General features: G+C 70.6%; 107 protein-coding genes and 1 pseudogene (2 of these 108 running past the window's edge). 52 read left to right on the forward strand and 56 right to left on the reverse strand.

Annotated elements, in window-relative coordinates; all coding sequences use genetic code 11:
* A protein-coding gene (locus LV75_RS19325) for a hypothetical protein (RefSeq protein ID WP_253888346.1) crosses the window boundary here: on the reverse strand, nt 1-304 show its 5' portion. The gene continues 41 nt to the left of window position 1, outside the view; only the first 304 of its 345 coding nucleotides appear in the window; its start codon is at nt 302-304; its stop codon lies beyond the left edge, outside the window.
* On the reverse strand, nt 301-651 hold the full coding sequence (locus tag LV75_RS35555) for a WhiB family transcriptional regulator (RefSeq protein WP_253888347.1): 351 nt from the start codon (nt 649-651) through the stop codon (nt 301-303). Before LV75_RS35555 ends, LV75_RS19325 begins: the two co-directional genes overlap by 4 nt.
* 627 nt (nt 652-1,278) lie before the next feature.
* On the opposite strand from LV75_RS35555, the gene LV75_RS19335 reads away from it, so the two are divergent.
* From LV75_RS19335 to LV75_RS19345, 3 genes are all read left to right on the forward strand, one after another.
* Nucleotides 1,279-1,746 carry an Imm1 family immunity protein gene (locus LV75_RS19335; protein ID WP_253888348.1) on the forward strand — a complete coding sequence of 156 codons (468 nt, stop codon included), beginning with the start codon at nt 1,279-1,281 and terminating at the stop codon, nt 1,744-1,746.
* A gap of 20 nt (nt 1,747-1,766) precedes the next feature.
* A complete protein-coding gene (locus LV75_RS19340) occupies nt 1,767-2,279 on the forward strand; it encodes an AMED_5909 family protein (protein ID WP_253888349.1) in 513 nt (170 codons plus the stop codon).
* A gap of 87 nt (nt 2,280-2,366) precedes the next feature.
* Nucleotides 2,367-3,086, forward strand: coding sequence for a Scr1 family TA system antitoxin-like transcriptional regulator (locus tag LV75_RS19345; RefSeq protein WP_253888350.1), 720 nt, complete (start codon nt 2,367-2,369; stop codon nt 3,084-3,086).
* A gap of 120 nt (nt 3,087-3,206) precedes the next feature.
* On the opposite strand, the gene LV75_RS19350 is transcribed toward LV75_RS19345, so the two are convergent.
* The 4 genes from LV75_RS19350 to LV75_RS19365 form a co-directional block, all read right to left on the reverse strand.
* Nucleotides 3,207-3,674 (reverse strand): GNAT family N-acetyltransferase, encoded by a 468-nt coding sequence (locus LV75_RS19350; RefSeq protein WP_253888351.1) that lies wholly within the window; start codon nt 3,672-3,674, stop codon nt 3,207-3,209.
* On the reverse strand, nt 3,661-4,905 hold the full coding sequence (locus LV75_RS36015; RefSeq protein ID WP_486303606.1) for an NsdA family TPR-like regulatory protein: 1,245 nt from the start codon (nt 4,903-4,905) through the stop codon (nt 3,661-3,663). Before LV75_RS36015 ends, LV75_RS19350 begins: the two co-directional genes overlap by 14 nt.
* 605 nt (nt 4,906-5,510) lie before the next feature.
* Nucleotides 5,511-6,236, reverse strand: coding sequence for an alkaline phosphatase D family protein (locus LV75_RS19360; protein ID WP_253888353.1), 726 nt, complete (start codon nt 6,234-6,236; stop codon nt 5,511-5,513).
* A gap of 1,067 nt (nt 6,237-7,303) precedes the next feature.
* Nucleotides 7,304-8,482: an exonuclease domain-containing protein gene (locus LV75_RS19365; RefSeq protein ID WP_253888354.1), complete on the reverse strand. Its 1,179-nt coding sequence runs from the start codon at nt 8,480-8,482 to the stop codon at nt 7,304-7,306.
* A gap of 120 nt (nt 8,483-8,602) precedes the next feature.
* On the opposite strand from LV75_RS19365, the gene LV75_RS19370 reads away from it, so the two are divergent.
* The 10 genes from LV75_RS19370 to LV75_RS19415 all read left to right on the forward strand — a co-directional run bounded on the left by LV75_RS19370 (nt 8,603) and on the right by LV75_RS19415 (nt 22,138).
* A complete protein-coding gene (locus tag LV75_RS19370; protein WP_253888355.1) occupies nt 8,603-9,814 on the forward strand; it encodes an MFS transporter in 1,212 nt (403 codons plus the stop codon).
* A gap of 105 nt (nt 9,815-9,919) precedes the next feature.
* Complete coding sequence (locus tag LV75_RS19375) at nt 9,920-10,789, forward strand: FG-GAP repeat domain-containing protein (protein WP_253888356.1); 870 nt, start codon at nt 9,920-9,922, stop codon at nt 10,787-10,789.
* A gap of 1 nt (nt 10,790) precedes the next feature.
* A complete protein-coding gene (locus LV75_RS19380) occupies nt 10,791-11,633 on the forward strand; it encodes an FG-GAP repeat domain-containing protein (protein WP_253888357.1) in 843 nt (280 codons plus the stop codon).
* Between the two features lie 208 nt (nt 11,634-11,841).
* Complete coding sequence (locus LV75_RS19385) at nt 11,842-15,042, forward strand: galactose oxidase family protein (RefSeq protein ID WP_253888358.1); 3,201 nt, start codon at nt 11,842-11,844, stop codon at nt 15,040-15,042.
* A 177-nt stretch (nt 15,043-15,219) separates the two neighbouring features.
* The gene (locus tag LV75_RS19390; protein ID WP_253888359.1) at nt 15,220-15,765 is read left to right on the forward strand and encodes an RNA polymerase sigma factor; all 546 of its coding nucleotides are present in this window, start codon (nt 15,220-15,222) and stop codon (nt 15,763-15,765) included.
* The gene (locus LV75_RS19395) at nt 15,758-16,486 is read left to right on the forward strand and encodes a hypothetical protein (protein WP_253888360.1); all 729 of its coding nucleotides are present in this window, start codon (nt 15,758-15,760) and stop codon (nt 16,484-16,486) included. Before LV75_RS19390 ends, LV75_RS19395 begins: the two co-directional genes overlap by 8 nt.
* Nucleotides 16,487-16,900: 414 nt before the next feature.
* Nucleotides 16,901-18,808, forward strand: coding sequence for a molecular chaperone HtpG (htpG, locus tag LV75_RS19400; RefSeq protein ID WP_301319421.1), 1,908 nt, complete (start codon nt 16,901-16,903; stop codon nt 18,806-18,808).
* A gap of 106 nt (nt 18,809-18,914) precedes the next feature.
* On the forward strand, nt 18,915-19,508 hold the full coding sequence (locus tag LV75_RS19405) for an ABC transporter ATP-binding protein (RefSeq protein WP_253888362.1): 594 nt from the start codon (nt 18,915-18,917) through the stop codon (nt 19,506-19,508).
* Nucleotides 19,505-20,737: a hypothetical protein gene (locus LV75_RS19410; protein ID WP_253888363.1), complete on the forward strand. Its 1,233-nt coding sequence runs from the start codon at nt 19,505-19,507 to the stop codon at nt 20,735-20,737. Before LV75_RS19405 ends, LV75_RS19410 begins: the two co-directional genes overlap by 4 nt.
* A gap of 102 nt (nt 20,738-20,839) precedes the next feature.
* A complete protein-coding gene (locus LV75_RS19415; protein ID WP_253888364.1) occupies nt 20,840-22,138 on the forward strand; it encodes a cytochrome P450 in 1,299 nt (432 codons plus the stop codon).
* 142 nt (nt 22,139-22,280) lie between these two features.
* Here the strand turns inward: LV75_RS19415 and LV75_RS19420 are convergent, their stop codons facing one another.
* From LV75_RS19420 to LV75_RS19440, 5 genes are all read right to left on the reverse strand, one after another.
* Complete coding sequence (locus tag LV75_RS19420) at nt 22,281-22,472, reverse strand: ferredoxin (RefSeq protein WP_253888365.1); 192 nt, start codon at nt 22,470-22,472, stop codon at nt 22,281-22,283.
* Nucleotides 22,473-22,546: 74 nt separating this feature from the next.
* A complete protein-coding gene (locus LV75_RS19425; protein ID WP_253888366.1) occupies nt 22,547-22,999 on the reverse strand; it encodes a carboxymuconolactone decarboxylase family protein in 453 nt (150 codons plus the stop codon).
* Nucleotides 23,000-23,064: 65 nt separating this feature from the next.
* Nucleotides 23,065-23,640 (reverse strand): GtrA family protein, encoded by a 576-nt coding sequence (locus LV75_RS19430; RefSeq protein ID WP_253888367.1) that lies wholly within the window; start codon nt 23,638-23,640, stop codon nt 23,065-23,067.
* 116 nt (nt 23,641-23,756) lie between these two features.
* Nucleotides 23,757-24,578, reverse strand: a complete 822-nt coding sequence (locus LV75_RS19435; protein ID WP_253888368.1) for a dioxygenase family protein — start codon at nt 24,576-24,578, stop codon at nt 23,757-23,759.
* A gap of 2 nt (nt 24,579-24,580) precedes the next feature.
* Nucleotides 24,581-25,912 carry an amidohydrolase gene (locus tag LV75_RS19440; protein ID WP_253888369.1) on the reverse strand — a complete coding sequence of 444 codons (1,332 nt, stop codon included), beginning with the start codon at nt 25,910-25,912 and terminating at the stop codon, nt 24,581-24,583.
* 131 nt (nt 25,913-26,043) lie between these two features.
* Between LV75_RS19440 and LV75_RS19445 the strand changes: the two genes are divergently transcribed.
* A complete protein-coding gene (locus LV75_RS19445) occupies nt 26,044-27,009 on the forward strand; it encodes an aldo/keto reductase (RefSeq protein ID WP_253888370.1) in 966 nt (321 codons plus the stop codon).
* Nucleotides 27,010-27,316: 307 nt separating this feature from the next.
* Here LV75_RS19445 and LV75_RS19450 read toward each other — a convergent pair whose 3' ends face one another.
* On the reverse strand, nt 27,317-27,910 hold the full coding sequence (locus tag LV75_RS19450) for a TetR/AcrR family transcriptional regulator (protein WP_253888371.1): 594 nt from the start codon (nt 27,908-27,910) through the stop codon (nt 27,317-27,319).
* 360 nt (nt 27,911-28,270) lie between these two features.
* Between LV75_RS19450 and LV75_RS35005 the strand changes: the two genes are divergently transcribed.
* Nucleotides 28,271-31,549: an RNA polymerase sigma factor gene (locus tag LV75_RS35005; RefSeq protein WP_301319423.1), complete on the forward strand. Its 3,279-nt coding sequence runs from the start codon at nt 28,271-28,273 to the stop codon at nt 31,547-31,549.
* A gap of 45 nt (nt 31,550-31,594) precedes the next feature.
* Here LV75_RS35005 and LV75_RS19465 read toward each other — a convergent pair whose 3' ends face one another.
* From LV75_RS19465 to LV75_RS19495, 7 genes are all read right to left on the reverse strand, one after another.
* Nucleotides 31,595-32,182, reverse strand: coding sequence for a nucleotidyl cyclase domain-containing protein (locus tag LV75_RS19465; RefSeq protein ID WP_253888372.1), 588 nt, complete (start codon nt 32,180-32,182; stop codon nt 31,595-31,597).
* A 68-nt stretch (nt 32,183-32,250) separates the two neighbouring features.
* On the reverse strand, nt 32,251-32,913 hold the full coding sequence (locus LV75_RS19470) for a peptidylprolyl isomerase (protein WP_253888373.1): 663 nt from the start codon (nt 32,911-32,913) through the stop codon (nt 32,251-32,253).
* 53 nt (nt 32,914-32,966) lie between these two features.
* Complete coding sequence (locus tag LV75_RS19475) at nt 32,967-34,010, reverse strand: LLM class flavin-dependent oxidoreductase (protein ID WP_253888374.1); 1,044 nt, start codon at nt 34,008-34,010, stop codon at nt 32,967-32,969.
* Nucleotides 34,007-35,356 (reverse strand): NtaA/DmoA family FMN-dependent monooxygenase, encoded by a 1,350-nt coding sequence (locus LV75_RS19480; RefSeq protein WP_253888375.1) that lies wholly within the window; start codon nt 35,354-35,356, stop codon nt 34,007-34,009. Before LV75_RS19480 ends, LV75_RS19475 begins: the two co-directional genes overlap by 4 nt.
* 11 nt (nt 35,357-35,367) lie before the next feature.
* Nucleotides 35,368-36,564, reverse strand: coding sequence for an LLM class flavin-dependent oxidoreductase (locus tag LV75_RS19485; RefSeq protein WP_253888376.1), 1,197 nt, complete (start codon nt 36,562-36,564; stop codon nt 35,368-35,370).
* 140 nt (nt 36,565-36,704) lie between these two features.
* Nucleotides 36,705-37,121 (reverse strand): hypothetical protein, encoded by a 417-nt coding sequence (locus tag LV75_RS19490; RefSeq protein ID WP_253888377.1) that lies wholly within the window; start codon nt 37,119-37,121, stop codon nt 36,705-36,707.
* Between the two features lie 99 nt (nt 37,122-37,220).
* Nucleotides 37,221-37,763 carry a CGNR zinc finger domain-containing protein gene (locus LV75_RS19495; protein ID WP_253888378.1) on the reverse strand — a complete coding sequence of 181 codons (543 nt, stop codon included), beginning with the start codon at nt 37,761-37,763 and terminating at the stop codon, nt 37,221-37,223.
* A 177-nt stretch (nt 37,764-37,940) separates the two neighbouring features.
* On the opposite strand from LV75_RS19495, the gene LV75_RS19500 reads away from it, so the two are divergent.
* A complete protein-coding gene (locus tag LV75_RS19500; protein ID WP_253888379.1) occupies nt 37,941-38,810 on the forward strand; it encodes an EamA family transporter in 870 nt (289 codons plus the stop codon).
* Here the strand turns inward: LV75_RS19500 and LV75_RS35560 are convergent.
* From LV75_RS35560 to LV75_RS19525, 5 genes are all read right to left on the reverse strand, one after another.
* A complete protein-coding gene (locus LV75_RS35560; protein ID WP_253888380.1) occupies nt 38,807-39,757 on the reverse strand; it encodes a LysR family transcriptional regulator in 951 nt (316 codons plus the stop codon). The two genes, LV75_RS19500 and LV75_RS35560, sit on opposite strands and share 4 nt — an antisense overlap.
* A 299-nt stretch (nt 39,758-40,056) precedes the next feature.
* Nucleotides 40,057-40,830, reverse strand: coding sequence for an iron-containing redox enzyme family protein (locus LV75_RS19510; protein ID WP_253888381.1), 774 nt, complete (start codon nt 40,828-40,830; stop codon nt 40,057-40,059).
* 178 nt (nt 40,831-41,008) lie between these two features.
* Nucleotides 41,009-41,857 (reverse strand): carbohydrate ABC transporter permease, encoded by an 849-nt coding sequence (locus LV75_RS19515; RefSeq protein WP_253888532.1) that lies wholly within the window; start codon nt 41,855-41,857, stop codon nt 41,009-41,011.
* An 89-nt stretch (nt 41,858-41,946) separates the two neighbouring features.
* On the reverse strand, nt 41,947-42,843 hold the full coding sequence (locus tag LV75_RS19520) for a carbohydrate ABC transporter permease (RefSeq protein ID WP_253888382.1): 897 nt from the start codon (nt 42,841-42,843) through the stop codon (nt 41,947-41,949).
* Nucleotides 42,840-44,120, reverse strand: coding sequence for an extracellular solute-binding protein (locus LV75_RS19525; RefSeq protein ID WP_253888383.1), 1,281 nt, complete (start codon nt 44,118-44,120; stop codon nt 42,840-42,842). Before LV75_RS19525 ends, LV75_RS19520 begins: the two co-directional genes overlap by 4 nt.
* Nucleotides 44,121-44,405: 285 nt before the next feature.
* Between LV75_RS19525 and LV75_RS19530 the strand changes: the two genes are divergently transcribed.
* Both LV75_RS19530 and LV75_RS19535 read left to right on the forward strand, forming a co-directional pair.
* Nucleotides 44,406-44,978 (forward strand): helix-turn-helix domain-containing protein, encoded by a 573-nt coding sequence (locus LV75_RS19530; RefSeq protein WP_253888384.1) that lies wholly within the window; start codon nt 44,406-44,408, stop codon nt 44,976-44,978.
* A gap of 12 nt (nt 44,979-44,990) precedes the next feature.
* Complete coding sequence (locus tag LV75_RS19535; protein WP_253888385.1) at nt 44,991-45,407, forward strand: hypothetical protein; 417 nt, start codon at nt 44,991-44,993, stop codon at nt 45,405-45,407.
* Nucleotides 45,408-45,426: 19 nt separating this feature from the next.
* On the opposite strand, the gene LV75_RS19540 is transcribed toward LV75_RS19535, so the two are convergent.
* From LV75_RS19540 to LV75_RS19560, 5 genes are all read right to left on the reverse strand, one after another.
* On the reverse strand, nt 45,427-46,230 hold the full coding sequence (locus LV75_RS19540) for an MHYT domain-containing protein (RefSeq protein WP_253888386.1): 804 nt from the start codon (nt 46,228-46,230) through the stop codon (nt 45,427-45,429).
* A gap of 170 nt (nt 46,231-46,400) precedes the next feature.
* A complete protein-coding gene (locus tag LV75_RS19545; protein WP_372504197.1) occupies nt 46,401-47,591 on the reverse strand; it encodes an ABC transporter permease in 1,191 nt (396 codons plus the stop codon).
* Nucleotide 47,592: 1 nt separating this feature from the next.
* On the reverse strand, nt 47,593-48,252 hold the full coding sequence (locus LV75_RS19550) for an ABC transporter ATP-binding protein (protein ID WP_253888388.1): 660 nt from the start codon (nt 48,250-48,252) through the stop codon (nt 47,593-47,595).
* Entirely contained in the window at nt 48,249-49,298 is a 1,050-nt protein-coding gene (locus LV75_RS19555) for a peptidoglycan-binding protein (RefSeq protein WP_253888389.1), read from the reverse strand. Before LV75_RS19555 ends, LV75_RS19550 begins: the two co-directional genes overlap by 4 nt.
* Entirely contained in the window at nt 49,295-49,519 is a 225-nt protein-coding gene (locus LV75_RS19560; protein ID WP_253888390.1) for a hypothetical protein, read from the reverse strand. The genes LV75_RS19555 and LV75_RS19560 overlap by 4 nt, the downstream gene beginning before the upstream one ends.
* A 164-nt stretch (nt 49,520-49,683) precedes the next feature.
* Here LV75_RS19560 and LV75_RS19565 point away from each other — a divergent pair, with 164 nt between their 5' ends.
* From LV75_RS19565 to LV75_RS19575, 3 genes are all read left to right on the forward strand, one after another.
* Complete coding sequence (locus LV75_RS19565) at nt 49,684-49,911, forward strand: hypothetical protein (protein WP_253888391.1); 228 nt, start codon at nt 49,684-49,686, stop codon at nt 49,909-49,911.
* Nucleotides 49,912-49,987: 76 nt separating this feature from the next.
* Nucleotides 49,988-50,644, forward strand: a complete 657-nt coding sequence (locus tag LV75_RS19570) for a response regulator transcription factor (RefSeq protein WP_253888392.1) — start codon at nt 49,988-49,990, stop codon at nt 50,642-50,644.
* Nucleotides 50,641-51,915 (forward strand): sensor histidine kinase, encoded by a 1,275-nt coding sequence (locus LV75_RS19575; protein ID WP_253888393.1) that lies wholly within the window; start codon nt 50,641-50,643, stop codon nt 51,913-51,915. Before LV75_RS19570 ends, LV75_RS19575 begins: the two co-directional genes overlap by 4 nt.
* Here the strand turns inward: LV75_RS19575 and LV75_RS19580 are convergent.
* From LV75_RS19580 to LV75_RS19600, 5 genes are all read right to left on the reverse strand, one after another.
* The gene (locus tag LV75_RS19580; RefSeq protein WP_253888394.1) at nt 51,831-52,235 is read right to left on the reverse strand and encodes a DUF7144 family membrane protein; all 405 of its coding nucleotides are present in this window, start codon (nt 52,233-52,235) and stop codon (nt 51,831-51,833) included. The two genes, LV75_RS19575 and LV75_RS19580, sit on opposite strands and share 85 nt — an antisense overlap.
* Nucleotides 52,236-52,325: 90 nt before the next feature.
* Nucleotides 52,326-52,496 carry a hypothetical protein gene (locus LV75_RS19585; RefSeq protein ID WP_253888395.1) on the reverse strand — a complete coding sequence of 57 codons (171 nt, stop codon included), beginning with the start codon at nt 52,494-52,496 and terminating at the stop codon, nt 52,326-52,328.
* A 180-nt stretch (nt 52,497-52,676) separates the two neighbouring features.
* Nucleotides 52,677-55,289, reverse strand: a complete 2,613-nt coding sequence (locus LV75_RS19590) for a winged helix-turn-helix domain-containing protein (RefSeq protein WP_253888396.1) — start codon at nt 55,287-55,289, stop codon at nt 52,677-52,679.
* Nucleotides 55,290-55,769: 480 nt separating this feature from the next.
* Nucleotides 55,770-55,940: a hypothetical protein gene (locus tag LV75_RS19595; protein WP_253888397.1), complete on the reverse strand. Its 171-nt coding sequence runs from the start codon at nt 55,938-55,940 to the stop codon at nt 55,770-55,772.
* A gap of 196 nt (nt 55,941-56,136) precedes the next feature.
* Nucleotides 56,137-56,850, reverse strand: a complete 714-nt coding sequence (locus LV75_RS19600) for an inositol monophosphatase family protein (RefSeq protein WP_253888398.1) — start codon at nt 56,848-56,850, stop codon at nt 56,137-56,139.
* Nucleotides 56,851-56,921: 71 nt separating this feature from the next.
* Between LV75_RS19600 and LV75_RS35020 the strand changes: the two genes are divergently transcribed.
* Both LV75_RS35020 and LV75_RS19615 read left to right on the forward strand, forming a co-directional pair.
* A complete protein-coding gene (locus LV75_RS35020) occupies nt 56,922-57,917 on the forward strand; it encodes an Lrp/AsnC family transcriptional regulator (protein ID WP_308211008.1) in 996 nt (331 codons plus the stop codon).
* 35 nt (nt 57,918-57,952) lie between these two features.
* A complete protein-coding gene (locus LV75_RS19615; protein ID WP_253888399.1) occupies nt 57,953-59,161 on the forward strand; it encodes an alpha/beta fold hydrolase in 1,209 nt (402 codons plus the stop codon).
* Between the two features lie 3 nt (nt 59,162-59,164).
* Here the strand turns inward: LV75_RS19615 and LV75_RS19620 are convergent, their stop codons facing one another.
* From LV75_RS19620 to LV75_RS19675, 12 genes are all read right to left on the reverse strand, one after another.
* Nucleotides 59,165-60,340, reverse strand: coding sequence for a cytochrome P450 family protein (locus tag LV75_RS19620; RefSeq protein ID WP_253888400.1), 1,176 nt, complete (start codon nt 60,338-60,340; stop codon nt 59,165-59,167).
* 19 nt (nt 60,341-60,359) lie between these two features.
* A complete protein-coding gene (locus LV75_RS19625) occupies nt 60,360-61,775 on the reverse strand; it encodes an MAB_1171c family putative transporter (RefSeq protein WP_253888401.1) in 1,416 nt (471 codons plus the stop codon).
* Nucleotides 61,772-62,299: a hypothetical protein gene (locus LV75_RS19630; RefSeq protein WP_253888402.1), complete on the reverse strand. Its 528-nt coding sequence runs from the start codon at nt 62,297-62,299 to the stop codon at nt 61,772-61,774. The genes LV75_RS19625 and LV75_RS19630 overlap by 4 nt, the downstream gene beginning before the upstream one ends.
* Nucleotides 62,296-62,754, reverse strand: coding sequence for a helix-turn-helix domain-containing protein (locus LV75_RS19635; protein ID WP_253888403.1), 459 nt, complete (start codon nt 62,752-62,754; stop codon nt 62,296-62,298). Before LV75_RS19635 ends, LV75_RS19630 begins: the two co-directional genes overlap by 4 nt.
* Before the next feature lie 785 nt (nt 62,755-63,539).
* Nucleotides 63,540-65,072, reverse strand: coding sequence for a GGDEF domain-containing protein (locus LV75_RS19640; RefSeq protein WP_253888404.1), 1,533 nt, complete (start codon nt 65,070-65,072; stop codon nt 63,540-63,542).
* Nucleotides 65,073-65,715: 643 nt separating this feature from the next.
* The gene (locus LV75_RS19645; protein ID WP_253888405.1) at nt 65,716-66,696 is read right to left on the reverse strand and encodes an ABC transporter substrate-binding protein; all 981 of its coding nucleotides are present in this window, start codon (nt 66,694-66,696) and stop codon (nt 65,716-65,718) included.
* Nucleotides 66,697-66,776: 80 nt separating this feature from the next.
* Complete coding sequence (locus LV75_RS19650) at nt 66,777-67,688, reverse strand: DsbA family oxidoreductase (RefSeq protein ID WP_253888406.1); 912 nt, start codon at nt 67,686-67,688, stop codon at nt 66,777-66,779.
* Nucleotides 67,688-68,137: a cupin domain-containing protein gene (locus LV75_RS19655; protein ID WP_253888407.1), complete on the reverse strand. Its 450-nt coding sequence runs from the start codon at nt 68,135-68,137 to the stop codon at nt 67,688-67,690. Before LV75_RS19655 ends, LV75_RS19650 begins: the two co-directional genes overlap by 1 nt.
* The gene (locus LV75_RS19660; RefSeq protein ID WP_253888408.1) at nt 68,121-68,576 is read right to left on the reverse strand and encodes an RrF2 family transcriptional regulator; all 456 of its coding nucleotides are present in this window, start codon (nt 68,574-68,576) and stop codon (nt 68,121-68,123) included. Before LV75_RS19660 ends, LV75_RS19655 begins: the two co-directional genes overlap by 17 nt.
* 8 nt (nt 68,577-68,584) lie before the next feature.
* Nucleotides 68,585-69,226: an alpha/beta hydrolase gene (locus tag LV75_RS19665; RefSeq protein ID WP_253888409.1), complete on the reverse strand. Its 642-nt coding sequence runs from the start codon at nt 69,224-69,226 to the stop codon at nt 68,585-68,587.
* Nucleotides 69,223-70,311: an LLM class flavin-dependent oxidoreductase gene (locus tag LV75_RS19670; protein ID WP_253888410.1), complete on the reverse strand. Its 1,089-nt coding sequence runs from the start codon at nt 70,309-70,311 to the stop codon at nt 69,223-69,225. Before LV75_RS19670 ends, LV75_RS19665 begins: the two co-directional genes overlap by 4 nt.
* 123 nt (nt 70,312-70,434) lie before the next feature.
* Nucleotides 70,435-71,124, reverse strand: a complete 690-nt coding sequence (locus LV75_RS19675; RefSeq protein ID WP_253888411.1) for a hypothetical protein — start codon at nt 71,122-71,124, stop codon at nt 70,435-70,437.
* 102 nt (nt 71,125-71,226) lie between these two features.
* Between LV75_RS19675 and LV75_RS19680 the strand changes: the two genes are divergently transcribed.
* Together LV75_RS19680 and LV75_RS19685 are read left to right on the forward strand one after the other, a co-directional pair.
* On the forward strand, nt 71,227-71,811 hold the full coding sequence (locus LV75_RS19680) for a helix-turn-helix domain-containing protein (protein ID WP_253888412.1): 585 nt from the start codon (nt 71,227-71,229) through the stop codon (nt 71,809-71,811).
* On the forward strand, nt 71,811-73,016 hold the full coding sequence (locus tag LV75_RS19685) for an MFS transporter (RefSeq protein ID WP_253888413.1): 1,206 nt from the start codon (nt 71,811-71,813) through the stop codon (nt 73,014-73,016). Before LV75_RS19680 ends, LV75_RS19685 begins: the two co-directional genes overlap by 1 nt.
* On the opposite strand, the gene LV75_RS19690 is transcribed toward LV75_RS19685, so the two are convergent.
* Nucleotides 73,013-74,467, reverse strand: coding sequence for an FAD-dependent monooxygenase (locus tag LV75_RS19690; RefSeq protein WP_253888414.1), 1,455 nt, complete (start codon nt 74,465-74,467; stop codon nt 73,013-73,015). The genes LV75_RS19685 and LV75_RS19690 overlap by 4 nt on opposite strands.
* Before the next feature lie 159 nt (nt 74,468-74,626).
* Entirely contained in the window at nt 74,627-76,162 is a 1,536-nt protein-coding gene (locus LV75_RS19695; RefSeq protein WP_253888534.1) for an amidase, read from the reverse strand.
* Nucleotides 76,163-76,719: 557 nt separating this feature from the next.
* Here LV75_RS19695 and LV75_RS19700 point away from each other — a divergent pair.
* From LV75_RS19700 to LV75_RS19780, 17 genes are all read left to right on the forward strand, one after another.
* Entirely contained in the window at nt 76,720-77,388 is a 669-nt protein-coding gene (locus LV75_RS19700) for a Pvc16 family protein (RefSeq protein ID WP_253888415.1), read from the forward strand.
* Entirely contained in the window at nt 77,381-79,384 is a 2,004-nt protein-coding gene (locus LV75_RS19705) for an ATP-binding protein (protein ID WP_253888416.1), read from the forward strand. The genes LV75_RS19700 and LV75_RS19705 overlap by 8 nt, the downstream gene beginning before the upstream one ends.
* A gap of 202 nt (nt 79,385-79,586) precedes the next feature.
* A complete protein-coding gene (locus LV75_RS19710; protein WP_253888417.1) occupies nt 79,587-81,110 on the forward strand; it encodes a phage tail sheath family protein in 1,524 nt (507 codons plus the stop codon).
* Nucleotides 81,111-81,129: 19 nt separating this feature from the next.
* Nucleotides 81,130-81,573 (forward strand): phage tail protein, encoded by a 444-nt coding sequence (locus LV75_RS19715; protein WP_204452034.1) that lies wholly within the window; start codon nt 81,130-81,132, stop codon nt 81,571-81,573.
* 14 nt (nt 81,574-81,587) lie between these two features.
* Complete coding sequence (locus LV75_RS19720) at nt 81,588-82,022, forward strand: hypothetical protein (RefSeq protein ID WP_253888418.1); 435 nt, start codon at nt 81,588-81,590, stop codon at nt 82,020-82,022.
* On the forward strand, nt 82,019-82,177 hold the full coding sequence (locus tag LV75_RS19725; protein WP_253888419.1) for a DUF6760 family protein: 159 nt from the start codon (nt 82,019-82,021) through the stop codon (nt 82,175-82,177). The genes LV75_RS19720 and LV75_RS19725 overlap by 4 nt, the downstream gene beginning before the upstream one ends.
* Before the next feature lie 9 nt (nt 82,178-82,186).
* Nucleotides 82,187-84,970 (forward strand): hypothetical protein, encoded by a 2,784-nt coding sequence (locus LV75_RS19730; protein WP_253888420.1) that lies wholly within the window; start codon nt 82,187-82,189, stop codon nt 84,968-84,970.
* A gap of 17 nt (nt 84,971-84,987) precedes the next feature.
* Nucleotides 84,988-85,419, forward strand: coding sequence for a phage tail protein (locus LV75_RS19735; RefSeq protein WP_092774524.1), 432 nt, complete (start codon nt 84,988-84,990; stop codon nt 85,417-85,419).
* The gene (locus LV75_RS19740) at nt 85,419-86,183 is read left to right on the forward strand and encodes a CIS tube protein (RefSeq protein WP_253888422.1); all 765 of its coding nucleotides are present in this window, start codon (nt 85,419-85,421) and stop codon (nt 86,181-86,183) included. Before LV75_RS19735 ends, LV75_RS19740 begins: the two co-directional genes overlap by 1 nt.
* Entirely contained in the window at nt 86,173-87,945 is a 1,773-nt protein-coding gene (locus LV75_RS19745) for a VgrG-related protein (RefSeq protein WP_253888424.1), read from the forward strand. The genes LV75_RS19740 and LV75_RS19745 overlap by 11 nt, the downstream gene beginning before the upstream one ends.
* Nucleotides 87,946-87,971: 26 nt before the next feature.
* Nucleotides 87,972-88,253, forward strand: a complete 282-nt coding sequence (locus LV75_RS19750) for a PAAR domain-containing protein (RefSeq protein ID WP_253888426.1) — start codon at nt 87,972-87,974, stop codon at nt 88,251-88,253.
* A 1-nt stretch (nt 88,254) separates the two neighbouring features.
* Nucleotides 88,255-88,707, forward strand: a complete 453-nt coding sequence (locus LV75_RS19755; RefSeq protein ID WP_253888428.1) for a GPW/gp25 family protein — start codon at nt 88,255-88,257, stop codon at nt 88,705-88,707.
* Nucleotides 88,707-90,641 carry a putative baseplate assembly protein gene (locus LV75_RS19760; RefSeq protein WP_253888430.1) on the forward strand — a complete coding sequence of 645 codons (1,935 nt, stop codon included), beginning with the start codon at nt 88,707-88,709 and terminating at the stop codon, nt 90,639-90,641. The genes LV75_RS19755 and LV75_RS19760 overlap by 1 nt, the downstream gene beginning before the upstream one ends.
* A gap of 3 nt (nt 90,642-90,644) precedes the next feature.
* Entirely contained in the window at nt 90,645-91,217 is a 573-nt protein-coding gene (locus tag LV75_RS19765; RefSeq protein WP_253888431.1) for a phage tail protein, read from the forward strand.
* A complete protein-coding gene (locus LV75_RS19770) occupies nt 91,214-92,254 on the forward strand; it encodes an NADase-type glycan-binding domain-containing protein (protein WP_253888433.1) in 1,041 nt (346 codons plus the stop codon). The genes LV75_RS19765 and LV75_RS19770 overlap by 4 nt, the downstream gene beginning before the upstream one ends.
* Complete coding sequence (locus LV75_RS19775; protein ID WP_253888434.1) at nt 92,251-94,734, forward strand: hypothetical protein; 2,484 nt, start codon at nt 92,251-92,253, stop codon at nt 94,732-94,734. Before LV75_RS19770 ends, LV75_RS19775 begins: the two co-directional genes overlap by 4 nt.
* 42 nt (nt 94,735-94,776) lie before the next feature.
* Complete coding sequence (locus LV75_RS19780; protein ID WP_253888435.1) at nt 94,777-96,093, forward strand: COG1470 family protein; 1,317 nt, start codon at nt 94,777-94,779, stop codon at nt 96,091-96,093.
* Here the strand turns inward: LV75_RS19780 and LV75_RS19785 are convergent.
* The gene (locus tag LV75_RS19785) at nt 96,082-96,732 is read right to left on the reverse strand and encodes a TetR/AcrR family transcriptional regulator (RefSeq protein WP_253888436.1); all 651 of its coding nucleotides are present in this window, start codon (nt 96,730-96,732) and stop codon (nt 96,082-96,084) included. The two genes, LV75_RS19780 and LV75_RS19785, sit on opposite strands and share 12 nt — an antisense overlap.
* A 122-nt stretch (nt 96,733-96,854) precedes the next feature.
* Between LV75_RS19785 and LV75_RS19790 the strand changes: the two genes are divergently transcribed.
* A complete protein-coding gene (locus LV75_RS19790; RefSeq protein WP_253888437.1) occupies nt 96,855-97,460 on the forward strand; it encodes an SRPBCC family protein in 606 nt (201 codons plus the stop codon).
* A complete protein-coding gene (locus LV75_RS19795; RefSeq protein WP_253888438.1) occupies nt 97,457-97,765 on the forward strand; it encodes a hypothetical protein in 309 nt (102 codons plus the stop codon). Before LV75_RS19790 ends, LV75_RS19795 begins: the two co-directional genes overlap by 4 nt.
* A gap of 730 nt (nt 97,766-98,495) precedes the next feature.
* Here LV75_RS19795 and LV75_RS19800 read toward each other — a convergent pair.
* From LV75_RS19800 to LV75_RS19815, 4 genes and pseudogenes are all read right to left on the reverse strand, one after another.
* Nucleotides 98,496-98,672: pseudogene (locus tag LV75_RS19800) on the reverse strand (sigma factor-like helix-turn-helix DNA-binding protein); the annotation flags it as partial.
* Nucleotides 98,673-98,858: 186 nt separating this feature from the next.
* Nucleotides 98,859-99,503 carry a helix-turn-helix transcriptional regulator gene (locus tag LV75_RS19805; RefSeq protein WP_253888439.1) on the reverse strand — a complete coding sequence of 215 codons (645 nt, stop codon included), beginning with the start codon at nt 99,501-99,503 and terminating at the stop codon, nt 98,859-98,861.
* 171 nt (nt 99,504-99,674) lie between these two features.
* Nucleotides 99,675-100,316 (reverse strand): response regulator, encoded by a 642-nt coding sequence (locus LV75_RS19810; RefSeq protein WP_253888440.1) that lies wholly within the window; start codon nt 100,314-100,316, stop codon nt 99,675-99,677.
* Nucleotides 100,317-100,324: 8 nt separating this feature from the next.
* Nucleotides 100,325-101,002: a sensor histidine kinase gene (locus LV75_RS19815; protein ID WP_253888441.1), complete on the reverse strand. Its 678-nt coding sequence runs from the start codon at nt 101,000-101,002 to the stop codon at nt 100,325-100,327.
* Nucleotides 101,003-101,365: 363 nt separating this feature from the next.
* Here LV75_RS19815 and LV75_RS19820 point away from each other — a divergent pair, with 363 nt between their 5' ends.
* The 5 genes from LV75_RS19820 (at nt 101,366) to LV75_RS19840 (ending at nt 107,761) form a co-directional block, all read left to right on the forward strand.
* The gene (locus LV75_RS19820) at nt 101,366-102,178 is read left to right on the forward strand and encodes an eCIS core domain-containing protein (RefSeq protein WP_253888442.1); all 813 of its coding nucleotides are present in this window, start codon (nt 101,366-101,368) and stop codon (nt 102,176-102,178) included.
* A 6-nt stretch (nt 102,179-102,184) separates the two neighbouring features.
* A complete protein-coding gene (locus tag LV75_RS19825) occupies nt 102,185-105,796 on the forward strand; it encodes a phage tail protein (RefSeq protein WP_253888443.1) in 3,612 nt (1,203 codons plus the stop codon).
* A gap of 17 nt (nt 105,797-105,813) precedes the next feature.
* Nucleotides 105,814-106,182 (forward strand): hypothetical protein, encoded by a 369-nt coding sequence (locus LV75_RS19830; RefSeq protein ID WP_253888444.1) that lies wholly within the window; start codon nt 105,814-105,816, stop codon nt 106,180-106,182.
* Between the two features lie 98 nt (nt 106,183-106,280).
* Nucleotides 106,281-107,357, forward strand: coding sequence for a hypothetical protein (locus LV75_RS19835; protein WP_253888445.1), 1,077 nt, complete (start codon nt 106,281-106,283; stop codon nt 107,355-107,357).
* The gene (locus tag LV75_RS19840) at nt 107,357-107,761 is read left to right on the forward strand and encodes a hypothetical protein (RefSeq protein ID WP_253888446.1); all 405 of its coding nucleotides are present in this window, start codon (nt 107,357-107,359) and stop codon (nt 107,759-107,761) included. Before LV75_RS19835 ends, LV75_RS19840 begins: the two co-directional genes overlap by 1 nt.
* A gap of 96 nt (nt 107,762-107,857) precedes the next feature.
* Here the strand turns inward: LV75_RS19840 and LV75_RS19845 are convergent, their stop codons facing one another.
* Entirely contained in the window at nt 107,858-109,705 is a 1,848-nt protein-coding gene (locus LV75_RS19845; protein WP_253888447.1) for a S8 family peptidase, read from the reverse strand.
* A 346-nt stretch (nt 109,706-110,051) separates the two neighbouring features.
* On the opposite strand from LV75_RS19845, the gene LV75_RS19850 reads away from it, so the two are divergent.
* Nucleotides 110,052-111,167 (forward strand): DUF418 domain-containing protein, encoded by a 1,116-nt coding sequence (locus tag LV75_RS19850; protein ID WP_253888448.1) that lies wholly within the window; start codon nt 110,052-110,054, stop codon nt 111,165-111,167.
* On the opposite strand, the gene LV75_RS19855 is transcribed toward LV75_RS19850, so the two are convergent.
* Together LV75_RS19855 and LV75_RS19860 are read right to left on the reverse strand one after the other, a co-directional pair.
* Nucleotides 111,124-111,564, reverse strand: a complete 441-nt coding sequence (locus LV75_RS19855) for a VOC family protein (protein ID WP_253888449.1) — start codon at nt 111,562-111,564, stop codon at nt 111,124-111,126. The genes LV75_RS19850 and LV75_RS19855 overlap by 44 nt on opposite strands.
* 47 nt (nt 111,565-111,611) lie before the next feature.
* Nucleotides 111,612-112,589, reverse strand: coding sequence for a helix-turn-helix transcriptional regulator (locus LV75_RS19860; RefSeq protein WP_253888450.1), 978 nt, complete (start codon nt 112,587-112,589; stop codon nt 111,612-111,614).
* Nucleotides 112,590-112,813: 224 nt separating this feature from the next.
* Here LV75_RS19860 and LV75_RS19865 point away from each other — a divergent pair, with 224 nt between their 5' ends.
* Together LV75_RS19865 and LV75_RS19870 are read left to right on the forward strand one after the other, a co-directional pair.
* Entirely contained in the window at nt 112,814-113,536 is a 723-nt protein-coding gene (locus LV75_RS19865) for a hypothetical protein (RefSeq protein WP_253888451.1), read from the forward strand.
* Between the two features lie 97 nt (nt 113,537-113,633).
* Nucleotides 113,634-113,860: the 5' portion of a DUF2218 domain-containing protein gene (locus LV75_RS19870; protein WP_253888452.1), read on the forward strand. It continues 100 nt past the right edge of the window; 227 of the gene's 327 nt are visible here — the first part of the coding sequence; its start codon is at nt 113,634-113,636; its stop codon lies off the right edge, out of view.

Genomic DNA, 113,860 nt, shown 5'->3' on the forward strand with positions numbered 1-113,860 from the left:
CCCCGCTCACGGCCCGCACCAACGACCACGACGCGAACAACGCGGGCACCCCCAACGCCGCCACCCTCGCCCACCCCGTCGCGGCGGGGTGGGTCAACACCAGCCACTGAACACCGGCGATCACCAGCGCCCCGACCACCGTCCGCCCCACCAGCGACACCGGACCGCCGACCACCTCCGCCCGCAGAGCAGCCTCACGCGCCCGCCGCGCCGACGCACGCCAGCCCCACACCAGCAACGCCACCGCGACCACCGCGACCACGCCCACCACCACGGCAGGCGCCGCACTCGATCCCGCCGTCACAGCGCACCACCGACCCCACCGGCCGCGTCATCACGCCGCTGCGACCACACCGGGAACACCGCCCGCCGCTCATCCTCGGCAAGTGGCCCCCACACCCCACCCGACGCGTAGCCGTGGACCCGCAAGTCCCACTCCAGGCACTCACGCTGCACAGGACACGCCCCGCAGATCGGCACGACCAACTCCCGATCCGCCCGGTCATCCCCCGTCCACTCCGGCGTCTGCCCCGTCGTGGCCAACCAGCCGCACGTGCCATCGCGCCGCACCACGTCCACCAGCTGGCCCCCCGACAAGGCCGCAACCCCGTCCAGGTCGGCCGCAACCCTCTTCGCGATCTCCCGCCTCACAGGGCCTCACCCCCAACCGGGGCACCCGACAAGTGCGCCACCACGCACACCGGAACCCGCAGCCCACCCCGAGTCCGCACCACCGGCAGCACACCCACCCGCACCGCACGACACACACCAGCCCGGCTAACGCCCAGAAGCCAAGCCACTTGACCAACAGAAACACGATCAGAACGTGTGAATCTCATTGATATCGAATCCCTTGCTCGGCTGACCCGACCCCGATCGGAGTCGCTGCAACCCAGTAAGCCGCCCAGGGGAAACCTCTACTATGCCCACGCGGGAATGGGAGGATTCTCGTGTGGAATACTCCCAGGTCAAGCCTGTATGCGGCTAGGGATTATTCCGGGAAAGAATATCTGGGAGCCGATATTCTCTGGCGGAATAGTCGATCTCATTGTCACCGCGGAGTGTTAGCGCGAACGGGTGAACATCGGTCTCCCTAGCGCGGGTTTCGCGATCTCGAAACAGCCTCTGACCAGGCATTATGTCGTTGCTGGAATATCGTATTCTCGCGCTGATATAGACGGTCTTGAGAGGCCGTGCTTACTTAGCTTGCCCGTCCACCGGGGACGGGCGTATGTCCGCAATGAGGGAGCGCACGGCGATGGACGACAGTGGCCACCCATGATCGTCACCGCCACACTCAGCACGGGCATATCCCGCGTGACCAACGGGCTGTCGGAGTCGGTCAGCCTCATCGAGGACGTGTTGAATATCGAGCACGTGGACTGGGAAACGATCCTTCTGGTCGGCGACCACGAGTTCTATACGACCCCTGAGGGCCCTGTACCCAACAGCCAGTTTCGGGTCAGCGTCCGCCCATCCCTCGGCATTGCTGCACTCAACCACACCGACCACGACCGTGCCGATCTGCCGAACGTCAACTCCTACAACCCGATCCATCTCGGAAGACCAGCGGAACTAATCTTCAGTGGCACTACCGGGATGGTCTTTCCTCCCGGTAGTGCCATCACCATCGAGTCTGCGTATGTCGCGCTGATTGAATGGCTACAAACTTTTCAGCGCCCGGCCTGTGTCCAGTGGCGCCCTTCCAGCCCGAACTACCCAAGATGGCCAACCCGGGACTCGTAACAGACTAAGGAGGGCTGAACATGAGTGGCATCATCATCGGAAATGTAACAGTCCACACGCTATCCGGGGCGCACGCTGAACTGGTTGCCATTCGACCGACTCCAACGGCTTCCGAGGCTGAATGGAGATCGTACTATCGACGTAGCGCGACCGTGTATCGCAACCTGGTCGACGTAGACACGGGCCACAAGTTCGAACTGATGTACTGGTTCGAGAGGGAGGCAGAGAAGGCCAATCGACCGGACACCGAAGTTCCAAAGGATCAAGTAGACGTATTCCCATACAACAAGAGAATCCTGCGGCTCCGGACGCTGTCATCGTTGTTGCGTGATGTCCAGTCGTGTAGTCCGGGAGTAGGCGCGACGATATCCGAACGGTCCCGATATTTCGTGGTATGCGCGCGACTTTCTGAAGTAGTTGCGGAGCTAGATCGAAGGAATCACCACTTGGCTAGGGCGTACGCGTCAGGGTTCCGGGAAGCTGTCAAGAAACTCGAAAGCGGTGCAACGATGGCGTCCGCCCAGTCTGAGTAGGTCGAAATGGAACGAAGGTAGAGTTCAAAGACTCCGACACACAGAAATGGATCAATGGTTTACTCGACCCCGGGAGCGCGGGCGCTAGTGCTGGGCACTCTGATGCGAGATGCCCTGGATAACCTTCCTGATCCACATAAAGCTGTCGCCGAGCGTTGCGAGATGCACAGGTCTGATTTGTCACGCTTCCTGGCCGGAAAGCGGACAATCTCCGACGCCGATCTTGCTGTGCTCGCCGATATATGTGGATTCAGGTCACGGAAAGAACGAAACATTCTCTTAGAGCTCAATCGAAATCGTAGGCAGCCTGAATGGTGGCTGGGGCCATCCGGGCAAGAAGTTCACGACAAGGCGGAGACGATCCTCGAAAGCTTGAGCCGCGATGTCACCGTTTTTGCGCCTTTCGAGATTCCACGGGAACTCCACACGGAATCTCGTCCGCAACCCCGGTTTGAACGCGAACTCGGTAACGGAGTTTGCCGAACCTACTACATTGGCCTACCTGCATTGCAGCGGCTTAAACTGTCTACAAAGGCTGCGCAGGAACAGGCGCGACTTCTCTTCTGGCTTACTTCGGTCCTGACCATTCGACTGGTGATCGCCCCGGAGATCGGTTCGCCATTCCGAGTATTAGACCTCGTTGAATCCAGGACGATTGTCAAATTGGGCAATCGTGGCATAGGGGAACTGTACTTGGAGTCGCCGAGTGATGTTAGGTATTACAAGCGACTTATGGGTGGAATTAGTACCATGGCGGACAATGAAGACGAATCGCGTGTCCGTCTCGCTCAGATTGCTGACCCATGATGTCCGGAACTCTCGGAGGGTAGATAGTTGGAGCCTGTGAGGCCAGTCCGGCGGGCTGGCCTCACAGCTATCGTTCAAATTGATTGCTGTTCACGGGCTCGGTCTGAGTAAACAGTGATGTCACACTTCAACTCGATAGAAGAGCTTCCCCGTGTTTACGGTCGCCCCTAGCTTGTCATAAAACTTCTGGGCCCCACCGTTGCTTCTATCGGTTGTCCATTCGACCCGAGAGTAACCTTGTTCTGTGGCGATCTTAAGCAAGTGTTGCACGAGTGCTTTGCCAGCGCCTAACGTTCGGTGATTCTCCCGCACGTACAGTTCTTTGAGATACAGCGAACTGCTTGAGCCCGCAGCGGGCCACAGGGCTGAGAATGAAGCAAACCCGATCGCATCATTCGACATGTTGAAGGCGATGAGTATGCGAGCGCTTTTAAACTCGCTTCCTGACAGAATCTCCCGCGTTTGGCGCTCACGTTCTTCCGGAGACTCTGTCATCTCGTCACCGTAGTACTTGTCGATCTCGCCTAGCAGGTCGAGGATGTCCTTCAGGTCGCCCTCGGTGGCGAGGCGAATATCAACGTTGGACATCATTCTCCTGTCGATTAAGGTCGGCAACTGCGTCTCTTAGATCAAGTGCGGGTGAGCTCGAAAGGACGTCGCGCCGCAACGTATGCAACACCTCATTTGCACGTCCAGCGATCAGCCCTAGCGCCTGCGATCTACTAAGCGTTGTGATTACGTTTACGGCAAGCTCGGCCGCCGATCCGTCTTCGCCATCGTGGATCATGCACAGGGCTCGATCCAGATTCACCAACGCACGGTCCATGTAGTCGTCTTCTGGGTAAAGCTCAAGCGCCTGATCTAGAGCAACATGTGCGCTTGCAGTGGCCTTTAGGTGTGTCAGAGCGTTTCCTTGGTGAAACCGCAACTGGGCCAGATCATAGCCAAAGGCGGACGGGACTAGCAGTCCGGAATCAAGCCTTTCCAGTATCGTTTCAGCCCGGTTAACTGCTTCCACTGTCTCGTCTGCCCGGCCAAGAAGTCCATGAGCGCGCGCTTCTACCGCTGCGGCAAGGATTCCGCCGACGCTGACCTGCGCGGTGTGCTGTGCACGCTGCGCGGCCTCAATAGTGGCCTTTAGGTCTCCGGCATAGAAGTGGTAATACGCTTCCTGGGCATAGGTCCACGATTGAAGACTGCTATCGTTGGCCTCCGCCGCAACTAACTCGGCGGTCCTAACCCAATCCCGGGCGCCGGCCATGTTATTCAACTTGAGCAAGGTCAAGCTCATAAGCCCGGAAAGTTGAGCCAGAATTCGAGCATATCGTGTTCGCCGCTCGCTGCTTCCCGCGCTCAACATCAGGCCCCGCATCTCGCTAACCCTGGCTATGAGGTCGTCAAGTAGCACACCTGGGGAGCGGTAACGAGTTGCTTCTCCCAGTCGCGCTATATGGAGGTCCCACTCATCAATGCTTGCTTCTCGCATGAATCCCGCTGCGAGCGCGCCCGCAAGGTCGCCATGCAGGCGTGCTGCGCGCGATAGAAGTCCGCTGCTGCTCTCTACGCTTGACCGCTCACCGGATATGGGGTACGAGTCGTCCCATATTGAACGGGTGACTGCACCTTCGGCAAGGTAGTTCGCTGACAGAGGTACGGGCGTGGTGATTGCTCTCGTTTGCCCGGGAAAGTCGAACCAGAGCAAGTTGGGCGGCAGCTTTAGGATCTTTGCGTAGGTTCGCAGCGTGTCGAGGTTCTGTTCGGGCTTACCGTTCTCAAGCTTGCTAACCTGTGACTGAGTTAGGTCGAACCATCGGCCCACTAGATCTTGATTTAGCGCCTTTCCGAACAGGCGTACGTGGCTCGGGTGATAACGGTACGCCCTGACTACCTTTCCGATGTGCTGGGCGGCAAATGCAGCCCGAAAGTCGTCTGTTTCGAAGAAGTCGGGCTTGTGCGTGGCCGGAGTTCGAAGTTGATCGCGTTGATCCCGATGGCACCTAACGCACAAGCGTGCAGTGTTGTCGCTGGCAAGCGGCGAACGGCAGCCTGCACACCGGCGGCCCTCGGGGGCGCCTGGTGCGCTGTGCGAAGTATTAGACGGGCGCAAACCTATTCCTCTACCTCGTTCCTGGCGGTAGCCAGGTTGGAGGTGGTGGCTTGGCCGTGGCAGGTCATCGGGTAGACCTCGCCGAGTTCGCAAGGCGCGTGGCCACCAGTGCCGTCCTACTGCGGCTAGAGGTCACCTGACTCCCCAGAGGTTGGTGTGGACTACCTCTGACCAGCGTACATGCACGTCGTGTGCCCACGTCGTGTCTCGCAGTGAATGGGCGCGTTGCGCTCACGCTGGGGTGACAGGGGGCGTACCGACTGGACGGCAGTTTGCAGGTAGCCCGCCTAGAGCAATAGTCGCAGGTAGGTGCGGTGCTACGCTGTTGCTAGCTGACTCGTGTGGTGGTCATCCCATACGACCAGCCATGGCGCGACCGCGTGCGCGGCCTGCAAGTCCACATCCCGCTTATAGAGCGCGTGCCGCACCCGGTAGTTCGCGAGCCCGGTGATCTCCCCGGACGGCTGGTGGGTGCGCACCCCGGACGAGCCTGCGCCGCCCTCGTAGATGTAGTCGCCCAAGTGCAGGATCAGGTCCGGGCTCTCCTCAGCCATCCGCCGGTAAGCCGTGAAGTACCCCGCCTCGTAGTGCGAACACGACGCGAACAGCATCGTCAGCGCGGGGCTTGACCCGGTCGCGGGCGCAGTACGGGTCCTGCCTACCTGCGAGATGTGGCCGAGTGCGCGGAAGCGGTACCAGTACTCGCGCCCCGGGGCGAGGCCGGTCACCTCGATGTGCACGCTGTGCGCCCACGTCTGGGTCGCGGTGAACGTGCCGGACGCAGCCAACTGCGTGAAGTACTGATCAGTGGCCACCTGCCACTCGACCGCCGCGTTCGCGCTGCCCATCCCACCAAGCCCGTCGGCGTTGAGGGGGCTGGGCGCGAGACGGGTCCAGAGCACGAACCCGTCAGCACTGGGCTCACCTGACGCCACGCCAAGGGTGAAGGGATAGGCGACGGCGTTGGCGATGGAGGAACCCGCCAGTGCGACCCCAGCGCTGGCTAGACCGCCGATGAGGAAGGTCCTTCGATGCAGAGTCATGCATCTGTTCCTACGACGGTGGGTGGGAGGGGGCTAGGGCATGCGCCTGATGTTCATGTGATGGCTGGTTGGGGGTGGGGTTGGGGTACGGGGGGTTAGGGGGTGTTGATCGGGGTTGTTCGCGCTGTGGTTGCTGGTGCTGGATTGTTGGTGGGCTGTGCTGGGGGGCTTGTGGGTGCGTTGTGCGATGGCTGGTTGTCCACAACGGTTCTGGTTGTCCACAGGGTGTTGGTCGGTGCTGCCGTTGGGTCGGTGCTTCTCGGTAGGCTGTGTATTTGGGGGCTTTCGATCAGGTTGATCTTGACGCATGCCCGAGCTGGGGGTGCGGGGCAAGAACTTCGGGGCCTCCGCCTTCGGCTCCGGTGGACGGCCTCGTCGCCTGGCGGCGACCTCGGCCACCGGGATCGGACGCCTCGTTGCCTGGCGGCAACATCGGGCCCGATCCGCGACAATGCGAAAAGCTCGATGCGGTGGACCTGTTTTGCGCGGGGCCCCTACGACACCCGTGGCAGGACCGCAAAGCAGGGGCCGAAAAGCATGGCCCTGCTGCGAACGACGCTACGGGTGCCGTCCCCCCACGCAAAACAGGTCCACCCCATCGAGCAGTTGGCACCAGCGAGTCCGACTGTCCAGGCGCTGGGTTGGCAGGGCAGCCGAGAGCGGGCTGGGATGGCACCGGCCGTTCCGAGTGTCCAGGCGCTGGGTAGGTGGGTTGGGGCTGACCTGACGGGGGGCGGGTTGGCACCGCTGGGTCCGAGTGTCCAGGGGCTGAGCGGGTGGGTTGGGGCGGATCTGTTGGGGGTTGGGGTGGCGCCGCTGGGTCTGGGGGTTCAGGGCTGGGTTGGTGGGCTGGCTCGGAGGCTAGGTGGCAGCAGCGAGTTAGTTGGTCGTTGATGCCAGGACGCCCCACCTAGTTGGCCAGCCAGCTGTAGGAGCTGTTCAGTGGCTGCCTAAGTGGGATCGGACCGTGTGGCCATCTAGGTGGGGGATCGCCTATAGGTGGCGGGAGATCAGGCAACTGACTGGGGCGCGCCCCGCGCCGGGTGCGCCCCAGTCGGGTGCCTGCGTTAGCAGGACTTGATGGTCGCGAACAGTGCTACGAAGGTGTCTTCGGAGATGATGGGGATTCCGAGCTTCCTTGCCTTCGCGGCCTTGCCGGACATGCTGTCGGGGTCGGCGGCGATGAGGAGGCGGGTTTTCTTCGAGACGGAGGCGCCTACCTGGAGGCCCGCTGTTGTGGCGCGGGCTTCCCAGGTCTGGCGGGGTTCTCGGGTTTGGCCGGTGAAGACCACGGCGTCGCCGGGGGTTAGGTGGAAGAGGGCTTTGGCGAGGTCGTCTGGGGTTAGGGCTAAGAGGGAGGCGACCAGTTCGAGGTCTGCGGCTTCCTCCTGGGTGATCACTCGGTCGGACCAGGCGGCGTTGGCCAGGTCGGTCAGGTAGGTGCGGTGCAGGGCCAGGACGTCCGGTGGTTCTAGGCCGAGGGTCTGAGCGGTCTCCAGCAACTCCTGCTGCTCGTCCACCGACACGACCCGGTCTTGGAGTGCGCGGTCGAGGACCGCCAGGTACTCGTCGGCGTGTGGGGGGTGGCTGACGCGGGGGAGGTGGTCGACCAGTCTTGACAGGAAGGAGTGCTGGTCCTGGTGTGCGTGTCCGCGGGTTACCGGCTGGGCGGTGGTGCGGGGCAGGTCGGGCCACGGTCGGGTCTTGGCTTCGCGGAGGGCGTCTGACCACGGGGCGGGGGTGCCCGCGTGGGTCAGGTAGCTCGCCAGGAGTGCCGCGGTGGCTCGGGCGTCGTGTAGTGCCGAGTGGGCCTGGGACATCTCGACCCCGGCCGCGGTGCAGCAGGCGGAGAGGGTGCGGGCGGTGGTGGTGAGGAACTGGTCGGCCAGGCGCATGGTGCAGAGGGTGGGCATCGTGGGGAAGCCCGGGTCCACGCCGAGGCGGGTGTACTCGGCTTGCAGGAACCGGGCGTCGAAGGACACGTTGTGCCCGACGAGCACGCGGCCCGCGAGCAGGTCGGCCAGGGTGCCCGCGATGTCGTCGAAGAGGGGTGCCAGCCGGGCGTCCGCGGCGCGGATGCCGTGGATGTGCCCCGGTCCGAGGTCGCGGCGCGGGTTGACCAGCGTGCACCACTCGTCGGTCACCCGGCCGCGGTCGTCGAGCTGGACGATCGCCACCTCCACGACCCGGTGGTGCCTGCCGGGGGCGAGCCCGGTCGTCTCCACGTCGACCACGGCGTATCCCATTCGACCTCCATACGACCTGCGTTGCACTTGGGAGGCGTTTCGCGGCTGGGGGCCAGGCGTGTCACCGGTAGCGCGATGATCACCCAAATGGGCTAGCGCGCTGGCTGGCAAGATCGAATCATGGGTATCGGGGGCGTGTTCCGCGACCGCAACGCGTCGGTCTACCTGGGGGCGGTGGTCGTATCCAGCTTCGGTAGCGGAGCCATGTCGCTAGCGGCGGGCGTGTGGGTGATGACGCTGACCGACAACAGTTCGTTGGCGGCGTTGGTCATGGTGCTGTTGTGGGCGCCTACGCTGGCAGGGCCGTTCATCGGTGCGGCCATCGACCGGATCGGGCGTCACCGGGCTGTGCTGGTGGGGACCATGGCCGGCACCGGGGCGCTCATGTTGACGCTGGTGGCCGTTCGCTCTGCGGCGTGGTTGTGGTTGCTGTTCACGGTCATGTTCATCTACGGCATCGCCTATGTGGCCATCTTCGCCGCTGAGTCCGCCTTGCTTCCTCTGGTGGTACCGCCAACTCTGCTCGGCGACGTCAACGGGCTGCGGATGTCAGCGGCAGAGAGCACCAAGTTGATAGCGCCGCTGGTGGGCGCGGGCTTGTTCACCGCTTGGGGCGGGGGAGCGGTGGCACTGCTTGACGCTGTCAGTTTCGGTATCGCGGCCCTCTTGTGTCTCCTCATGAAGCCGGTAAGAGCGGCGCCGGTGAAGCGGGAGCGGATCCGGGTGCGAGACGGTCTGCGCTACCTGGCTGAGATGGTCCACCTACGCCGGGTCGTCGTCTCGGCTGGAGTTGCGCTTGTCTTGGCGGGCTTCGCGAGCACGATGACCTTCGCGCTTATCGACGAAGGGTTGGGGTTAGCGCCTGCGTTCGTTGGTGTCTTGGCGGCGGTGCAGGGCACGGGGTCTGTGGTGTCCGGGCTCGTGGCTGGCGCTGTGTTGCGCCGACTCAGCCCGCTCGGGTTCGCTGCCATTGGGCTTGCCTTGTTCGCCATTGGGGTCTTGCTGCGAATGACCAGCCTGTTGCCGCTCGTGCTTATAGGTTCTGTCGTGGGCGGGTTGGGGCTGCCCGCGCCGTTGGTAGCCGCGACCACCACGATGCAGCTGGATAGCCCGCCCGAGCTCTTGGCGCGGATCACCGGCTCCGTGCAGTTGGTCATGTACGCCCCCAACGCGCTTGCTCAAGCGCTTGGCGCTGTCGTGGTCGGGTTCGTCGACTTCCGGGTTTCCCTTGCCGTTGTCGGTGTCGTGGGGCTGGTGGCGGCGGGTTGGGCGGCGTGGACCGTCCTGGGGAGCCGGGAAGACCGTTCGCGCGCGCCAGTGGTGAGTTCGTAGCCCGGGTGGCCGAACTCCGCCAATGACGCTCAACGTGTGGGGCGGCGTAAGCGATCTTGGCGGTGGGACGACCGCGCCCGCGGTCGCCGACACGATGGGGAGACCATGCGCAAGCTCAGATTTGCTGCCTTAGCCGCCCTCACCGCGCTTACCCTGCCGGTCGCCCTTGCCGGTGTCGCGGCAGCGGGGACCACGGCCGCGGGAACCATCCGCGGTGACGTCAACGGGGATCGGATCGCTGACCTGGTGACGCTTGGCCCTAACGGCAGTACCTCCGCCTGCACCATCAAGGTCGCCTACGGGCGCGCCAACGGGACCTTTGGCACGCCTGTCGAGTCCCGCTACACCTCGCCGCAGGTGTCGGCGCCGTACTGTCCCGACCTGGCCGTGATCGTCGACCTGGGTGGCGACGGCACCAAGGAGATCGTCACCACCGGCTTCAGCTGGGGTGACGCGAGCAAGGCATTCTTGGTGCTGCGTAAGAACGCCAACAACAACACGATCCGCATAGTCACCACCTACCCCGGTTTGGCCTACCCGAGCACCATCCGCACGGCCGACTTCACCGGCGACGGTCGCCAGGACATCTGGGTGTCTTCCGACCAGAGCGTGCGGCTTCGCTCGTTCACCAACACCGCCTCGGGTGGCATCGAGCCCGGTTCCATCGACGTGTGCTCCCGGCGCCCCATTCCGCAGCACGTGATCGCGGACTTCGACGGTGACGGTGGCCAGGACATCCTGCTGTCGCGCCAGTGCGGCTTCGCCTACACCACTGCCGAGTTGAACTTCGGCAACGGTAGGCCTGCCGTCACCTTCGCCCGTGACGACGAAGGCATCGCCCAGTACGAGGTCTACGCGAACGAGCAGAACGGCGACGAAGCGCTCGACGTCGGCGTCATCACCTCTGTGGATGGCACCACCACCATCCGCCGGTTCCACAACGACGGCGCGGGCACTTTCTCCGAGGTGGCTTGAGATGGCAGGCATCCGCAAGCTCGCAGTAGTCGTCGCCGCTGTCCTAGTGGCCGCGTTCTTCCCCGCTAGCGCGGTGGCCGGGGGCAGTGAGCAACCGGTGATCGGTGACCTCACCGGCGATGGGCTGCCTGACCGCGTTACCTTCCGAACGGCGTGGGAGAACTACTGCGACATCACGGTGGAACTAGGCGCACCCGGCGGAGGCTACGACGGCGCCAACTACCACCGGTACGAGTCGCCCGTGGCATCAGAGCCGTACTGCCCCGACATGGGTGAGATCGTCGACCTCGGGGGTGACGGCACCAAGGAGATCGTCGCCACCAACTTCTGGGGCGGTGAGTACTCCCTGGTGGCGTTGCGCCCCAACGGATGGGGCGCGGACGTCCTCGGGGTCTACCGGGGTGTCAACTACCCCAACGCGATCCGGCAGGTCGACTTCACCGGCGACGGCCGCAAGGACGTCTGGCTCTACAGCGACCAGAGCTTCCGCATCCGCTCGTTCAACAACACCGCCGCAGGCGGGCTCGTGCAGGGTTCCGTGGACGAGTGCAGCGAAGGCTTGCCGCAGCACGTGTTCGCCGACTTCGACGGCGACGGCGGCCAAGACCTGCTCGCCGCGCTCAACTGCGGCACCCGCTCGGCGAAGTTGATCTTCGGTGGTACCCGCGCGCCGCTCGCCCTCGGGTCGATTTCCGGACCGGGGCCCCAGTTCCAGGTGTCGCTCGCCGACCACAACGGCGACCAGTACCCGGACCTGACAATCCTTGCGCCGCAACCGGACTACACTCGCGTTTCCGAGCGGTACGTCAACGACGGTAGTGGTGGTTTCACTCGACTGCCGTGACATTGCGCTGATCGCCGCTGCCCCTGCCGACAGGTGGGGGCAGCGGCCCGGTGAGGTGGATCTCATCGGGTAACGAACCCCGCCCGCGAGCGAAGCGACGATCATGCGAGTCGGACGGCTTGTCGTGGCGTTGGCAGTCGGGGTTGTTTCCACCCCTTACCTTATGCAGGCATTGGACCATCAACCTGAAGAACACTCGGCAGACCACATGCACGTTGTGGCCAACGCCGAGGCGCTCATCCCCACCGCGACAGAGCTACCGCGCGACGGTTGGGAAGCGACAGCGAGCACAGAGGAGACCTCGGGCGAGAACGGTCGCGCTTCGAACGTCCTCGACGGAGACCCTGGCACCTTCTGGCACAGCCAGTGGACAACGGCGGTCCCGCTACCTCAGTCGATCACCATCGACACCCGGGCTACCCAACGTGTGTCGGGTGTCGTCTATACACCGCGCCCCGGTGGGGGTAACGGCACTATCGGACGTTACGAGATTCGCCTCAGCCTTGATGGCACCACGTGGGGCACCCCTGTCGCCGCCGGTACCGCTGCCGACGACCCGACCGTGAAGACGTTCAGCTTCGCTGTTAGCGGCGCCCGGTTCGTGCAGCTGACTGCACTAACCGAGGCAGGCAACCGAGGCTCGTGGGCTAGCGCCGCCGAGATCGGCATCTTGGGTGACCCGGGCGCTCCCGCTCAGACGGTTCCGCTACCGCGCACCGGATGGACTGCCACCGCGAGCGACCAAGAGACGACCAACGAGAACGGCGTCGCTGCCAACGCGCTTGACGGTAACCCGGCCACCTACTGGCACAGTCGCTATGACGTGCTGGCCCCGTTGCCGCACAGCATCACCATCGACCTCAAGCAGCCGACTGTCCTCAACGGACTTGTATACCGGTCTCGCCCCGAGCCGACCCGCAACGGCAACATCGGCGAGTACCGGATCGCGGTCTCGACTGACGGCATCACCTTCGGCGCCCCGGTGTCGTCAGGGCGATGGGCAGACGACGCCTCGCTTAAGCACGCCCTCTTCGCGGGGCCAGTCACCGCTCGCTACGTGCGGTTGACAGCTCTAACCGAGTCCGGCAACCGCGGCGTGTGGTCCAACGCCGCCGAGATCGATCTCCTGGGCACGCCTACGAAGGTCGACCCGCCGCTGTCGCGCACCGGATGGGTGGCCACCGCTTCCACCACGGCGGCAGGACACCCTGCCGGTGACGCGGTGGACAACCGCCACACCACCTACTGGCAGAGCGCGAGCGCGGGCTCTCAGACGTTCACCGTCGACCTGCAGCGCGAGCAGAAGGTCTCCGCGATCGTGGTGACACCCGGTCCCGCTACCCGGATCACCAGCTATGCCGTGGCCCTGAGCACGAACGGCTCCACTTTCGGATCCCCGGTCGCGCAAGGGACCTGGGCGACCGACGGCAGCCCCAAGTCGGCCCAGTTCACCGGCAACGCCCGCTACATCCGACTTACCGTGCAAGGCGCCTCCATCACCGAGTTCTACGCCTATGGGCCTTCCACCGCCCCAGGTTCGGTGGCACCACTACCGCGCACCGGTTGGACTGCCGTGGCCAGTGACGAGGAGACGGCAAGCGAGAACGGCAGCGCCACCAACGTTCTCGATGGCAGCGACCGCACCATCTGGCACTCCCGCTACTCGACGACCACGCCTCTCCCGCACTGGATCACCCTTGACATGAGGGCAGCACAAACGGTCGCGGGTATCTCCGTGCGCCCCCGAGGCGATGGGGGCAATGGCAACATCGGCCAGTACCGCGTTCAGGTCAGCAGCGACGGCACTACCTTCGGCCCCGCGCTGGCTGAAGGCTCTTGGCCTGACAGCTCCAACGTGCAGACTGCCCTGTTGGACGTACCGGTCACCGCGCGCTACGTCCGGCTGACAGCGCTAACTGAGGCGGGCAACCGAGGCCCGTGGACCACCGCCTCGGAGATCAACGTGCTCACCCCCGCGGCCGCGCCCGACGCGAGCGTGCTCGGCTCGTGGGGACCGATGATCGGGTTCCCGCTGGTCCCGGTCGCCTCCGCGCTGCTGCCGAACAACAAGCTGCTCACGTGGTCCGCTTACGCTGCCGACACGTTCGGCGGCAGCAACGGCTACACCCAGACCGCGATCTACGACCTCACCACCGGCCAGGTCACCCAGCGCCGCATCGACAACACCGGCCATGACATGTTCTGCCCAGGTACGTCTACCTTGCCCGACGGACGCATCCTGGTGACCGGTGGCAGCAACGCCGACAAGGCGAGCATCTACAACCCCTACACCGATACCTGGACCGCGGCCGCCCCCATGCGCGTCGCGCGGGGCTACCAGGGGCAGACCACCCTGGCCAGCGGTGAGGCGTTCACCGTCGGTGGTTCATGGAGCGGGGGCGAGGGCGGCAAGCTCGCCGAGGTCTACTCGCCCGCCACGAACACCTGGCGCACACTGCCCGGGGTCCCCGCGGACCCATTCCTCACCGCTGACCCGCGAGGGCCCTATCGCGCCGACAACCACACATGGCTCTTCGCGGCCTCGGGTGGGCGTCTCTTCCACGCGGGACCCAGTAAGCAGATGCACTGGATCACCACCGCGGGCAACGGCACCGTGACAAATGCCGGGCTACGCGGCGACAGTGCCGACGCGATGAACGGCAACGCGATCCTCTACGACATCGGCAAGATCCTGACCGTCGGTGGCGCTACCGCCTACCAGGACGTCGAAGCCACCACCCGCGCCTACACCGTCGACATCAACGGTTCGAGCCCGGTAGTCACAAGAGTCGGTGACATGGCTCTAGGCCGTGCCTTCGCCAACAGTGTCGTGCTCCCCGACGGCAAGGTAGTTGTCATCGGTGGCCAGCAGCGGCCCGTGCCGTTCAGCGACCAGACAGCCGTGCTGACACCAGAGCTGTGGAACCCGGCCACGGGCACGTTCACCGCGCTAGCCCAGGTGGCGGTACCTCGCACCTACCACAGCGTGGCCAACCTGCTCCCCGACGGCCGCGTCTTCTCCGGCGGTGGCGGACTCTGCGGCAACTGCGCCACCAACCACTTCGACGGTCAGATCCTCACCCCGCCCTACCTGCTCAACGCGGACGGATCCCCCCGCCCGCGACCGGCCATCACCACGGCCCCGACCACAGCGGCCAACGGCGCCTCCATCCGCGTCGACACCGACCGCACTGTGACCCGCTTCGCGCTGGTCCGCACAAGTTCGGCCACCCACTCGGTCGACAACGACCAACGCCGGGTACCGATCACCCCGGTCAGCGTTGGCACTAACGCTTACCAACTCACCATCCCGGCCGACCGCGGCATTGCGCTGCCTGGGCACTACCTCCTGTTCGCGCTAGACGCGGCAGGCGTGCCTAGCATCGCTACCACCATTCGCATCGGCTAGGCCGTTAGACGCTTATAGGCAGGCCAGCGAGGCACGGTCGCGCGGACAGATGACACTGTCTTGTCCGCGAGGCCGTGCCTCGCTGTTGTGGAACCAACCCACGACGGCCGGTGTAGGTGCGGTACGGGCTCAACAACGTCGAGGGTTGGGGGCGTCACGGACGAGGACGGGCAATTAGTGTCGCGAACGTGCGCCGGGGACCTGGGCGCGTTCGCCGACCTCGTGCGCCGCCACCACTCGGCGGCGCACCGGCTGGCCCTGGTCTCCGGGGCCGGGAACGACGCGGACGACGTCGTGCAGGAGGCGTTCGTCCGCGCGTTCAACGCGCTGTCGGGCTTCCGCCCGGGTGCCGCGTTCCGGCCGTGGCTGCTGCGCATCGTCGTCAACCTGACCCGCAACTCCTACCGGTCCCGGATCCGCCGGGCGGGCCTGGTGCTGCGGGCGGCGGAACTGCGCGAGCACCTCGACGGCGTGGACGGGGCCGACCCGCAGGGCATGGCGCTGGTCGCCGAACGCGACCGGCGGCTGTGGGCGATGCTGCGCTCGCTGCCGGACAAGGACCGGCAGGTGCTCGGCTGCCGCTACCTGCTCGACCTGTCCGAGACCGAGACCGCCGAGGTCCTCGGCTGGCCCAGGGGCTCGGTCAAGTCGCGCACGTCGCGGGCGTTGACCCGGTTGCGCGCACTGGCGGAACCGGAACTGGCGGGGGAGCGGCATGGGTGAGCACGAGGAGCCTGCACTGGCTCGCGAACTGGTGGACCTCGGCCGCGCCATGGACCGGCAGCCGTCCGCCCGCACCGTGGCGACCATAGTGGCCCGAGCCGTCGAGCAAGCGCCACCGCGCAGGCCGCGGGCCAAGATCCTGCTGGCCGCCGCGTCCGTGGCCGCCGTGCTCGCGTTGAGCGTGCACGCCGAGTCCCTGCTGCGCGACACCGCGGCGGACGTGACCACCTCGGCCGAGACCGGCATCGGCGACTGCTCCGCGTGGGCGTCGATGGACGTGGTCCCGCTCGCCAAGTTGAACCTGGACACCGGCTGGGACCCGCCGTCGTCGGTGGGCATGTGGAGCGCGCAGCAGTACTTCACCCGCAACACCGCGTCCACCAACATCGCCGCGATGGTGCACTACACCCGGGGCGCGGACATGGTCAGCCTCGAGCGCTACCCGCCGCACATGCGCATCGACCTCAAACCCGCCAACGTGGGCGAGGTGGCGGAGACCCACGTCGGCGCGTACGCGGGTCAGTGGGCCCGCGCCCGGCTGGGCGGCTACTACCGGGTCACCACCGTGCTGCAGGGCTCCGACGGCCAGGAGGGCGACCGGATCGCGGTCATCTGCGACGGCAGCAGGCTCACCTGGACCGACCGCGACGGCAGCAGCTACTCGCTGTCCGGGTCGGTCAGCGAGGAAGCCCTGCTCGCGATGGCCGAGTCCCTGCCCTGACCTGGGGGTTGGCGGGCGGTCTGCCCACTGCCCCGCCAAAGCCGGGGCCGCGTCCGAGGGGGAGTCGGGCGCGGCCCCGGGCATTTCCCCCCACCGGCTCCGACCTGGTCAGCGCGATCTGGCCAGCACAGTCCGGTCAGCGCGGTCCATTCATCACAGTCTGTTATCACGGTTTCGAGTTTTGGACTTCTGCTTGTGTAATCGGCTATCTAGATAATGGGCATTGGTGAGTCGGCTGGCGACTCCGGGGAAGTGGGCCGCTCGCGGTCGAAGGGCAGCGCGGGAGAGGGGTGTCCGAGCGGGGACGTGGTGGAGCGGGTGGTGGCGTGCGCGGGTGAGCAGGGGTGGGAGAGCTGTGCCACACGGGGGTGCCGAGGGGCGGAACGGCCACGGGGCGCGGCGGGTTTCGCTACGATGCCCGCGCTGTTTTCCGAGACCGGACGAGAGGTTCCCCCCGTGAGCGCGACCGTCGAGACGCTCGAGTTTCAGTCCGAGGCACGCCAGCTGCTGCAGTTGATGATCCATTCGATCTACTCGAACAAGGACACCTTCCTGCGCGAGCTGGTCTCCAACGCCTCCGACGCGCTGGACAAGCTGCGGTTGGAGGCGTTCCGGGACAAAGACCTCGAGGTCGACACCGAGGACCCGCACATCGACCTGGTGCTCGACAAGGCCGCCAGGACGCTGACCGTGCGCGACAACGGCATCGGGATGTCGCGCGAGGAGGTCGTGTCGCTGATCGGCACCATCGCCAAGTCGGGGACCGCGGAGTTCCTGCGCAAGCTCAAGGAGAACCAGGGCTCGCAGGACCTGATCGGCCAGTTCGGCGTCGGCTTCTACGCCAGCTTCATGGTGGCCGACAAGGTCACCCTGGTGACCCGCAAGGCGGGCGAGCCGGGCGGGACCCGCTGGGAGTCCACCGGCGAGGGCACCTACACGATCGAGCCGGTCGAGGAGGCGCCGCAGGGGACCTCGGTCACGCTGCACCTCAAGCCCGAGGACACCGAGGAGCACCTCTACGACTACGCCTCCCGGGCGAAGGTCGTGGAGATCGTGCGCCGCTACTCCGACTTCATCACCTGGCCGATCCGGGTGGAGCCGGAGGACGGCGGTGAGCCGGAGACGGTGAACTCGCGCAAGGCGCTGTGGGCGCGGTCGCAGAGCGAGGTCACCGAGGACGAGTACACCGAGTTCTACAAGCACGTCAGCCACGACTGGACCGCCCCGCTGGAGACCATCCGGCTCTCCGCCGAGGGTGCCTTCGAGTACCAGGCGCTGTTGTTCCTGCCGCAGCGCGCGCCGTTCGACCTGTTCATGCGCGACCGCAAGCGCGGGGTCCAGCTCTACGTGAAGCGCGTCTTCATCATGGACGACTGCGAAGAGCTGATGCCGGAGTACCTGCGCTTCGTCAAGGGTGTGGTCGACGCGCAAGACCTCTCGCTCAACGTGTCCCGCGAGATCCTGCAGCGCGACCGGCAGATCCAACTGATGCGCAGGCGCCTGGTGCGCAAGGTGCTGTCAACGGTCAAGTCGCTGATGGCGGACAAGCCCGAGTCTTACGACACCTTCTGGTCGGAGTTCGGCCGCGCGGTCAAGGAGGGCCTGCTCGACGACGTCGACAACCGCGACGCCATCCTCGACATCTCGTCCTTCGCCTCCACCAACGACCCCGAGAAGCTCACCACGCTCGCCGGGTACGTGGAGCGGATGAAGGAGGGGCAAGAGCACATCTACTACATGACCGGCGAGTCCCGCTCCGCCCTGGAGAACTCCCCGCACCTGGAGGCGTTCCTGGCCAAGGGCTACGAGGTGCTGCTGCTCACCGACGCGATCGACGAGATGTGGGTCGGGTCGGTGCCCGAGGTCAAGGGCAAGAAGCTGCAGTCGGTCGCCAAGGGGCAGGTCGACCTGGACGCCGACGCGGACACCGATGAGACCAAGCAGCGCGCCGAGGAGTTCGCGGGCCTGCTGTCCTGGATGACCGAGCAGCTGGGCGACGCGGTCAAGGAGGTCCGGCTGTCCTCCCGGCTGACCACCTCCCCGGCGTGCGTCGTCGGCGACGAGTACGACCTGACGCCCACCCTGGAGAAGATGTACCGGGCCATGGGGCAGGACATGCCGGACGTCAAGCGCATCCTGGAGCTCAACCCGACCCACCCGTTGGTCACCGCGCTGCGCACCGCGCACGCCGAGGAGCGCCCCGACCTGGCCGACACCGCTGAACTGGTCTACGGCATGGCTGTGCTCGCCGAGGGCGGCGACCTGGCTGACCCGACCAGGTTCGTCCGCCTGCTGTCCACGAGGCTCGAGAAGACCCTATAGGCGCCTAGCCCTAAGAGGACCGCAGCCCACCGGGACACCGCGAGGAAGCGGTCGTACGGTGGGCTGCGTGGGAGGGTCTTCAGAGCGTCGTGTCGAGGTCGTGGCGGTGTCCGCTGCTATCGGCAGTGAGCTGCTGTTCGCCGACGTGACGTTCGCTGTGGGGCCGGGGGAGTGCGTTGTGCTCTCGGGCCGCAACGGCTCAGGCAAGTCGACGCTGCTCGGGTGCCTCTATGGGACCCGGCAGGTGTCGTCGGGGGTGGTCCGGGTCGGCGGGATGACCCCCGACGAGCGGAAGGTGGGGTTCCGGCGGCGGGTGTCGGTGGTGCTGGACGACTCGGCGCTGTTCGACGAGTTGACCGCCCGCCAGCACCTCGACCTCCTGTTGCGCTCGTTCCCCGCCGTTGACCACCGCGGTGTCGAGGGCTGGTTGGGACTGGCCGGGTTGGACGAGCGGGCGGACGTGCCCGCCCTGGGGTTGTCAGCGGGGCAGCGGCGGCGGTTGTTGCTCACCGGGGCCGTCGCGCGCGACCACGACGTGCTGCTGCTGGACGAACCGGAGCGGGCGCTGGACACCGCCGGGCGCGAGTGGCTGATCGGGCTCATCGCGGCCGAGCGGCGGCGGGGGACGGCGGTCGTGGTCGCCAGCCATCACGGGCCGTTGGCGGACCGGGTGGGCGCGGCCCGGGTCGAACTCGGGTGAGTGACACCGGCAGCCGCGTTCTGGCGCTCATCCTCGCTGTCGGTGTTGGCGGGGCACCGTTCTACCAGCCGGACGCCACGCGGGCCGCGCTGCTGGGTGACGCCGTCGTGCCGCCGGACGCGCTGGTGGCGGTCGTGTGCCTCGGTGTCGCGGTGGCGTGGTGGTCGACCCAGGGCCGTGGCTACCTGTGGGCGGACCCGGCATGGCTGACGTGGGAGGACTTCACCAACGGACGGGCAGCCGCGCTCAACAAGAGGATGGTGCGCGGGTGGATGGCGCGGTGGGCCGCCCTGGGCTATGGCGCTGCCGTCACAGGGATGGTCCTGGGATGGAGTGGGATCTCTTACGCTGCCGTGCTTTTCGTCGGATATGGCTGTCTTGCCCTAGCCGCCAGCAGGGTGAAGTCACCGGGGATCGCGGAAAGCGGGCTGCCGTTGCTCTTGGCGGCGTCTTCGGCTTGGCCGATCCCGTTGGCAGCCAGCGCGGCAGCGGCAACCGCAATTGGCATCCTGCTGCTGCGTAAGGAGCCCTTGGCCGAGACAGCCGGGCGTGAGGAGCTCGTCCGAGGCTTTTCTGCCCGCATGACCCAACGCGTCTCGGTCGCGTTCCTCGACGTCTGGGGACTCCTTCCGCCAGCACAACCTCTATCCCTGGAACGGGTCTTCGCCCGCAAGCCCGTCTTGCCGCGCTACTTGGTGGCAGGAGTCTTGACCCGCGCGAGAGCGGTAGTAGGTGCCGGGTTGATCGCCGTAGTGGTAGCCACGCTGCACCGGCTGTTTCCTGCTGTACCGACAGTGTGGTGGGTCGGCATCGGTGGTTACCTGGCCGCGGTCCCTTTCGCGGCCCCAGTCGCGCAACTGCACCGAACACCGGGGCTTCGGCGCTGGCTCAACAACTCCATGCTTGCGGTCAAGGCCACCGCGGCTCTCATCCTGGCCGCTCTCGCCGCGCTCTGGCTCGCGGTGGTGACCGCGCTCGGCGTCGACTTCCACCCTGCCGCCCTGGTGGCTGTCCCCTTGGCCGCCACGGCCGCGGTCCGGTCGGTCACCCGGGCCCCGATCGACTTCGCCAACGTCGGCATGGTCGACGTGGGCGGGGTCCTGGTGCCGATGGGGCTGGTGGTGCAGGTGGCCCGCGGCGTCGACGCCCTGCTGCTCGGGATCTTGTTGCTCGGCGCGGGTTTGCTGCCGGTCGCGGCCGCGGTCTGTGCGGCAGCCTTGCTGTTCTGACCCGAAAATCCCGCAGCTGAGAGTGCTCGCGCTGGTACCGTGGGTTAACAGCCCCTAGAAGCTACGGGTCGGCTGGGGATCGGCCCGGGAACAGGAGCTCCCATGGCCACGCCCACCACTTCACCGGTCGAATTGCCCGTTCCGCGGGACGAACCCGTGGCACCGCCGCGGTCGTTCCGGCTGCTCGGCCTGCCGCTCGAGCTGACCGACCGGCAGGCGGGGTGCCCGTTCGCGCCCGCGGCCAAGCTCACCGAGTTGAGCGCCACCGGCCCGGTCCACCGCGTCACCGTGCCCGACGGCGAGGACATCTGGCTGGTCACCGGGCACGCCGAGGCCAGGGCACTGCTGGCCGACCCGAGGTACAGCTCCGACCTGACCCGCTCACCGGCGGCGATGAGCAGGCTGCCCGAGGACGTCCGCGACCGGCTGCTCTCGCCGAAGAACCGCGCGGGCAACTTCCTGTCCATGGACGCCCCCGAGCACACCCGCTACCGCAAGCTGCTCACCGGGCAGTTCACCGTGCGCCGGATGCGGCAGCTGGAGCCCAGGATCACCCAGATCGTCACCGAGCACCTCGACACGCTCATCGCCGCGGGCCCGACGGCCGACCTGGTGCCCGCCTTCGCGCTGCCGGTGCCGTCGCTGGTGATCTCCGAGCTGCTCGGCGTCGACTACGCCGACCGGGCCACCTTCCAGCAGCGCACCGCCAAGCTGCTCAACCTCGACACACCGCTGGAGGAGGTGCTCGAGCAGGTCGACGCGCTGCGGGCGTTCATGCTGGAGCTGGTCACCGCGAAGCGGGCCGCCCCGGCCGACGACCTGCTCTCCGGGCTCGTGCACGCCGACCCGGAGCACCCGCTCACCGACGACGAGCTCGTCGGGATGGCGAACCTGCTGCTCATCGCGGGCCACGAGACCACGGCCAACATGCTGGCGCTGGGCACCTTCGCGCTGCTGGAGCACCCGGGCCAGCTGGCGCTGCTGCGCGGGAACCCGGCGCTGGCCGCGACCGCGGTCGAGGAGCTGCTGCGGTTCTTGACGATCATCCACCTGGGCATCCGGCGCACCCCGCTGGTGGCCGTCGAGCTCGGCGGCCACCACGTCGAGGCGGGTGCGAACGTGATGGTCTCCGCGCAGATGGCCAACCTCGACCCCGAGCAGTACGGCCAGCCCGATGCCCTGGACGTGACCCGGCCCCGCGGTCCGCACCTGGCTTTCGGCCACGGCATCCACCAGTGCCTGGGCCAGCAGTTGGCCAGGGTCGAGATGACCATCGGGTTCACCGAGCTGCTGCGCAGGCTGCCCGGTCTGCGGCTGGCCGTCCCCGCGGCCGACGTGCCGGTCCGCGACGACATGGCGATCTACGGGGTGCACTCGCTGCCGGTCACCTGGGACGCCTGACCCCGCCTGGGGCCGGTGCTCGACGCATCGGCCCCTAGGCGCTGTCCTGCAAGTCAGGCACGCGCTACCCGCGCCCGTGCGCCCAGGAGCCACGCGGATCACCGATCCCACGCACCAGACCCACAGGACAGCGCCTAGGCGGTCAGTCCGCGCTGATCGCTTGCGCCGGGCAGGTGTGCACGGCGGTGAGCACGTCGCGCTCCTGCTCCGGCGCGGGGTCCGGGCGCAGCAGCACGACCGTGCCGTCGTCCTCGCTCTGGTCGAACACCTCGGGCTGGGTCAGCACGCACATCCCCGACCCGACACAGCGGTCACTGTCCACGACGACCCTCATCGACCTGCCTCCCCCGGAGATGGTGCTACCCCACCATCATGCACTCGGCGCACCCGCTCGGGCACGCCCCGTGCTCACCAGGAACCGGCGACCTGGTGCACCGCGGCGTTGAGCCGGTTCCACACGTTGATGTTGGCGATGGCCACCAGCAGCGCCGAGGTCGCCCGCTCGTCGTAGTGCTCGCGCACCCGCGCCCACAGCGCGTCGCTCACCGGGTTCGCGGTGTCGGCCAGCCGGGTCAGCACCTCGGTCAGCTCCAGCGCCACCCGCTCGGCGTCGGTGAAGAACGGCGCCTCCCGCCACGCCGCGACGGTGAACAGCCGCTCGTCGCTCTCCCCGGCCTTGCGCATGTCCCTGGCGTGCATGTGGACGCACGCGCTGCACCCGTTGATCTGGCTGGCGCGCAACTTCACCAGCTCGATGGTCGACTCCTCGACCCCCTGGCCCGAGGCGGCCTTGCCGAAGGCGAGCAGTGCCTTCATGGCCTCGGGGATGACGGCGGTCGGGTTGTCCATCCGTGCCTGCATGTCGGTCCCTCCAGATTTCGTCGCTGTCACGGGGAGGACGGGGCGACGGGGGAGGGTGTGACAGCTCAGTTCTTGCTGGGCGTGTGATCCACGACACCGGCCGGGCCGGTGTAGGGCACGAGCTTGCCCAGCTTGCGGTCCCGCCGCGGCGCGCGGGCGTCGGCGTTGGGGAAGACCCACTTCTTGAACGCCCACCACCGGAACACCATCGCGATCACCGTGCCCACGATGGACCCGAACAGGAAGTCGGCCACCTCCTGCGAGAGCGCGCTGACGTGCGGCTGCTCCAGGTCGAACACGTAGCGCGAGAGGTAGAGCGGGGCGGTGTAGAAGAACAGCGAGGCGCCGCTGATGGCGAAGAACAGCGCGGCCTCGTGGTGGCGCTCGCGGCCGCCGCGGGTGTCGAAGGACCACTCGCGGTTGAGGATGTAGGACACGATCGTGGCCAGGATGACCCCGATGGCCTTCGCGACGACCGGCTTGGGCTCGAGCACGGTCAGCTTCAGCAGGTACCAGGTGCCGTTGTCCACCAGGTAGGCGACGCTGCCGACGACGCCGAACTTCAGCAGCTCGCGGTGCTTGAGCGCGAGCGGCCGCAGCCGGGCAGGCAGGACGCGCAGGGCCACGTCGCGGAGGGGCATGCGCCCCAGGCTAGCCGAAACGGCGCCGGATTCACCGGCGCGAACGCAAATTGGTCCAGACCTTTTGGGCGGGTGGGCGGGCGGTCAGGCGGTCAGGCGGTCGGGCGGTCGGGTGGTCAGCCGGTCGGCAGCGGCATCGGGCCCATCGCGTCGTCGCCGCCCACCGCGGTGTCTGTCAGGTCGAGCGCCAGGGTGAACCCCGCCCGGTATCCGCTGGTGCCGTCGACCTCGGCCTCGACCGGGGCGAGCAGCAGTTGGTCGCCGCCCTGTTTGTAGAGCTGGTCGGTCTTGTTGGTCGTGTCGGCCGGTCCGTGCGCCTGGTAGGGGCCGGTGGCCAGGTAGCGCGCGGTGAGCTCGTCGGGGAAGTACAGCTGCGAGGTGAACTCGTAGGCCTTGCCGTCGGCGCCGGTGGTGCGGACCTTCACGTGGATGTGGACCGCCCGGCCCTCGTACCACCCGGGCAGGACGGTGGTGAACGCGACGCGGCCTGCGGAGTCGCCGACCTGCAGGCCGCGCAGGTGCTTGGTGCCGGTGGTGCCCTCACTGGCTATGTCGGAGTAGTCGCCCGCCGCGTCGCAGTGCCAGATGTCGACGACCGCGCCCGCCAGGGGTTGGCACCCGCCGCCGTCGAGCCGCAGCACGGTGAGCGCGAGCGCCAGCGGCGTGCCCGCCACCCGGACCCCGGTGTCCGGGTCGGACCGGATGTCGGAGCGGTCGAGGTTCTCGTCGACGAAGTACGGACCCTCCATCTGCTCCGGTCGGGCCACGCAGTCCACCGGCTGGTCGCTCGCCTCGCTGGTGCACGCCGCCAGGGTCATGGCCGCCGCGCCAAGGCCGAGCAGGGCCAGCGCTTGCCGTCTACCCAGGACACGACCCACCGGGTCGTCGTCGTGGTCGTCGTTGTGTGCCACGTCCTGGCGCGGGTGATCGCTTGCCACGGTCAGCTCTCGTAGACGATGCGGCCGCCGACGACGGTCAGGTTCACCCCGACGTGGGGGAGGTCGGCGGGGGCGACCTCCAGCGGGTTGGCCTCCAGCACGCACAGGTCGGCGACCTTGCCCACCTCCAGCGAGCCCTTCCACGACTCCGCGCCGTCCTGCTCGGCAGGCGTGACGGTGTAGCCGCGCAGCAGTTGCCGCATCAGTTCCGGGCTCGCCTTGGCGCCCATCCACTCGGCCGCCGCGGCCACCCAGCGCCGCCAGTCCGGCTCGATGACCGGGGCGTCGGAGCTCAAGCACACCCGGACCCCCTGCTCGAAGGCCTGCCGCAGCGGCCACGCCCCGGCCAGCGCCTCCTCGCCGAGGGCGGCGGAGAGCCAGTCGCCGGTCATCACCGCGATGCCCGGCTGGGTGTTGAGGCCGATGCCCAACTCCGGCAGCCGCGCCAGGACCTCGGTGCCGACCAGATCGCCGTGGATCAGGTAGTGCCTGCCAGCCGGGCCGTGCGCGGCGATGGCGTCGGCCATGGCCGAGACGGTGACCTCGATGGAGCGGTCTCCGGTGGCGTGCACGCCGATCTGCGCGCCTGCCCGGTGCGCTAAGTCGATCATGCGGCGCAGGTTGGCCTCGCGCTCGGCCAGGTCGGTGCCCTCGACCAGCAGGTGGCCCTGGGAGCCGTCGGCGTAGCAGCGGTGCGTCCACGCCGAGCGCATCGGCGGGATGCCGTCGGCGAAGATCTTGACGCCCGCGACGGTGAGCCAGCGCGGGTCGGTCGCCGGGGTCGCGGAGCTCATGCCCGCCTCGAAGTCGGCGAGCGTGCTGGGGCCGTCGAGCTCGCCGAACAGCCGCAGGACGGTGACCCTGGCGCGCAGCAGGCCCTCGTTGGCCATCGCGGCGTACTCCTCGAGCACGCCGGTGGAGAAGCAGCCGGTCTGCCCGTTGTCCTCACCGGGACCCAGGCCGGGTTCGGTGTAGCTGGTGATGCCCAGGGCGGCGATGACGTCGCCCGCGCGCTGGATGGCGGCGCGGCGCTCGGCGGGGGTGCTCAGCCGCTGCGCGCCCGCGTCGGCCATCCCGCCCGCGCCGAGCAGGGTGCCCGGCCACAGGGTGCCCAGCCAGGCCCCGTGCAGGTGCGAGTCGTTGATGCCGGGCAGCACGGTGCGGCCGTAGAGGTCCACCACGTGGGTGTTCGGCCCGATCAGGTGCGCCACCTCGCCGAGGGCCACGACCCGTCCGTCCGCCACGGCCAGCGCGGTGCTCTCGGTGTCGGCGGCGTCGAGGGTGAGCACCGTGCCACCGGTGAGCACGAGGTCGGCGGTCTTCGGGTCGGCCACGGTGTCCTCCGTCAACAACTGTAGATCAAGCGGGGTGGAGCAGGGCACAGTATAGGTGGGCGAACGGGATTCTCCCCGTTTTTAGTCTATGTGTGTAGACTAACCCAACCATTCCACGGGTAGGAGGACGCATGGCGCAGGTCAACCGCATCCCGGTCCGGCCGCTGGGGCCAGGTGGACCGGACGTCTCGCTGTTCGGGCTGGGGTCGTGGAACACCTGGGACCGGATGGCGTTCGACGACGCGGTGGCCCTGCTGCGCCGCGCGCTGGCCGCCGGGGTGACCCTGTTCGACGTCGCGCACTACAACATGGGCCCGCACGCCGAGCAGGCCCGCACCGACATCATCTTCGGCGAGGTCGTGCGCGCCGCGGGCGTGGCCCGCGAGGAGTACCACCTGTGCGGCAAGTTGTGGCTGTGGGAGTACCCCACGACCAGCTTCGAGCAGCAGATGACCACCTCCCTGGAGCGCATCGGCACCGACCGCGCGGACAGCGTGGTGGTCGGCGACTACATGTCGCCCCCCGACATCGCCCAGATCGTCACCGATGTCAACGAGCAGATCCGCGCGGGCCGCTTCGCGGTCTGGGGGGTCAACAACTGGGTGGCCGCCGACCTGCGGCGCGCGCTCGACTTCGCCGCCGAAGAGGGCATGGTGGCGCCGATCTTCGCCCAGCTCAAGTACAGCGTCGCCCGCCGCAGCATGGCCGAGGGGCAGTACTACCTCCCGCACTTCACCGAGGGCAGGCTCGCCCTGCAGGCCTCCGACGTCTTCGAGGGCGGCATCCTCGCCGGTCGCAAGTTCCCCGAGCGCAAGATCGGCGCCGACCCCGGCGGCATCCGCGACACCATCCGCGCGGCCGCGGACGTGGTCGCCGAGGTCGCCGCCCGCCACGGCGCGACCGCCGCCCAGGTGGCCATCGCCTTCTGCCTGCTCAACCCGGCCGTGTCGAACGTGCTCTTCGGCGTCAGCAGGATTTCCCAGCTGGAGGACAACCTCGCCGCGCTCGCCCTGGCCCAGGAGCACGGCCCGGCGCTGCGCGCCGCCCTCGATCCCCTGTGGGCGGACAAGGCGGTCAACGCGGACGGCTCCTGGTAGTCCCGTGGCTGGTCGGACCGGGTGCGCGGGCCCCGGTCCGTCCACTGTGGAGGAACAACTGGAGGCTGGACCGGGAGTTCGGCTGTTGTGCGTCTACGGGTGGGGACCGGGAGAATCGACCTGGTGGATCACGCACGCCCGCGTGGTGGCTTCCTCGACGGTGTGATCGCCTGAGAGGAGGCGGGTGGGGGACCTGCCTGTCGAACAGGTCCCCCGCTCGTTGCCGGTGGGTCCACGGGTCTACGCGTGTGGGTTGTCCACGCGGCGCCGCCCGGCCCGGTAAATCTGTGTATTGGGTGCGCCCGGGTCAGGGCTGGGTGATCCGCTCGAAGAAGGCGTCCAGGTGGGCCTTCTGCAGCTTGCGGGTGGAGTAGCGGGCACCGACCAGGCTCATCACGTTGGCGCCCGCGTGCAGGAGCACGAGTTCGTCCACCAGTTGGGCGTCCGGGACGGCGGTGCGGATGTCGCCCTCGGCGCGGGCCCGGCGGATGTGGTCGGCCAGCAGGCCGCGCCAGGCCTTGAGGTGGGTCAGGTAGCGGTCGTGCAGGCGCTTGTTCGACAGCGACATCTCCCAGAACGCGAGCAGGACTCGCCCCGCGGTCACCCGCTTGGCGTCCAGCGGCATCGTCGCGGTGCACAGGGTGCGCAGCGCGGCCAGCGCCGACTGCTCCTGCGCCGGGTCGCCGACCTGGGTGTTGACCATGCTGAGCGCGCGTTCGAAGGTGGCCTCCACCAGCACGTCCTTGCTGGGGAAGTACCGCTTGAGCGCCCCGTTGGCGAACCCGGCGGCCTCGGCGATCTCGCGCATCGTCGCGGCTTCCAGGCCGCCGCGCATGATCAGGCCCCAGGTCACCTCCACGATGTGCGCGCGACGCTCGTCGTGGTCGATGACCTTGGGCATCGTGCTCCTTCGAGGACAAGGGGGTCGTACAGTGGCCGATAGTGTAACGGTCAACCGGTGTCCGGTGTCCCCTGCCGCGCGGACCGGATGGCGCAATCCTGCCACGAGCCGCCCCCGCGCGGCGCTTTCCCGCCGAACTGCTGGTGGCCGCCGAGGCGGACCGTCCACTCCCGACCCGGGTGCCTGACCGCCGGGTGCGCTGGTGTCAAGGGACAGAACCTGGTCATTGTGGTCACCGGCCTTCCGCCCGCTCGACCCGGCTCGCCACCATGGCGGGGGAAACCCGCGTGGTCGCGGGGAGAACCGCGCCCCAGCCGCCACGTACCTCCCGGCATGCCGTGTCGACCTCGGGAGAACGCCATGGACACCCCGCACATCGGACAGGGACAGGACCGGTCGCTGGTGGACCGGTTGCGCGCCGGCGAGACCGCCGCCGGGCGGGAGCTCTTCGAGCGCTGGCAGCCGTGGCTGCGGCGCTTCTTCCGCGCCAGGACCGACTCCGCCGACGTGGACGACCTCGTCAGCGAGGTGATCACCAGGGCGCTGGAGGGCATCCGCGGCGGCGCTCGGCCCGAGGTGCTGGGGGCGTGGCTGACCGGGATCGCCAAGAACCTGCTGAAACGGCGCTACCAGGGCGAACCGGTGGGGGAGTTGCCCGACGAGGTGGCGAGCGGCGGGACCGACCCGGTGTGGGAGCTCGACCGGGTCGACCCGCCCGAGCTGCCGTCCGACCTGGAGTTCCTGATGGACCGGCGGCGGCTGTGGGAGACCGTCGACGCGGCGACCAGGGGGCTGCGCGAGGACGACGCCACCCTGCTGCGCACCCACATCGAGCTGACCGTCCAACGTCGCCGCTGGGTGGTGGGCACCGAGTTGGCCGAGGCCCTCGGGCGCTCGGTCACCATCGTCAACCGCCAGTTGAACCGCTCCCGCGGCCGGGTGCTGTCGCTGATCGGCGTGCTGGTCACCGCGCGCACCGGCAGGCAGGACTGCCCGGCGCTGGCGGGCACGATGGACTCGGTGCTGCGGGCCGAGCAGGTCCGCGCGGGCCACGACCTGGTGCTCGACCCGACCCAGGCCGCGACGTTGCTCAACCACGTCAACGGTTGTCCCGCCTGCACGCCGCGCGCGCAAGAGGCCAAGGACTACAGCCGGTGGGCGTGGGGACCCGGCCTGCTCGGGTTGCCGCGCGACGAGGAGGAGCGCCGCCGCGCGGTGCTGGCGGTGGTGGACCGGACGGCCGAAAGGGCCGCCGCGGCGGTGGCCGAGCGGCCTGGGGTGCTGGAGCGCGTGCGGGCGGTCGTGGCCACCAAGGTCGCGCTGCACCAACCGGCGGCGGTGTCGCGGCTCGCGCAGGACAACCCGGACGCCCTCCACCGCATTGTTGTCGCGGCGGCCAGTGGCGTGGTGGTGCTCGCGGCGGTGGTGATCACGTTGCTGACCACCGACCACGAGCCGCAGGCGAGCCCGCCGGTCGCGGGTCCACCCGGTACGTCTTCGCCTGTCGAGCCCCAGGCGCCCAGTGCCGTGGCCCAATCGGTCCCGTCGCTCCCCGAGCCGCCACGCCCGGTCGCCGAGGTGGCGGGCCCGTCCGCCGAACCCGCGGTCACCACCACGCCCGCCCGGACCACTGCTCCCTCGACCAGTGCTCCCACCACGGTTTCCTCGACCAGCGCTCCCTTGACCACCACCACTACTTCGTCGACCACTTCTTCCCCGACGGTGGTCCGTCCGGAGCCGGCCGCTGTCGAGGTCGACGCCACCGCCCTCTCCTACACGACCTTCGCCGTGGACGGCACCTGGTACGACACCCGCGCCCCGCAGCGGGTCCAACTCCCTCCCGGCGACCACGCCGTCAGCACCCAACTGGGCCACCGCATCCCGTTCCACATCACCGACGACCACCGCGTGACCTACGGCCCCGCCCACGAAGGCACCCTCACCGGCAGAGGAAGCACGACCCTGGCCGTCCACGGCCACCCCGTAACCCTCAACACCACCGGCGTCGACTACACCAACGCGACCGTTACCGGCACCGGATGGCCCACCTACCAGCCCATCCGCACCCTGCGCCTGTTACCGGGCGGCCACAGCGCGATCCCCGTGGCGGGCAACCCCCTCCCCTTCACCCTCACCCCCTCCGGCACCGTCGAGTACGCCACCGACCTGGAAGGCCTGCTCACCGGGTCCGGCACCACCACCCTCACCCTCCACGGCTTACCGGTCGCCCTCGACACGTCCGGCCTGGACGCCAGCAACGTCTCCGTGGCAGGCCTCGGCTGGCCCGCCAACCAACCACGGCGCACGGTTCGCTTGCTGCCGGGTGGGCAACGGCTGGTGAGTGGTGAGGGAAGCTCGGTTCCTTTCGGGATAACCCGGTCCGGCCAAGTGACTTACGCGCCCGAGTTGGAGGGGCTGCTGACCGGCGCGGGTAGCCCGACCCTGGCGGTGCACGGCTTGCGGATCACTGTCGACAGTTCTGCCTTGAGCGCCACGAACGTCACTCTCGGCGGGCTTGGTTGGCCTGCTTATCGGCCCCGGCGGGAGGTGCGGGTGCTGCCGGGGAGCTACCGGGTCGTGAGTGTTGAGGGGAACTCGATTCCGTTCTCCGTGACCGGGTCGGGCCAGGTGGCCTACTCGGCTGACCTGGAGGGCCTGGTGTCCGGGGCAGGTAGCACGACCCTTGTGGTCCACGGTCGGCTGATCACGCTTGACACTTCGGCTCTGAGCGCCACGAACGTCTCGGTTGGTGGTCTTGGGTGGCCTGCTTATCAACCACGGCGCGCGGTGCGGGTGTTGCCGGGGAGTCATCGGGTGGTGAGTGTTGAGGGGAACTCGGTTCCGTTCTCGGTGACCGCATCGGGTCGAGTGGCCTACTCGTCGGATGTGGAAGGGCTGTTGACGGGTGCGGGCGGCACGACTCTCACGGTTCATGGCCGAGCGATCACCCTCGACACTTCCGCTTTGAGCGCCACGAACGTCTCGGTTGGTGGACTTGGTTGGCCTGCCTATCGGCCTCGGCGGGAGGTGCGGGTGTTGCCGGGGAGTCACCGGGTGGTGAGTGTTGAGGGGAACTCAGTGCCGTTCTCGGTGACCGCGTCGGGTCAGGTGGCTTACTCGTCGGCCCTGGAGGGGCTGGTGTCCGGGGCTGGTAGCGCGACTCTCACGGTTCATGGTCGAGCGATCACCCTCGACACTTCCGGTTTGGACGCTTCCAATGTCACCCTGGGCGGGCTTGGGTGGCCCGCTTATCAGCCTCGGCGGGAGGTGCGAGTCCTGCCTGGCAACCACCGGGTCGTCAGTGCCGAGAACAACGCGGTGGCGTTCTCCGTGACCGCGCTAGGGCGAGTGGCCTACACATCGGACTTGGAAGGGTTGCTGACCGGCGCCGGTAGCACCACCTTGGCCGTGCACGGTCGGCCGATCACGCTTGACGCCAGCGCTACAACCACTGTGGATGCCTATCCTCAGCGACGCGTCTTTCGCTTGCTGCCGGGGAAGCACCGGGTGATCCGCGCTAGTGGGGCCGCCATCCCGTTCACCGTAACGGCGGCCGGTCTGGTGGCGTACGCGCCGGAGTTGGAAGGGCTGTTGACCGGTGCCGGTAGTACCACTCTCGTTGTGCGCGACTGGTCCTGATCCGACCGAGCAGGCCGTGGGAGGCCCCGGCGAAGGGGCCTCCCACTACGCGACCAACAGGGAAGCGCGCACGTCCGATTCCTTCACCACGATGCGCACCGGCACGTAAGCCGACGGGTCTATTCCCCGGTACCCGTGCCGCACCACCGCGTCGTGGATGCGTTCGGAGACCACCAGGACCAGGTCCGACGACGACCGGGCGAGTTCGGCGTAGAGCGGTTCGCCGTCCACCAACCGGCAGGCCAGGTTGACGTCGGTGCCGATCCAGCCGGTGTCGGCGCGCAGGACCTCTCCGGCGTGGATGGCCACCCGCAGCCTGATCCGGGTCCTGGCGCCCGCGTTGTACTCGCCGAGCCGGGACGACAGCGCGGGGACCAGCGGGTCCAGGAGGTCCACTTTGGACACCGACGGCGGCACCAGGATCAGCATCCCGTCGCCCCGGTCCGCCACGACCAGGCGCCACCAGGGGATGCCCGCGCGGCGGAACGCGCCGCGGACCACCGACTGCAGGGCGGCTCGGGCCCGCAGCTGCCCCGGGTCGTCCCAGCGCGACGACCCCACCATGTCGAGCACCACGATCGACCGGTGCCGCGGGCTGCTCCGCCGTGCGCGCACCCACTCCTCGATCACCATGACCCCTCCCGTCCTGACCGGCTCTTGGTCAGGACGTGCCGGATCCGGCCGACTTCTCCCCGCCCACCTCAGCAGTCGTGCCCGATGCGCACGTCGTACACCCGGACCGGGCGCTTCGGGGCGCCGTCGGTCGCGCCGTCGGGGGTGATGCCCGCGGCGACGATGCGGTCGAGGACCTCGATGCCGCGGGTGACCCGGCCCAGCACCGTGTACACCGGGCTGATCTGGGCGACCGAGTGCACGATGAACCACTCGCTGCCGTTGGTGCCCGGCCCCTGGTTGCCCATCGCGATGGTGCCGCGCGGGTAGGTCTCCTTGCCGGTCACCTCGTCCGGGAACTTGTAGCCGGGGCCGCCCTCCTCGGCGCGGTAGATGTCGCCGCACTGCAGGACACCCAGCCGCGGGCTGTTGGTGAGGCGGAAGCACTGCGAGTCGTCGTAGAAGTCCGCGCGGGCCAGGTGCAGCAGGTTGTGCACGGCGCACGGGGCGTTGTCCCGGTTGAGGAGCAGGTCCAACCGGCCGTAGTTGGTGCGGATGGTCACCGACACGTTCCCGTGCGCCTTCGCGCGGGACTTGGGCACGGTCACCGGGCGAGCGGCCGGGTTCTCCGGCGTCGGGGTGAACTGGCACTGGACGGTACCGCCGCCACCGTGACCGGTGGCGGACGCGGGCACGGCGGGCAGGGTCGCGGCCGCCAGCGCGAGGGTAGCGACGAGCAGAGTTCGCTTCATTCCTGGCACGCTAGCGGTCCGCGCAATCCCCCTGGGTTCTACGGATAACGGCCCTACCCGAGCCAGTGCGGGTCCGGGATCGTCTTCGACAGCACCGGCGCGATCTCGGCCTGGAACAACTCCAGCGTCGCCCGGTGCTGCGCCGGGGTCAGCCCGTCGCCGTCCGCGCTGATGTGCAGCACCTGGTGGCCGAACCGCTCGTGGTAGCGGCCGACCTTGTCCACGATCTGCTCCGGGCTGCCCACCAGCGCCGAACTGCGCGCCACGAAGTCCTCCAGGGAGTCGAACACCGGCTCCACCCCCAACCGCAGGAACAGGTTCAGCCGCGCCTCGAAGATCGGCCGGTACGTCGCGAGCGCCTCTTGCGAGGTCTTGGCCGCGTAGTAGCCCGCGGTACCCGCCCCGACGATCGCGTCCGCGGGCTTGTGCCCGTAGTGGGCCCACCGTTCGCGGTAGTACTCGATCAGATCGGCGTAAGGCTCGATCGGGTTGGTCACGTTCGCCGAGAACAGCGGGTCACCCCACTTGGCGGCCAACTCGACCGACTCACGGCTGGTAGCGCTGCCGTGCCACACGCGGATGGGCTGCTGCAGCGACTTCGGCCACACCTCGGCGTCGACCAGCGACGGGCGGAACTGCCCGGACCAGGTGACCTTGTCCTCCCGCCACAACCGGCGGAACAGCTCGTACCCCTCGGCGTTGCGCGCCCACTGGTCTTCCGGCGTGACGTGGAACAGTTCCCGCTGCGCGCTCCCGTTGCCCTTGCCGATGATCAGCTCAAGCCGACCGTCGGCGAGGTTGTCCAGCGTCGCGTAGTCCTCGTAGGCGCGTACCGGGTCCAGCAGGCTCAACGTGGTCACCGCGGTGAACAGCCGGATCCGCGACGTGCGCGCCGCGATGTGGCTCAACACCACCGGCGGGGACGAGGAGATGAACGGCCGCTCGTGCCGCTCACCCACCCCGTACCCGTCGAACCCCAATTCCTCCGCCAGCACCGCCGTGTCCACGACCTGGCGCAACCGGTCGCGGCTGCTCGCCTGGATCCCGGTGATCGGGTCCGCGGTGTGCGTGATCAGCGTGATGAGCAGGAACTTCACGCCGACCCACCGTCCAGGCCCAGGTGGTCGCGCAGCGTCGGGCCGCTGTACTCGGTGCGGAACACCCCGCGCTCCTGCAGCAGCGGCACCACCGTGTCGGCGAACTCGTCCAGCCCGCCCGGCGTCACGTGCGGCACCAGGATGAACCCGTCCGCCGCGTCCGCCTGCACCAGCTCGTCGATGCGCGCGGCCACCGTGGCCGCCGAGCCGACGAACGTCTGCCGCCCGCTGACCTGGATGATCAGCTCCCGGATGGACAGGTTCTTCGCCTCGGCCAGCGCCCGGTACTCGCGCGCGGTCGCCAGCGGGTCCCGGTGCATCCGCACGCTGGCCCGCCCGCGCGCGATCGTGTGCTCGCCGACGACCGGGTCGAAGGTGGGCAGCGGGCCGTCCGGGTCGTGGTCGGACAGGTCGGCGTTCCACAGCTGCTCCAACAGCTTGATCGCGGTCTGCCCGCTGACCTGCTGGTGGCGCACCACGTCCGCGCGCTCCTGGGCGTCGGCGTCGGTGTCGCCCAGCACGAACGTCGCCGCGGGCAGCACGACCAGCTGGTCGTGGCGCCGCCCGTACTTGGCCAGCCGCCCCTTGACGTCGGCGTAGAACGCCTGCCCCGCCTCCAGCGTCCCGTGCCTGCTGAAGATCGCGTCGGCCGAGGCGGCGGCGAACTCGCGGCCGCCGTCGGAGTCGCCCGCCTGCAGGATCACCGGCTTGCCCTGCGGCGAGCGCGGCACCGAGAACCGCCCGGAGATGTCGAAGTGCGCGTCCTTGTGCGCGAACGACCCCGCCGCGGCGTCGCTCAGGAACACCCCGGACGCCGCGTCCGCCACGACCTCGTCACCGCGCCACGAGCCGAACAGCTCCAGCGCCGTGTCCAGGAACGTCTGCGCCCGCTCGTAGCGCTGCTCTTGCGGCAAGAACCCGCCGCGGCGGAAGTTCTCCCCGGTGAAGGCGTCCCACGAGGTCACCACGTTCCACGCCGCCCGCCCGGCGGACAGGTGGTCCAGCGAGGCGAACTGGCGCGCGACCTCGTAGGGCTCGTTGAACGTGGAGTTGATCGTCCCGGCGAGACCGAGCCGCTCGGTGACCGCGGCGAGCGCGGCCAGCACGGTGAAGGTGTCCGGTCGCCCCACCACGTCCAGGTCGTAGATCTGCCCGCCCTGCTCGCGCAGCCGCAGGCCCTCGGCGAGGAAGAAGAAGTCGAACTTCGCCCGCTCCGCGGTCTGCGCCAGGCGCACGAAGGAGCTGAACTCGATGTGGCTGCCCGCCTGCGGGTCGCTCCACACCGTCGTGTTGTTCACGCCGGGGAAGTGCGCGGCGAGGTGAACCTGCTTGATCGGCTTGCCCATGTCCGTCCTCCTCACACTGCCGCGTAGCGGTTCGCGGGCCTGCCCAGCCCCAGCAGGCCGCGCAGCGTGCTCGCCTCGTAGTCGGTGCGGAACGCGCCCCTGGAGCGCAGCTCCGGGACCAGCCCGCGGGTGATCGCGGTCAGGTCGTGCGGGATCGCCGCGGGCCGCAGCCGGAAGCCCGACAGCCCGGCGGCGTGCAGGTCCAGCAGCACGTCGGCCAGCTCCGCGGGCGTGCCGACGAACACCCGGGTGTCCGAGGCGTACTCGGCGCCTGCCCAGTCATCCAGCCGCGCCTTGTGCTCGCGCGCCGCCTGCGTGGTCTCGCCCAGGAACACCACCAGGTCACCGAAGACGTGCAGCGTGTCGCGCTCGCGCCCGGCCACGGCCTGCTCCTGGCGCACCACGGCCAGGGTGTCGACGGCCTCGGCGCGGTCCAGCGGCGTGATGTAGACGACGTCGCCGGAGCGGGCGGCCAGCCGGTACGGGATCACCGCGTGCGCCAGCGAGGTCACCACGGGCTGCCCCTGCGGCGGTCGCGGGGTGATCGAGGGTCCCTTGACGGAGAACCACTTGCCCTCGAAGTCGATGTAGTGCAGCTTGTCGCGGTCGACGAACCGGCCGGTGGCCGCGTCGCGGATCTCCGCGTCGTCCTCCCAGCTGTCCCACAGCCGCCGCAGCACCTCGACGTAGTCGGCGGTCTCGTCGAACAGTTGCGACACCGGGCTGACTTGATCACCCAGCTTCGCGTCGGCCAGGTCGACCTCGCCGATGTCGCGCCTGCCGAAGAGCCGGTTGTCCTCCTGCGTCCACGCCACCCGCACCCGCACCCCGGCGCGGCCGGAGCTCACGTAGTCGAGCGTGGCGATCGCCTTGGACAGGTGGAACGGCTCGGTGTGGGTCACCACCGCGGTCGGCACCAGCCCGATCCGCGAGGTCAGCGGCGCGACCCTGGCCGCGACCAGCACCGCGTCCAGGTGCCCGTCGACCTGGTCGGTGCCCGTGCCCGACGGGTTGAACGGGTCGACCCGCGGCCCGAGCGTGTCCTCGATGGTCACGAAGTCCAGCGCGGCCGACTCGGCCTCGCGCACCAGTTCCACCCAGTGGCCCGCGCTCAGCAGCTCGCGCGGGCGGGCGTCCTCGGCCCGCCACGCGGCGGGATGCCAGCCAGCCGCGTCCAACGCCACCGCCAGATGTGGTCCGGTTGTCACCGGCGGCCCCCTTCCCCGATCGGTCGTCCCCGCGGTGATCCGGTGATCTCCGCGCAGCCGGATTGTGCGCCGCGGTGGCGCGCGTCGGCAGGGACGGCCAAGTCGTGGGAATCAGACCCGGGCCGGGAATAAACGCCGGGTCAGAGCGACAGGCCCGCGTACAGGTAGGCGCCGGTGGTGGGGTCGGTGACCAGCACCACCGTCTCGCCCTGGCGCGGCACGGTGATCCTGGGCACGACGGTGCGCAGCGGCACCGGTCGCCGCCCGCGGCCGGGTTCCACGCTCACCAGCAGGTCGACGACCGGGTCCTGGCCGACCACGTACCCGGTGACGGTGACCGACTCGACCCTGGCCTTGGTGGCGCTCGCGCCCATGGCCAGCAGGTGCTGCGCGGTCGCGGGCAGCGACACCGCGCCCGCCGCCGTGGTCGGCGGCACCGTGGTCGGGGGCACCGGAGTCGGAGCCGGGGTCTGGGGCGCGACCGTTGCCCCACCGGTGTTCCCCGGGGGTTCACCCGCGTGTCGCCCGTGCTTGCGCTCCCGGCCGAACAACCCCATCCGACGACCCTCTCCCGACCTTGCTTGGTACAGACAACTCGTGCTGACTGTCCGAAGTGTACGGCCGGGCGCGGATGGGGCTGCCGCCGGGCGCGCGGCTCAGCCCGCCATCGCCATCGCCCGCTGCCTGGCCCGGTGGCGCACCGCGTTGACCCGGTTGGCGCACCGGGTCGTGCAGAACTGGCGGTTGCCGCCCTTGGAGATGTCGATGAACACCACCGCGCACCGGTCGTCGGCGCAGCGGCCGAGGCGGTGGCCGCCCTCGTCGCAGAGCACGTAGGCCAACCCGGTCGCGGTGACCGCGCGGACCCGGTTGACCACGCCCTCGCCCTCGCCGTGGTAGTGCAGGTGCGGTGGCTGGTTGTCGTGGGTGGAGATCATCGGTCGGCTCGCGGCCTGCTGCAGCAGCGCGTTGATCACGTCGACCCGGCGCTGCTGGGACATCTCGCCGAAGGCGGCGTCCAGCTGCTGGGTCCACTGCATGATCCGCGCGGCTTCCGGCCCGGACGGTTCGGGGAGCGTGGGGGCGTGGCGGGTGATGACGGCGGCGACCTGGTCGCGGTCGAAGGTGCCGCCCCGGCCCAGGTTCACCAGGTCCGCGGCCATCGCCGCGGCCGCTCCGCCATAAGTGTTGAAGCGCATAATGCCATTACTCCACACTCCCGGCATGTTTGGCAATGACCAACCTGAGAACGACCGTCCGGCCTTATCGGTTACGCCGCCTGCCCCGCGAGGTGGGACCGGGCGGCCCACGGTCGCCGCGTCCGATCCGCCGATACCCCCCTACCGGTCCGCCCGGGCGGTGCCCGGCGGTCGCCGATGAGCTCCACCAGGGCGACCAACCCGCTCGTGCTCGTCGCCGTGCAGATGCTCAGCCTGCAGGTCGGCGCCGCGGTCGCGGTCGGGCTGATGGCGCACGTGGGCATCGTGGGCGCGGCGTTCGCCAGGGTCGCGCTGGCGTGCGCGGTGGTGGGGGTGCTGCTGCGGCCGCGGCCGCGGTTGCCCGACCGGCGCTCGCTGCTGCTGGCCTGCGCGCTGGGGGTGGTGATCGCGGTGATGAACACCGCCTACTTCGCCGCGGTTGTCCACTTGGGACTGGGGCTGGCCACGACGATCGAGTTCCTCGGGCCGTTCCTGGTCGCGGTGGTCGCCGCCGGGCACGCCTCGGACGTGTTCTGGGCGCTGGTGGCGGCCGCGGGCGTGGTGCTGATCGCCGGGGTCGGCGAGGTGAGCGGGCTCGGGTTGGCGCTCGGGCTGCTCGCCGCGGCGTGCCGCGCCGGGTACATCCTGCTCACCCGCGCCGTGGGCGGCGCGGTCGACGGCGCGTCCGGGCTGTTCGTGGCCCTGGCGGTGGGGACCGTGGTGGCGGCGCCGTTCGCGCTGGAGGCATTGCCCGGCTTCGGGGACGTGGGTGTGCTCGGCTTGGCCGCGGCGGTGGCGGTGCTGTCCTCGGCGGTGCCGTACCTGTGCGACATGGCGTCGCTGCGCAGGTTGCGGACCGCGTCGTTCAGCGTGCTGTTGGCGCTATCGCCCGCGGTCAGCGCACTGGCCGGGCTGTTGCTGCTCGGTCAGACGTTGTCCGCGCCGCAGTGGTGCGGGGTGGGGGCGGTCGTGTTGGCGGGCACCGCGAGCGTGCTCACCACGGTTCGCGAGGACGGCACCCAGGAGAGCGCCCAGGACGGCGGTTAGTCGGCGGGCGCCGAGGGCGCGGGCAGCGTGATCGCGCCGGACGGGTGCGCGCCCGCCGGGGAACCCGACATCAGCGCCGCGGTCTCGCGGCCCGCCTGGCACAGGCCGCGCACCGCGACGCAGACCGCCGAGCTGTCCGCGCCCGGGCGCCAGACCACCACCAGCTCCGAGTCCATCCCCTCGATCGGCACGAACCGCAGGTCCCGGTTCACCGCGTCCCACTCGGCCAGCCGCGGGCACAGCGCGAGGCCGACGCCCGCGGAGACCGCGGCGAGGGTGTCCACCGCGTACTCGGCGGTGTGCTCGACGAACCGCATGCCCGCCACCGGGAAGCCCTCGGCGCTGCCGACCCGGATCAGCCGCTCCGCGCCGACCTCGGCCACCGCGACCGAGGACCGCGACGCCAGCGGGTGGTCCCACGGCATCACCAGGCAAGTCGGCACGACCGCGGCGGTGGCCTCTTCGACGTCGTCGGGGAACTTGGGCAGGTACGGCCGCCACAGCAGCGCCGTGTCCACCTGGCCGTGGCGCAACTGGTTGAGCTGGTTGCCGAAGTTGGTGTAGGTCGGCACCAGCTGCATCGGCTCGTGCGCCACCAGCCGCGCGGCGCGGGCGATCACCTGCCCGGTGCCCCAGCCGACGTGCCCGATGCGCACCGCCCGCCTGCCCGCCCCGGCCCGCCTGCGCACGTCGGCGAGCCCGGTGTCGAGCACCGAGATCGCCGACGTGGCCACGGCGAGCAGGTCGCGACCGGCCTCGGTGAGCCGGACCGAGCGGGTGCTGCGGTGGAACAACCGCAGCCCGATCTCCCGCTCGAACGCCGCGATCTGCTGGCTCAGCGCGGGCTGGCTCAGGTGCAGGTACCGCGCGGCGCGGCCGAAGTGCAGCTCGTCGGCCAGCACCAGGAAGGACCGCACCTTCTCGGTACCGGGGAATCTATCGCTCACCACTGCCGCACCGCCTCGGCGGTGTTCACCTCAATGGGCATGGAAATCCCCAGTCGGCGTGTCCGCGCAAATCCGTCGTTCGCTCGTTGTCGCCACAGAAAAGGGCGAGTCGAGGTCAAAATATCGACGCGGAAGTGCGCACGGCTACCGCCGATCGGGTGATCGCCTCCGTTGATGGTCGGATTGTTTGGCCACAGCACCGCACTCTCGCGACGGGGTGACCAGGAGTTTTCCGCCGAACAGCGGTAAATACTGACTTATTTTCTGCCCTGTTCCCAGTTATCCGTGGAAATAGTGCTTTACATCACCTGGGAATCGTCGTCGGCCGCCGTGACGGCCCGGTGCACACCGCGCCAGTACTCGGCGGTCAGCGTCAGGAACGTGTCGTAGCCCGACACCAGCACCGCGAAGTCGCCCTCGGTGCGGCACACCGCGGCGGCGGAGGTGATCGCCTCCCGCTTGTGTTCCTTCTCCGCCTCGCCGATGTGGACGTAGAAGTACTCGCACGCCTCGTGGAAGTCGTCCTCGCGCGGCCACAGCGGTTTGTAGTTGCGCACCCCTTCGTAGAGCCGGGTCAGCATGGCGAACGCCAGGTGCTCCTGGGCCAGCAGCGCGCCCTGCACGACCCGCTGGTCGGTCGAGGAGAACAGCTCGCGCTGCCCGGCGCTGAACGCCGCCGTGCTCGGCAGCGGCTCCTCCAGCGACAGTTCCGCGGTGCTGACCTCGTGGCCCGCCAGCCGCGAGAGCAGGTCGCACAGGAAGTTCTCCAGCAGCACCAGGTGCGCCTTCTCGGCGTTGCCGTTGCCGTACTCGGAGTACAGGTTCTTCACGCACTCCACCCTGGCGGCCAGATCGGTCGTGTTGAGCACCGAGAGCGCCACCATGACCGCGGTGAACCTGGTGCGCGACAGGTATTCCCTGGCGAACACCCGCACCGCGGGGTAGGGGAGTGGACCACCCATCCACAGCCGGTAGAAGTCGTTGTCGATGGCGGGCGTGGTGTCGATGTCGGCGACGACGGCGGCGACGCGCGCGGCGCGGTCGGTCGTGGCGTGGTGTTGGACCAGCGTCATCGGAGCTTCGATCCCCTTCGCTGTGGGCGGCGCCCGAACGGCGCCCGTGCCCGGCGACCGTAACGACGGTGCGCGGCCGAGGTCCAGTCGCATTGGCTGATGACCGTTATTCCATTCCGCTATCGGCCCCGGTCAAGCCGATGCCCGCCCCGCCGACTGTGCCGCGGCCGTTGCGCGCTCACCCCTTGACCGACCCGGCGAGGCCGGAGACCAGCCTGCGCTGCACCAAAACGAAGAATATGAGCACCGGGATCGTCATCAGCGTGGACCCGGCCATGATGGCGCCCCAGTCGTTTTGGTCCGGTTTGACGAACACCTGCAGCGCCAGCGGCAGCGTCTGGTTCTGCGCCGCGGAGATGATGAACGTCTTGGCGAACAGGAAGTCGTTCCAGGCGTGGATGAACGACAGCACGCTGGTGGCGACCAGACCGGGTGCCACCAGCGGGAACAGGATCCGCCAGAGGAAGGTCGAGCGGCTCGCGCCGTCGATCGCGGCGGCCTCCTCCAACTCGACCGGCACCGCGGCCACGAAACCGCGCAGCATCCAGATCGCGAACGGCAAGCTGAACGCCAGGTGTACTAGAACCAGTGATCCGAGGTGGTTCAACCCGAACGCCGGGACGGATTCGCCGACCGAGCGCATCAGGAAGAACAGCGGAACGGTCAGCGCTTCCACCGGAACCATTTGCACGACCAACAGCATGATCAGCATGGTCGTGCGCCCGCGAAACCGCAGCCGGGTCAGCGCGGCGGCCGCCAGGAATGCCACCAGCATGCTCAAGGCCACCACCGCCAGCGCCACGACGACGCTGTTGAGGAAATAGCGGCCCAGGTTCTGCACGGTCAGCGCCCGCACGAAGCTGTCCAGGCTCGGCCGCAGCGTCCACGGCACCGGATCGGCCGAGATCACCTCGTCCTGCGGCTTGATCGCGGTCAGCACCATCCAGAACAGCGGGAACGCCACCACGCCCGCGACCACCACGGTCACCAGTTCGGCGACCCCGCGCCCGACCCGGCGGTTCCCCACCCGGCCCGGCCTGGCCCTGCCCGATCTCGCCTTGGACCCCAACCCGGCCCGCCCCGACGGCACCGCCCTGGTCGCAGCTGCCCGAACCGTCACAGCACCTCCCCGGACCGGCGCAGCGCGCGCAGGTAGAACCCGGTGACGGCCAACAGGATCAGCGTCATCACGACCCCGATCGCCGAGCCGAGGCCGTACTCCGAGGCCGCGAACGCCTCCTGGTAGGCGTAGACGTTGAGCACCAGGTTGCGCCCGGCGATGCCGCCGCCCCCGGTCATCACGTAGACCTGGGTGAACACCTTGAAGTCCCAGATGATCGACTGGATGGTGACCACGATCAGCAGCGGCCGCAGCAGCGGCAGCACGACCGAGGTCGCCGTGCGCCAGCCCGACGCCCCGTCGAGCGCGGCCGCCTCGAGCACCTCCGGCGGGATGGCCCGGATCCCGGCGAACAGGGTGATCATCACGAACGGGAACGAGCACCAGACGACCTCGGCGGCGACCAACCCGAACGCGGTCCACTTGCCGTAGGTCCAGGAGAACCCGTCCAGGCCGAGCAGGCTGTTGACCAACCCGAAGTTCGCGTCGAACAGGAACAGCCAGATCGTCGAGCCCGCCACCGCGGGGGTCGCCCAGGCACCCAGCGCGGCCAGGAACAGGCAGCCGCGCGCCCACGGCCGCACCCGGGTGGCCAGCACCGCGAGCGCGGCGCCGAGCACCAGCGAGCCGACCACGCACACCGCGGCGAACCCGACCGTGTGCCCCAGCACCGACCAGAACTTGGCGCTGCCCAGCAGGGTGCCGTAGTTGGCCAGGCCCAGGAAGGTCAGCGGCGCGCCGCCGCTGACCTGCTCCTGCCCGTAGTCGAACAGCGAGATGACCACGAGCTGGTACACCGGGTAGCCGAGCAGGGCGACGAGCACGAGCAGCGCGGGTGCCAGGTAGGCCAGCGCCGCCCGGCCCTGCCCGCGGGTGGCGGGCCCGGCGGTCACGACGAGAACGCCGCGTTCATCGCCGCGGCGGCGGTCTTGGTCGCCGCGTCGACGTCCTTGCCGCCGCCGGAGATCTCCTGGAGCATGGTCGGCAGCACGGCCTGCGCGTCGATCTTGGCCCAGCTCGGGGTCACCGGGACGAACCGCGTCCCCGCCTCCAGCGTGGTGGTGAACGGCTTGAGGAAGGGGTCGGCATCGGCGACCGCGCGCTGCACGTCGGCGAAGGTGGGCAGGTTGCCCATCGCGTCGTACATCTTGCGCTGGTACTGCTTGCCCGCCAGCAGCTGGGTGAACTGGGTGGCCAGCGTGCGGCGCTTGGTGCCCGACAGCACGCCGAGCAGGTTGCCGCCGGAGAAGGCGGGCGCGACCGAGCCGGGTTGCTTGCCGGGCAACGGGACCACGCCGTACTTGCCCGCCGCGGCGCTGGCGTCGACCGACTTGCGGTTGAAGTCGCCGCCGATGGTCATCGCCGCCTTGCCGCCGCGGAAGTTCTCCACGCTGGCGTCGCCGCCGTTGCCCGCGCACTGCGCCGGTGGGCAGATGTCGTCGCGCAGCAGCTCGGTGTACTGCGCGATCCCGGCCTTGGCCTGCGGCGAATCGATGGCCGAGGTGTACTTGTCGCCCTCGCGGGTGGCGACGTCGCCGCCGTTGGCCCACACGAACGGCAGCGCGCCGTAGACGTACTTGCCGCCGACGGAGATGCCGATCAGCTCCGGCTTGGCCGCCCGGACCCGCCTGGCCAGCGGCGCGATCTCGTCCAAAGTGGACGGTGGCTGCAGGCCGAGCTCGGCGAACACGTCGGTGCGGTAGTACAGCGCGCGGACCCCGACGTACCAGGGCACCCCGTGCACCTTCCCGCCGACCTTGGCGGTGTCGAGCACCGCGGGCAGCAGGTCCTTGCCCTCGGCCCAGCCCGCGACATCGGCGGTGAGGTCGGCGAACCCGCCCGCGGCGACGTAGCCCGCCAGGTCGGTGTTGCCGAACTCGGCGACGTCGGGCGCGCTCGCGGGATCGCTGAACGCGGCTTTGAACCGCTCCGCGCGCGAGGACACCTGGATGTACTGCACGTCCACGGTGACCCCGGCGTGCTTGCCCTGGAACTCGGCGACGGCCTCCTGGATCACCTTCTCCTTGGCGGTCCGGTTCACCTCGTCGAACAGCCACACCCGCAACTGCCCGGTCGTCTCATCGGAACCCGACTGCTGCGGACCGGACTGGACCGGGGCGCACCCGGCCGTCACCACCAGTGCCGCTAAGCAGGCCAACCACTTGCGCATCTCTCAACCCCGTCCCCGAGAGTTGCGCTGGACGCAATTCTCGTTTCATGGAGAGCAACGTGTCGGCGATCGTATGGGCGGGGCCGGGGCATGGCAAGGTCTGGACCAACTGCGCCGGGTCCTGGTTTCCCGTCGACCACGCCAGCCCCGTCCGTGGCACCATGGACAGCGGCCCGGTCGGCGACCCCGACGGCCACCCCTCGGTCCGGCGTGCGGACAATCCGCCGCGCTCTGTTCCCGGGCACCCCCTTGACAACCGCTGTTGCCCCCGGGGCAAATGGAGCGGTGACCGACGCCATCGACTCGCTGCTCGACGCCGTTGGCCCCCGCCTGCGCGCGCTGCGGCTGCACGCCAAGGCCACCATCGCCCAACTCTCGGCCAGCACCGGCATCTCGGCGAGCACGTTGTCCCGCCTGGAATCCGGGCGGCGACGGCCGACCTTGGAACTGGTGCTGCGGCTGGCCCTCGCCCACCGGGTGCCGCTGGAGGAGTTGCTCGGCAGCGCGCCGACCGGTGACCCGAGGGTGCGCGCCAGCGCCCGCCGCCTGCGCGGTGTCAGCTACCTGCCGTTGACCAGGAGCCCCGCCGGGATCCAGGCCTACAAACTGTCCTTCGCCGCGGGTACCTCGACCGGGCCCGACCCGATCGCGCACGAGGGGTACGACTGGCTCTACGTGGTGACCGGCCACCTGCGGCTGGTCATCGGCGCGCGGGACGTGGTCCTCACCGCCGGTGAGGTCGCCGAGTTCGACACCCGCGTGCCGCACTGGTTCGGCAACCCCGGCCCGACCGCCACCGAGGCGTTGGGCCTGTTCGGCCCGCAGGGCGAGCGCGCGCACGTCCCGACCCGACCGTGAAGGAGGCCGCGCATGCTCGCGGTGAGCACCTACAGCGAGGACTACCTCGAGGCCTGCCGCGACCGCGTCGCCGAGCACGTCGGGGTGTACCGGGCGATGGTGGGCAGCGGCGCTGGCGCCGAGTTCACCGCCGCGGTCGCCGCGTTCGAACCGGTCTTCTTCAACAACCTCGTGCTGGTGCTGGAGACCTCGTTCGTGCACCGGTTGCGCGGCAAGGAGGGCAAGGACGGCAACCCGCTCAACGAGGTCCGGCTGCTCAGCGCCGCGCTGCTGGCCGACGGGCTGCTGCGGGTGGACAAGGGGATCAGCTGGGACCCGGCGCGGTCGGTGCTCGGCTACGCCGCCGGTGACCGGGTCGAGGTCCGCGAGCGGGAGTTCCTGGCGTTGGCCGAGGCGTACTTCGCCGATCTCGCCGCGAAGTACCTCTAGTACCTCTGGTGACTAGCGCCTAGTCCTTGTCGGCGCGCTCGCCGAGCAGTTGGCGCAGCTGCTGCTCGGCCCAGAGGTCCTCGGCGATCTCCTTCTCCGTGGAGCCGATGCCGACCGCGAGCAGAGACAGCGCGGTGAGCACGCCGAGGACCATCGCCAGCGGCCCGAAGAACGCGGCGGCGTCGACCCCGGTGATGGCCCCCGGCCGCTCGGACAGGGTGTTGACGATCATGGCCGCCATGCCGGTGTAGTGCATGCCGTTGACCGCGATGCCCATGATCAGCGCGGCGGCCGCGGTCGCGGCGATGCCCCGCACGTTGAGCGTCGCCCACAGCGCGGCGGTCGCGGCGACCACGGCGATCACCACCGACAGCACGACCACGGCCACGTTGTAGTCGACCGTCGCGCCCATGCGCATCGCCGAGATGCCCAGGTAGTGCATGGACGCCACGCCGATCCCGGTGATCGCGCCCGCGCCGACGAGCCTGCCCCAGCTCACCTTGCCGTGCACCACCGCGGTCAGCCCGACGGCGACGATGCCGACCGCGACCAGCAGGCTGACCACGGTGCGCGGCAGGTCGTAGCGGATCTCGGTGCCGTCGACGGCGAACCCGGTCATCGCGACGAAGTGCATGACCCAGATGCCGGTGCCGCCGATGGAGACCGCGCCCAGCGCCAGCCAGCCGCGCCGCGACCAGCCGCTGTGCGCGCGGGCGCGCTGCATGCTGAGCAGGCCGAGCGCGCACCCCAGGCAGGACATGAGGTACGACAACGCCGGGGTCACCGCTCCCGCCGAGAAGTGGTGCACGTGGTCCATGGTCATCCGTTCGACGGTCGAGACAGCGACTCAGCAGACCACGCCCGCCCGCGCCGGACCAATTCCCCAGTGTGAGAGATGACTCATATTCACTGTCTCTTGTGGACTGTGTTGACCAGGGGTTATTAAGATTCTCCCGCGAGGCGAGCGCCGGTTCGGCTACTGTGCGTGACTTCTCAGGGGGCGGCCAGCGCCTCGGTCGGCGCGAGCCGGGCCGCGCGGATCGCCGGGTACAGCCCGGCCACCACCCCGATGAGCAGTGTCGCGGCCAGCCCGCCGCCGCTCGCCCACACCGGCACCAGCGCCGCCCAGGACTGGGTGGACGCGTAGAGGGTGGTCGCCACGACACCCAGGAGCACGCCGCCGACCCCGCCGAGCGCCGACAAGAGCAGTGACTCGGCCAGGAACTGGACCCGGATCTGCCCCCTGGTCGCACCCAGCGCCCGGCGCAGCCCGATCTCCGCGCGCCGCTCGAGCACCGAGATCACCATCGTGTTCGCCACCCCGACCCCGCCGACCAGCAACGCCACCGCGCCCAACCCCAACAACAGCCCCGTGAACGCCTTCGACGTCGCCTGCCTCGCGGCCAGTGCGTCTGACGGACGGGACACCCGGACCTCACTTGGCGCCGCCGGGTTCGCGGTAGCGGCCAAGACCGCTCTTACCGCCTCTACCGCCGAGTCGGCTGTCCGCGTATAGACGGTTGTCGGGTTCCCATCGAAGTTGAGGTAGGTCCGCGCGGCAGGCCAACCGATGAGCACGGCGGAATCCACCTCAGGAGCCAACGGGACCACGTCGAGGAGACCAACGACGGTGAACCACATCCCCCCGACGTAGACCTGCCCACCGACCGCGTTGATCCCCAACCTGCGCGCGGCACCGGAACCGAGCACAGCCGCCGGGTACCTCTCGGTCGCCGCGTTGAGCCACGTCCCGGCGGTGTTCCTGGCGCCAACAGTGGCCGGTAGGTCCAAGTGCGCCGCGTGGACCGAGATGCCGCCGGTCTGCGCCTCCGGGATCCGGTCGGTCCTATAGGCGTGCGCGTCGGGGACCTTGCCGATGGCAGCCACCTGGCGTACCGGCCCGATCCGACCGATCATCGCCACCGACTCCGGCGGCAGCGAGGCGGTGCCACCGATGAGCGTGCTGCCGGGGGAGACGGTGAGCAGATTCGTGCCGAGCTTGGCCAACTGCCGGTCCACCTCCGCCCGGCTCGACGCCGAGATGCCGACAACCGCGGTCATGGCCGCGATCCCGATGGCGATCCCGAGCGCGGACAGGAACACCCGCAGTGGCCGTGTCCGCAATCCGGCGCTACCCACCCGCAAGACATCCCGCGGCCGCAATCGAGCTGGGTTGAGCCCCACCTCAGACCACCTCCCCATCCCGCAAGGCGATCTGGCGCGGTAGAGCCGCCGCGACTTCCCGGTCGTGGGTGATGACCAGGACCGTTGCGCCTGCCGCGTTCAAGGTCCCTAAGAGCGCCATCACTCCCGCTCCCGCCGCCGAGTCCAGGTTGCCTGTGGGTTCGTCGGCGAGGAGCAGCGCCGGGGAGCCGACCACCGCTCGGGCGATCGCCACCCGTTGTCGTTCCCCGCCCGAGAGTTCGTGCGGTACGTGGGTGACCCGGTCGGCCAGTCCCACCTCCGCGAGCGTCTCCTCGGCGCGCCGCAGCCGCTCCCTTCGCGGGGTGCCCGTGTAGTGCAGCCCGTCGGCGACGTTCTCCAGGGCTGATAGGCCTGGTGCCAGGTGGAACTGCTGGAACACGAACCCGATCCGCCGCGCGCGCAGCGCCGAGAGCCTGCGGTCGCCCAGGGTGGCCACGTCGTGCCCGTCCACCCGCACGACGCCCGAGGACGGCCGGTCGAGGGTGCCGATCAGGTGCAGCATGGTCGACTTGCCCGACCCGGACGGGCCCACGATCGCCGCCAGTTCCCCGTGCCGCACCGACAGCGACACCCCTCGCACCGCTGTCACCCCGCCGGGGTACACCTTGCTGACCTCGTCCAGTTCGACCACCGCGCTCACGCGGGAACCCCCACCGTCTGGCCCTCGCCCACACCGGTCACCTCGACCCGTCCCGCCGCGAACAGCCCGGTCTCCACGGCCACCACCCGGCCCGTCCCGCCGTCGACAACCTCGACGCCGTAGCCGCCCTCGGCCAGCGCCAGGAGCGCGCCCACCGGCACGGTCAGCACGTTCTCCCGGCGGGACGCGACAAAGCCGACGTCCACCGACGCCTGGTCCAGGCCCGTTAGCGCTGCCTCGTCATCCGGGGTGATCGTGACCCGCAGCTCTGTCGATGGCTGCGCGTCGGGACCGTTGCCCTCGTCGACGACAGTCGCGGTAGCGGCCACCTTTCCCTGCAGCGATTTCCCGCCTGGTAGCCCTACCGTGACCGCAGTGCCCTTCACGGCGATCGCCTGGTCGGCTAGATCCAGGTCTACCGTCACCACCCGCGCAGAGCCGGTGTACTCCAATAGCTCTCCACCCGGCCGCAGTTCATCACCCACGGCCGTCTTAGCGGTATCCATTCGAATCGACCCGGGCGCATAGTGCACCCGGCCTAGCTCAACGACTCCGGTCTCGGCGAGCGCAAGAGCGTCCTGCCACTTCTTCACGGCGGTAGCGGTCGCCGAGGAGTACTCGTCATCGACCGTGAATCCCTTGTACCCCAAGGCCGCCAGGTTCTCCTCGAACTGTTTGACGTCAGCCCCCTCTGTGCCGACTGACAACGCCCGGTACGCGGGAAGAGACCCATAGAGCAGCACCACAGGTGTGTTGTCCACCTGACATAGTGCATGTCCACGTTGCACAACACTGCCCACCGCCGGTAGCCCTGTCACCGTCCCTTGTAGTCGCCCGGAGATGGCAGTCTTGTCGCCGTAGCCAAGAGACCCCTTCTCCTTGCGGGTATCCACCAACGTCTGCCGGGTCACCTTCGCGGTGGCGGACGGTGACGCCCTAGGGGGCTCCTCGCGCGGGGAACCGAACCCGAATCCCGTCGCGGCCACCACAGCGCCACCCACGGCGAGCACCACCGTCGCACCGACCGCGATCCTGCCTTTGCTCACCCCTCGCTCCTCGTCTCCCGCCGCGGCTGCTGGCCGTCGGCGGGCTTGGGCAGGAACCGGTCGCACTTCTGCTCGGCTGCCTTGAACTCCGGGCTTTCCGGGTTGAGCCCGCCGTCCTTGTCCGCCTCGATGCGGATACCGCCGGTCTCGTCGGGGTCGGGGAAGTCGGGAACGCCGTTCTCCCGCATGCACCGCGCCATCTCGCGGGACTGCTCGACCATCTCCGGGCTGGGCTTGCCCGGGTCCCCGCCGTTGGGCAGGTGCTTGCGGCACGCCGCGTTCGCCGCGTCGATCGCCTCCTTCCCGCCCCCCCTCCGGCACCCGCATCTGGATCCCGCCCCGCCCACCCGGCTCGGGGTCGGGCACGTCGATCCCGTGCTCGCGCATGCACCGGGCGAACTCCAGCACCCGCTCCTCGTCCGAGCGGGGGTCCGCGGTCCCCGCCGCCGACCTCCGCGACCCGTCCACCGACGCCACCCCCGCGTCGCCGTCCTCGCTCGACCCGCAGCCGGTCACCCCACCCAGCAACGACCCGACCACCAGCACCGCGGCCACGACCACCCGCATGGCGCTCCCTCCCGCGCCGGGCCCGTCCCGACGCGGGTCGAAGTAGAGCGGCCCGCCCGTTTCCCGGCCGTCGACGCAAACGTTGACGCCCAGGAAACGGGGTGGGCGGGCACCATGGGCCGATGCGGATCCTGGTGGTGGAGGACGAGCCGCTGCTGGCGGGCGCGGTGGCCCAGTGGCTGCGCGGGGACGCGCACGCGGTCGACGTGGTGCACGACGGCGCCGCGGCGCTGGAGCGGATCGGGGTGCACGACTACGACGTGGTGGTGCTCGACCGCGACCTGCCCGTGGTGCACGGCGACGACGTGTGCCGCCGCGTGGCCGACGGCGTGGGCACGGCCCGGGTCCTGATGCTCACCGCCGCCGCGGACGTCGACGACCGGGTCGCGGGCCTGGCCCTCGGCGCCGACGACTACCTGCCCAAGCCGTTCGCCTTCGTCGAGTTGGCCGCCCGGGTGGTCGCCCTGGGCCGCCGTTCCCGCCCGGCCGCGCCGCCGGTGCTGCGCCGCGCCGGGATCCGGCTCGACCCGCACCGGCGCGAGGTCTACCGCGACGGCCGCTACGTGCCGCTCTCGCGCAAGGAGTTCGCGGTGCTCGCCGAGTTGCTGCGCGCCGACGGCGCCGCGGTCTCGGCCGAGGTGCTGCTGGAGAAGGCGTGGGACGAGCACACCGACCCGTTCACCAACGCGGTGCGGATGACCGTGCTCAAGCTCCGCCGCAAACTCGGCGACCCGCCCGTCGTGCGCACCGAACCGGGCGTGGGGTACCGCATCCCGTGAGGACTTCCCGGCTGACCCTGCGCTCGCGGCTCACCCTGGTCTACGGCGGGCTGTTCTTCGTCGCGGGCGTGGTGCTGCTCGCGGTCACCTTCGCCCTGGTCGCCCAGCGGCTGCCGACCGAGGACAAGATCGTGCTGTCCGGGTCAGAGGCGCTGGAGCGGCCGGGGGAGTCCCGGTTCTTCGTCGGCCAGCTGCACCAGCTCGCCATGGACACCCGCGACTCGGCGCTGCAGGCGCTGCTCACCCAGGGCGGGATCGCGCTGCTGCTGGTCGGCGCCGCGGCGGCCGCGTTCGGCTGGCTCGTCGGCGGCCGGGTCCTGCAGCCGCTGCACCGGGTCACCGACACCGCGCGGCGCATCGCCCAGGCCGCCGACCGCGGCCTGCACGAGCGCATCGCCCTCGACGGGCCGCGCGACGAGGTGCGCGAGCTCGCCGACACCTTCGACGCCATGCTCGCCCACCTCGACCGCGCCTTCGACAGCCAGCGCCGGTTCATCGCCAACGCCTCGCACGAGCTGCGCACCCCGCTCACCCTCAACCGGGCGCTGCTGGAGGTCGCCGTGCACCGCTCGCCAGCCTCCGCCGAGCTGCGCCACCTCGGCCACACCCTGCTGGAGATCAACGCCAGGCACGAGCGGCTCATCGACGGCCTGCTGCTGCTCGCCCGCGCCGACAGCGCCCCGCTGGAGAAGTCCTACGTGGACCTCGCCGACATCGTCGAGCACGTCCTGGCGCACACCCCGGCCGAGCCGGTCGCCGTCACGACCGACACCGCCGAGGCCGCCACGGCGGGGACCGCGGTGCTGCTGGAGCGGCTGGTGCAGAACCTGGTGGACAACGCGATCCGGCACAACGCGGGGGAGGCGCCGTGGCTGCGGGTGAGCACCGGTACCGACCCGGCGGGCCGCGCTGTGCTGACCGTGGCCAACACCGGGCCGGTCATCGCCCGCTACGACATCCCCGCCCTGTTCGAGCCGTTCCGCAGGCACGCGGGCGAGCGCACCGCGGCCACCGCGGGGGCGGGGCTGGGCCTGTCCATCGTGGCCGCCATCACCCGCGCCCACGACGGCACCGTCAGCGCCGAACCCCGCCCCGGTGGCGGCCTGCTGGTGACCGTCACCCTGCCACCCGCCCAGGTAGAACCACCCACCCAGTCCGCACAGTCCGCCCAGTCCGGTCGGTCCGGTCAGTCCAGCTCCCGGCCGTGGACCACGACCGCCCAGATCACCAGGACGTCCAACGTGATCGCCACCAGCGACCACGCCGGGTAGGCGGGCAGGAACGCGATCTGGGTCAGCGCGTTGACCCCGGCGAGCACGACCGCGGTGACCTTGGCCCAGGTCGCCCCGCCGAGCAGGGCGAACCCGGCGAACGCCGCGACCGCCCCGATGACCAGGTGCACCCACCCCCAGCCGGTGAGGTCGAACACCAGCAGCCCACCGGGGACCGCGAGGTAGTGGTCGCCCTGGAACAGGGCGACCAAGCCGAAGATGACGGTCGACAGCCCGGCCAGGACCATCATGATCGCCGCGAAGAAGATCCAGCCGACCCAACCGGTCCGCCGGTCGGTCTGGTGTGCCGGTGCGCCCATCGGAAACCTCCGAGTAGTCGTGTTCCGCATGACGGTCCCCACGGTGCGCGGTCCCCGGCCGGGCCCGCATCGCCCAACCCCGGTGACCTTCTAGCGGGTCAGCAGGCGCCCACCCCACTGCCACACCTCGAACACGCCGAGCACCGCCGTCACCACCGGGTCGGGAGGGTCGTCCGGGTTGGCCGAGCGCTTGTGCGCGGCCAGGACCACCAACACGAACAGCACCGACAGCAGCGACTTGGCCCGCCCACCCCCGCTCACGCGCCCACCCCCGGCCGCGGGTGGGCCGCGGCCCACCCGCCACCCCGTTCGACGCGTGGCCGTCGCGGATCGTTGGCCTGCATGGGAGTTCTCCCTCCGTGCGCGGTCTGGGTCGCCGCAAGCGTGGCGCTCGACCGCGGCGCGGGCATCGCCCAGCGGTGGTGAGCGGCGCCCGCGGGCTCAGAGCAACCCCTGGCGGCGGGCGACCACGACCGCGTCTCGGCGTTGGCGCACACCGAGTTTGCGGTAGATCCCGCGCAGGTGCGTCTTCACCGTGTTGGCGGAGACGAACATCGACTCGGCGATCTCATCCACCGTGCGCATCGACGGCAGCTCCAACAGCAGTTCCAGCTCCCGGCTGGTGAGCGGGTCGGCGGTGGCGGCGTTCACCGGAAGCGCCGCCAGCGTCCGCACCGCGAACCCGTCCAACCGGCCGAACCTGCCCGCGCCCTCGGCGAGCATGTCGCGCACCGACCGGCGGGCCGTCAGGAACGGGCGCACCGCGTGGATCGGTTCGGCCGCCTGCAGCGCCCGGGTCAGCGCCTCGTGCGCCCGGTTCGGGTTCTCCGACCGGTCCACCAGGGTCGCCTCCAACAGCCAGGCGTCGATCGTGGTCGTGGTGGCCAGCGCCGCGGTGGTGCCCGTCAGCACCGGGGCCAGCAGTCTGCGCGCCTGGCTCACCCGGCCGTGGTGGGCGTGCATGAGCGCGTGCAGCACCGACAGCTCCGCCCGGCCCGCCAGCGCGGCGTGGCAACCGTCGACCAACTCCACCGCGCGGCCCGGCTCACCGACCCGCAGCGTCATCCGCACCAACGTCGGCAGCAGCAGGGCCACCACCTGCGGGCACACCCGGCCCCCGGCCAACCGCTGCCAGTGCTCGACCGCGGTGCGCACGACCTTGTGCGGGTCCTGCCCCTCCTCGAAGTCCACGAACGCGTTGAGCGAGTGCCCGGCCAACGCGATCGTCGGCTCCTGGTGCGGTGGCGCCGTCCGCACGGCCAACTCCGCCATCCGCTTGGCCTCACCGGTGTCGCCCTGCTGATAGGCATATCCGCCGAGCAGGATGTAGAGGACCGAGCAGGGCCAGCTCTGGTGCCACCCGCGTGCTGTCGCCAGGTGCAACGCCCGGCGGGCCCGCCGTTCCATCTCCGGCAGATCGGATTGCAGCGCCGCCGCCACCGCGAAATGCGCCTTCGCGCGCATCGCCAACCACGGCAGGTTGTCCCGGAGACAGGTTTGCACAACCCTGCTCAATTCGGATTCCGCTGTCTCCAGGTCTCCCGCCCACAGCGCTGAGGCCCCCCGCGCGTGTCGGGACAAGACATCCACATGTCCATCGCCGGTCGGTTTAGCCCTCCCTTGGGGCGGTACCCGCGACGAGTTCAGGTGAGCCCGCCTGAGCAAGACAGTCTCGTGCAGCGCCCGAATCCGATCCGGCCAAGGGGTGCCATCGGCGTCCTTGATCCGAGCCATGAACGACTCCGCCGCGATCGGGTCCGGGATCTCCAACGCCGCCAGCGCCGCGGTGAGGGCGAACAGCGGGCTGGACAACCGGTCCTCCGGCAGGGTCGCCACCACCGCGGCGAGCCGTGCCCCCTGACCTCGGGTGACCGCCCGGATCCCGTCCGACTCGATCAGGTCCGCGGTCAGCTCCGTGTCTTGGGCCAGTTCGGCGTGCTCGAGCGCGGCGGCGAGGTCGCCGTCGTCGCGGAACCAGCGGGCCGCGGCGCGGTGCAGCCGCTGCGGGGCTCCGGGGCGGGTCCTGGACAGCTCGGCGCGCAGGTGGTCGCGCAGCAGCGGGTGGTAGCGGTACCACTCACCGGGGGCGTCCTCGCAGCGCTGCACCATCGAGTTGGCGCGCGCCAGGCCGTGCAACACCGTCCCGGCGTGCCGAAGACCCGACAGCGCCGTCGCCAGGTCCGCGCTCACCCGCTCGCAGATGCTCGTCGACAGCAGGAACTGCCTGGTGTGCGGTGGGTGCGCGCCCAGGATCTCCTCGGCGATGTAGTCGGTCGCCAGCGGGTCCTCGGCGGGGAACCCGCTCAGGTCCCGGTTCTCCCCGGCCAGCCACAACGCGGCGAGCCGGGTGCCCGCGACCCACCCCCGCGTGCGCTCCCACAGCGCCCCGACGTGCTCCTCGCCCACCCCGGTGGCCTGCTCGGCCAGCAGCGCCGCCACCTCGGCGGTGGTCATCGCGAGCTGGTGGCCGTCGATCTCGCGCAGCCTGCCCTCCAGGCTCAACCGCGACAGGTGCACCGGCGGGGTCCGCCCCGCGATCACCAGCCGCAGGTTGTCCGGGGTGTGCCGGATCAGCGCGGCCAGCACCCGCAGCACCGCGGGCTCGCGCAGTTCGTGCACGTCGTCCAGGACCAGGCAGAGCGGGTCGGCCAGCGCCTCGACCGCGCGGACCAGCTCGCCAGCCGGGTCGGTCGACGGCGGCGGGAGCGCGGGCTCGCCGCACTCGAGCGCGGCGTGGATGGTCGCCCACAACCGGTCCGGGTCGTTGTCGCGCTGGTCGAGCGTGGCCCACCGCACCGGGGTGCCCGCCGCGTCCGCCCACGCCGCCAGCGCCGTGGTCTTGCCGGACCCGGCGGGGCCGTGCACCACCGTGACCGGCGGCGGGGTGCCCTGGGCGCGCACGCCGCGCTCCAGCGCGGCGCTGAGCCGCTCGCGCCACGGGCCGCTCGCCGAGGTGGTGGGGACGCGCACCTTCCCGGCGGGCACCGCCCGCCTGGGCGCGGCCCCCGCCGGATCGCCGTCGGCCCGGTACCGGGTCATCTCGTGCTCGGACATCAGTGGTTCTGCTCCTGTTCGAGGGTCGCCGCCCCCGGGCATTTCCGTCGTGAATACGCGGCGGCGCCGAGGGCCGATATCTTCTTGTCGGCGAGTAGATCGGTGCTCCTGAATGACCGGCGTCACCTTCGACGGGCGAAAGACCAAGATCGTGTCCGGTGGGATCGGTTTGTGCGGCGCCGAATCCCCGGTGCGCGCCCGATCATGTGATTCACGCAACTCGGGCGCGCCGGAAATCCGCGACAAAGCGACGCCCATCCCCGTCAGCCGTATTCACAGTATTTGTTCGGCGAATGGGAACGGCGCCGGATATCACCCGGCGCGGGTGACGATCATGGACGGTGGTGACACGGAGCGCCCCCGTGTCCCAGGTGGGACACGGGGGCGCGCGGGGTGTGGGGTGCTTGGGGATCGGTACTGGGATGGCGTGCGGGGGTGGGTACGGGGTGGCGGTGGGTCGGAGCGCGGTGGGAGCGCGGGTCAGCTGGTGAACACCTGGCTCGCCGCGGCGAGCGAGGGCAGCGCGGCGATCGCCAGTCCGATGCCGATGGTGCCCGAGATCAGTGCCAGTCGGACCGAGGCGCGCAGCCGCCTGCGGCGGGTGCGCGGGCGGGAGAGCGCGTACGCGGTGTCGAAGGTCCTGCTGCCCATCGGTGTCCCCTTCGGTCGGTGGGTGTGCCCGGTGTCGGGCCCGGCGCCGCGCGCAACGACCGCGACCCCGACTTCGCGGGTGCGCCGCACGCGCCGGACCCGACACCGGTCGACGGGGACCTGGGGCCCGCTGTGCCGTGGTGGCCCCGGTCGCTCCGTCTGGGGAAATCGTGCCCGGTCCGACCGAGGAAGATCGTCACCTGTCCCGGGTGGGATCGAGCGCGCCGACCGCGGCGGCGTGCAGACCCGGTGCGGCGGCGAGGAAGTCCGGCGCCGCCGCGGTCCACGGCGACCCGTCCGCGGTGGACACGACCGCCCCCGCCTCCGCCGCGATCAGCGCCGCGCCGAGCAGGTTCTCCGCGTCGCGGCCGAACAGCCAGAACAGGTCCAGCCGTCCGGCGGCGACGTCGGCGACCTGCCAGGAGGTCGGCCCGAGGTTGCGCACCGCGCCGAGCGCGTCGAGCATCCCCGGCAACGCGCGCCCGGCGGCGGCGTTCGCCCCGGGCTGGCGGTGGTGCGGGTGCGTGCTGCCCGCGAGCGCGGCGGCCAGGGATGTCTTGGTGGACGGGCGAATCGGGCGACCGTCGCGCCACGCGCCCTTGCCGCGCTCGGCGGCGTAGGTCTCGCCGAGGGTGGGGGAGTGCAGCACGGTGAGCACCGCCGCCCCGTCGCGCACGAGCGTCACCGTCGTGCACCACTGCGGGAGCCCGTGCAGGTACTGCACGGCGCCGTCGATCGCGTCGACGACCCACTCGCCGTCGGGCAGGCGCTCGCGCAGTGCGGCGGTGAGCGGGCGGTCGACCTCGGTGAACCGCTCCAGCAGTTCCGGCAGGGTCGCGGGGGTCGGCCCGACCGGTGGCGCCACGGTGGCGGCGATGTCCTCGACGACCTGGATCACGGTGTTCAGCATGCGGCGAGGATGTCGCCGCGGTGGCAGGATGGGCACGTGCGCTGGTCCTGGCTGAGCGGAAACGGACACCGGTGACCGCCGAGTTGACCGAACTCGACCGGCGGGTCGCCTCCGCGCTGCAGGTCGACGGCCGGGCCGCCCCGGGGCGGATCGCCGCGGTGCTCGGCGTCTCGCCGCGCACCGCCGCCAGGAGCCTCGCCCGGCTGACCCCGGCGGTGCGGGTCGTGCGGGTGCCCGACCGCGCGCGGCTGCCCGAGGTGACCCTGCTGCGGGTGCGCGTCCTGCGCGGGCGGGTCGAGGTCCTCGCCGACGCGCTCGCCCGCCGCCCGGAGGTGCTGTTCGTCGACGTCCTCAGTGGCGGCGAGGAGATCAGCGCCGTCACCCTCGGCGGCGCCCCCACCCTGCCCACCGGTCAGGCCGTCACCAGCGTCCGCGCGCACGCGGTCCTGCACGTCTTCGCCGACGCGGCCGACTGGCGCACCGGCCTGCTCACCGCCGAGGAGGTCGCCGCGCTCACCCCGCCGCACCTGTCCTCCACGCACGCCTCCGCCCTGCCCGCCCCCGCCCCGGACGCGCACACCCCCGCCCTGCCCGCCCTGGACGCGCACACCCCCGACGAGTTGGACGAGCGGCTGATCGACCTGCTCACCGCGGACGCCAGGACCGGGCCCGGCGCGCTCGCCGCCGCGCTGCGCACCCCCGAGTCGACCGTGCGCCGCAGGCTCGACCGGCTCGCCCGCAGCGGTCTGCTGCGCACCTGCGTCGTGGCCGACCCGCGCCTGTTCGGGCTCGCGGTCGACGCGAACGTCTGGATGGCCGTCCCGCCCGACCGCCTGCCCGAGTTCGGCGCGCGCCTGGCCCGCGACCCGCTCGTGCACGGGGTCTTGGCCACGACCGGCGCCACCAACCTGATGGCCGCGGTGTTCTGCCGCGACCTGGCCCAGCTGTACCGGTTCGTCACCGGCCTCACCGACATCCCGTCGGCGGAGGTGACCGTCGTCAGCGGCGCGGTGAAGCGCGCGGGACACCGCCCCACTCCCTACCCGCTGGCTCATCCCCGGGGATGACGTCGGCGTAGCGAGCGCGGTTTTAGCGTTGAGGCGTGGGGAAACTGGTGGTGCGCCGGGTCGGCGCCGGTGCGGTCGCGGTGGTCGGCCTGCCGCTGGCCGCGGTCGCGGGTCTGGTCGGGATGGTGTTCGCCGCGGGGCTGAGCAGTTGGATCGCGCTGGTCGCCTGCGCCGGGGTGTTCGTGTTCGCCGGTGTCGCCGTCCTCGTCGGGTGGGTGGTCTTCACCGTGGCCGGGACCGCTGAAGCGTGGCGCGTGGCCGTCGGGTTCGGCGTGCTCGCCACCGTCATCGCGTTCGCGGGCGGGATGGTCGTGTTCGCCCCGCCCGGTGTGCCGGAACCGGCGGCGGTGCCCGCGAACGTCCGGTTCTGGCACCTGCCAACCGGTTCCCACATCGCCTACGTCCACGCGGGCGGCGGTGGGCGCCCGGAGCCGGTGGTCTTCCTGCACGGCGGACCCGGCACTCCCGCCGAGGGCATTTCCCCGACCGGGCGGGCCTTGGCCGACAGCGGCTTCGACGTCTACGCCTACGACCAAGTCGGCGCGGGCCGCTCCACCCGCCTCGACGACCCCACCGGCTACACCGTCGCCCGCCACGTCGCGGACCTCGAGGCCATCCGGGTCACCCTCGGCGCACCCCGGATGATCCTCATCGGACAGTCTTGGGGCGCCTCGCTCGCCGCGCAATACCTGGCCGCGCACCCGGACCGCGTCGCCAAAGCCGTGTTCAGCTCTCCGGGCGAGCTGTGGCCGCAGGCCTGGCCGGGTGGCGTCGGTGAACCCGCCGCGGACTACGACCGGGTGCTGTCGGCGGAGTCCTCACCCCGACTCCTCCTCGCCGCCGCCCTGCTGTCGGTCAACCCCAAGGCCGCCCACGGGTTCATGTCCGACGCCGAGGCCGACCAGCGGATGCGCGAGATCACCCTCCTGCTCAAGGACGGCGCCGACTGCCCAGGCAGCCCCCCGGCCCCCGTGCACGACAACCTGCCGGGCTTCTACGCCAACCAGCGCACCGCCATCGACTTCAAAGCCATCCCCGATCCCCGGCCCGCGCTGCACGGCAACCCGACCCCGGCCCTGGTCCTGCGCGGCAGTTGCGACTACATCCGCCCCGAGGTGGCCGCCGAGTACCGGACGGTCTTCCCCAACGCCCGCCTGGTCGAGGTCCCCGGCGCCGGGCACGCCATCGCGCACGCCCAGCAGGCGCGGTACCAGGCCCTGGTGACCGAGTTCCTCGGTGCGTGAGCGCTAGCCAAGCAGCACCGGCAACTCGACGAGGCCCCGGTTGCGGAACGACGGTTGCCACCGCAGGTCGGCCAGGTCCACCGCCGCCCGCACGCCCCGCGCCAGCAGCGCCGAGAACGCCGTGGTCGCCTCGACCTGGCTCAACCGGGAGCCGAAACTGCGGTGGATCCCGTGCCCGTAGCTCAGGTGCGGGTTCGGGTCCCGGTCCGGCACCAGCGAGTCCGCGTCCTCGAACTCCTCCTCGTCGTGGTTGGCCGAGGCGATCCCGAGCAGCACCGTGTCCCCGATCGGCACCTCGACCCCCGCGATCTCCACCTCGCGGGTGGGGAACCGGCGGATCGCCCACTGCAGCGGCTGGTCGTAGCGGGTCAACTCCTCCACCGCGCGCGGCAGCCGGGACTCCTCGGCGCGCAGGCACGCCAGGTGCTCGGGGTGCGCCAGCAGCGCCCGCGTGCCGTTGCCGATCAGGTTGACCAGGTTCTCGTACCCCGCCCACAGCGCCAGGAACGCCATCGACACCAGTTCCGCCTCGCTGAGCCGGTCCTCGTCGTCGCGCACCGCGATCAGCCCGGACAGCAGGTCCGGCCCCGGCTCGGCGCGCTTGCGGGCCACCAGGTCCACCAGGTACCCGTGCATCCCGGCCACCGCGTCGCGCGCCGCGCTCGGCGGCTGCTCCGGGCGCGGGGCCAGCAGCGTCGTCGTCCACCCGCGGAACCGCTCGCGGTCGGCGACCGGTACCCCCAGCAGGTCGCCGATCACCCGCAACGGCAGCGGCGCGGCGAACGAACCGATCAGGTCGAGCGGCTCACCGGAGGGCAGCGCCGCCAGGAGTTCCCCGGCCGCCGCCGCGATCGCCGGGGTCAGCTCGTGCACCCGGCGCGGGGTGAACTCGCCCGCGATCAGGGTGCGCAACCGGGTGTGGTCGGGCGGGTCGAGGTTGAGCAGGTTCACGTCCAACGCGGGCGGCAGCGCGAACCCCCGGTACCCCGCACCGGCGTTGTCCCGGCTCAACGACAACCGCGGGTCGGCCAACCCGGCCCGCACATCCGGGTACCGCGTAACCACCCAGGCCACCGACCCGTCCGGTGTGGACACCCGGCGGATCCCGCCCTCGGCGCGCAACCGCGCGTAGGTGGGGTACGGGTCGGCGTGGAACGCGGACCCGAACAGCTCACTCATCGCCTGCTCCGTCGTATCGCTACCGCACCGGGTGCTGGTCGAGGTCGGCGAAAGCCCGCGCGACCCGCACCAGCCACGCCGCATCGGTCTCCTGCGGGGGTGGTTCAGTCACCGGAGTGGTCGCCACTGACCGCCCCGGTGTTCCACCCACCGTCTCGGCTGCCGATATTCCGCCCACCACCTCCCCGGCCGATGCACCACCCGCCCTTTCACCGGCTGGTGCTCCGCCCGCCTGCTCGCCAGCTGTTTCACCGCCCACCGGCTCACTGGCTGGTTCTTCACCCACTCGCCCGCTGGCTGGTGCTCCGCCCGCCCGTTCGGTGGCTGGTGCTCCACCTACCGGCTCGTTGGTTGTTTCACTGCCCGCTCGGCCGCTGGTTGTTTCACTGCCCGTCCGTTCGCTGGCTGATGCGCCACGCGCTCGCCCAGCAGCTCTCTCGGTCAGGGACTCGGCGATCGCCATCGCTGTGAAGTGGGCGCGTAGGTCGGCGTCTGCGGCCGCGACGTTGTCATCGTGGGGTGGGCGGAGCCAGCGCAGGCCGTCTTGGATTTCGATTACTCGTCGGTGTAGTCGGAAGTCGAGGTCGCGCATCGCCCACCGACCTGCGGCCCGGTCTAGGGCCAGGCCCGGGTTCGCCGCCATCAGGGCTGCCCACAGCGGGTACAGCGCGCTGTACGCCCGGTGCGCCCGCCACCACGACCGCAGCCACCGCACCTGCGGGCCCCAGCCGGGCAGGCTCCAGCCGATGAGTGTGCAGATCGCGCCGAGACCGGCACCCAGCTGCGCCACGACCTCCCACCGCTGCGGGTCAAGGCCCAGCGGCCTAGCGACCACGTCGGCGTAGCGGGCCGCCGCGTAGACGAGGCCGCCGAGCGCGCCCGTCGCGGCGAGCCGCAACCCCCGGCGCAGCCACGTACCGGCGACGGCTCGCGCGTACCGCAGGCACCGCACCACGATCAGGTACTCGGTCACGGCGAACGCGGTCACGTAGAGCATCAAGTACACCGAATAGACACCGTGCCCGGCGAAGCGGACCGCGGCCGTCGTGGTGTCCTCCTCGGTCAGGTCGGCCGCGGCGAACAGCGCGACCATCGCCGCGAACACCGCGCCGAACGCCCAGATCCGGCGCCGCACCAGCGGTCGGGCCCGATCGGGCTCCAGGTCCCAGTGCGTCAGCGCGGCCAACTGGCTCGCCGCGACCCCCATGACGCTGCCCTGCGACAGCACCAGCGCCAGGTTCGGCACCCCCATCACCCGGTCGAGCGCCGCCCACACCCTGGGGTCGCTGATGGTGAAGGTCAGTGCCATGAACAGGTAGAAGAACCCGACCGCCACCGCCGCGGCACCGCGGTCGCGGCGCAGCAGTCCGGGCAGCTTGAACAGCAGGCTCACCCAGGCGAGCGAAGCGCACAGCGGGTAGAGGACCCCGTTCATCCCGCCTCAGGGGGCGCGGAGTGGTCGAGCGAGTCGTGGATGCGCGCGACGACCCCCTCGCACTGGATGGGCGCGGGTCGCAGCCGCGCCGCCAGCAGGTAGGCCATCACCTCGGCCTGCTGCTCCTGATCGTCGCTGTAGTCCTTGCGCGCCAGCATGTCGCGCACCAGGTTCGGGTCGATGTCGGGGAAGAACACCGCGGCGGTGTCCTCGTCGAGGTGGCCGCCGCCGCGGTGGCAGCAGATCATGTGCCCGATCTCGTGCAGGATGATGTGCTCCCGGTGCGCTCGCGTGGTGGTCTCGTCGTAGAAGATGAAGTCCGCCTCCTGGGTCGCCACCCAGATCCCGCACGGTTCCGACGCGCGCATCGACACCGGCACCACGTGCAGCGCGCGCCCGCGCACCTCGGCCAAGTGGGCGCACAGGGCCGCGAGGTCCAGCTGCCCGGGAAGGTCGAACCGGGCCAACAGCGCGGCGCACTCGCGCCGTGTTGTCCGCAGGTTCCGCCGAGACACCCCGCTCACGCCCCGGGGGTCTCGGTGCTCGGGTCGGTGTCGGTGACCGGCGGCAGGCCGCGCTGCCTGCGGGCCTGGTCGAGCAGCGCGGTGATCAGGTCCAGGTTCGACCGGGGGAGCCCCATGGCGCGCTGGGCGATGCCGACCACGCCCCGGTCGCGCAGCATCGCCAGCTGCTCGAGCTGCTCGCGCACCCGCTCGCCCTGGCCGTCCTCGTCGTCGAAGAAGTAGCTCGGGTTCACCCCGAAGAACCGGGCCAGCGCGACCAGCAGGTCCATCGACGGGCTGCTGCGCCTGCCGGTGCGCAGCATCGACAGGTACGCGCCGCTGACCCGCAACTCCGGGTTGACCCGCTTGACCTCGGCGGCGACCTCGGCGTTGGACCACTGCCGCCCCCGGGGACGGCTCAGCCGGAACAGCCGGTCCAGTCGCGCGGGCAACGGCGTGGAGCCGCCGTCGGACATCCCAACCCCCCACCAGTGGGTCGTCGCTACGAACCCGATCAGTGTCGCAGGGTAACTGTCAGTTGACAATCCGCCCACAAGGCCGGCTACGATGACCCACGAGAGTTAACTACTAGTTAGAACGCCAACCGCGGGTGTGCCCGGCTGCGCCTCGGCGGGCTCGATCGAGTCGGGTCGGTTCCTGGCCACTGTGTGTGGGGGTGTGCCGTGTGGCGGGGTTCCGGGGGTACCCCGCCGCACGGGGCCCCGACCTCCGCTCGCACCACCGCTCACCAGCGGGTTGTGCGATACCCGGGAAAAAAGGAGTTCCGCGCTCAACCGGCCTGGGGGTTACCGGGAGCGCGGAACTACATCTAGCGTAGTACGCCGACAGGCCCCGTGCACAGCGGCACGGGGAAATTCGTTGCCCGGCGTGTCGTCAGCGCCCTCCTCGAGTGGGGTGGTCGGTCCGGTCGCCACCCCTGGCGCACGCCTGTCTTGTGGCCGCCGCACCCGCTCCCACCACGGGATCTTGACCTTGAACGGCCGTTGTGTGGGATTAACGCCGCGGCCCCGGCGATTGTGGCACCGGGTCGCCGAATGCGACGAAGGTCACATTCGGCACCGTCGATCAGTCCACAAGGGACAGAGCGTCGCCCGCCCGGTCGAACGGTCGTGCCGGTGCCCCCACCTGAGTACTTCGGCATTCAACGACGTCCGCCCGCACCGCACGCGCCTCCTGCCCGGCCGTGTCATCCGGCAGCTTTGACCCGGATCTTCAGATCGCTGCCCGGTAGATCGCTGCCCTATAGGTCGTCGGCGGGGGAGGGCTGGTCCAGCAGGACGACTCGGTCGCGGCCGTTGAGCTTGGCGGCGCCTAGAGCGCGGTCGGCCAGTTGCTGGAGGTCGGTCAGGTCGGTGCCGTGGTCCGGGGCGCAGGCGACGCCGATGGAGATGGTGCAGGGTGGGACGTCGTGGCCTAGGCGGACGCGGGGGCCCGCGGCGGGTAGTTCTATCGCGGTGTCCAGGCGGCGGACCGCGACTCGGATTCGTTCGGCCGCGATAAGGGCCTCGTCGGATGAGGTGTCCGGCAGGACTACCGCCAACTCTTCGCCGCCCCAACGGGAGAGGAGGTCGGTGGAGCGCGTGCTGGCGCACAGCGCCTCGGCGACCGCGCGCAGCACCTGGTCCCCGCCGAAGTGGGTGAGGCGGTCGTTCCACGTCTTGAAGTGGTCCAGGTCCAGCATCAGGACCGCGGTAGGCCTACCTGCCGCTTGGTCGGCGGCCACGACAGCGGCGGCTAGAGGTTCGAACCCACGCCGGTTACGCAGACCAGTCAGTGGGTCCGTGGTGGCATCTATGCGCAATCGGTCACGGTCCGCGGTGCGGACGGCGAGCCTGCCGAGGGTGCGCGTCTCCATCACCGCCACCGCCAGCACCGCGAAGAGTGCCACCGGGGTGATCATCGCGGCCACGACGGCGCCCAGCCCGACCAGCAGGGTGTGTCCCAGCAGCAGGTTGTCCTCGTGGCTGCCCAACGTCGCGCCCAGGCTCCAGTTGCCGAACCGGACGCCCCGGTACACGCCCACCAACGCGGCCTCGACCAGGAAGTAGACGACCGCGGCGAGACCGAGCATGCCCATGAACCGCCACCCGTGCGCGGTGGCGAGCGCGGAGAAGTCGGTGGGCCACGCCTGTCCGACGAGCGTGCCGCGGACCAGGCTCACCGCCGCGACCGCCAGCAGGATCGCGGAGGTGTTGCCGAACCACACCGCCACCGGTCGTTGCGCGACGCGGAACCTGCGGACCCGCACAAAGGCCACCAGCAGTCCGGCGAGCAGCGGCGGTAGCAGCAACGCCGCGCTGAAGAACCAGATCGAGGCCTGGTCGACGTACTCGACCGCTCCGCGCTGCGTCCGCACCGAGCGACGGCGCCGCTCACTCGTCTCGGTCAGCTCGGTGTAGATCAGCGCGCAGGCCGCTAGAGCGAGGAACAAACCCCAGTCGCCGAGCGAAACTTCCGGTGCGCGCCAGATCGCCGCAGCGAGCCCGAGTGCGCCGCTGATGTAGATCGCCAGCAGCACCATGATGGTGGCCCGGTCGAAATCGCTGGTCTGGCGCTGCGTCGCGCCCCAGTCCTTGCGCTGCCTGGGGATTTCCCCGGCGCCACCCCTGCCGCCGGTTAAGCCACCGTCGATCGGCCGCGACAGCGCGAACGGGATCCCGGCGAACCGGGCGGTGCCGAGTTCGCCGTGTGAACGCCGACCGAGGTCGGCTCGGTAGCGGTGACTGGACCCGATCTCGTAGCGGTAGCCGGATCCAACTCGGATTCCCCCCATACCGCTCGCACCTCCCCGTGCGCAGCTCCCCCGAACAAGTGTGCGGACCCGCCGCGAGCGGGGAACCGGCGAGGTGGCTGTCGAGTCCGTCGGAGCGGGCACCGACGCGCGGTGGGACACCCCCAGGAGCCCGGCTTCGCACGACCACCACCTTGCGTTCCCCCGCGGGCGCAAGTTCCTCGAGGGAAACCCTAGGGCACAGGGGGATCACGACGACGGCATTGCCGGAGGATCCTGACCAACCACTCATTCGGAGCAGCGCGACACCGGCGAACGGAGTACGCGGTCCGCTGCGAGCGGGCGTCCTCAGGTCGTCGGGCGGACCAATCGCTCGACCGTCGAGTTAACGCACGGTCATGCGGTGATCTCGGGGCGCTGGGCGGGGTTCAGTCTGCGCGACCGGTGCCCCGGTGTCGAGGGTTTCACCGGGTGGGACCCGGCGAACACGGAGAGGCCGCGGCGGTGGATTGGTGGACCACCGCCGCAGCCTCTGGGTGAAATCTACTCTTTCTCCCACGGCAGCCGGACCGCCATTTCCCGCCACCGACGCCGCGAGAGCGGTGCTCTCCGTTGTGAGCACCGCTCTCGCGCCGTCGTCGGTCCTGCCGGGAGCGCCGCTCACGATCGAGAGCAGCGCTCGCTCCTAGTGCGCCTCGAATCCGGTGTCGATGTAGTCGGAGAGGTTCTTGCCGCCGGGGAAGAGACCCTGGGCCACCCAGGTGTCGTAGGTCTTCTGCAGCTTGGCCGCCAGGTCGGCGTTCACCGGGATCCGCTGGTAGGCGGTCTCATCCGGGCGGACCTGCGTGGCCACCGCGAGCGGCTGGTGGGCGAACTCGGCGTACCACTTGTCGAACGCGTCGGGCTTGCTGCGCGACCAGTCGTAGGCGCGGTCGAGACGACTGGTGAAGTCCTTGATCGCGTCGCGCTTGCCGGTGTCGCCCAAGGCCTTCTCGGTCGCGCTCAGCACGTTGAGACCGGTGTTGACCCCCGTGCCGTCGCTCAGCACCCGCGCGCCCTGTTCGGTCCTGGCGCGCACGGCGTAGACCGACCAGGTGGCCCAGGCGTCGATCTGGCCGGTGGAGAAGGCGGCGTTGGCCTCCGTGGGGGCCAGGAAGTTCAGCGTCACGTCTTTGTCGGACAGGCCCGCCTTGGCGAGCTCGCCGATCACCAGGTAGTGCGCGACGCTGCCCTTGGTGGTGGGGGAGACGCGTTTGCCGCGCAGGTCCGCGACCGCCTTCGCCGGGCTGTCCTTGGGGACCAGCAGGTACGTGCCCCGGCCGCCGTTGGCCCAGGCCGCCGCGACCTTGATCTTGGAGCCGTTGGCGATGGCGGTGACGGTGGGCGAGTCGCTCGCGCCGCCGATGTCGATGGCGTCCGCGCGCAGCGCCTCGTGCAGGTTCACCGCGGCCGCGAACTGCGACCACTCGATCTCGTACGGCAGGTCGTCGAGCAGGCCCGCCGCGCGCAGCCGCGACTGGGTCGCGCCGGTCTGGTCGCCGACCCGCAGCACCACCTTGCCGCCGGTGGCCGGGGTGGCGGACCCGCACGCGGTCAGTGCGGCCGCGCCGAGCACGGCGACCAGGGCCACCAGCAGGGTTGTGGACAGGGCACGTTTCGAGCGCATGCGGGTACTCCCAGGGCGCGGAGGGGATCGAGCGAAACGCTCACGAACTGGTGTCCATTCTCGCCACCCACCCGCGCCAGTCAACGGTCCCAGGCTCGTTCCCAGGACCCGAGACGGTCTTCCGCGATCCACAGTGGACCGTTCGCGGTCGGCACCGCGACGCCGGGGGCGCGGTCGACCCCGGCCAGCAGCGCCAGTTCCGGACCGGTCACCGTCTCGTAGCGCGCCAACGCCTGCGCGGCCGTCAACGGCGGACCGGGCTCTAGTTGGATGCCCGCAGCGTTGCGGACCGCGTCGACGTACTGCCGCAGTGGACGCCACCCCGGCACGACGAACCTCCCACCGGGACCGGCGAACACCAGTGTGGGCAACGCATAGCGGACGCCGCCGTCGATCTCCTTGGCCCTACCGCTGTGCGGTCCCGGTTCGGCGATGGCCAGCACCTCGGCGCACGGCCGCCTGGTCTCGGCGTGGTCCGCGCGCACCGCGTCCGCCGCCGTGGCCAGGTCCGCGAGCAAGCGGTCGACGTCCAGGCCCGGCACACCGGTCACCGCGCGGCGGATCCCCGGTTCGTCGTCGGCGGGAGTGCCCGCGATGAACGTGCTTTCCCGCAACCGCCGCACCACCAGCGCGCCGACCTCGTCCCCCTGGGCCAGCGCGGCCGTGCCCGCCAGGGACGCGGGCCAGCTCGACCTCGTCAGCCACCCCAACCGACCCGCGTGCGGCGCCCCGGTGTGCTCGGCGACCCGCGCGATGAACCCCGCGTACCACGCGGCCTCCGCGTCCGGGTCCGGCGCCGGGTCGTCCCCCTCGTCGAACAGGATGCCGAACACCCGCCGCCACCGCACCGGGGTACCCGAGGTGGCCAGCCGCAACCGCAACCAGCGCAGCTTCGGCTCGGTGCCCCACGCCCACGGGCAGGCCGGGTCGGTGTACTCGGTGACGGCCAGCGCCGCGGTGATCGACAGCGCCGTGGTGACCGGCACGGCCATCAGGTGTGCTCGACCGGCGCCCACAGGCTCGGCAGGTTCACCACGATCCCCTCCTGGCTGCTCCGCGCGATGATCACCACGGCCGGTTCGCCGCCCGGGTTCTCCTCGCGGTGCGGCACGTAGGGCGGCACGAAGATGTAGTCGCCCGGCCCGGTCTCCAGCCGCACCTCCTGGTCGCCCTCGGCGAAGACGAACACCGGGTTGCCCGACTTGACGTAGATCGCGGTCTCCGCCTCGCCGTGGTGGTGGTCGCCGGAGTTGGTGCCCGGCCCCACGTGCGTCTCGCCCATCCACACCTTGGTCGACCCGACCGTCTTGCCCGACACCGCCTCGAGCCTGCGCATCCCGCTGGTCTGCGAGGTGTCGCCGGTGAGGTCGGCGCCGCGGATGTGGCGCAGCGGGCGGTGCCAGTCCTCGGTGCCCGCCACCAGGTCATCCTGCTTGCTCATGGGGTCCTTCCCGGAAGGGGACCCGGCGCTGGGCGCGCTCGGGTCCGGTGAGCAGGTGGGCGATGGTCCTCGCCCCCAACACCTGGTCGAGTTGGGCCTGCACGTCGGCCCAGAGCCCGGCCAGGTGGGTCGCGGTGCCGTGGTAGTCCAGCGCGGGGCGCGCCTCGCCGCGCACGCTCAGGTGCTCGCCGTCCACCGCGGTCACCGCGTCCAGCACGGTGATCAGCGCGGCGTCGCGGGCCAGCCAGTAGCCGCCCTCGCAGCCGCGCTGGCTGCGCACCAGCCCGGCTTGGCGCAGGTCCCGCAGCACCGCCTTGATGAACCGCGGCGGGATGTCCTGTGTGGACGCCACGGCCTCGCAGGTGATCGGGCGGGACGTGTTCGCGGCCAGTTCCAACAGGACCCGGATCGCGTAGTCCGCCTTGGCCGAGAAGCGCATGCCCGCCGTCACGCCCGCGCGAGCACGGCCGCGCCCGTGCGGACCCGCTCCAGGAACTCGACGACCTCGGTGGCCACGCTGTCGTGGTCGAGGTCGTTGAGCACGTCGTGCTTGCCGCCGGGGACCTCGACGAACCGCGCGCCCACCCGCTCGGCGATGACGCTGGCCACCGCGATGTCGGCGACCGCGTCGGCGCCGCCGTGCAGGAACAGCGCGGGTACGCCGATCTCGGTCGCCAGCGCCAAGTCCGGTTCGGTGTTGAGCGCGCCCCGCACGAACTCGCGGTCGCCTTCGAGCAGCGCGCGGTGATCGGGGCACGACGTGCGCTCGGCGAGCTCCTCGGCCCACGGCAGCGTCGGTCCGGCGCCGTGCGGCAGGCCCGCGATCACGACCGCGTCCACACCGGGCACGTCGGCGAGCGACAGGGCCGCCACGGCGCCGATGTCGCTGCCCACCAGGACAACCGTGCCGGTGATCCGGGCGATCGCCTCCGGTGCTTGTTCCGCTGAGGTGGCGACAACGCGGTAGCCGTCCTTGGCGAGCCGGGTGCCGAACCGTTGGTAGACACCGGGATGCTCGCCGCGGCCGGTCAACACGACCGCGGTGCCGCGCGCGGCCATCCCCGCGGGTGGGGTCCAGTGCCGGGTCATACCGCCACCAGTTCCCGCCCGGCCAGCTCCTGGCGGACCAGTGGGAGCAGGTGGCGGCCGTAGTCGATGGCGTCGTCGAGCGGGTCGTAGCCGCGGATGAGCAGGGTGGTCACGCCGATGTCGACGTAGTCCAGCAGGGCCTTGGCCACCGTCTCCGGGGTGCCGACCAGCGCGGTGGAGTTGCCCGCCGCCCCGGTGGCCGTGGCCGTTGGAGTCCACAGTGCACGGTCGTGCCGCTCGCCCTTGCGCGCGGCCTCGAGCAGGCGCAGGCTGCCCACGTTGGTCGGCTCGGCGCCGCGCCACTGCTTGGTGACCGCGACCGCGGCCGATCCCTTGATGGTGTCGAGGATCCGGTGCGCCCGCGCCCAGGCCAGCTCCTCGGTCGGGCCGAGGATCGGGCGGAACGAGACGCTGATGCCCGGCGCGGGACGTCCCGCCGCCTCGGCCGCGGCCCGGATGGACGCGATCTGCTGCGCGGTCTCGGCCAGCGGCTCACCCCACAGCGCGAACGTGTCGGCGTGCTTGCCGCCCACCCGGTAGGCGGCCTCGGAGGAGCCTCCGAAGTAGAGTGGGAGCGCGGGACCGTTGAGGGGTCGGACCTCGGCGCGGTAGCCGTCGACGCGGTAGTAGGTCCCGTTGTGCGAGAAGGGATCCTCCGCCCGCCAGGCCGCCTTGAGCACGTCGAGGTACTCGTCGGTGCGGGCGTAGCGCTCGTCCTTGCCCAGGTAGTCGCCGTCGCGGGCCTGCTCGACATCGCTGCCGCCGGTGATGATGTGCACCGCGACCCGGCCACCGCTGAAGTGGTCCAGCGTGGCGAACGCCCGCGCTGCCAACGTGGGGGCGACGAATCCCGGCCGGTGCGCGACCAACAGCCCCAAGCGCTCTGTTTGCGCGGCGGCGAACGCGGCGACCTGCTGCCCCTCCGGCCAGCCCGACCCGTAGCCGATGAGCACCCGGTCGAAGCCGCCGTCCTCGTGGGCCCGCGCGAACCGGCGCACGTAGTCCCGATCGATCACCGGCCCCGACGGGGGCCTGGTCTCGCTCTGGTCCCGGGTGCCGATCATGCCGACGAACTCGACGGTCATCAGCTTTCCTTCCACCGCTCGCGAAACAGCCAACCCGACCGGCCCAGCGAACGACACCACCCACCGGGGTGTCAATTGGTCAGATCGAGGTGTCCATTTGCTGGACGCGGTCCGGCACCACCTCTACAGTCGCGCCGCCCCGGCCGCTTTGAGCTGCCTGCGGAGCTCGTCGCGGTGGTCTCGATCACCGGTGAAGACGAGGGCGGTGTGCTCGGGGGTGCGCAGCACCAGGACGGGATCGCCGACGCGGGGGATGTGCACGACGCTGAAGGAGCGGGAGAGGGTCGTGGGGCCGCTGGAGTGGCTGACGGTCACCTCGACGGTGACCTGCGTGTCGCCGCCGTGCTTGCCGGTGTCCTGGGTGGCGGTGACCTCGCCCGCGTGCCTGCTCCCGTGCGCGATCAGCGTCTCCACCAAGGGGGCGTACTTCGCCCGCTCCCGCGTGCCGCTGATGACCAGCCACGTGCCCAGCAGCGCGGTCACCAGCAGGTACGCGCCGATGCCGACGTAGAGCCAGTTGGTGCCGGGCGCGCCCGCGAGCAGCAGGGCCAGGCCCGCGGCGAACAGGGTGGCCAGCAGCGCGTAGTGGATCAGCAGGATGCCCGCCGCCACGAACAGTGCGACGCACACCGCGATCCGGACCGCGAAAGCCGGGGCGCCCGCGGTGAGCTGCTCGTACAGCGTCCACCCGGCGAAAGCGGCACCCAAGCAGCCCAGCACGCCGACCAGCGCGCGCACCTGCCCGCGTCGGGCTGACCTGGCCCGCGGTGCGGGGGAGTCGCGGGGGTCGGCGGGGAGGGGGAGCTCGGCCACGGCGAGAGCACATCACGTCCCGCCGGTGGGGCTTGACTCGGGCCGCTCGTCGAGAGACTCTGAAAGAGAAATTTCGAAAGAGTTCCTTCAGATTGGATGATCATGGCCGAGTTGCCGCCGCGGCTGCGGGTGCGCGATGTGGAGTTGATGCGGGCGCTGGCGCACCCGCTGCGGACGGCGTTGCTGAGCTACCTCATGGCGGTCGGGCAGCGCACGGCCAGCGAGTGCGCGACCGCGGTCGACTCCTCGGCGTCGAACTGCAGTTGGCACCTGCGGCAGCTGCAGAAGTGGGGGCTGGTGGAGCCTGCCCCCGGTACTGACGGGCGGGAGCGGCCGTGGCGGGCGACGCAGGTCGGGTTGGAGATCGGCGAGTTCGAGGCCGACGGGGCGACCCGGGCCGCCCAGGTCGCGGCGTTCGGGGCGACGCTGGGCAACGAGCAGGTGCTCACCCAGCGCTACCTCGACACCATGGGCGAGATGGACCCGCGCTGGCGCCGAGCGTCCCAGCTCAACCAGTACTCGTTGCGGATCACCCCCGACGAGCTGACCGACCTGCACGCCGCCATCGACGCGCTGGTCAGGTCGTACGTCTCGACCATCCGCGGCGACGCCCCCGAGGAGGCGCGACCGGTGCAGGCGAGTTGGCGGGCGTTCCTGCGCATCGAGGCCGACGGGCGGCCGAGCTGATGAGGGACCTGCTGGGGCGGGGCCCGTTCGTCCGGCTGTGGGTCGCCGGGCTGTTCGAGGAGGCCGCCGAGTGGATGGCGCAGGTGGCGCTGCCGGTCTACATCTACCAGAGCACCGGCTCGGCGGGGTCGACCGCGTTGGCGATGGTCGCGGGACTGCTGCCCACGGTGCTGCTCAGCCCGGTCACCGGCGTTCTCGTGGACCGGTGGGACCGTCGCAGGCTGCTGTTGGGTGTGTGCCTGCTGCAGGCGGCGGTGTTGCTGCCGTTGTTGCTGGGGCGGGATTCGGGGTTGGTGATCGCGGTGCTGGTGGCCCAGTCGGCGGTCGCGGCGGTGTTCGAGCCGACTCGCTCGGCGCTGGTGCCCGCCGTGGTGCGCGCTGAGCAGTTGACGGCCGCGAACGCGTTGATGGGGTTCAACAGCAGCGCGGCCCGCTTGGTGGGCAGTGCCCTGGGTGGCGTCGTGCTGGGGGTGTTCGGCCTCCAGTGGGTGGTGGTCGGCGCGGTCGCCGCCCTGGTGGCCGCCGCGGCGTTGCTGGTGTCCGCGATGCCGGGGTCCGCTGTGGTCTCCGAGCGCTCACCGATGGTGCGGCAATGGACCGCGGGAGTGGGCGAGTTCCGGCGCGGTCCACTTCGGACCCTGGGGATCACGCTGGTGCTCGTCTCGGTCGCCCAGGGGATGTTCCTCGTCCTGTTCGTGGTGTTCGTGACCGGTCCGCTGGGCGCGGGGGAGGCCGAAGTCGGCCTGCTGCGCGGTGTCCAGGCGATCGGCGGGCTCGCGGCGGGGGTGGTGCTCGCGACGATGGCGCGCGGTGCGGGCCCGCGCGCTCTCCTCGGCTGGGGCGGGCTGGTGTTCGGCTCGCTCTGCGCCACCATGTGGAACCTGCCCGCGGTGAGCACCCAGCTCTGGGTCTACATCGGACTCTTCATCCTCCTCGGCGTCCCGGCGGTGGTCGCGACGACCGGGTCGCTGACCCTGCTGCAGTCCGCTGTCCCCGCCGAGCGCACCGGCCGCGTCCTGACGACGGCGTTCGCCACCATGGCCGCGTTCCAGGCGGTGGGCATGCTCGCGGCGGGCGCGCTGGTCGAGGTCTGCAACCTCTCCGTCCTGCTCAACAGCCAGGCCGCGCTCCTGCTCGCCGCTGGTGTGATCCCCCTGCTCGGCCTGCGCAAGCCCGCCCGCCGCGACGAGCTCGCCCTGGTCTAGTGGCTCGGGCTGCCGGGACTCGGGGTGGCGGGCTCGCCGAACCAGCGGGTGAGCTGCTCGTCGAGGTCCCGCTGGTGCTCCCCGACCCAGGCGACGTACCCGTCGGGGCGCAGCAGGATGGCCGGGGCGTCCAGCGCCGCGGCGGGGTCCGCGATGAGGTCGACCCGGTCCGACCAGCCCCCGACGGCCAGCTCCCCGGTGCGGTCGAGCACCAGGCCGCGACCCCGGCGCAGGCGGTCGTAGAGGGTGCCCCGGCCCAGGTCGATGTCGCGCAGCCTGCGGCCGAGCAGGTCGGGGCCCGCGCCGAGGTCGTAGCGGACGCCGAGCGCGGTGATCTTCTCGATCAGGTGGCGGTTCACCGCGTCGATGTCCATCAGTTCGGAGAGCAGCCCCCGCACGGCCCGCGCGCCCGGTTCGGCCGACGACAGCGCCACCTGGGCGCGGGTGTTGTCCAGCACGTCCGCGGCGACCGGGTGGCGTTCGTCGTGGTAGCTGTCCAGCAACGCTTCCGGCGCCCAGCCGCGCACCTGCCCGGCCAGCTTCCAACCGAGGTTGACCGCGTCCTGGACGCCCAGGTTCAGGCCCTGGCCGCCCGCGGGCGGGTGGATGTGCGCCGCGTCGCCCGCCAGCAGCACCCGCCCGACCCGGTACCGCTCGACCAGCCGGGTCGCGTCGCCGAAGCGGGACAGCCAGCGCGGGGAGTGCACACCGAAGTCGGTTCCGGCGATGGCGCGCAACCCCTGTGCGAAGTCCTCCAGGGTGGGCGGTTCCGCCCGGTCCTCGCTGACCCCCGCGGCGGGCACGACGACGCGGTAGATCCCCTCGCCGAAGGGACCGAAGCTGAAGGACCTGGCGCTCTGCTGGATCTCGGCCACCTTGGCGGCGATCTCCTCGGGTGGCGCGCCCGCCGCCATCTCGCCCATCAACGTGTCGTTGCGCGAGGGCTCGCCGGGGAAGCCGACGCCGAGCAGTTTGCGCACCGTGCTGCGCGCGCCGTCACAGCCGACGAGGTAGCGCGCCCGCACCTGGTCGCCGTCGGCCAGCTCGACGGTCACGCCCTCGTCGTCCTGCTCGAAGCCGACCACCGCGCTACCGCGCCGGACCTGTGCGCCCAGGTCGACCGCGTGTGCCCCGAGCACCTGATCGATGACCGGTTGCGGGATGCCCAGCAGGTAGTCGTAGGCGGAGTCCAGGCCTTGCGGCGCCGGTTTGGGGATGGCGGCGAAGATGCCACCGACCGGGCGCTGCCGTCCACGTTCGAGCAGGCGGTCCAGCAAGCCGCGCATCGCCATCAGCTCGATGCTGCGGATGTGCAGACTGACCACGCGGACGAACGACGACGTCGGCTCGGGCTCCTTCTCCACGACGAGGACCCGCACGTCGTGCAGCCGCAGTTCGGCGGCCAGCATCGCGCCCGTCGGCCCGCACCCGGCAACGATCACATCGAACATGAACCACCACTTCGCCCGGTTCCCACCCAGTCGCCGCGCGTCCCCGTCGTCGGGCGCGGCCGCGTGGCTCGCTGGTCCCGGATTCACGCGGTCCTGGCATCGGCGGCTCAGTGTCCGGCACCCCTGCGGGTGCCGCAAGCGATATAACCCCGCGTCCGGCTACACCTTCGGCAGGTACCGGGGAGCACGCCGAACCGGGTTGGCCTTCTCGAACGCGCCCGCCAACGCGAGGGACTTCGCGTCCGCCCAACGCCCGGTGATGAACGACAACCCCACCGGGAGTTCGCCCGCGTAACCCGCCGGGACTGTGGTGGACGGGTAACCCGCGACGGCGGCCGGGGTGGAGGTGCCGAGGATGTAGGCGTCGCCGGTCTCGTAGTTGGTGGGCCAAGCGGGGCTGTTGGTGGGGGCGACGATGGCGTCCAGGTGCTGGGCCGCGAGCGTCTCGTCGATCGAGCGGCGGGCCAGGGAAGTCGCCTTCGCGCGCTGCGCGCGGTAGGTGGGGTCGCTCGGGCTCGGGGCCGTGGCGGCCTGCTCGAAGAGTTCCTGGCCGAACTTGCTGAGCTCCACCGGGTCGCGGCGGTTGAAGTCGATGAGGCCCTGGATGGTTTGCGGTGCCTGCGGACGGTGCCGCAGGTACGCGGGGAGGTCGCGGGCGATCTCCGTGATCAGCGCCGGGAACTCGATCTCGCCGATCTCGGCCTGATACGGCAGGTCTACCTCGACCACCGTGGCACCTTGCGTGCGCAGCGTGGCCGCGGCCTGCTCCACGATCCGGTCCACGTCCTTGTCGATACCCGCGAGGCGCCACAGACCGATCCGGGTACCGCGCAGGGCGTTAGGGCGCAGGGCGTGCTCGTAGTCGGTTGGCTGAGCGCTCGGGTACGCCAAAGTGGCCTTATCGGCGCGATCGCGACCTTGAAGGACAGACAGGGTGATCGCGACGTCCACGACGTTTCGGGCCATGGGGCCCGCTGTGTCCTGTTCCAGGGAGATCGGGACCACGCCGGTGCGGCTGACCAGGCCGAGGCTCGGCTTGTGCCCCACGATGCCGTTCGCGGCCGACGGGCACACGATGGAGCCGTCGGTTTCCGTGCCGATGGCCACCTGGGCCAAGCTCGCCGCGACACCCGCACCTGACCCGGACGACGAGCCGCACGGATTGCGGTCGAGGACGTAAGGGTTGTTGGTCTGCCCGCCCACACCAGACCAACCCGACGTCGAGTGGGTTGAGCGGAAGTTCGCCCACTCGGACAGGTTGGCCTTACCGAGCACGACAGCGCCACCGTCGCGCAAACGCGACACCAAAGTGGCATCTGCCGATGGGGGAGCGCCTAGCAGCGCGCGTGACCCTGCCGTGGTGGTTAGTCCACGGGTGTCGATGTTGTCCTTAAGAAGGACCGGGATGCCCTCTAGCGGCCCCCGGGCGTGCCCGCGCTTGCGGCGCTGGTCGCTCGCGCGTGCCTGAGCCAAGGCAGAGTCATCGACCTTCAGGACCGCGTTGACCTTCTTGTCCACGGTCCTGATCCGGTCCAGGTAGGCCTGGGTCAGCCGCACAGAGGTAAGAGCGCCTCGGTCCATCAGGCGTTGGAGTTGGGGGATCGTCGCCCGGTCGAGGTCGAACCCGAGGGACGCCGCCGCGATGGGGCCCGGGATGACCGAGACCAGCACCGAAAGGCTGAGGACCGCCAACATCTGCTTCACGCGCACCCGCGTGATTCAAACGGGGACCGCGATCTACGTCAACGGGTGCCAGTTGCCTGACCTGGGACGGTGACCGTGTGCTGGCGTGGCTGGGCAGTGCGTGTGGCTCGATGGGTGAGGTACGCGTCCGCGCTGGGGCTGGGGGTGCGGTGGGCTCGATGGGGCGCGCATCGGTGGGGCCGTGCTGGGGTTGGGAGTGCGGTGGGCTCGATGGGGCGAACTTGTTTTGCGTGGGGCCCTTACAACACCCGTGGCAGGTCCGCACAGCAGGGGCCGAAAAGACTGGCCCTGCCGCGAGGAAACGCTACGGGTGTTGTCCCCCACGCAAAACAAGTCCGCCCCATCGAGCAGTGGCAGGAGGTGGGGTTGGTGGTGGGGGGGAGGGAGGGAGGGATGAGGGAGGGATGAGGGGGAAGGGGTGAGGGCGAGGGTGGGGAGTTGCCCGTTGGGGAAACTGCCCGTTCCCCCACGGACGGCGGTTCACGGCTGTCGGCTCGGAGCACCGCGCGCGATAGTCGAGCGCAGGTCAGCACAGCCTGGGAGGCACCGTGATTCACGAGGTCGACCTGTGCCTACGGCGTCTGGTTCGGGACGACCCGCTGTTGGGCGGGGAGGTGGATGTCGCCTTCGAGGCGCCCACCAAGGACTGGGCGTCGCGCCGCAATGCGCCAACTGTCAATGTCTACCTCTACGACGTCCGTGAGGACATGCGTCGTAGACAGCGCGGTCTGCACAACGAGTACGTCAACGGTGTGGTGACTGCCCGGCACCTTCCGCCCCGGTACTTCAAGCTCTCTTACCTCGTCACGGCCTGGACCCAGCGTCCTGAGGATGAACACCGACTCCTCGCCTCCCTGCTGAGCCGGTTCTTGCGCTACGAGGCCATCCCTGCGGAACTCCTCGAAGGCACCCTCGCCGAACTGGGGCTCCCCCTTCCGATGACGGTGGCCCTGCCGCCGCCCGAGGACCGAGCTTTCGCTGACGTGTGGACGGCGCTAGGGGGTGAACTCAAGCCCTCTCTCGACATCGTGGTGTCCGCTCCCATGGAGACCGGGCGGGTGTTCCCCGCGGGCCCGCCCGCCAGCGAGGGCGTGCGCCTCAATATCGGTGGGGAGGCGGGCGACACCGTCGAGCACAACGTGCCGAGCGAGGCCACCCCTGGTCACGTGCCCGAACGGGTCGCGATGACCAGGGTCCGGAGGGGGAGTAGTGACTGACACGAGCGTCGTCCACCTATTCGACAGGTTGGCCGCATTAGAGCAACGCATCCGGGACGCCGTGGCGCTGCGTCGCGCTGGTGATCCCAACCCGGACGATCCGTTCCGAGGGCTCTACCTGTCCGAGGAAGCCATAGACGCCCTGTTCGCCGAGAGTCGCTCGCCGTTCCCGCTGCCCGGCGATCTCGACCCGTCAGGTCTGTCGGACCGCCTCACCACGCTGGTGCCTCTTAGCCCGCTGGACACCGAGCTGCTGCTTATCGCCGTGGCCCCGGACATAGACAGCCGGTTCGAGCAGTTCTATGGCTACCTCAACGACGATGTCACCCGCCGTCGCGCCAGCGTTGGGCTCGCCTTGAGACTGTGCGGTGTGCCGGAAGCCTCCGCGCCCGCAAGGGCCAGGCTCGACGCGGACGCCCCGCTCATCACTTCCGGCTTGTTGGTCGTAGATGACCGAGACCGCCCATTGCTCTCCCGCTCACTACGCGTCCCAGACCGCGTCGTGGCCCACCTGCTCGGCGACACCAGAATGGACCCCGGCATCACCGGGTTCGCGTCCCTGGCCACCGAACTCGACACACTCCCCGGCACCGACCTCCTCGCCCGTGCCTTCCTCGGCGGCGTCAGGTCCATCTACCTACGCGAGCATCCCGGATGCGGTGCTAGAGAGACCGCGGCAGCCGCACTTGGTGAAGCCGGATTCGCCGCGCTGATCGTCGACACACATCGACTCCCGCCCGACTACCCCGATGACACCGCCCGAGCCTTGCTGCGTGAAGCCTTGCTGCGCGGCGCGGGCATCATCATCGGGCCGATCGACGTCAACGGCACCCCGTTGCCACTAGGCAAGCTGTCCCACCCGGCAGTGCCAACGGTGCTGCATGGCACGTCGGTCTGGGACCCGGGCTGGAGCCTCACCCCACCCGTCCAACATGACGTCCGGCCCCTCCCAGTCGCTACCCGCACGGCCATCTGGCGGGCCTGCCTGGCCGGGAAACTGGCCCCCGACGCGGATCCGGCAGCGGTAACGGCCCACTTCGTCCTCGGCCCCGGTCAGATCCGGCACGCCGCCTACGCCGCCGAACTCGCCGCCGTCTCTTCCGGCGGACTCGTCCGCGCCGAACACCTGCGGGCGGGCGCGCGCGGTCAGAACGCCGCCGGGCTGCACCGCCTCGCCCGCCGGATCGAGCCCACCGTCGGCTGGGACGACCTCGTGCTCCCCGCCCCGGTCATGGCCGGGCTGCGCGAACTCGCCGCCCGCGCCCGCCACCGCGACCGCGTCCTCGACGAGTGGCGCATGCGCCCGGGCGGTGGCCGCGGCCGCGGCGTCACCGGGCTCATGGCGGGCGACTCCGGCACCGGCAAGACGATGTCCGCCGAGGTGATCGCCCGCGCGCTGGGCATGGACCTCTACACCGTCAACCTGGCCACCGTCGTGGACAAGTACGTCGGCGAGACCGAGAAGAACCTGGAGCGGATCTTCGCCGAGGCCGCGGGTGTCAACGGGGTGCTGCTGTTCGACGAGGCCGACGCGATCTTCGGCAAGCGCTCCGAGGTCCGCGACGCGCACGACCGCTACGCCAACATCGAGAGCGCGTACCTGTTGCAGCGCATGGAGACCTTCGAGGGCATCGCCCTGCTCTCCACCAACCTGCGCGCCAACCTCGACGAGGCGTTCACCCGCAGGCTCGACGTCGTGGTCGACTTCCCGGTCCCCGACGAGGCCCTGCGCCGCAGGCTGTGGGACCGCTGCCTGGGCACCGCCGTGCCCCGCGGCGACGACCTGGACCTCGACTTCCTCGCCGACTCCTTCGAACTCGCGGGCGGGCACATCCGCTCCGCCGCGATCACCGCCGCCTACCTCGCCGCCGACTCCGACGAGCCGGTGTCGATGGCCCGCTTGGTCGGTGCGGTCGCCCGTGAGTACCGCAAGCTCGGCAGGCTGTGCCTGGAGCGGGAATTCGGTCCCTACCACGAGATCGCGCTCATCGTCTGACCCGCGGCGGGCCCCCCGGGCGCCCGCCGCGCCCACCCGCCGTGCCCGCCCCGCCACCCGGCCCGTCCCCTTCGGAGTGTGCTCGGCTGCCTCTTCGGGCAACCGGAGTTACCCCCCGACGCCGCCACAGGGCCCTGGGAGCGGGGTGGGCCGCACGACCAGTATCGGTTCTGTCAGCGGTCGACTCCCTTGGAGGCAGATCATGCCCAATTACCTCTCCCCGGGTGTGTACGTGGAGGAGGTGGAGTCGGGGTCTCGGCCGATCGAGGGAGTCGGGACCGCGGTCGCCGCCTTCGTCGGGCTCGCCGAGCGCGGGCCCTACGACGAGCCGACACTGGTCACCAACTGGGGGCAGTTCACCCAGGTGTTCGGCGGCTTCCTGGAAGGCGGGTACCTCGCCCAAGCCGTTTTCGGCTACTTCCTCAACGGCGGCAGCACGGCTTACGTCGTGCGCGTCGGGTCCGGCAACGGGAACGGCAACGGTGACGGCGCCCCGCCACCGGCCCAGGCCGTGCTGGGCAACTACCGGGTCGCGGCCAAGCAGCTGCCCGCGGGCAAGGCCGACGAGATCACCGTCGAGGTCACCCACCCCACCGAGGAGAACGCGCCGGAGGACCGGTTCACCCTCGTGGTCAAGCAGGGTGGGAAGGTCGTCGAGACGCACACCGCGACCACCAAGCGCGGCAAGGAGAACGTGGTCACCGTCGTCAGGGAGAAGTCCTCGCTGATCACCGTCGAGGAGGTCACCGGCGGCGCGCTCGTCAAGCCCGACAAGACAACCGCGGTCCTGGCCGAGCCGACCGCCGGTCCGCCGTCGGCCATCCGGGCCGAGGACATCGTCGGCGACGTCGCCGACCGCACCGGCTTCGGCGGGCTGGAGATCGTCGAGGAGGTCACCATGGTGGCCGTCCCGGACCTGATGGGCCTCTACGAGCGCGAGCTGATCGACCTCGAGGGCGTGCAGGCGGTGCAGACCGCGATGATCGCGCACGCCGAGCTGATGGGCGACCGGATGGCCATCCTGGACTCCCCGCCCGGGCTGACCCCGCAGGCGGTCAAGCAGTGGCGCGAGGAGGTCAACTACGACACCCGCTACGGCGCCCTGTACTACCCGTGGATCAAGGTCGCCGACCCCGCTGGCGAGGGCACCGTGTTCGTCCCGCCGAGCGGGCACCTGGCGGGCGTGTGGGCCCGCAACGACGGCACCCGCGGTGTGCACAAGGCCCCGGCCAACGAGGTCGTGCGCGGCGTGCTGCAGCTGCAGAGCGGGGTCACCCAGGCCGAGCAGGCGCTGCTCAACCCGATCGGCGTCAACGTGCTGCGCTCGTTCACCGGCCGCGGCATCCGGGTCTGGGGCGCGCGCACCCTCACCAGCGACACCGACTGGCGCTACCTCAACGTGCGGCGGCTGTTCAACTACCTCGAGGAGTCCATCCTCAACGGCACCCAGTGGGTGGTGTTCGAGCCCAACGACGAGGCGCTGTGGGCCCGGATCCGGCGCACCATCAGCGCGTTCCTGGTCAACGAGTGGCGCAAGGGCGCGCTGTTCGGCAACACCCCGGACGAGGCGTTCTACGTCAAGTGCGACCTGGAGACCAACCCGGCCGAGAGCATCGACGCGGGCCACGTGGTGTGCGAGATCGGGGTCGCGCCGGTCAAACCCGCCGAGTTCGTGGTGTTCCGGCTCGCCCAGCTCTCCGGCGGCACCAGCCTGGTCAACGAGTAATCCCGAAGGGTGACAGCAGATGGCACTCCCCGATCTCGACACCTCCGTCGGCCACTCCTTCGGCCTTGAGGTCGACGGCATCCAGATCAAGAGCATCAACGAGGTCAGCGGCCTGAAGATGGAACAGGACGTGATCGAGCTCAAGCAGAACACCGCCGACGGCAAGTACGTCATCAAGAAGCTGCCCGGGCGGCCCAAGGCGGGCGAGGTCACCCTCACCCGCGGCCTCACCGGCGACACCAGCTTCGAGAAGTGGGTCAAGGACGCCCACTTCGGCAAGATGGCCGACGCGCGCAAGGGCGGGGCGATCATCGTCTACGACTACGAGGGCCAGCCGATCAAGCGCTACAAGCTGACCAACGCCTGGCCCAAGACGCTGGAGATCGGCTCGCTCAAGGCGGGCGACACCAGCGTGCTCACCGAGAAGCTCGTCATCACCTACGAGCAGATGGAAGTCGAGTAACCGTGCGCCGATCGATGACCGGTGTCGGGGTCCAGGACCCGCCGCGGCCCAGCGAGCCGCGGCGGGAGCTGCGCACCGAGTTCGCCTTCGAACTGCCCCGCGGCTACGTCGACGACAACGGCGTCGCCCACCACAGCGGGACCATGCGGCTGGCCACCGCCCGCGACGAGCTCGTCCCGCTGCGCGACGACCGGGTCCGGGAGAACCCCGCCTACCTGACCGTGGTGCTGCTGGCCAGGGTGGTCACCCGCATCGGCGAGGTCACCGACGTGCACGCCGGGGTCATCGAGAACCTGTTCGCCGCCGACCTGGCGTTCCTGCAGGAGCTCTACCGGCGGGTCAACAGCGAGGGGCACACCCGCGCGGGTGTGGCGTGCCCGCAGTGCGGCCACGGCTTCGCCGTCGACCTGGCGGGCGGGACCGCCGGGGGGCGCCTGGGGGAATCGTGACGTACGCGGCAGACCGGCTGCACGAGGAGGTCGCGTACGTCGCCTACCACTTCCACTGGCCGCTGGAGGAGATCCTCGACCTCGAACACCCCGACCGGCTGCGCTACGTGGCCGAGATCGCCCGCATCAACACCAGGATCACGCAGGGACGGTGAGCAGAACCGATGTGGCCGTGGCGACGCAAGCCCGCGCCCGCAGCCACCCCGCCGGACCGGGTGGAGCGGGCGGACTGGCGCGCGCTGCCACCGATCCAGCGGGTGGTGCCCGCGCACCCCGTGGTGAACCCGGTGCAGCGCTTCAGCTCCGGGCTCACCGCGTGGCAGAACCCGTCGTTCCTGCGGCCGCTCGCGCACCGCGTCGGCGAGGCGGAGCCGGGTGGGGTGGCGGACGTGCTGACGCCGGTCGTCGAGCTCCCGCTGGCAGTGCCGCCCAAGCGCGGTAAGGACCAGGTGACGGTGTCGAGGTGGACCGAGGAGCCGACGATCTGGCTCCCGGCGGTCCCGGAACGCCCAGCCACCCAGGAACATCCGGTGGCGCAACGGGTTCAGACTGATACATCAGAACCCTCTACAGTGGATGCTCCGCTCGCGCACGAGCGGGGCTTGGCCGAGTCGCCGATCGCGCACGAGGCGCCGAGTGTGCAGCGGACGGACCTGAACGCGCCGACCGCGCACGAGGCGTTGGATGTTCGGCGGGGTGATCAGTCTGGGCCGGACTCGCCCGGTGTGTCTGCGCACGAGGTGGGGTCTGTGGTGACCGCGCCGCATGAGGTGGCGGACGTGCAGCGAGCCGCGGTGGATCTGCCGGTCGCGCAGGATGCGGTGGGCGTGCAGCGGTCAGCGGATTCGCCCGAGACTCGGGAGACGTTGGGCGCGCGTGAGTTGGCGCAACCGGTGGGTCCGCCGAGTACGCCGGAGCCGGCGGATGACCGGACTGCGGTGGATCTTCCGGTGACGGGCGAAGCGTTGGGTGTGCAGCGGTCGGAGCAGACCACGGTGGGTGCGCTAGAGCCGATCGGGGTGCAGCGGGTTGAGGCGGGGTTGCCGGTCGCCCACGATGCGGTGGGCGCGGAGCGGACCGAGGTGGATGCGCCTGTGGTGCGCGAGACGTTGGGTGTGGGGGAGTCGTCGCGGGCTGCGATCCTGCCGAGCGGGTCTGAGTCAGTTCGGGCGCAGCGAGCCGAAACGGATCTACCGGTCGCGCACGATGCGTTAGGCGTGGCACAGACTGCGGCGGGTTTGCCGAGTGTGCAACGGGTCGAGGCGGACTTGCCTGTGACGCGTGAGTCGTTGGGTGCGGAGCAGTCGGGACAGGATTTGCCTATCGCGCGTGAGACCTTGGGCGTGAGTGTTCCGGGGCCGATAGGGGTGCAGCGGGTAGAGGCGGATTCGCCTGCTGGGCGTGAGATGTTGGGTGTGGGGGAGTCGGCGCCCACGACGGAGCTGCCGGTCGTGCGCGAAGCCTTGGATCTGCCTAAGTCAGAGACGGGCCACTCGACCGATGTCGACGCGCCGGTGCTGGGTGGCGCCACTCCATTGGCGCAGCGACTCGAACTTCCGGGAATCAGCACGGTCGACCTGCCCAGCACGAGCGAGGCTCCCAGCCTCCCCACGGCCGTGCAGCGCGCTGCCGAGCCCGGGCTGGGCGAGCCGATCGCCAGGCCCGTGCCCGAACCGGACCGCCCCGTCATCGCCACTGTCCAGCGCCGCCTCGGCCTCGGCGAGCCCATCGACCCCACCAGCCCGCCTGCCCGTGCCACGACGCCCACCCCCGACCTCGCCCACCCCGACATCGAGCCGGGCGGGCAACCCACCCTCCCGAACCAGCCCGCCCTACCTGCTAGCCCCAGCCAGCCCACCCTGTCCGCCCACCCCGCTCTGCCCACTCTGTCCACTCACCCCACCCTGCCCACCCACCCCACCCTGCCCACTCACCCCGCCCCCACTGTCCAAACGCTGATCACCCAGCCAGCTCTGCCCACCAATCCCGCCTCAGCGGCTCACCCCACTCCACTCGGGCCACCCGCTCTGCCCGTCCATCCCGGCGCAGTGGTTCCGCCCGCCCACCGCGCCCAAACGTCCCTGCCCACCCCCACCATCCAGACGGTCTTGACCACTCAGACCACTTCACCCGCGCACCCCGCACCACCCGCTTCGCCTACCCACCCCGCTCTACCCGCATTGCCTACTCACCCCGCCCTGCCCGCTGTATCAACTCGCCTCACCCTGTCAACTGAGGCCGCTCTACCCACTCACGCAGGCCCGCCCGACCAGGCTGCCCGGTCCGCCGAGACGGTGCACACGGTCCAGCCCATCCTGGCCACCCAGCCGACGCCGCTCGTGTCGCGACCCGAGCAGGCCCCTGGGCAGTCGGACGTGCCCGTCCCGCTCACCTTCCCCACCCGGCCCGGCGCCCTCGACCCGGACCTGCGCGTCGTGTCCCTCTCCCGGGCCGTCGACCCCACACCCCCGGCCACCGACGCACCGACCCTCGGCCTCGCCCGAACCCCCGCGCCACCGGCGAACCCGGACCGCCTGGGACCACCCCCGCAACCACCCCCGGTCCCCGCCGTCCAGCGGAGCCACGACCCACCGGGGGAACTGCCCGCCGCGCAATCACCACTGCCGCCGCCGACACTGCCGCCGCCACTGACACCATCGCCGCGACACGCGTCGCGGCCGGTGGAGTTGGTGCCCGCTGTCCAACGGGTCGACGACCCGCCGCCGGAACCCGAGCCCGCCCCGACACCCGAGGCGGCCCCACCACCGGTGACCCAGACACCCGCCCCCGCGGCGGCTTCGACGGCGGCGCCCGCGTCCGGGGCGCCGCCGGAGGCTGTTCCGGAGGAACTGGTGCGCAAGCTGTTCGACCCGCTGCTGCGCAGGCTCAAGACCGAGCTGCGGCTCGACCGCGAACGCCGCGGTCGGGTGACCGACCGGTGGCGCTGAGCTGAGGAGGGGGCGAGATGACCAGCATCGAGGAGGCCGTCGCCGTCTGCTACGTCGTCAAGATCGACGACGAGAGCCTCGGCGCGTTCAGCAGCTGTGACGGGCTGGGCTGCGAGTTCGTGATGGAGCAACGGGAAGAGGGCGGCAACAACGGGTTCGTCTGGCAGCTGCCCACCCGCATCAAGTACGGCAACGTCAAGTTCTCCCGGCCGGTGACCGCCGACAGCGCCAAGGTCACCGCCTGGATCGCGGGCATGGCGGGCGGGATCCGGCGCAAGACCGCCACGATCGAGGCCAGGACGTTGGCGGGCAAGGTGATCGCCCGCTGGTCGCTGGTCGACGTGGTCCCGGTGCGCTGGACCGGCCCGCAGCTCTCCGCCGACTCGCCGAAGGTCGCCACCGAGACCCTGGAGTTGGCCCACCACGGTTTCCTCGGCCGGGGGGCGTGATGAGCTCACCGATCACCTTCGTCTCCGCCGGGTCGCCCGCCGCGTCCAGCTACGGCGCGGGCGCGCCACCGAACCTGCAGCGCGCCAAGCTGGCCGTGCACAAGCCCCCGCAGGGCGGCAGCACGGCCAAACCGGGCGAGTTCATGTACGACATCCCGTTCCAGTTCAACCCCAAGGAGCTCTCGCTCACCAAGAACGCCAAGTGGAAGCGCGACGAGCAGCGCAACGCCAAGAAGAGCGGCCCGCCGGAGTTCAAGGGCGCCGACCCGTGCAAGTTGGCGCTGGAGATGTTCCTCGACGCGACCGACACCATGGACGACAAGGTCGTCAAGACCGTCGAGAAGGTCTTCGCCTGTTGCGTGGCCACCGAGGAGAGCAGGCAGAGCGGCAAGGGCTCGCCGCCGTGGGTGGTGTTCAAGTGGGGCGGGATGACCGGATTCCCCGCCTACGTCGCCAGCGTCACCGCCAAGTACACCCTGTTCACCCCGGCGGGCGTTCCGGTCCGCGCCGTGTGCACGGTGAACCTGGAGGAGATCTCCGGCGAGCAGGGCGGCCAGAACCCGACCTCGGGCACCCGCGCGGTCCGCGCCACGCACACCCTGGTCGCGGGGGACACGTTGCAGTCGGTGGCGTTCCGCGCCTACGGCGATCCCCGGTTCTGGCGCGACATCGCCGAGCTCAACGACATCGACGACCCGATGGTGCTGCGCCCGGGGACCCGGCTGCGGGTGCCCGCGCTGGAGGAGATCTCCCGTGGCCAATGAGAGCTTCGCCAACTCCCTGGTCGTGACCGTCAACGGGCAACCGCTGCCCGCCGACGTCAAGGCCATGCTCGCGGTCGCCTACGTCGACGACAGCCGGAACCTGCCGGACATGTTCGTCCTGCGCTTCCGCGACCCGGGCGGCGTCGTGCTCTCGAAGGCGGGGGTCAAGGTGGGGGTCCCGGTGGAGCTGAAGGTGCAGACCGCGGACCCGGGTGGCCCGCAACCGCTGATGAGCGGCGAGGTCACCGCCGTCGGCATCGAACTCGACCGCACCGGCACCTTCACCGAGGTCCGCGGCTACGACCACGCGCACCGGCTGTTCCGCGGCAGGCGGGTGGCGGCGTACCCGGACATGACCGTCGCCGACGTGGTCCGCAAGGTGACCACCCGGGCGGGCTTGCGGGCGGGCACGATCGACGACGTCAAGGGCTACGGCGGTGCCCCGAACACCCAGTTCGGCCAGGACAACATCAGCGACTGGGAGTTCCTGTCCCGCCTCGCCGACGCCGTCGGGGCGCAGATCGCCGTGGTGGACAAGAAGCTCGACTTCAAGCTGCCGGAACAGCCCTCCGGCGCGCCCGACAAGTCGGCCAAGGCCGCGACCGACCCGCTCGTGCTCGAGGCGCACCGCAACCTGCTCTCGTTGCGCGCCGGGGTGACCGCCGCCGAGCAGGTGCCCAAGGTCGAGGTCCGCGGCTGGGACGTGAAAGCCAAGCAGGCCATCACCGCCACCGAGACCCCGAAGCACGCCGGGATCGACGTGCCGGGCGCGGACCCGGTCGCGCTCGCCAACGGGTTCGCCAGCCCACCGCTGGTGGCCGCCACGACCAGGGGCACGCAGGGCGCGGCGGCGGCGATGGCCAAGGGGCTGGCCAACGAGTTCGGCAGCGCCTGCGTCGAACTCGACGGCGTCGCCAAGGGGAACCCGAAGCTGCGGGCGGGCGCGCAGGTGGCGCTGGCCAACGTGGGGGAGCCGTTCGCGGGCAAGTACACCCTCACCAACACCCGGCACCTGTTCAGCGACGAGGTCGGCTACACCACCGAGTTCTCGGTGTCCGGCAGGCAGGAGCGCTCGTTCTACGGCCTCGCCGCGGGCGGGCGCGACGGCCGGGGAGTCCACAATGGACTGGTCACCGGGGTGGTCAGCGACGTGCGGGACCCGGACAAGCTGGGGCGGGTCAAGGTCACCTTCCCGTGGTTGGCCGAGGACTACACCAGCGGTTGGGCCAGGATGACCGAGTGGGGCGCGGGCAAGGACCGCGGCGCGATGATGCTGCCCGAGGTCGGCGACGAGGTGGTCCTCGGGTTCGACCACGGCGACTTCGACGCCCCGTTCGTGCTCGGCTCGCTGCACAACGGCAAGGACACCGTCCCGAAGTTCAGCAAACCGGTGGTGGACGGGGGATCCGGGGAGATCGCGGTGCGCGGGTTCGTCTCCCGCAAGGCGCACAAGGTCGAGTTCGTCGAGGCCGACGGCATCACCATCGCCACCGGCGACGGCAAGTTCGTGCTCACCCTCGACCAGACCAAGCAGGTCATCGAGATCACCAGCGGCAAGGAGATCTCGGTCAAGGCCACCAACGGCATCAAGGTCGACGCCGGGCAGGGCCCGCTGGAGCTCAAGGGCCAGACGGTGGCGGTCAAGGCCGTCGGCGCGTTCACCGCCGAGGGCTCCACCGCCGCGGTCAAGGGCCAGGGCCAGGCCGAGCTCAGCGCGAGCGGCCCGGTGACCGTCAAGGGCGCCATCGTGAAGATCAACTGATGTCCGGCTGCGGGAAGGGGAGTGGCATGCCGCCAGCGGCGAGGGTCGGCGACCCGACCGGGCACCCGGGCACCATCACCGGGCCCGGGGTGCCGACCGTGCTCATCGGCGGCAAACCCGCGGCCACGGTGGGCGACCTGCACGCCTGCTCGTTCCCGCCGCCGCCCCCGCACCCGCCGACCCCGATCCTGCCGCCCGGGTGCCCGACGGTGCTCATCGGCGGCAAACCCGCCGCGCGGCTCGGCGACCTGTCCGGCTGCGGCGCCCCGATCATCCTGGGCTGCCCGACCGTCCTCATTGGAGGCTGACGTGGAGTTCATCGGCAGGGGCTGGGCGTTCCCGGTGCGCACCGACGCCACCGGGTCGGTCGCGCTGGTCGGCGGTGACCGCGAGATCGTGGAGAGCATCCGGCTGATCCTGGGCACCTCGCCGGGGGAGCGGCCGATGCGCCCGGAGTTCGGCTGCGCCATCCACGACCTGGTGTTCGCCCCCGCGGACGCCGCCACCGCCGGGCAACTCGCCTACGAGGTGCGGGTCGCGCTGGAGCGTTGGGAACCCCGCATCAGCCTCGACGACGTCGTGGTCGGGTTCGACGCGGTCGACGAGGGCATGCTGCTCATCGACATCCGCTACTCGCTGCGCGACCGCAACGACCCGCGCAACCTGGTCTTCCCGTTCTACGTCATCCCCAGCCACGAACCGACGCCGCTGCCCGGTGACCGGCCGGTCATCGAGGCCGCGGGCGCCCGGGAGGGTCTCTGATGGGCATCCCGATCCCGAACCTGGACGACCGCCGCTTCCAGGACCTCGTCGACGAGGCCAAGCGCCGGGTGCAGCAGCGCTGCCCGGAGTGGTCCGACCACAACGTCTCCGACCCCGGCGTCACCCTGATCGAGACCTTCGCGTTCATGGTCGACCAGCTGATCTACCGGGTGAACCGGATCCCGGAGCGGGCCTACCTGCGCTTCCTCGACCTCATCGGGGTCACCCTGTTCCCGCCTGCCGCCGCCCGGGTGCCCGCGACGTTCCGGCTGTCCGCGCCGCAGGAGAACCCGGTGTTCGTGCAGGCGGGCAGCCAGGTCGTCACCCAGCGCACCGAGGTGTCCGACCCGGTGGTGTTCACCCTGGAGCGCACCCTGCAGATCCGGCCGTGCGAGTGGACCCACCTGGCCACCTCCTCCGGTGGCCGCCCGCCGGTCGACCGCACCGACGACGTCGTCGACGGCCGCGCCCCCGCGCTCTTCGGCGCCCAGCCCGAGCCGGACGACACCGTCTACATCGGATTGTCCGACGCGGTGCCCGGCGGGTTGGTGCTGCTGCGGATGGAGTGCCAGGTCGAGGGCGTCGGCATCGACCCGCGCGACCCGCCGCTGGCCTGGGAGGCGTGGGACGGGCAGCGGTGGGCCACCTGCGAGGTGGCGCACGACACCACCGGCGGCTTCAACACCGCGGGCGACGTCGAGCTGCACCTGCCCGAGGAGCACGAGGCGTCCGTCGTCGGCGTGCACCGCGCGGGCTGGATCCGCTGCCGTGCCACGGCTCCCGAACCGGGCCAGGCGTTCTACCAGGCGTCGCCGACGCTGCGGGCCATCACCGCGGCCACCGTCGGCGCGACCGGGACCGCGGTGCACGCCGAGGTCGTGCGCGACGAGGTGGTCGGGGTGTCCGAAGGCGTGCCGGGGCAGCGCTTCGAACTGCTGCGCCGCCCGGTCGTGGCCGGTGAGCCGCTGGTGCTCGAGGTCGGCGCCGACGAGGGCTGGCAGGAGTGGACCGAGGTCGCCTCGTTCGCCGACTCCGGCCCCGACGACCGGCACTTCGCCCTGGACCGGGTCGCGGGCGAGGTCGTGTTCGGCCCCGCGATCCGCCAGCCGGACGGCGCTTTCCGCTACTACGGCGCGGTCCCGGCCAAGGCGGCCGCCCTGCGCGTGCCCCGCTACCGCACCGGCGGCGGCCGCGGCGGCAACGTCGCCCGCGGCATGCTGGCCGTGCTGCGCGACCCGGTGCCGTTCGTCAGCGGGGTCACCAACCACCGGCCCGCCACCGGCGGAGTGGACGGCGAGACCGTCGACGACGCCGCCATCCGCGGCCCGCTGACCCTGCGCACCCTCGACCGGGCCGTCACCGCCCACGACTACGAGGAGCTGACCCGCGGCGCGTCCCCGCAGGTCGCCCGGGTCCGCTGCGCGCCGGATCCCCACAGCCCCAACGGGGTTCGCGTGCTGGTCGTGCCCACCCTCCCGAACTCCGGTGAGCTCGCCTTCGCCTCGCTGAAGCTGCCCGACCGGCTGCGCGCCGACGCCCAGCGCGCGCTGGAGTCCCGCCGCTGCCTCGGTGCCCGCGTGGTCATCGAGCCGCCGTTCTACCAGGGCGTCACCGTGGTCGCCCAGCTGCGCGCCCGGCCGAAGGTCGTCGCCGACTCGCTCGCCGCGCGCGCCACCGTCGCCCTGCACGACTACCTCAACCCCATCACCGGTGGCCCCGACGGCGCGGGCTGGCCCTTCGGCCGCCCGGTGCAGGAGGGCGAGATGTTCGCCGTCCTGCAGCAGCTGCAGGGCGTGGAGATGGTCGAGAGCGTGCTGCTGTTCGCCGCCGACCCGGTCACCGGCGCCCGCGGCGACATCGTCAAGCGGATCGACATCCCACCCGACGCCCTGGTGTTCTCCTACGGCCACCAGGTCAGAGTGACGAGGAGCTGAGGCGTGCGCACCGCGTCCGCGGACGTCCCGGTCCGCCACCCGATCGGCGAGCGGCTGCCCGCCATCTACGCCGAGAACGAGTTCACCCAGCGGTTCACCGCCGCCCTCGACGAGGTGATCGCGCCGCTGTTCGCGGTGCTGGACTCCTTCGCCGACTACTTCGACCCGGCGCTGGCCGCCCCGGACTTCCTCGACTGGCTGTCCTCCTGGGTCGCGCTGGAGGCCGACGAGGGCTGGGGCCCCCGGCAGCGCCGCGACCTGATCGGCGCCGCCGTGGCCATGCACCGCCGCCGCGGCACCGTCGACGGGCTCGCCCGCCAGGTGGAGCTGCTGACCGGCGGCGCGGTCGAGGTCACCGACACCGGCGGCTGCGTCGCCAACGCCGAGCACGGCGGCCCGCTGCCCGGCGCCGACCCGGGGCAGGTGCGGGTCCTGGTGCGCGTCGCCGACCCGGCCGCGGTCGACCCGGCCGCGGTGCGCGCCTCGGTCGCCGAATCCGTCCCGGTGCACCTGCGGGTGGCCGTCGAAGTCGTCGGCGGGGCGCCCGCCGGGAACACCAACGGGAGCGGTACATGATCGTCTGCGCCAAGTGCGGGGAGCGCTCAGCGGGCACCACCCGGTTCTGCCCCGGCTGCGGCAGCTTCCTCGACTGGTCGGGCACGCCGACCGAGCAGCGGGCCGCCGAGTCGGGGACCGCCGCGCCCGCCCCGGTCGCCGCGGTGCCCGCCCCGGCCGCCGCCACCCCGCCGGGACCCACCGGCGAGGCGACCCCGGACCCGATCGGGCCGCGGCAGTCGACCGAGGTGCTGGGCGCCCAGCAGCCCGCCGACGCCAAGCCGCTGCGGGCCAAGGCGCAGACCACCGAGCCGCGCCCGGTCGCCGAGGACGACGTGGTGTGCGTCGGCTGCCGCACCCGCAACCCGCTCACCCGCCGGATCTGCATGGGCTGCGGCCGCCCGCTCGACCAGCCCGAGGAGGTCAAGCCGCCCTGGTGGAAGCGCTGGCGCGGGGACGGCAAGCGGGCCAGGCGACCCCGCCGCCGGGGCAGCCTGGCCGCGGTGGGCCGCTGGATCCGCCGGGTGTTCCTGGCGATCCTGGCCGTCCTCGCCGTGCTGTACGCGATCATCCCCGGCTTCCGCTCCTCGGTGAACCAGGAGGTCGTCGCCGGTCGCAAGTGGGTCGAGCGCCAATTCGGCACCCAGTTGCGCCCGGTGCGCCCGGTCGGGGTCAGCGCCAACTCCGCCATCCCCGGCCACGACGCCGTGCTCGCCGCGGACAACGCGAAGAACACCTACTGGGCCGCCCCGGTCACCGGGAACCCGCCGGTGCTGGTGCTGACCTTCGACCACCCGGTCGACCTGCGCCGGGCCATCGTGCGGGTGGGCGACCCGGCCGCGTTCCAGGCGACGCACCGGCCCGCCAAGCTGCACCTGGTCTACTCGACCAACAAGACCTTCGACGTGCCGCTCGCCGACACACCCGACCCGCAGACCGTGGAGATCGGCGGCAGCGCGGGCGCCACGCAGGTCGAGGTGCACGTGGTCGACATCCACCGCTCGCTGCAGGGCACCGACGTGGCGCTCTCCGAGATCGAACTGTTCGAGCAGCCATGACCCGGTCCACGATCCGCGCCGCCGCGGCGCTGCTCGGCGCGCTGCTGCTGGGGGCGCCGGTCGTCGGACCCGGCCCGGCCGCGGCGGCCCGGCAACCCGACACGACCCACACCCCGATCACCGACCCGCCGATCACCTCGACCTACGAGCCACCCAGCACCACCCAGCCGCCCACCACGCAACCCCCGACCCAACCCCCGACGACGCAGCCCCCGACCACCCAGCCGCCCACCACGCAGCCGCCCGCCCCGGGCCCGACGACGGTCACGGTGTCGATCAGCGAGCCGAGCGAGGGTGCCGTGCTGCCGCCGGGGACGGTCACGGTGCGCGGGACGGCCGCGGTCGGGGACAGCTCGTTACCGCCGGACACCGCGCTCGTGCTGGTGGTCGACATGTCCAACAGCACCACGAACCCCTGCGCCCCGGGCAACGTCCTCACCTGCGAGATTGCCGCGGGCACGGGTCTGCTGTTCCAAGCGGCCCGCCAGGGCTCGGTCGGGTCGGTCGCCGTGGTGGCCTTCGCCGAGACCGCGGTGGCCGCGGACCTCAGCCCGCCGGTGAACGCCGACCGCAACCCCTACGACGAGTACGTCGTCCCCGGCACCGACGCCAACCACGACGAACTCCCCGACACCTCGACCGTGCTGCTGTCGCTGGACAACGCGCTGCCGACCGGCCGGGTCGGCGACTTCACCACCCGCCTGATCGGCAGCAACGGCACGCACTTCCCGAACGCGGTCATCGAGGCCAAGCGGGTCGCGGCGACCATGCCGCAGCGCAACAAGCTGATCGTGCTCATGTCCGACGGGGCCAACACCGGCGGGTCCACCGAGCAGGCGCTCGAGCCGATCACCAGCACGATCCGCTTCCACACCTTCGCCGTCGGCGCGAACGCCCAGTGCGGCTCGCCGACCGAACCGACGTCGCTGGCCTACATCGGCGCCCGCACCAACGGCGGCTGCTTCGCGGTCCCCGTCCCGGCGAACCTGCCCAACGTGCTGCCCAACCTGGTGCGCTCCTCGCTCGACGCGGTGTGGATCTCCGTGGACGGCGGGCCGCGGCGACAGGTCGTCGTCCCGGGGCTGCCGCACGACGGCCCGTACACCACCCCCTACGAGACGACGGTCGACAACCTCGCGCCGGGAACCCACCGGATCTGCGTGACCGCCACCGGCAAGGACCTGCACGGCGAGGGATCCGCCGAGCAGTGCCGCAGCATCACCGTCAACCGGCCCCCGCAGCTCAACGCGGGCGGTCCCTACCAGGGCTTCGAGGACACCGACGTCCCCGTCGTCGGCACGTTCACCGACACCGACGGGCTCAGCCAGACGACCACCTGGTCCATCAGCCCGGCGCCGGGGACCAACGACGAGGCCGAGTGCCGCTTCGCCAACCCGGCCGCGTTGCGCACGACCGTCCGATGTGATCGCTACGGCACCTACGTGTTGACCCTCAACGGTTCCGACGGCGTCAACCAGGCCGAGCCCGCCAGCACGACGCTGACCCTGCGCAACGCGGGCCCGGAGGTCGACGCGGGCGGGCCCTACACCGGCCAGGAGGACACCGCGGTCGGCATCGTGGGCACCGTGGTCGACCCGGACAGCCCCGAGCTCGACGTGACCTGGTCGGTCGAGCCGCCGACCGACACCTCCCCGGAGCCGCCCTGCACCTTCACCGACAGCACCACGCTGTCCACAATGGTCACCTGCGCCGAACCGGGCACCTACCCCCTGGTGCTCACCGTCGACGACGGCGTCAACCCGCCGGTGAGCGACCGCGCCGAGCTGACGGTCACCGCCGCCCCCGTACCGCGGGGCGCGCTGTCGGTCGGCTTGACCGTCGAACCCTCACCGGGGTACGTCGGCGGGGCGCCGGTGACCGTCACCTACACCGTGCGCAACGGCGGCCCGGTGCCGATGCCGGGGGTCCGGCTCACCGCGCCAGTCCCCAGCGGACTCGCCGCCGGGACTCCCGCGGGCTGCCCGACACCGTGCGCGCTGGGCACCCTCGCCCCCGGTCAAGTGGTGCTGGTGCAGGCCGCTTACCTCGCCACGGCCGCCGTTGACGTCCCGATCACCGCGACGGTCACCACGACCGGACCCGACACCGACCCCAACGACAACACCGCCGCGGACCGGGTCGTGGTCCGCCAACCGGTCCTGCGGGTCGACCCGACCGCCGGGCCGCAGGGCGCGGTGACCAACGCCTACGGCACCGACTTCCCACCGGACGCGACCGTGCGGCTGAGCTGGGACGTCGGCATCTCCGAGACCCCCGGCACGGTGCGGGTGCGCCAGGACGGCACCTTCACCAGCCAGGTCCTGGTGTTCCACAAGGACGCGCTCGGCCCGCGCGTGCTGGCCGCCGACCCGTCGGCGGGTGCTCCGTTCGGCCGGGTCGTCGCGGGCGGCTACGTCGTCATCACCCGTTCCCTCAAACCGGTCGTGTTCGGGGACCCCCGCTCGTTCGTCCTGCGCTGACCCCCGATCCCCCCACCCCAGCCCCAAGGAAGGAGCCCGGCCATGGGTGCCTCCGCCACGCTGTCCACCCCCACCCTGGCGGTCCAGGCAGGTCAGCAGGTCACCACCACGGTGGTCATCCGCAACGCGGGCGACGTCGTCGACCACTTCACCGTCGACGTGATCGGCCCGCCCGCGCCGTGGGCCACCGTCTCCCCGGCGGGGGTCAACCTGCTGCCGAACGAGTCGACCACGGTGACCGTCACCTTCGCCCCGCCGCGCACGGCCGACGTCACCGCGGGCACCGTGCCCTTCGGCGTCCGGGTCTTCGCCCAAGAGGACCCCGAGGGCTCGGTGATGACCGAGGGCGAACTCGACATCGCCCCGTTCGAGGCGATCAGCGCCGAGGTGGTCCCGGCCAAGGTCGAGGGCGCCTCCGGGGCGACCTTCGAGGTGGCCGTGGACAACCTCGGCAACCAGGTCGCGCCGCTGCGGCTGTCCGCGGTCGACCCCGAGGCCGAGCTGAGCTTCTCCTTCCGCCACAGCGAGGTGACCCTCGAACCCGGGACCACCGCCTACGTGCGGCTGCGGGTGAGCCCACCGCGCCGGTTCCTGCGCGGACAACCGGTGCGGCGGCCGTTCAAGGTCACCGTGACCCCCGAGTCGGGCACCCCGGTCGTCGCCGAGGGCACCTACGTGCAGCGGCAACTGCTGCCCAAGTGGGTGCTGCCCGTGCTGGCCGCGCTGCTGGTGTTCCTGCTGGCGATCATCGCCCTGTGGTTCACGGTGTTCAAGCCCGCGGTCCGCTCCGCCGCCTCCGACGCCGCGGCCCGGCAGGCGGCGGAGGTCAAGCAGGTCGCCCAAGCGGCGCAACAGGACGCGGGGGCGGCCAAGCAGCAGGCGGGTGAGGCCAAGTCCGGTTCGGACCGAGCCCTGCGCGCCCAGGGGGTCGACCCGGCCCAACCCGCCGCGTCCGACCCGGTCGCGCCGCCGAAGGTGCCCTCGACCCCGCCACCGGCCCCCACCGCGCCGTTCGACCGCCGCATCGCCGCGGACGCGCCGATCGACCCGGACGTGCGGCGCTTCCGCGAGGTCGAGTTCGTGGTGCCGCAGAACAAGGTGCTGCAGGTGACCGACCTGATCCTGCAGAACCCGCGCGCCGACGTCGGGTCCATGCGGGTGGTCCGGCGCACGCCGGACGGGCGGACGCTGATGTTCGAGTTCGGCCTCGGCAACTTCCGCGACCTCGACCACCACTGGGTCCAGCCGCTGACCTTCGCCAGCGGCGAGGCGATCATCCTCGCGGTCAGCTGCCAGAACGCGCCGGAGAAGGGCAACTGCACGCCCGCGATCTCGCTGTCGGGCCGCCTAGAGGGATGAGCCGGTGATCCCGGACCGCCTGTGCTGGTCCGGGATCACCTCCTCGGCGACCAGCAGGGCGGGGTCGAACCCCATCCCGGCGAAGTGGCCCGCGAGCTCGAGCGAGAGCACGCCGTGCAACCGGGTCCAGAACGACAGCGCCCGGTGCAGGGTCGCCGCCGTCGCGGGGTGGCCGTCGATCCAGTCGCGGTGCGCCTCGAGGTGGGCGTCGAACGGGGTTGGCGGGCCGTCGGTCCCGGCGCAGGCCTCGATCAGCACCACCATGACCTCGCGCGAGATGGCGGTGGTGTCCGCGGGCGCGTGGTAGCCGGGCACGGGCGTGCCGTAGAGCAGGAAGTACCGCTGCGGGTCCGCGCGCGCCCAGTCCCGGATCACGTGGGCCAGCTCCAGCAGGTCGGTGCCTGCCGCGGCCTGGACCGCGTCGGCCAGGCTCCGGTACCCGTCGCGGATCAACTCCGTGATCAGCTCGTCGCGACTGGCGAAGTACCGGTACAGCGCGGGCCCGCTCATCCCCACCTGCTTGGCGATCGCGTTGAGCGACAACGCCGACACCCCGGCCGTGGCGATCTGCTCCCACGCGTGCCCCTTGATGTCCGCGCGCACCTGGGCCCGATACCGCTCCCGCGAGCTCTGCGCCATCCGCCGCTCCCTTCCTTGGTTAGAGCCTATCACTCTTGCTATTGACTCTCGCTTTCCGTTGGTTATAGGTTCTAACCAAAGCGACAGAGACTAACTCGGCCGCCCGCTCGGAGGAGAGTTCCGTGACCCTTGCACTGCGCTCGGCCCTGCTCGCCATCCCGCTCATCACCGCCGGTCTACTCGGCGCCACCACCCCGGCAAGCGCCGCACCGACCCCGTTGACCTGCGGTGGCAAGGGCATCAACCCCGCCGCGAAGCTGCACCACCGAACCCAGACGTTCATCAAGGCCCCACTGGCCACGGTGTGGGACGTGCACACCAAGCTCGAGGCCTGGCCCACCTGGCAACCCGCCGTCACCACCATGAAGCGCCTCGACCCCGGCCCCCTGCGCCCGGGCTCCCGCTTCCGCTGGACCACCCCCGCACCCCCGACCCCGACCACCCCCGCCACCACCCTGGTCATCACCTCCACGGTGCACCAACTCAAGCCCCACCACTGCGTCCGCTGGTCCGGCCCCGCCATCGGCCAAGGCCTCCGCATCGACCAAGGCATCCACGTCTGGACCTTCACCCCCGTCCAAGGCGGCGTAGTCGTCCAAACCGAAGAATCCTGGACCGGCGCCCAAATCGAGGCCGACCCCGCCACCGCCATCAAATACCTGGCCCCCGGCCTCGACCTCTGGCTCGCAGACCTCAAAACCACCGCCGAATCCCGGGTCTGCCGATGACAACCACAACCCCCCGCCCGCACACACCCCTGTCCACCCACATCACCGCTTGGACCGTCCCCGCCCTGATCCTGGGCGGATTCGCTTTCCTCTCAGGCATCCCCATCGCAATCCTGCTATTCCGCAGCCGATTGCGTTGGTGGACCGGAGCTCTGGGGCTCGCTTACGCGGTCGCCATGGCACTCTGGCTGCTCGGCCCTAGTACCGAGCCAAGTCTCTCGAAGTACCTAAGCCCCCTAGCCACGATCTCCTTCGCTGCTCTTGCCGCCCTCGTAGCCATCGCCCACCACATCCGCCGCCCTTAACCCCCACCCCTTGCGCCCTCCCGAGGCCCACCCCTTCAACAGCCCCAACGAACCCCACTAGCCCTCTGCCCCGCGATGGGGCTCGCCCCTGAACACTCGGAAGCCTCCGATGCCAACCCGGCTTCCGTCAGGTCCGCCCCAGCCCACCTGCTCAGCCCCTGGACACTCGGACCCAGCGGTGCCATCCCAGCCCCCGTCAGGTCCGCCCCGACCCACCTGCTCAGCGCCTGGACACTCGGAACGGCCGGTGCCATCCCAGCCCGCTCTCGTCAGCCCACCTTCCCAGCGCGTGGACAGTCGGAGTCGCTGGTGCCAGGTGCTCGATGGGGTGGATCTGTTTTGTGTGGGGGGACGGCACCCGTAGCGTTTCCGCGCGGCAGGGCCTGCTTTTGGGCCCCTGCTTTGCGGTTCTGCGTCGGGTGTTGTAGGGGCCCCGCGCAAAACAGGTCCACCGCATCGAGCAGAGCTCGGAAGTCGCGGATCGGGCCCGAGGTTGCCGCTAGGCAACGAGGCGTCCGATCCGGTGGCCGAGGTCGCCGCCAGGCGACGAGGCCGACCCCGAAGCCACCGAATCCCCAGCCCGGGCATGCGTCAAGATCAACCTGATCGAAAGCCCCCAAATACACAGCCTACCGAGCAGCACCGACACAACGGCAGCAACGAACGTCAGCCTGTGGACAGCCAAGCACGTTGTGGACAACCAACGTGGACAACCAACGTGGACAACCAACGTGGCGAGCTGCCGTGTCGCGGCCGAAGTGCGACCGACGATGTCGGCGGTGTCGGCGAAGGGCAAGTCGAACATGTCGTGCAGCACGAACGCCACCCGCTCAGCAGGCGCGAGCCGTTCCACCACCACCAGCCCGACCGCCTCGGCGAGCACCATCTCCTGTTCGGGATCCAGATCAGCGGGGAACTCCTTGTGCCCACAAAGGTCAAGCGACCCGGTCGCCATCTCGCGGCCGGGTCGTTGACAGCTTGGTAGCGGCCGGGCCCCCGCCGCAGGGATCCCACCCAATGCCCACAGCCAGGACCCCACAATCAGGCCACGGTCAAAAGGCGACCAGGCCTCAACAACCACCACCCACCGAGATCAGATCAGCCCCTCCCGCAACGCGAACGCCACCGCGTGCGCCCGGTTCCGCAGCTGGAACCGGCTCGTGATGTCGTGCAGGATCCCCTTCACTGTCCGCTGGGAGTAGCACAGTTGCTCCGCGATCTCCCGCGTCTCCATCCCCTCCGCCACCATCCGCAGCACCTCGGCCTCCCGCGCCGACACCCCCGCCAGATCCCACCCCCGCGGGTTCAGCACCTGCCGTTGCAGTCGGGACACCCGGTCCAGCAGTCGCGCCAGCAGGTCCGGCGGCAGTGTCCCGTCGCCAGCGGCGGTCGCCTCGATCAAGCGCACCAGGGTCTCCGGGGTCGCTTCCGCCCGTCGGATCACCGCGGCGACGCCGATGCCGACGGCTTCCAGGAGTTGGGAGTTGTCGATCTCCCCGGCCACCAGCACGACCCGGCGGCGGCCCTGGACCTGCAGGCGGCGGAACAGCGCCTGGGTCGAGTTGTCCCAGGTCTCGGCGACCACGAGCGCGACGGAGCGGTCGGTGGGGTCGTTGGCGGGGATGGTGTCCTCGGCCGTCAGCCGGATCTCCGCGCGGGTGCGCAGCGCGGCGTCCACGCCCGCTCGGGTGATGACATCCATGGCGTGCAGCACGACCGGGATCGGATCAGTGATCATCGGGAGCTCCCCCCTGGGATGTGTCCATTAGCACATATCCTCCCGCCCGGCCGGATGGGCGAGAAGCAACCGCCTGTCCCCATTCGTCCCGATCGCCGGGTGCTGGTCCCACCCCGGTCCCACGGGCGGCAGGGACAGCCGCGCGGTCATCGCTGATCGCCCGCACGGGCGTCACCGCAGACCCGCCGCGCGGCCCCGGCGGATGGCCTCGCCGCGGTCGGCGACCTCGAGCTTGCGGAAGATGTGGGTGATGTGGTTGCGCACCGTCTTCGGGCTCACCACCAGGCGCCTGGCGATGGCGGCGTTGCCCTCGCCGCGCACGATCATGACGAGCACCTCGCGCTCGCGGCCGGTGAGCCCGCCCAGGTCGCCAGCCGGGGCGGGCGCGGCGGCGAACAGGGCGCGCACCTGGGTGGCCACCGGGTTGCCGAAGATCATCTCCCCGTCGGCGACCGCCTGGATGGCGCGCACGATCTCGTCCTGGCCCGCGGTCTTGAGCAGGTAGCCGCCCGCCCCGGCGCGCACCGCGGCGAACACCGTCTCGGCCGCGTCGTCCATGGTGAGCACCAGGACCGCGACCTCGGGGTGCGCCCGGGTGATCCGCTCGGTCGCGGTCAACCCGTCCAGGTCCGGCATGTGCAGGTCCATCACCACCACGTCCGGGCGCAGCGCCCCGGCGGCGGTCACCGCGGCGTGGCCGCTGTCGGCCTCGCCGACCACCGCCACCCCGGGCACGGTCTCCAGCAGCGCGCCGAGTCCGAGTCGGAACGTGGCGTGGTCGTCGACGATCAGGACTCGGCGCGGTCGCGGCACGGCGGCGCTCAGCCCGCGCCGAGCGGGAAGGTCGCCACCACCCTGGTCCCGACCGGGACACCCGGCTCGATCGACCACCGGCCACCGAGTTCGGTGACCCGCGTGCGCATCGAGCGCAACCCCACCCCGCACCACGGGTCCGCGTCCCGCCAGGGCACCCCGACGCCGTCGTCGACAACCTCCACGTTCAGCTCACCGTCCAACTCGCCGTCGTTGTGGATGAGCACCACGCAGGTGCGCGCCCGGGAGTGGCGGGCCATGTTGCTCAACGCCTCGCACACCACGCGGTAGGTGGCCACCTGCACCGGCAGCGTCAACACCGCGAGATCGCCGCGGGCGCGCACATCGATGCTCAGCGGGCTGCCCGCGCCGGACACGTGCCCGCTCAACGCCACCGCGTGCCGCTTGATCGCCTCGACCAGACCCACCTGGTCGAGCACGTTCGGCGTGCCGCCGTCGGTGAGCCTGCGCATGTCGCAGATCGCGCCGTGCAGCTCGTCCTCGAGTTGGGCGAGCAGCCGCGCGGCCGACTCGGCGTCGCGGCCGACCAGGTTCCTGGCCGCCCGCAGGCCGAACGCCATCCCGGTGAGCGCGGGCCCGATCGCGTCGTGCAGCTCCCGCAGCAGCCGCGCGCCGTCGGTGCCGTCGTCCCCGGCCACCGCAGAAACCGCCTTGTTGCGACGCATGTCCCCTCCGCAACACCCTTATCGGCGACCGTACGGCCCGCGTTTCCACGACACGGGCACCTGGCCGGTTCATAGCCCGTTCGTAGCAAGCCGACCGCACCCACCCGGGGAACACGCGCACGGACGGCTCAATCCGACGATCATGATAGGGCCATTGGGGCGGCCATGTCCGCTGATTCCGCGCCCGGTCCATCCCGGTTTTCCTTGCGCCAGGGGCAATCCGGATTGCCCGAACGGGTGAACGCCGGGTCGTTGCCGGTCGCCGCGACCGCCCGGCAGGCTCGACGGCGAGCCCCGCCGCAGGCGAACCACGCCCGCGCGGCGCCCACACGGTCGAGAACGCTGGGGAGGGCAGGCGAGCAGATGCGCGAGCACGAGCACGACCTCGAGGCCGAACACCGCCCGGCGGCCGACCGCGGCCACGACGGCGAGGACCGCGCGCTGCTGGGCAAGGCGGCCGCGGCCGGTCGCCCCGACGTGCTCGGCGCGCCGGGACTGCTTGGCCTGCAACGCGCCGTCGGTAACGCGGGCGTCGGCGCCTTGGTGGAGGAGGAGCGCTCACCGGTGCACTCGGTCATCGGCTCCGGCGGCAGCCCGCTCGACGCCGGGACCCGCGCGGAGATGGAGGGCCGCTTCGGCGGCCAGGACTTCTCCGCGGTGCGCGTGCACACCGGCGGCGCGGCCACCGAGTCCGCGCGCTCGGTCAACGCACAGGCCTACACCGTCGGGTCCGACATCGTCTTCTCCGAGAGCCGCTACGACCCCGGTTCGGCCGAGGGCAAGCACATGCTGGCCCACGAGCTGACCCATGTGGTCCAACAGCGCTCCGGCCCGGTCGACGGGACCGAGGCGGGCGGCGGCGTGAAGGTCAGCGACCCGGGGGACCGGTTCGAGCGCGAGGCCGTCGCCAACGCCGACCGGGTGATGTCCGGCCCGGATCCGCACGCCCCGGTGCAACGACACGCAGGCGACGACACAGCCCACACAGCCCACACAGAGCACGCGGACCACACAGACCACGCCGATGACGCGCGGCAGCAGCAGGACGACGGGTCCGGCGCCGCGCTGCAACGGGCCGAGGAACCCGCGCCCGAGGAGGAAGAGGAAGAGGCACCCGCCGCGCAGACCTTCGTCCAACGGCAGGAGAGCGGCGAGGACTTCGCCGAGGAGGAGTGAGCGGGCGTGAAGGCGCCCGCTGAGCAGAGCGAGCCCGAGTCCCGCCGCCCCAGCGCCCTCGACCGGGGCACGCAACCCCGCTTGACGCAGCCAACACAGCCAACACAGTCGACACAGCCCGCCCAGGCCGCCCGGCTGCCCGCGGCGCGGCTGTCGGCGGTCTCCGCCCGGCGGCTGCAGCGCTCGGTCGGCAACCGCGCGGCGTCCAAGGTGCTCGGTCGACCCGCGGTGCAGCGGCTGGAGTCCGCGCCGGAGGCGGCCCCGCGCCCGCCCGCCGAGGCCGACCCGAGGTTCGCCTCGGTCGAGGCCGAGGTCCGCGGCAAGCAGAAGCAGGTCGCCGCGCACCCGCCCGCCACCGCCGAGGCCGCCGCGTCCCAGGCCGCCGCCGTCGCGCCGCCGGACGACAAACTGGCGCAGGGCAAGGCCGCCAACGCGGAGAAGATGAACGCGGCCAAGCCGGGGGAGTTCGACAAGGCCGCGTTCGTGCGCGCGGTCGAGCAGGCGATCGCCGCCCAGGCGCCCAAGAACCTCGACGACGCGGACAAGTTCGGCGAGTCCGGGAAGGCCGACGCGGTCAAGGGGCAGGTCCAGGGGCAGGTCGGTCAGGGCAAGGCGGCCTCGGCGGGTCCGATCGAGACGGCCACGAACGCGCCGCCCGACACCGCGGCGGCCGTGGACAAGCCGGTGACCCCGCTGGCCCCGGACCGCCCACCCGGCGCGCCCGCGCCACCGGACGCGGCGAAAGCGGTGCCGGAGAAGGCACCCGCGTCCGCGACGGACTTCTCCGCGGGCCCCAAGCAGGTCGACGGCGAGATGGCCGCCGCGCAGGTCACCGAGGACCAGCTCGCCAAGTCCAACGAGCCGGAGTTCACCGGGGCCTTGGCGGACAAGAAGGAGAACGAGCAGCACGCCGCGACCGCGCCGGGCAAGATCCGCGGCGCCGAGGCGGAGACGCTGGGCGCGGCCAAGGCCGGGGCCGCGCAGCAGGGCGCGGCGGCGATGGCCGGGTTGGCCGGTGCGCGTCAGGCCGCCGGGGGCCAGGTCACCGCGGAGAAGCAGGGCACCAAGAGCAAGGACGAGGCGCGGCGCGCACAGGTGACCGCGACCCTGCAGAAGGTGTTCGACGCGACCAAGACCGACGTCGAGGCGATCCTGTCCGGCCTGGACAAGAAGGTGGACGACGCGTTCACCGCGGGGGAGAAGGCCGCGCGCGACGCCTTCACCGCCGAGCACAAGCAGAAGATGGACGCGTTCAAGGACAAGCGGTACTCGGGCTTCACGGGGAAGCTGAAGTGGGTCAAGGACAAGTTCGCCGGACTGCCCGAGGAGGCGAACCAGATCTTCGTGTCCGCGCGGCAGGGCTACGTGACCCGGATGCGCGGGGTCATCTCCTCGGTCGCCGACACCATCGGCGGTGAGCTGAACCGGGCCAAGGCGCGCATCGCGACCGGTCGCGAGCAACTGCAGGCCGAGGTCCGCAAACTACCGGCGGATCTGCAGGCCCTGGGCAAGCAGGCCGCGGGGGACCTGGCCGGGAAGTTCGACGAGCTGACCGAGTCGGTCGACGCCAAGGGCACCGAACTGGTGCAGACCCTGGCGACGAAGTACAACGAGGCGCTCAAGTCCGTGGACGCGGAGATCGACGCGGAGAAGGAGAAGAACAAGGGCCTCGTCGCCAAGGCGGTCGGCGCGATCAAGGGTGTCATCGACACGATCCTCAAGCTCAAGGACCTCCTGCTCGGGATGCTCGCCAAGGCCGCGGCCGCGGTGATGGGGATCCTGCGCGACCCGATCGGCTTCCTCGGCAACCTGGTCTCCGCGGTCGGTGCCGGGCTGCGGGCGTTCCTCGGCAACATCGGCGAACACCTGAAGAAGGGCCTCGTCCGCTGGCTGCTGGGCGCGATGGCCGGGGCCGGGTTGCAGTTGCCCGCCAAGTTCGACCTGCGCGGCGTCATCATGATGATCGGCTCGCTGCTCGGCCTGACCTGGGCCGCCATCCGCGGCCGGATCCTCTCCCGCGGCGTCCCCGAACCCGCCATGGCCGCCGCCGAGGGCGCCGTCCCGGTCGCCCAGAAGCTCAAGGCCGAGGGCGTCGGCGGCATCTGGGAGACGATCAAGGAGAAGGCGGGCGACCTCAAGGCCGGGCTGTTCGGCAAGATCGCCACCTACCTCATCCCCACCATCCTCATCGCCGGTGTCACCACCCTCGTCTCGATGCTCAACCCCGCCTCGGCGTTCATCCGCGCGGTCAAGATGATCATCGACATCGTGACCTTCATCGTCACCCAAGGCGCCCAGATCATCGAGTTCGTCAACGCCGTCCTGGACGCCATAGTCGCCATCGCAGGCGGCGGCGCAGGCGGCGTCCCCGCCCTGATCGAGAACGCCCTCGCCCTCTCCATCCCCGTCCTCATCGGCGCCCTCGCCGCCATCCTCAACATCAGCGGCATCGCCGACAAGGTCAAGAAGATCATCCAATCCCTGTCCAAACCCGTCATGAAGGTCGTCGACTGGGTGGTCGACAAGATCGCCGGGGTAGCCAAGAAGCTCTGGGCCAAGCTCAAGGGCGCGGGCAAGAAGGTCAAGGACCGCTTCAGCAGACCGGCGGGTGCAGCGGGCACGCAGGCGCCCGATGGGCAGCGCCGAGCGATCGCCGAGGCCAACCAGATGCTGAGTAGGCGCCCTTCGCACGCGGACGCGACCTCTCGCCTGCCCGCGATCGCCAACCGGCACCACGTCCCGCTGCGATTGGTCGTGGAGACCCGTGCGCCGGATAGCGAGCGCGTCCACGTACAGACCATGTCCACCGAGTCCCACGACTTGCCCGCCCGTGATGAGAGGCTGGTCAACCTCGACGGTCTCATCGGCAAGGCCCGCGTCGACGGCCTCTGCGCCACCCTCGGCGAACCGGAGGTCCTCAAGCTCATCGACGCCATCAAGATCTACGGCGTTCAGAAGGTGGTGACGGGCTTGTCCGATAGTGCGGTGGCGAGCCTGCTCGGCCAGTTGGACGCCGCGCTGCTGCCGAAGATCTTCACCGGTAGGCAGACCTCGACCGGCCCCGCATTCGCCGATCTCATCGCCCAGTTCGGTGCCGCGGACGTCAACCTGCTCGCCGCCGCGCTGGGCGGCAAGCTCGCGCTGATCACCGCGTGGGACATGTTCCACTTCGATGCGCGCCACCAGGGTGACCTGGACGCGGGCAAGGGCGCTGTGGCCAGAAGCCTGCCCGCGCTGCTCGGCAAGACGGTCGCCGAGGTCCGCGCCATCCTGCTCGCCAGGGGCATGGCCCTGGTCGGGACCCGGCCCGACCACGAGATGTACAGCCACCCGGACCACTCGGTGGTGCGGATCAAGACCGGCCCGGCCGCGCACGGACCGTTCACCCCGTTCAACCACGTCGTCCTGGAGGTCACCAAGACCGCGGGTGACGTCAGCACCGACGCGGTGTTCGCCAAGGTCGTCGAGGGCGGCCAAGCGGTGCCCCAGGGCACGAAGGACTCGAAGGAGAAGCTCAGGCAGTGGTTCAAGGCCCGGTGCGGCAGGTTCCCCGACCTGCCCGAACTCGCTGCCATGATGGGCATGTGGGGTAAAGTCGGGCACATTCGGCTCCAGTAGCCCGAAGCGAGGTTCGAGTGCACTTCGACTACGACTTGGTGCCTGCGGTGGAGTTCACTTCGCAGGTGTTGGCCGACATGGCCGACCGCCTCGCCGACGAGGTGACCCATGGTTGGTCCGCCGACTTCTTCACCGTCTTCTCCGACGAGGACGACAGGGCGATGTACCTGCCCTACCTGCTGGAGCACGTGGGTGAGCCGGATTGGGTCAACGGCTACGTCAAGCTCGAGCCCTCGCGCGTGGTCTTGGGTGTGGTGCACGACGACGGGATCCGCCGCAGGTTGCACGGGTTCGCAGTCTGGTGCCTGGACCGGTGGCCCGACACCGTGCTGGAGTACTTCGGCGAGCAGGTCGCGGTGGACACGCTGCTGCCCCCCGAGGACTGACGCGCGAACTCGGCCGGACATGACGGTGCCCCGGTGAGCAGGAGCTCCCCAGAGCGGCGTTCCCCTAGCCGCTATCGCTGTTCCTGTCCAAACCCGTCATGAAAGCCGTCGACTGGGTGGTCGACAAGATCGCCGGGGTAGCCAAGAAGCTCTGGGCCAAGCTCAAGGGCGCGGGCAAGAAGGTCAAGGACCGCTTCAGCGGGAAGCCCGGCAGCGCCACCGATCGGCCGCCGCAGGTGCGGTTGCGCGCCGCGGTGCGCGAGGCCACCGCGCTGATGGGGCGACCGGACGCCACCACCGAGTCGGTGACCGCCGGGCTGGGGCCGATCCGCGAGCGGCACGCGCTCGCCGCGCTGGAACTCGACAGCGGGAGCGGGCACGACCGGAAGGTCACCGCGAAGATCAACCCCCAGCTCAGCAGCGACTCGCGCAAGATCCCCTCGCCCGACGAGCTGCGGGCGATCCGGGAGCACGCCCAGCGCGTCATCCAGCTGTGGCGGATCAACGGGGTCGGCGAGGTCTTCAAGGGCGCTGGCCGGGCCAAGCGCCGCGACATCCTGCTCGACGCGGGCGGCAGGTACAACTCCTACAGCAGGCCAGGTGGCGACGAGAACGCACCGAAGATCAACACCGGTGACCTGGTCGAGGTCGCGGCCGAACCGGGTCTGCGCCGCGTCGCCGCGGCGACCGGGTCCACCCTGCTGGTCAACCCGGCGCTCTACCTGGTCGACGCCGAGGGCGCGAAGCTCGGCGGCGACCTGGGCGAGCTGGACTTCCTGCTGCTGGGCAAGGAGCACGTGCGCGTCCTCAGCGCGAAGACCAACAGCCAGCAGTTCACGCCCAGCAAGGACACCAGGTCGCTCGACCTGTTCCGCACGATCCCGGACAACCCCGCCGCGTTCGACTTCGCGTCCAACTACCGGGGGTGGGGGCCGACCGGCAACATCTCGAACAAGTCCCGCACGGTCGGCGCCGCGGTGTTCAGCAAGGGGATGAGCCCGGTCCGGATCGACCGGTTCCGGGCCTACTATCTCAACCGGGAGCAGACCAAGACGGTCAGCGTCGAGCCGCTGCACCCGAAGGGCCAGGGCGAGGGCGATCGCGGGTACACGCTGCGGATGGACTTGGCCGACCTCGTCGAGCTCTACATCCGCGAGATCGCGAAAGGGCTGTGATGGGCTTCGACAACTGGCACATCGAGCGCTACCTGCGGGTGCGCGGGTACGACCAGCCGCTGCCGTTCGGCGCGCCGCCGGTGGTGCTCGGCGAGGTCGTCACCGCCCCGGAGCCGGTGTGGCGGGCCCTCGTCGCGACCGCGACCGCGCACGGCGCGCCGCCGGTGTTCGCCGACTGGGACTTCGACCACCCGCTCTCGGCCGCTCACGCCGCTGAACTCGGGCCCGCGCTGGGGCGGGTGCGCGACGCCGTCGTCGAATCGGGGCGGTTCGCCCAACCCGAAGACCTGGACGAGACCAAACCGGTGCCCGCCAAGGATGTGCTGCTGCTGCTCGGCGCGGTGTACGACCTGCTCGCGTTCGCGGTCCGACGCGAGGCCGCCATCGAGACCTGGACGGACTGACCGTTCGACACACGCTTCTGGACGTGGCGGTGCCCCGGTGAGCAGGAGCTCACCGGGGCACCGTTGTCCTAGCCGCTATCCCTGTCTACCCGCAACTCAGAGGGTGAGGGTCCAGGAGTTGATGTAGCCGGTGTCGTTGACGTACTGGTCGGCCACCCGCAGGTTCCAGGTGCCGTTCTTGTTCTCGGAGGACAGGTTGACCGTGTAGCTGCGGTTGATGTTGTCCGCCGAGCCGCCCGCGCGGTTGTGCAGGGTGTAGGTGCTGCCGTCCGGGGCGACCAGGGTGACGACCAGGTCGCCGATGTAGGTGTGCACGATGTTCACCGCGACGGTGGCCGTGGCCGAGGCCTGGCCGGTGCAGTTGGCGACGGTCACCGGGCTGGAGACGGTCGCGTTGTCGCGGATGGTGTAGTCGGCCGAGTTGGTGACCGGGCCGCAGCTGCCGCCGGTGGTGCCGACGGTGATGGTGAACGACGCGGTGCCGGTCTTGCCCGCCGAGTCGCGGGCGCTGAGGGTGACGTTCGCGGTGGCCGCGGCGGTCGGGGTGCCGGAGATGGTGCCGGTCGAGGAGCTGATCGATAGGCCCGCGGGCAGCCCGGTGGCCGACCAGGTGTACGGCGAGGTGCCGCCGGTGGCCGAGTTGGTCAGGTTGAACGCCTGGCCGACGGTGGCGCTCTGGTTGCCCGGGTTGGCCACGGTGACGTCACCGGGGGTGCCGGTGTTGAGGAAGCTGATGTTGAGCAGTCGGTTGGGCGAGCCGGTGCCGATGCTGGTCAGCTTGTTGGCGCTGGAGTTGTTCACCAGCGCGGTCTGCACCTGCGCCGAGGTGGCGGAGGGGTTCTTGCCCAGGTAGACCGCCGCCGCGCCCGCGGTGTGCGGGGAGGCCATCGAGGTGCCGGTCATCGTGGCGGTACCGGTGTTGCTGGAGTACGACGCCGAGATGATGCTGGTGCCCGGCGCGAAGATGTCCAGGCAGGAGCCGTAGTTGCTGGTCGAGTTGCGCACGTCGGTGGAGTTCGAGTTGCCGACGTTGATGGCCTCGGGAACCCGCTGCGGGCTGTAGTAGCAGGCGTCGTCGCTGGAGTTGCCCGCCGCCTGGACCCACTGCACGCCGCTGGCAACGAGGGCCTTCACCGCGTTGTCCAGCGAGTTGTCGGTGCAGCGCTGCTGGCAGCCGATGCTGTAGTTGACGACCGCGGGCTTCACGGCGTTGTTCCGGATCCAGTTGATGCCCGCGATGATGTCGTCGTTGGCGCCCGAGCCCTGGCAGTTGAGCACCCGGACCGCGGAGATGGTGGCCTTCTTGGCCACGCCGTAGGTGGTGCCCGCCGCGGTGCCCGCGACGTGCGTGCCGTGGCCGTGGCAGTCGGTCGGGCTGCTGTCGCCGTCGACGAAGTCGTAGCCCGCGGCCATCCGGCCGGAGAACTCCTGGTGGTTGGCGTTGATGCCGGAGTCCATGATGTACACCCGCACGCCCTGGCCGGGGTTGCTCGGGTAGGTGAACGACCGGTCCAGCGGCAGGCTCGCCTGGTCGATGCGGTCGTCGCCCCAGTTGGGCGGGTTGGTCTGGGTGTCGGTCAGCTTCATCGTGGTGACCTGCTGCACGTAGGCCACGGCCGGGTCCTTGGCGACCTTCGCGGCCTCGGCGGCGCTCATCTTGGCCGAGTAGCCGTTGAGGCCCGCGTCGTAGGTGTGCCGGATCTGGCCGCCGTAGCGCTGGGTCAGCGAGGTCGCCGAGGCGCTCACCGACGCGATGCCCTGGCCCTGGGACTTGAAGGCCACGATGTAGCGGTCGGCGACGGCGTCGGCCGACCCGGCGTTGACGATGGCGACGGCGGAGTCCTGCGCGGCGAGCAGCGGGGGTGCGACCACGACGGCCGCACCGGCGACGGCGGCGACGGAGACGGCGACCACCGCGGATCTGCGCGATAGGCGAATCTTCATGTTCTTGTCGGTTCCTTCTTCAGCAGGGTCGGAGCCGAACGGTCCACATTGCCCTCACGGCGGACCGAACTCTGGGAACAGTGCAATTCCCCCAATTGGGATACAAGGCGCACTCTTTCCCTGTGAACCTTCCGCTGTGAAGGTCCTGGTGGCAGGCGTGGACGCGCCTTCACAGCGGAACGTTCACAGATCCTCACAGCCTGAGAAACAGACAATTCAATTCACTGTATTGCCTGGTGGTGGCCACATACACCGAAGTGCGGACCCCGGGTCGTTCACAAGGAGGACGCTCGCCTGCCTGCGCCATGGTTACCGTCGGTTCCGCTGCGTGACAAGGGGGAGTCGCATGGGGCGGATCGGGAGTCTCGACGTGCTGCGCGGGGTGGCCATCCTGGGCACCTTCGGCACGAACGTATGGATCTTCAGCAGTCCGGCGGGACTCGCCGCGGTGCTCGGCGGGGGAGGGCCGCTCGAATCCGGTCTGCGCGCGCTGAGCAACGGCAAGTTCCTGGCGCTGCTGTCTGTCCTGTTCGGTGTCGGCCTCGCCATCCAGCACGCGTCCGCGGTGCGCCGCGGCGCACGCTGGCCCGGCCGGTACCTGTGGCGCTGCGCTTTGCTGTTCGTCGAAGGCGCGCTGCACTACATACTGGTCTTCGAGTTCGACGTGCTCATGTTCTACGCCATCATCGCGGTCGTCTGCGCTTTCGTGGTTGGCCGCAGCGCCAAGGTGATCCGCGGCTGGATGATCGCCGCGGGCGCGCTGCACGTGACCGTGGTCGGCCTGCTCACCTTGGCGCTGTTCGGTTCCGGCCTCGACGGCGGCGGACCGACCGACACCTCGAGTTGGCGCGCGCAAGTCGCGTTCCGGGTGGACCACGTCCTGGCGCTGCGGTCCGAGGGCGTGCTCGTGCTCCCGCTCGGCGTGGTGCTGTTCCTCGCGGGGGCCCAACTGCTGCGCGCGGGCGCTCTGGAGAAGTCTGCGCGCGGCCACGGTGTCCGGCGGCGGCTGATCGGCTGGGGACTCGGCGTCGGCGTGCCGCTCAACGCCCTCACCGCTTTCGGCGGCACCGACTGGGCGCTGGTGGACCGCTACCTGTGCGCGCCGCTGGTCGCGTTCGGTCTGCTCGGCGGCATCACCGCACTGGTGCACCGACTGGGGGAGCGGACCGGCCCACTGCGACAGGGTTTGACCGCGGTGGGCCGGTGCGCCCTCTCCTGCTACATCGCGCAGAACGTGCTCGCGTCGGTCCTCTGCTACCGCTGGGGGCTCGGAATCACCGGCGGTCCACTATGGACCATCGGGTGCTTCGCCCTGGTGTCGACCACGGTGCTGATCGGCGCCTGGCTGTGGCTGCGCCGGTTCCCGCGCGGCCCGGTGGAGATGGTGTGGGACTTCGCCTACCGGGCCCCGAGCAGGCTCAGCTCACGCAGAACTCGTTGCCTTCCGGATCGGTCAGCGTGATCCAGAAGTGCGGCCCCTGCTTGCCCTCGTGCAACCGGGTCGCGCCCCGGGCGACCAGCGCCTCCACCGCGGCGGTGACGTTCTCCCGCCCGACCCACACGTCCAGGTGCACCCGGTTCTTCACCGTCTTCACCTCCGGCACCCACTGGAACAGCACGCGGCGCCGGGTCCCGGTCCTCGGGTCGTCCGGGTGCTGCACGGCCGCGCCGATCCGCCAGACCAGGACGCCGTTGTGCCGGGTGGTCTCCTCGTCGGTGGCGTACCCCTGCGCGATCATGCTCCGGATGAAGTCCTCGTCGGAGGGCTCGACGATCCAACCGAGGGTCTCGGCCCACCAGTCGGCGAGCGCGTGCGGGGTGTTGCTGTCGACGACGACCTGGAAAGCGTGTGGACTCATGCCGCCCACCCTAAATCCACTTCCGGACAGCTTCAGTCCTAAGAGGCTCAGCCCGCGGAGAGCAGCGTGTGGCTCGGCAGCACGCCGAAAGCCTCGCGGTAGTACCCGGTGAACCGCCCGGCGTTCAAGAACCCCCACCGCGCCGCGACCGCCGTGACCGTGGTCTGACCTGGGGAGGCCGCGGTGAGCTCGCTGTGCGCGTGGTCGAGCCGCACCTGCCGCAGGTAGGCCAGCGGCGTGGTGTCCAGGTGGCGGCGGAACGCCAGTTGCACGGCCCGCACGGTCACCCGCGCCGCCCCCGCGACCTCGGCCAGGGTGACCTCGCCCGCCGCGTTCTCCTCCAGGTACGCGATCGCCCGGCGCAGCGTCGGCGGGTGGGCGTCGTGCCGGTCCAGCCCGGTCGGCTCCAGCACCACGGTGCTCGGGAAGGTGCTCAACGCCGTCGCCGCGAGCAGTCGGGCCGAGGTGGACAGCACCAGCGCGGACGCCGTGTCGCCGGTGAGCACGTTCTCGACCAGGTACTCGACCGTGCGCCGCCACCGCAGGGCCGCCGCCGCGCTCACCGGCCGGAACCCGGTGAACCGCGGGCTCCCACCCGCGACCTCCCCGAACAGGTCCGGGTCGAAGGTGACCGTGCGCAGTCGCGCCCGCCACGCCCTGGCCTCGAAGCGCTCACCCGGCCGCGCGTGCACCAGCACGTCACCCGGGATCAGCCGGGCGTGGTCGTCGACCAGGGTCCGCTCGGCCAGCCCCGCGTGCAGCTCCACGATCACCGGCCCCGGCGCCTGGGCGCTGAACACCAGGTCCAGCGGCAGGTGCAGGTCGTCGACGGTGAACCGGCCGCCCTCGGCGCGCCAGTGCCGCAGCGGCCCACCGGCGATCTCGCTGACCCGCAGGTCGTGGTCGAGGCGCTCGACCAGGTACTGGTGCGCCAGGTCCAGGTCCTCGGTCTCGAACCGGGTCCTGGCCAGCGGGATCGCCGCCCCGGCCGGGTGCTGACCGCTCGCCTGCCCCGTGCTGGTCATCGCTCGCCTCCGGCCGCGCTGGTGGACGTCCGGTCCGGGCGTCGTCCCCTCCGGCTACCCCGGATCGCCCCGGTTATCCCCGATTCGCTCGATCCGACCCGCCGAGCCTGGGAGCGGGCTGTGGAACCCATGAGTTGGCTGTGCGGATGCCCCGTTCGCTCGGATGGGGGAGCCCGGTGGCCGACCCTCGGGGGGCAAGCGAACCCCACCGCGAGGCAGGAACCATGACGATCACCAGCATCTCCGGCGCGCAGAGCACCGCGACGCCCCAGCGGTCGGAGGGCACCCAGCGCTCCGACTCGATGCGCAAGGCCTTCCAGGCCGCCGCCACCGCCCTGGGCATGAGCACCGACGACCTGCGCGGCGCCCTCGGCGACGGCGAGACGCTCTCGACCCTGGCCAGGAGCAAGGGCGTCAGCGAGTCGACCCTCACCGACGCCATCACCAGCGCGGTCGGCACGACCTCGGGCGCGGAGGTCGCCCAGCGCCTGCTCGCGGGCCCCGGTGGCCACGGCGGCCCGGGTGGCCCCGGTGGTCACGGTGGCCCGCCCCCGCCGCCGCGCGACTCCCGGGTGGACAGCGCGCTCAGCGCCGTCGCCGACTCGCTGGGCATCAGCGACGAGGACCTGGAGGACGAGCTGACCTCCGGCACGTCGCTCACCGACGTCGCCGCGGCCAAGGGCATGGACGCCGCCACCCTCAAGGCCACCATCACCGACGCCATCAGCGCGGCCGACTCCACGCTGTCGGCCGACGCGGTCAGCGAGCTCGCCGACCGGATCATCCAGGGCCCGCCCGAGCCGGAGCAGGACAACACCACCGACCGCCAGGCCTTCGACCTGTCCCTGAGCTCGTACGACACCGCGACCGTCAGCTCGCAGGCGCTGGCCAGCCTGTACTCGCAGCAGTCCACCGCGGCCACCGCGGGCACCCTGTCCTGGGCCTGAGGAGGTCGTGGGCCTGCCAGGTGCGACGCACGTCATGCGCGGGGACCCCCACCGCGGACGTAGCATCGGTTCTCTACACAGAACTGAGGGAGACTCGATGGCGACCTCCAGCGCACGGGTGCTGACCGACCGGCCCGGCCGATACGCCAAGCAGTTGGCCGCGCACATGGCCCGCAAGATCGAGACCAGCTGGGACGCCGACGCCGGGGTCGGTGAGCTGCGCTTCGCCGCGGGCACCTCCAGCCTGCGCGCGGAGTCCGACGCGCTGGTGCTGGTCGTCGAGGGCGCCGAGGCCGACCTCGAGCAGTTGGAGGCCGTCGTCGG

Source organism: Actinokineospora diospyrosa (assembly GCF_024171925.1).
GTDB lineage: Bacteria > Actinomycetota > Actinomycetes > Mycobacteriales > Pseudonocardiaceae > Actinokineospora > Actinokineospora diospyrosa.

Excerpts from the sequence above, each read along its gene's own strand:
- LV75_RS19625 (WP_253888401.1), bottom strand. The coding sequence starts at position 61,775 with ATGAACGGGGTCCTCTACCCGCTGTGCGCTTCGCTCGCCTGGGTGAGC.
- LV75_RS19665 (WP_253888409.1), bottom strand. The coding sequence starts at position 69,226 with ATGACCCGGCACTGGACCCCACCCGCGGGGATGGCCGCGCGCGGCACC.
- htpG (WP_301319421.1), top strand. The coding sequence starts at position 16,901 with ATGCCCGCGCTGTTTTCCGAGACCGGACGAGAGGTTCCCCCCGTGAGC.
- LV75_RS19780 (WP_253888435.1), top strand. The coding sequence starts at position 94,777 with ATGGGTGCCTCCGCCACGCTGTCCACCCCCACCCTGGCGGTCCAGGCA.
- LV75_RS19535 (WP_253888385.1), top strand. The coding sequence starts at position 44,991 with ATGCTCGCGGTGAGCACCTACAGCGAGGACTACCTCGAGGCCTGCCGC.
- LV75_RS19840 (WP_253888446.1), top strand. The coding sequence starts at position 107,357 with ATGGGCTTCGACAACTGGCACATCGAGCGCTACCTGCGGGTGCGCGGG.
- LV75_RS19395 (WP_253888360.1), top strand. The coding sequence starts at position 15,758 with ATGGGTGAGCACGAGGAGCCTGCACTGGCTCGCGAACTGGTGGACCTC.
- LV75_RS19855 (WP_253888449.1), bottom strand. The coding sequence starts at position 111,564 with ATGAGTCCACACGCTTTCCAGGTCGTCGTCGACAGCAACACCCCGCAC.
- LV75_RS19710 (WP_253888417.1), top strand. The coding sequence starts at position 79,587 with ATGCCCAATTACCTCTCCCCGGGTGTGTACGTGGAGGAGGTGGAGTCG.
- LV75_RS19430 (WP_253888367.1), bottom strand. The coding sequence starts at position 23,640 with ATGCCCCTCCGCGACGTGGCCCTGCGCGTCCTGCCTGCCCGGCTGCGG.
- LV75_RS19450 (WP_253888371.1), bottom strand. The coding sequence starts at position 27,910 with ATGCCCAAGGTCATCGACCACGACGAGCGTCGCGCGCACATCGTGGAG.
- LV75_RS19340 (WP_253888349.1), top strand. The coding sequence starts at position 1,767 with ATGAGTGGCATCATCATCGGAAATGTAACAGTCCACACGCTATCCGGG.
- LV75_RS19835 (WP_253888445.1), top strand. The coding sequence starts at position 106,281 with ATGAAAGCCGTCGACTGGGTGGTCGACAAGATCGCCGGGGTAGCCAAG.
- LV75_RS19690 (WP_253888414.1), bottom strand. The coding sequence starts at position 74,467 with ATGTTCGATGTGATCGTTGCCGGGTGCGGGCCGACGGGCGCGATGCTG.
- LV75_RS19655 (WP_253888407.1), bottom strand. The coding sequence starts at position 68,137 with ATGAGCAAGCAGGATGACCTGGTGGCGGGCACCGAGGACTGGCACCGC.
- LV75_RS19495 (WP_253888378.1), bottom strand. The coding sequence starts at position 37,763 with ATGCGCTTCAACACTTATGGCGGAGCGGCCGCGGCGATGGCCGCGGAC.
- LV75_RS19480 (WP_253888375.1), bottom strand. The coding sequence starts at position 35,356 with ATGGGCAAGCCGATCAAGCAGGTTCACCTCGCCGCGCACTTCCCCGGC.
- LV75_RS19740 (WP_253888422.1), top strand. The coding sequence starts at position 85,419 with ATGAGCTCACCGATCACCTTCGTCTCCGCCGGGTCGCCCGCCGCGTCC.
- LV75_RS19815 (WP_253888441.1), bottom strand. The coding sequence starts at position 101,002 with ATGCGTCGCAACAAGGCGGTTTCTGCGGTGGCCGGGGACGACGGCACC.
- LV75_RS19560 (WP_253888390.1), bottom strand. The coding sequence starts at position 49,519 with ATGGTCGAGCAGTCCCGCGAGATGGCGCGGTGCATGCGGGAGAACGGC.
- LV75_RS19845 (WP_253888447.1), bottom strand. The coding sequence starts at position 109,705 with ATGAAGATTCGCCTATCGCGCAGATCCGCGGTGGTCGCCGTCTCCGTC.
- LV75_RS19760 (WP_253888430.1), top strand. The coding sequence starts at position 88,707 with ATGGGCATCCCGATCCCGAACCTGGACGACCGCCGCTTCCAGGACCTC.
- LV75_RS19735 (WP_092774524.1), top strand. The coding sequence starts at position 84,988 with ATGACCAGCATCGAGGAGGCCGTCGCCGTCTGCTACGTCGTCAAGATC.
- LV75_RS19715 (WP_204452034.1), top strand. The coding sequence starts at position 81,130 with ATGGCACTCCCCGATCTCGACACCTCCGTCGGCCACTCCTTCGGCCTT.
- LV75_RS19360 (WP_253888353.1), bottom strand. The coding sequence starts at position 6,236 with ATGACTCTGCATCGAAGGACCTTCCTCATCGGCGGTCTAGCCAGCGCT.
- LV75_RS19525 (WP_253888383.1), bottom strand. The coding sequence starts at position 44,120 with ATGCGCAAGTGGTTGGCCTGCTTAGCGGCACTGGTGGTGACGGCCGGG.
- LV75_RS19500 (WP_253888379.1), top strand. The coding sequence starts at position 37,941 with ATGAGCTCCACCAGGGCGACCAACCCGCTCGTGCTCGTCGCCGTGCAG.
- LV75_RS19640 (WP_253888404.1), bottom strand. The coding sequence starts at position 65,072 with ATGGGGGGAATCCGAGTTGGATCCGGCTACCGCTACGAGATCGGGTCC.
- LV75_RS19600 (WP_253888398.1), bottom strand. The coding sequence starts at position 56,850 with ATGCTGAACACCGTGATCCAGGTCGTCGAGGACATCGCCGCCACCGTG.
- LV75_RS19510 (WP_253888381.1), bottom strand. The coding sequence starts at position 40,830 with ATGACGCTGGTCCAACACCACGCCACGACCGACCGCGCCGCGCGCGTC.
- LV75_RS19695 (WP_253888534.1), bottom strand. The coding sequence starts at position 76,162 with ATGTTGGCGGTCCTCAGCCTTTCGGTGCTGGTCTCGGTCATCCCGGGC.
- LV75_RS19365 (WP_253888354.1), bottom strand. The coding sequence starts at position 8,482 with ATGGGATACGCCGTGGTCGACGTGGAGACGACCGGGCTCGCCCCCGGC.
- LV75_RS19685 (WP_253888413.1), top strand. The coding sequence starts at position 71,811 with ATGAGGGACCTGCTGGGGCGGGGCCCGTTCGTCCGGCTGTGGGTCGCC.
- LV75_RS19580 (WP_253888394.1), bottom strand. The coding sequence starts at position 52,235 with ATGGGCGCACCGGCACACCAGACCGACCGGCGGACCGGTTGGGTCGGC.
- LV75_RS19805 (WP_253888439.1), bottom strand. The coding sequence starts at position 99,503 with ATGATCACTGATCCGATCCCGGTCGTGCTGCACGCCATGGATGTCATC.
- LV75_RS19375 (WP_253888356.1), top strand. The coding sequence starts at position 9,920 with ATGCGCAAGCTCAGATTTGCTGCCTTAGCCGCCCTCACCGCGCTTACC.
- LV75_RS19775 (WP_253888434.1), top strand. The coding sequence starts at position 92,251 with ATGACCCGGTCCACGATCCGCGCCGCCGCGGCGCTGCTCGGCGCGCTG.
- LV75_RS19335 (WP_253888348.1), top strand. The coding sequence starts at position 1,279 with ATGATCGTCACCGCCACACTCAGCACGGGCATATCCCGCGTGACCAAC.
- LV75_RS19645 (WP_253888405.1), bottom strand. The coding sequence starts at position 66,696 with ATGCGCTCGAAACGTGCCCTGTCCACAACCCTGCTGGTGGCCCTGGTC.
- LV75_RS19420 (WP_253888365.1), bottom strand. The coding sequence starts at position 22,472 with ATGAGGGTCGTCGTGGACAGTGACCGCTGTGTCGGGTCGGGGATGTGC.
- LV75_RS19590 (WP_253888396.1), bottom strand. The coding sequence starts at position 55,289 with ATGTCCGAGCACGAGATGACCCGGTACCGGGCCGACGGCGATCCGGCG.
- LV75_RS19720 (WP_253888418.1), top strand. The coding sequence starts at position 81,588 with ATGACCGGTGTCGGGGTCCAGGACCCGCCGCGGCCCAGCGAGCCGCGG.
- LV75_RS19380 (WP_253888357.1), top strand. The coding sequence starts at position 10,791 with ATGGCAGGCATCCGCAAGCTCGCAGTAGTCGTCGCCGCTGTCCTAGTG.
- LV75_RS19415 (WP_253888364.1), top strand. The coding sequence starts at position 20,840 with ATGGCCACGCCCACCACTTCACCGGTCGAATTGCCCGTTCCGCGGGAC.
- LV75_RS19850 (WP_253888448.1), top strand. The coding sequence starts at position 110,052 with ATGGGGCGGATCGGGAGTCTCGACGTGCTGCGCGGGGTGGCCATCCTG.
- LV75_RS19680 (WP_253888412.1), top strand. The coding sequence starts at position 71,227 with ATGGCCGAGTTGCCGCCGCGGCTGCGGGTGCGCGATGTGGAGTTGATG.
- LV75_RS19370 (WP_253888355.1), top strand. The coding sequence starts at position 8,603 with ATGGGTATCGGGGGCGTGTTCCGCGACCGCAACGCGTCGGTCTACCTG.
- LV75_RS19465 (WP_253888372.1), bottom strand. The coding sequence starts at position 32,182 with ATGGTGATCGAGGAGTGGGTGCGCGCACGGCGGAGCAGCCCGCGGCAC.
- LV75_RS19490 (WP_253888377.1), bottom strand. The coding sequence starts at position 37,121 with ATGGGGTTGTTCGGCCGGGAGCGCAAGCACGGGCGACACGCGGGTGAA.
- LV75_RS19620 (WP_253888400.1), bottom strand. The coding sequence starts at position 60,340 with ATGAGTGAGCTGTTCGGGTCCGCGTTCCACGCCGACCCGTACCCCACC.
- LV75_RS35005 (WP_301319423.1), top strand. The coding sequence starts at position 28,271 with ATGGACACCCCGCACATCGGACAGGGACAGGACCGGTCGCTGGTGGAC.
- LV75_RS19860 (WP_253888450.1), bottom strand. The coding sequence starts at position 112,589 with ATGACCAGCACGGGGCAGGCGAGCGGTCAGCACCCGGCCGGGGCGGCG.
- LV75_RS19660 (WP_253888408.1), bottom strand. The coding sequence starts at position 68,576 with ATGCGCTTCTCGGCCAAGGCGGACTACGCGATCCGGGTCCTGTTGGAA.
- LV75_RS19730 (WP_253888420.1), top strand. The coding sequence starts at position 82,187 with ATGTGGCCGTGGCGACGCAAGCCCGCGCCCGCAGCCACCCCGCCGGAC.
- LV75_RS19425 (WP_253888366.1), bottom strand. The coding sequence starts at position 22,999 with ATGCAGGCACGGATGGACAACCCGACCGCCGTCATCCCCGAGGCCATG.
- LV75_RS19795 (WP_253888438.1), top strand. The coding sequence starts at position 97,457 with ATGACAACCACAACCCCCCGCCCGCACACACCCCTGTCCACCCACATC.
- LV75_RS19750 (WP_253888426.1), top strand. The coding sequence starts at position 87,972 with ATGCCGCCAGCGGCGAGGGTCGGCGACCCGACCGGGCACCCGGGCACC.
- LV75_RS19650 (WP_253888406.1), bottom strand. The coding sequence starts at position 67,688 with ATGGCCGTGCCGGTCACCACGGCGCTGTCGATCACCGCGGCGCTGGCC.
- LV75_RS19385 (WP_253888358.1), top strand. The coding sequence starts at position 11,842 with ATGCACGTTGTGGCCAACGCCGAGGCGCTCATCCCCACCGCGACAGAG.
- LV75_RS19635 (WP_253888403.1), bottom strand. The coding sequence starts at position 62,754 with ATGTCCGACGGCGGCTCCACGCCGTTGCCCGCGCGACTGGACCGGCTG.
- LV75_RS19595 (WP_253888397.1), bottom strand. The coding sequence starts at position 55,940 with ATGGGCAGCAGGACCTTCGACACCGCGTACGCGCTCTCCCGCCCGCGC.
- LV75_RS19540 (WP_253888386.1), bottom strand. The coding sequence starts at position 46,230 with ATGACCATGGACCACGTGCACCACTTCTCGGCGGGAGCGGTGACCCCG.
- LV75_RS19865 (WP_253888451.1), top strand. The coding sequence starts at position 112,814 with ATGACGATCACCAGCATCTCCGGCGCGCAGAGCACCGCGACGCCCCAG.
- LV75_RS19470 (WP_253888373.1), bottom strand. The coding sequence starts at position 32,913 with ATGAAGCGAACTCTGCTCGTCGCTACCCTCGCGCTGGCGGCCGCGACC.
- LV75_RS19770 (WP_253888433.1), top strand. The coding sequence starts at position 91,214 with ATGATCGTCTGCGCCAAGTGCGGGGAGCGCTCAGCGGGCACCACCCGG.
- LV75_RS19350 (WP_253888351.1), bottom strand. The coding sequence starts at position 3,674 with ATGTCCAACGTTGATATTCGCCTCGCCACCGAGGGCGACCTGAAGGAC.
- LV75_RS19565 (WP_253888391.1), top strand. The coding sequence starts at position 49,684 with ATGCACCGGGCGAACTCCAGCACCCGCTCCTCGTCCGAGCGGGGGTCC.
- LV75_RS19670 (WP_253888410.1), bottom strand. The coding sequence starts at position 70,311 with ATGACCGTCGAGTTCGTCGGCATGATCGGCACCCGGGACCAGAGCGAG.
- LV75_RS19445 (WP_253888370.1), top strand. The coding sequence starts at position 26,044 with ATGGCGCAGGTCAACCGCATCCCGGTCCGGCCGCTGGGGCCAGGTGGA.
- LV75_RS19570 (WP_253888392.1), top strand. The coding sequence starts at position 49,988 with ATGCGGATCCTGGTGGTGGAGGACGAGCCGCTGCTGGCGGGCGCGGTG.
- LV75_RS19785 (WP_253888436.1), bottom strand. The coding sequence starts at position 96,732 with ATGGCGCAGAGCTCGCGGGAGCGGTATCGGGCCCAGGTGCGCGCGGAC.
- LV75_RS19820 (WP_253888442.1), top strand. The coding sequence starts at position 101,366 with ATGCGCGAGCACGAGCACGACCTCGAGGCCGAACACCGCCCGGCGGCC.